Below are 115,343 nucleotides of genomic sequence, written 5' to 3'. Positions count from 1 at the left end.
CCTCGATGCGCTGCGGCCAGGTCTCGACATCCTCGATCGTGCGGCCGGTGGCGAGCGCGGCGCCCAGCCGGCGCGCCATCGCGGTCTGGCTGTCCTTGAGATAGATGACGTTCTTGCGCACGCGGTTCTTGGCGCGCTCCAGCTCGGCCTCGGTGATGCCGTCGCGCTGGAGCTTGGCCACCTCCTCGGCGATGCCCGCCTCGATCGCCTCAAGGTCGGCCTCGCCGCGCGGCGTGCCGTAGGTGACGAACTGGCCGTCGTCGAGCGCGGTGCCCGCATAATAGGCGCCGGTGGCCGCGGCGATGCCCTTGTCAACGACGAGCGCGCGGTAGAGCCGGCTCGTCGTGCCCGAGCCCAGGATGTCGGAGAGGATGTCGAGCGCCTCGGCCTCGCCGTCGCGCGCCGTCGTGTCGGAGGGCACGAGATAGAGCGTCTGCAGGCTCGGCTGGGTGACGCGCGGATCGGAGAGCTTCACGTCGCGCTCGGCCACGGGCTCGGGCTCGGCCGGGCGCTTGCGCGGCCCCGGCTCGGCGCGCCGCTCCAGCTTGCCGTAGGTCTCCTCGGCGAGCGTTCGAACGGTCGCCTCGTCGACATCGCCGGCCACGAGCAGGATCGCGTTGTTGGGCGTATAGTACTTGTCGTAGAAGGCGATGGCGTCGGCGCGCGACAGCGCCTCGATCTCCGGACGCCAGCCGATCACCGGCAGGCCGTAGGGGCTGTTCTGGAAGAGCGCGGACTGCACGGCCTCCGAGAGCTTGGAGCCGGGGTCGGAATCGACCCGCATGCGCCGCTCCTCCAGGATCACGTCGCGCTCGGGCAGGACGGCCTCGTCGGAGAGGACGAGATTGGCCATGCGGTCGGACTCGAACTCCATCACCATCTTCAGGGCGTCCGCCGGCACCTGCTGGTAGTAGCCGGTATAGTCGGACGTGGTGAAGGCGTTCTCCTGGCCGCCGATCTCGGCGACGCGGGCCGAGAACTCGCCGGCGGGATGGGTCTTCGTGCCCTTGAACATCAGGTGTTCGAGGAAATGCGCATTGCCGCTCTTGCCGGGCGTCTCGTCGGCCGAGCCGACCTTGTAATAGACCATCTGCGTGACGACCGGGGCGCGCCGGTCCGGCAGCACCACGACCTGCAGGCCGTTGCCGAGGGTGAAGGTGGTGACGGCGCCGATCTTCTGGGTGGCGCCGGGCGCGGGCTTGGGCGCATCGGGCAGCGTGCGGGCCTCGGCCGGCGGGGGCGCCGGCGGCTGCGTGGAGGCGTCTTGCGCGAGCGCCGGCCCGCAGAGGCACAGGGCGATGGCGGCGGCAGGTCCGGCGCGGCGTGGGCTCGGCATCGGGAAGGGCATCCTCAAGGTCTGTGGCATCGCCAAAGGGTCCGGGCGGGAGCGGCGACACGCTCTCCCCACGCTCTTCGCCATGCGGCGGCGGCTCGATGCGCCGATGCGCCCCCGCTCTCGGGCGAACCGAGGCCGGAAGCGCGACTGGAACGCGGATGATGACGCAGCGCCCGCCCGCGGGCCACTTACGGTTTCGTCATTTCAGCGATACGACGCTTTCGACCCTGCGCCGAAAATTCGCTCAGGCGGCGCGCAGGAAGCGCAGGACCGTCGTCTCGCCGAGCGCCCGCTCCTCCTCCAGCACCAGATCGGCCGGGCATTCGAAGGGCGCGCCGCGCGCCTCCTCGAGCACGAGAAGCGCGCCGGGCGCCATCCATCCGCCGGCGGCGGCGGCGGCGAGCGCCGCCGTGCCGAGGCTGCGGCCATAGGGCGGGTCGGCGAGGATGAGCCCGAAGGGCTCCATCGTGCCGACCTCGCCGAGCCGCGTCGCGTCGCGCCGGAAGATCTTGGTGCGGCCCTGCAGCCCGAACGTCTCGACATTGCGCCGGATGAGGCCGCGCCCCTCGACGCCCTCCTCGATGAAGACGCAGAACTTCGCGCCGCGCGACAGTGCCTCCAGCCCGAGCGCTCCCGTGCCGGCGAAGAGATCGAGCACGCGAACGCCCGGAAGGCGGAAGCCCTCGCGGTGGCTCAGCATGTTGAACAGCGTCTCGCGATTGCGGTCCGAGGTCGGGCGGATCGCATCGCCGCCGGGCGTGGCGAGCGCCCGGCCGCGGAACTCGCCGCCGACGATGCGCATGCCGCTCAACCCCGGCCGCGCGGCGGGCGCTTGGGACCGCCCGGCGAGACCGGCCGCTTCGGACCCTGGAACCCGGGCTTGGCGCCGCCCTCGGAGCGGGGCTTGAAGCCGCCCTCGCCTCTCGGCCGGCCGCCCTCGGCCTCGCCTTCGTCGGCCTTGCGCGGGCGGGCGCCCGGCGCCATCCAGACATTGGCGGAGCGGCGCGGCGCGGCGGGGGCGCGTGGCGGGCCGCCGGCCTTGTCGTCGCGCCCGCCGAAGGGCTTGCGCTCGCCGAACGGTTTCTTGTCGCCGAAGGGCTTGCGCTCGCCGAAGCTCTTCTTTGGCCCGTCGAAGCCGCCCTCGCGCTCAGGGCGCGCGCCGAAGGAGCGGCCCTCGCCGCCGGAGCGGCCGGGCCGCGTGTCGAGCCGGCCGAGCGCGTCGTCGCGCTTGTCCTCGCGGGCGCGCTTGCGGTTGGGCGCGGTGTCGCTGGCGCTGATCCAGTCGCCGCGCTTCTGCGGCTTGGGGGCGAGCGCCGGCGTCGGCTCGGCCTTGACCGGCTTGTTGGAGAAGGCGTTGACGACCGGTGCGTCGAAATCGGCGCCCGATTCCTCGATCAGCCGCTCGCCGAGCTGGTCGCGCAGCGTGCGGCCCTTGATCTCGCGCACGGCCCCCTCCTCCAGATCGGCCAGCTGGAACGGGCCGAAGGAGAGGCGGATGAGGCGGTTGACCTCGAGGCCGAGATGGCCGAGGACGCGCTTGACCTCGCGGTTCTTGCCCTCGCGCAGGCCGATGGAAAGCCAGACATTCGCCCCTTGCGTGCGGTCGAGCGTCGCCTCGATGGCGCCGTAGAAGACGCCGTCCACCGCGATGCCCTGGCGCAGCTCGTCGAGCCGGGCCTGGTCGATCTCGCCATGGGCGCGCACGCGGTAGCGCCGCAGCCAGCCGGTGGCCGGCAGTTCCAGCATGCGCGCGAGCCCGCCGTCATTGGTCAGGAGCAGCAGGCCTTCGGTGTTGATGTCGAGCCGGCCGACCGAAAGGACGCGCGGCATGTCCTCGGGCAGGCGGTCGAAGACGGTCGGGCGGCCTTCGGGATCGTGGTTCGTCGTCACCGTGCCGGCCGGCTTGTGGAAGAGCCAGAGGCGGGTGCGCTCGATGGCCGGGATCGGCTGGCCGTCGATCTCGATGCGGTCCTTGGCCGTCACGTCGAGGGCCGGGCTTTCCAGCACCTTGCCGTTCACCGCGATGCGCCCGTCGGCGATCATGCCCTCGGCCTCGCGGCGCGAGGCGATGCCGGCCCGCGCCAGACGCTTGGCGATGCGCATGGTCTCGACGCCGCGCGCGCTCTCCTCGCCGGCGTCAGGCTCGCGCATCTCGCGGCGCGGCGGGCGGGGGCGGTCGGGCTTCTGCGTGACGACGCCGTCGGGCTCGCGGCGGCCGGTGCTGCGCCGCGGGGCCTCGCCCTCGCCGTCGCGCGCGCCGCCATGGCTCAGCATGCCCCGGCTCTTCGGCCGGAACTCGCGCTTCTGCGCGGGCGTCTCGCCGTCGTCGGCGCGCGCGGGCCGGGGAGCGCGGGCCGGCCGCTCGGGGCGCTCGCTCGCCGGCTGCGGCGCCCAGGCGGCCCGCTCGACCTTCGGCTCGGGCGCAGTCTCCGGCGCGGCCGAAACCTCAGCCTTGCGGGGCACCTCTCCATCCCGCGCCGGCGCGACATCGCGCGGCGCCTCGGGGCGGCCGCGGCCGCGCGGGCGCTCGCCGTCGGGCGTTCGTTCATGGGCGCGGTTCGGGCGCTCCGACCGTTCGGGCCGGGGCGCACGCTCGGCGCGGGCCTCGCGCGGGGCGGCCTCCTGCGATGCCTCGTCGCGGCCGCGCGGCGCGCGAAAGGCCCGGCGCTCGCGGGTCTCTAGGCCGGCCTCGCCGCGCTCGGGGCGCGGGCCGTCGCGATAGGGGCGCTCGGCGCGCGGTGCCTCGCCGGCCGGGCGGTCGGACCGGGCCCGGTCGAATTTCGGGCGCTCGCCGGTCGGGCGCTCGCCGCGCGGTCGATCGGTGCGGGGACGTTCGCCGCCCGGGCGCTCGCCGCGCGGCTTGTCGAAGCGCGGCTTGTCGCCGGCAAAGCCGCCGGGCTTGCCGAAGCGCGGCTTCTCGCCCGCCGGTCCATCGGACCGGCCGCCCTCGGCGCGCGCGCCGTCCGGGCGCTTGCCGAAGCGCGGCTTGCCGGCGGAGGGATGGGCCTGGCCTGCGCGCTCGGCGCGGCCGGGACGGCTGGGGGCCTTGCCGGCGGATTCGCCACGCCCGGCGAAAGGCGGCTTGCCGCCCGGCCGGCCCTGCCCGCCGGGACCGCCGCGCGAGCCGCCGCCGGGGCCGCGGCCCTTGCCAAAGCCCTGCCCGCCGCGGCCTTTTCCGCCGCCGCCTTTCGTCGTATCGCTCATCTCGAAAAACCTTTCGCTGCGGCGGCGCGGCGGATCGACACGGATCCTCGACGCGCCCCGCCCGCGTGACGTGACAATTCAATGGCCCCGGACGGACGACAGCGCGGCGCGTGCCCGGCAAAGGCGGGACCCCGCGCGAAAGCGGCCGTGCTTGGGGACGGAACGGTTCCTGTAACAGGTCGCCGGCTGGGAGATAAGATGCGCCTGCCCGGAAATTTCATGGACGCCGCCCTGCGGGAGGCCGAGGCCGCCGCCGCGCGCGGCGAGACGCCGGTCGGCGCGGTCGTCGTCCGGGACGGGGCGATCGTCGCCGCGGCGGGCAACGAGACGCGGGCGCTGTTCGACCCGACGGCCCATGCCGAGGTGCTGGCGATCCGGCGGGCGGGCACGGCGCTCGCCTCGGAGCGGCTCGTCGGCTGCGACCTCTACGTGACGCTGGAGCCCTGCGCCATGTGCGCCGGGGCCATCTCCTTCGCGCGCATCCGCCGGCTCTATTACGGCGCCCAGGATCCCAAGGGCGGGGCGGTGGAGAGCGGCGGTCGCTTCTTCGCCCAGCCCACCTGCCACCATGCGCCGGAGGTCTATTCGGGCATCGCCGAGACGCCGGCCGCGCGCATCCTGCGCGAATTCTTCCGAGACCGGCGCGAGGCCTGATCGCGCGCCCGCCTCAGAACGGCAGGAGGTTGCGCAGCTTGGTGCCGAGCCCTTCTTCCGTGTCGTTGCGGATGCGGCGCTCCTTCACGCTCTCGTCCTCGCCCTGCACGCCGACGGGGGCGCTGGCGGCGGGCTGGCGATAGGCCAGCGGCGGCTCGGAGAGATAGGCGCGCTGCTGCGGGCTGCCCTGCTTGGAGGCCTGCAGGCGCTGGGCGTAGAGGTCCTTGCGCGAGCGCAGCTCGCTCGGCGAGAGCGGGTCGCTGTCGCGCGCGGTGGTGAAGGCGTTGGAGCCCAGGCGATTCAGGTCCGTGCCGTTGCGGGCGCCTTCCTTGCGCTTGGTGGCGAATTCGGACGAGACGAGCTCGCCGTCCTCGGCCTGATAGGCGGAGGCGCGGATGCGGGCCGAGCGCTGCTCGGGCGATTCCGGCCAGTTGCCCTCGGCGCCGGCGACGCGCGTCTGCGGCGGCGGCAGGACGGAGGTGTTCTCGGGCTTCACCAGACCGGGGCGCGGCTTGTAGTCGATCGCCTGCGCGCGCGATCCGCCGAGCGAGACGAGCCCGTCGATATCGTCAAAAAGGGTCTCGCCCTGCGACTTGCCGGTGCCGTAGGTCGGCCCGAGGCAGCCGGACAGGACCAGCGGCGCCGCCAGAAGCGTCGCGCCCACGAGGAGGCGGGCGAAGTTCGAACTCATCTCTGCGGCCCCCTGACCGTTCCATGGCAGCATGCCGGCGCAAGCGCCGGCCCGGACCCGCCTGACAGGCAATTCCGGCGAAATTGCAAGGCCCGCAGTCTTAAGGCGGGCGGGGCCCGCCCGCAAGCAAGGCCCGCGGCAGGCGGCGGCGCCAGGGCGCCGCCGCCCTCGCCTCACGCGGCCGGCAGGCGCCCGGCCGCGGCCAGTTCGCGCAGCGCCTGCGCGTCGCGCGGCGTCACATGCGGATAGTCGGGATCGGAGCCGACATCGGCGCCGATCTTCCAGGAGCGCGCGCATTTGCGCCCCTGTGCCTTCGCGAAGACGACCGCGACGCCCGAAACGTCCGGCAGGCGGAAGGCGCCGTCGGGCGCCGGCCCGCCGGCGATCGTCGCCGCGGAGGTGATGGCGATCTCGGCGAAATCCACCGACGCGGCGAGCGCGCGCAGCGCCTCGTCCTCGATATGGACGGTGGGCGCCGCCTCCAGCGAGGAGCCGATCGTCTTGTCGCGCCGCTTCTCCTCCAGCGCGCCCATGACGACGCGCCGCACGCGCCGCAGCGCCTGCCAGCGCTGGCCGAGCGCCTCGTCGCGCCAGCCGGGCTCGGCCGGGCGGAACTGTTCGAGATGCACCGAGACGGACTGCGGATGGCGCTCCAGCCAGGCCTCTTCCATCGTGAAGGGCAGCATCGGCGCCATCCACGTCACCAGCCGGTCGAAGAGGATCGCCACCGTCTGCAGCGCGGCCCTGCGGCGCGTGGAGGAGATCGGGTCGCAGTAGAGCGCGTCCTTGCGGATGTCGAAATAGAAGGCGGAGAGCTCCACCACCACGAAATCGAGCAGCGCGCGGGCGATGCGCTTGAAGTCGAACGCGTCGTAGCCGCGCTGGACGATCTCCTCCAGTTCGGACAGCCGGTGCAGCATCAGCCGCTCCAGCTCGGGCATCTCGGCCACGTCCATGCGCTCGCCCGTGTCGTGGGCGAGCGTGCCGAGCATCCAGCGCAGCGTGTTGCGCAGCTTGCGGTAGCTGTCGACATTGGTCTGCAGGATCGTCTTGCCGAGGCGCAGGTCCTCCGAATAGTCCGACGAGACCACCCAGAGCCGCAGGATGTCGGCGCCCGACTGCTTGATGACTTCCTGCGGGGTGACGACGTTGCCGAGCGACTTCGACATCTTGCGCCCCTCCTCGTCCATGACGAAGCCGTGCGTCAGCACCGCGTCGTAGGGCGCGCGCCCGCGCGTGCCGCAGGATTCCAGCAGCGAGGAGTGGAACCAGCCGCGATGCTGGTCGGAGCCCTCGAGATAGAGGTCGGCGGGCCATTTGAGGTCCGGCCGCTTCTCCAGGCAGAAGGCGTGGGTGCTCCCCGAATCGAACCAGACGTCGAGAATGTCGCGCACCATGGTCCAGCGCGCGGCGTCGTGCGCGTTGCCGAGGAAGCGCTCCTTGGCGCCTTCCGCGAACCAGGCGTCGGCGCCCTCCTTGGCGAAGGCCTCGAGAATGCGCGCGTTCACCGCCTCGTCCTTCAGGACCTCTCCGTCCGCGTCCACGAAGACGCAGATCGGCACGCCCCAGGCGCGCTGGCGCGAGAGCACCCAGTCCGGCCGGTCGGCGATCATGCCGCGCAGGCGGTTCTGCCCGCTGGCGGGCACGAAGCGCGTCTCCTCGATGGCGCGCAGCGCGCGGGCGCGCAGCGTGTCCGCCCCCTCGCTCAGGGCCTGCTCGCGCAGGCCGGAACCGTCGAGCTCCTTGTCCATGTGGACGAACCATTGCGGCGTGTTGCGGAAGATGACCGGCTTCTTGGAGCGCCAGGAATGGGGATAGGAATGTTTCAGCCGGCCGCGCGCCAGGAGATTGCCGCGCGCGATCAGCGCCTCGATGACGCGCTTGTTGGCGTCGCCCTTCTTGCCCTTGTCGTCGATGACGCGCGCCGGCCCGCCCTCGGCATCCGGCCCGAAGCCCGGCGCGTCCTTGGTGTAGAAGCCGTCGTCGTCGACGGTGAAGGGGATGGCGGTGTCGATGCCGCGCTCGCGCAGCGCGCGCGTCGTGGCGGTCCAGACGTCGAAGTCCTCGCGGCCGTGGGACGGCGCGGTGTGCACGAAGCCGGTGCCGGCATCGTCCGTGACGTGCTCGCCTTCGAGGAGCGGGACTGTGAACTCGTAACCGCCGGCGAGGCCTTTCAGGGGATGGTCGCACTGCATCCCGGCGAGGATCGAGGGCGGAACGTCGCGCAGTCGTTCCCATGCACCGTCCGGAACGCGCGCCTTGGCGAAGACGTCGGCGGCGAGCTTGTCGGCGAGGATCAGCTTCTCGCCCTGTCGTGCCCAGCGCGGATTCTCGGTATCGTCCGCGGCCGTGACGCGATAAAGGCCGTAGGCGACACGATCGGAATAGGCGATGGCCCGGTTGCCGGGCATGGTCCAGGGCGTCGTCGTCCAGATGACGATGGAGGCGCTCAAGAGGTCGTCAGCGAGGCCGGCAAAGACAACATCGTGGTTCGAGGCGGCGACGTCGATCTGGTCGTTCGTAACTGCCGACGTGTGACCCTTGACCGGAAACTTCACCCAGACCGTGTCGCTCTCGTAGTCGTCATATTCGACCTCGGCCTCGGCGAGCGCGGTCTTCTCGACCACCGACCACATGACCGGCTTCGACCCGCGATAGAGCTGGCCGGACATCGCGAATTTCAGGAGTTCGCCCGCGATGACGCTCTCGGCCCCGTAGGCCATGGTCAGATACGGGTCCTTGAAGTCGCCCTCGACGCCGAGGCGCCGGAACTCGGCCGACTGCACGCCCACCCAGTGCGTGGCATAGGCCCGGCATTCCTGGCGGAAGGCGATCATGGCGGCGGAATCGAGGAGATCGGGCTTGGGCTTGCCCTTGGAGCGGTAGTTCTCCTCCTCGATCTTCCACTCGATCGGCAGGCCGTGGCAGTCCCAGCCCGGCACGTAATTGGCGTCGCGCCCGCGCATCTGGAAGGAGCGGGTGATGACGTCCTTCAGGATCTTGTTGAGCGCGTGGCCGATATGCAGGTTGCCGTTGGCATAGGGCGGCCCGTCATGGAGGACGTATTTCGGCCGACCGGCGGCATCGGCGCGCAGCTTGCCGTAGAGGTCCATCGCCTCCCAGCGCTGAAGCCATTCCGGCTCCTTCTGCGGCAGGCCCGCGCGCATGGGAAACTCGGTCTGGGGCAGGAAGAGGGTCGCGGAATAGTCCGGGACCGTTGCTTGCGTCGTCTCGGCGGTGTCGCTCATGAAGGCTGGCCAGTTCGTCGGGCCGGCGCCTCGAAGGCGCCCGGCCGAAAGGTCGGATGGGGCGGCGGTTTCGCATGGCGTCCCGGACCCTCGCAGGCCGTCGGGCCGTTCAGAGGGCCGGGCTTGGAATTCGCGATCGACGTCGAGCGATGGAAACCGGCATGGCCCGGGCTTTAGCAAGTCGGGCGCGACAGGGGAAGACGGACGTCGGCCGGCGTCGCGCCACCTTGCCGCCGGCGGGAGACCTGCCCGGCGGGGCGATGAGGGGGGCTTGCCGAAGCCGCCAACTCTCAGAATGTCAGCCGCGCGTCCAGGGGCGACAGCGGCGTCAGACCGGAGAGGCAGGCGCGCGCTTGCGCCGCGTCGATATCCATGCGCGCGACGAGCGCCTCCACGGTCTCGAAGCGCTCCTCGCCGCGCAGGCGCGCCACGAGGGAGATCGCGATCTCCTCGCCATAGAGATCGCCCGAGAAGTCGAAGAGGAAGGTCTCGAAGAGCGCGGCGCCGTTGTCGAAGGTCGGACGCCGGCCGTAGCTCGCCACGCCGTCGAAGAGGCTGCCGTCGGCCCGTCGCACGCGGACGGCGTAGATGCCGTGGGCGAGGAGGTCGTCGGGCGACAAGACGAGATTGGCGGTGGGATAGCCGAGCGTGCGGCCGAGCTTGGCGCCGTGCACGACGGGGCCGGAAAAGCACCAGCGGTAGCCCAGGAGCGCGGCCGCGCCCGGCGCGTCGCCGGCACGCAGGAGCGCGCGGATGCGGCTCGAGGAGATGCTGACATCGCCCTCGTCGCGATAAGCCTCGACGATGGTGACGGCGAAGCCGTGCCGCGCGCCCGCCTCCGCGAGCGTCGCCGGCGTGCCGGTGCGCCGGGCGCCGTAGTGGAAGTCGAAGCCGGCCACGACATGCGAGACGGCGAGGCTCTCGATCAGCGCGGTCTCGACGAAGGCCTCCGGCGCCTGGCTGGCGAAGGCGCGGTCGAAGGGCTGCTCGACCACGGCGTCGAAGCCGAGGGCCGCCAGGATGCGCGCCTTCATCGGCGCCGGGGTCAGGCGCGCCACCGGGTGGTCGGGCCGGAAGACCGAGCGCGGATGCGGCTCGAAGGTGAGGCAGACGAGCGGCCGGCCGCTCGCCTCGGCGGCGGCGCGCGCCACGTCCAGCACCGCCTGGTGGCCGCGATGCACCCCGTCGAAATTGCCGACGGCCACGACCGCGCCGCGATCCTCGCCGGGCACGGCGCGAACGCCCGCGATCCGCCGCAGGGGCGCGTGGCTCATCGAAGCGCCGCCATGCAGAAGCGGGCGGAAAGGCGGCGCTCGGACAGGACGCGCGCGACTGCCTCGGGCGAGGCCTCGGGGCCGCCGAACTCGTCGCCGTGGATGCCCGCGACGATGAGGAGCGCGTCGGCGCCGTAGGCGTTGGCGCCGGCAATGTCGGTCAGGAGCCCGTCGCCGATGGCGAGCAGCCTCTCGCCCGCGGCGAGCCCGATGCGCCGGGCGGCATGCTCGTAGATCGGCAGATGCGGCTTGCCGGCAAGGCGCACCGGGCCGCCGATGGTCTCGTAGTCGCGGGCGAGCGCGCCGGCGCAGAAGATCAGCCGGTCGCCGCGATGGACGACGATGTCGGGATTGGCGCAGATCAGCGGCAGGCCGCGTTCGGCAAGGCGCGCCAGGAGCTGCGCATAGTCGGCCGGCGTCTCGCGCTCGTCGTCGAAGAGGCCCGTCGCCACCACGACCTCGGCCTGCGCCTCCGCCACGCGCTCGACGGGAAGGCCGGCGAAGATGTCGACGTCGCGCGCCGGGCCGATATGGAAGACGCGGCCGGGCGCCTCCTCGATGAGCGCGCGGGTCACGTCGCCGGAAGTGACGATCTCGTCATAGGCCTCGTCGGTGAAACCGAGGGCGTCGAGCTGGGCGCGCACGCCCGCGCCCGGGCGGGGCGAGTTGGTGAGGAGGACGACGCGCGAACCGGCGCGGCGCGCCGCCGCGAGCGCGGCATGGGCGGCCGGATGCATCTCGACGCCGTTGTGGACGACGCCCCAGACGTCGCAGAAGACGACCGGATACTCTCCCGCGACGTCGGAGAGGGACGCGATCTTCGAGACCGGTCTGTCGTCGGCATGGGTCATCGAAGGTCCGCCATCGCTATGAAAAGCCACGGGGGTGGCGATAGAGGCGGGTCCGCGACGGGTCAAGGCGGGCGTGCTGCCACGCCGGCGCGACGGGCGGCCGGCGGGCGGGCTGCGCCGGTCCTTCGTCTCCCCCCGGGGCCCGGGACGATGGCGGAATTCTCGCGCCGCGCCCCTCGCAGGCTTGCGCCGACCTTGACAAGACGCCGCAGCATGGCCTATCTGCCCGGCTGTTAGCACTCTCCATCGGGGAGTGCCAAGCCTCATCCCGGATGGGTGCCGCTCGAGGGCCCGTCCTCTTCATCGACCAGATTTAAAGGGTTCGACGACCATGGCAGCTGTGAACTTCCGTCCCCTGCACGACCGCGTCGTGGTGCGCCGGGTGGAGTCCGAGGCCAAGACCGCCGGCGGCATCATCATCCCGGACACGGCCAAGGAGAAGCCCCAGGAAGGCGAGATCGTCGCCGTCGGCGCGGGCGCCCGCGACGAGACCGGCAAGATCAACCCGCTGGAAGTCAAGGCCGGCGACCGCGTCCTGTTCGGCAAGTGGTCCGGCACCGAGGTCAAGCTCGGCGGCGAGGACCTCATCATCATGAAGGAGTCGGACATCATGGGCATCGTCGGCTGACCGGCCGCATCCCCTCGATTTCCAGACCCTTTCCCCCTTTCACCAGTGGCGCGGCCGCCTTCGGCGCGCACAGGAGATAAAGACCATGGCAGCCAAGGAAGTAAAGTTCGGCCGTGACGCCCGCGAGCGCATGCTGCGCGGCGTCGACATCCTCGCGGACGCCGTCAAGGTGACGCTCGGCCCCAAGGGCCGCAACGTCGTCATCGACAAGTCGTTCGGCGCGCCCCGCATCACCAAGGACGGCGTCTCCGTCGCCAAGGAGATCGAGCTCGAGGACAAGTTCGAGAACATGGGCGCCCAGATGGTGCGCGAAGTGGCCTCGAAGACCAACGACAAGGCCGGTGACGGCACCACCACCGCGACCGTTCTCGCCCAGGCGATCGTCCGCGAGGGCGGCAAGGCGGTTGCCGCCGGCATGAACCCGATGGACGTCAAGCGCGGCATCGACATGGCCGTCGCCAAGGTCGTCGAGAGCCTCCTCTCCTCCGCCCGCAAGATCGAGACCTCGGACGAAGTCGCCCAGGTCGGCACGATCTCGGCGAACGGCGAGAAGGAAATCGGCCAGATGATCGCCTCGGCGATGCAGAAGGTCGGCAACGAGGGCGTCATCACCGTCGAGGAAGCCAAGACCGCCGAGACCGAACTCGAGGTCGTCGAGGGCATGCAGTTCGACCGCGGCTACCTCTCGCCCTACTTCGTGACCAACGCCGAGAAGATGGTCGCCGAGCTCGAGGACGCCTACATCCTCCTGCACGAGAAGAAGCTCTCGAACCTCCAGGCCATGCTGCCGGTGCTCGAGGCCGTCGTGCAGTCCTCGCGTCCCCTCGTCATCATCGCCGAGGACGTCGAGGGCGAGGCTCTCGCCACGCTCGTCGTCAACAAGCTGCGTGGCGGCCTGAAGATCGCCGCCGTCAAGGCGCCCGGCTTCGGCGATCGCCGCAAGGCCATGCTCGAGGACATCGCCACGCTCACGGGCGGCCAGGTGATCTCCGAGGATCTCGGCATCAAGCTCGAGAACGTCACGCTCGACATGCTCGGCCGCGCCAAGAAGGTCTCCATCACCAAGGAGAACACCACGATCGTGGACGGTGCCGGCGAGTCCGCGCAGATCCAGGCCCGCGTCGGCCAGATCAAGGGCCAGATCGAGGAGACCACCTCGGACTACGACCGTGAGAAGCTCCAGGAGCGCCTGGCCAAGCTCGCCGGCGGCGTCGCGGTCATCCGCGTCGGCGGCGCGACCGAGGTCGAGGTCAAGGAGAAGAAGGACCGCGTCGACGACGCCCTCAACGCGACCCGTGCGGCCGTCGAAGAAGGCATCGTTCCCGGCGGCGGCGTCGCTCTCCTGCGCGCCTCCAACGCCCTGACGATCAAGGGCGAGAATCAGGACCAGGAAGCCGGCGTCACCATCGTCCGCCGTGCGCTCCAGGCCCCGCTTCGCCAGATCGTGACGAATGCCGGCGCCGAAGGCTCCATCATCGTCGGCAAGATCCTCGAGAACGCCTCGGTCACCTTCGGCTACAACGCCCAGACCGGTGAGTACGGCGACATGATCCAGATGGGCATCGTCGATCCGGTCAAGGTCGTGCGCTCGGCCCTGCAGGACGCGGCCTCCGTCGCCGGCCTGCTCGTGACCACCGAGGCCATGATCTCGGAAGCCCCGAAGAAGGACGGCGGCGCGCCCTCCATGCCCGGCGGCGGCATGGGCGGCATGGGCGGCATGGACTTCTAAGACCCGCCAAGGGTCCGGGAAGGCCGAAGGCCCCCACCGCCATCGATCGGAAGCGAGGCCCGGCGGAGACATCCGCCGGGCCTCCTGCGTTCCGGGGCCGGGTCGTCCAAGGGCCCGCGCCGCCGCCATGGCGCCTCGAGTCTCCCCGCGGGAACAAGCGCGGCGTCCGGGCATTCTCGAGGCCGAAGGGACGCTTCGTCCCGCAGAACCGATGGAGGCCAGCATGGTTGACAAGCACGAAGTGACGGGCGGCGCCAAGGAACTCGGCGGCAAGCTCAAGGAAGCGGCGGGCAAGCTCGTCGGCAACGATCGCCTCGCCGCCGAAGGGCGCGCCGATCAGGTCGAGGGCAAGATCGAGAAGAACGCCGGCAAGATGAAGGACGCGGTCCGCGACACGCTGAACTGATCGCGGTACCCCGCAATCGCCAGGACGGCCGCTCCGAACTCCGGGGCGGCCGTTTTCATGACGGGGACGCTCCGCCCGCGGGTGCGGCGCTTCGACCCGAACCGGGCCCGCGGCGCGCCCGCACGGGCTCTTTCGTCAGGCGGACGGACAATAGCGGTTGCCCTTTGCGCCCGCGGGTCTACCTTGGAACCAATCCAGTCTCGCGTGCCGCGCCGTGCCAGGGCTTGCCCGTGCCGTGGGGACGCGACCTTCTGCGAAGGAGACGTTCCTTGGTCCGCTACATTCTCAACGGCGTCGAAAAGACCTTCGACGGCGATCCCGACACGCCGCTTCTCTGGGTGATCCGCGAAAGCGAAGGCCTGACGGGCACGAAATACGGCTGCGGCATCGCCCAGTGCGGCGCCTGCACGGTGCATCTCGACGGCACGACGCGCCGCTCCTGCGTCACCCCCATCTCCTCGATCGAAGGCTCCGAGGTCGTCACGATCGAGGGGCTCGACGGTCCCGAGGCCAAGGCCGTCCAGGCGGCCTGGACGGCGATCGACGTGCCGCAATGCGGCTACTGCCAGTCCGGCCAGGTCATGTCGGCGGTCTCGCTCCTGCAGACGATCCCCGCCCCGTCGGACGGCGACATCGACGGCGCCATGGCCGGCAACATCTGCCGCTGCGCCACCTATCAACGCATCCGGCAGGCGATCCACGACGCCGCCAAGACGCTGGAGGGCTGACCGATGGGCATCCACGACATCCGGTCCACGCGCCGTGCCTTCTTGGGCGGCGCCGGTCTCGTCATCGGCGTGGCGCTCAGCCCCCGCGCCTTCGCCGCAGCCATTTCCAAGGGCACGCAGGCCGGCGGGCCGCCCGAGGCCCGCGCGCTGAACGCCTTCGTTCACGTGGCGCCCGACGACACGGTGACCATCCTCTCCAAGCATATCGAGTTCGGCCAGGGCCCGTTCACGGGCCTTGCCACGCTCGTCGCCGAGGAGATGGACGCCGACTGGAGCCAGATGCGCGCCGCGCACGCGCCCGCCGACGACGCCGTCTACAAGAATCTCGCCTTCGGACTGCAGGGCACGGGCGGCTCGACGGCCATCGCCAATTCCTACGAGCAGATGCGCAAGGCGGGCGCGACGGCGCGCGCCATGCTGGTCGCCGCGGCCGCGGCCGAATGGGGCGTCCCGGCCGGAGAGATCGCCGTGGCGAAGGGGCGCATCGCCCATGCCGCCTCCTCGCGCGAAAGCGGCTTCGGCGCCTTCGCCGAGAAGGCCGCCGCGATGCCGGCGCCCGAGAACCCGCCGCTGAAGGACCCGAAGGATTTCGTCCTCATCGGCACCGACCGGCCCAAGCTCGACACGCCGGCCAAGACGAACGGCACGGCCGTCTTCACCATCGACGTCACCGCGCCGAACATGCTGGTGGCCATGGTCGCCCATCCCGCCCATTTCGGCGCGCGGGTGGCGAGCTTCGACGACAGCGCCGCGCGTCAGGTGCCGGGCGTCGTCGACGTGAAGCAGGTGCCGCAGGGCGTGGCGGTCTACGCCGAGACCACCTTCGCGGCGCTCAAGGGCCGCGCGGCTCTCGTCATCGACTGGAATCTCGACGCGGCCGAGAAGCGCTCGAGCGACCAGATCTACCAGGACTACCGCGCCCTCTTCGACCGCAACGGGATCGAGGCGGCCAATCGCGGCGACGTGGACGGGGCCTTCTCGGCCGAGGGCATCACGCGCCTCGAATCGGAGATGGTCTTCCCCTTCCTCGCCCACGCGCCGATGGAGCCGCTCGACGCGGTGCTCGTGCGCGCCGAGGACGGCTCGATCGACTGCTACAACGGCTCGCAGTTCCCCGGCCAGGACAAGGCGGCCATCGCCGAGGTCTGCGGCGTCGATCCCGCGAAGGTGCGCGTCTCCACGCAGCTCGCCGGCGGCTCCTTCGGGCGCCGCGCGCAGTTCGGCTCGCCCTACATGCGCGAGGCCGCCGAGGTGTTCAAAGCCTCGGGCATGACGCGGCCCGTCAAGCACCTGTGGACGCGCGAGGACGACGTGCGTGGCGGCTACTACCGGCCGATCTACGTGCATTCGATCAAGGGCGCGCTCGGGGCCGACGGCCAGATCGCGGCCTGGGACCACCGGATCGCCGGTCAGTCGATTATGGGCAAGGAGGAGCTCGACGACACCGTGGTCGAGGGCGTCTCGGACCTGCCCTACGCGCTGCCGAACCTGCGCGTCCAGGCGCACCAGACCAAGCTTCCGGTGCCGATCCTGTGGTGGCGCTCGGTCGGCCACACGCACACGGCCTTCGCGGTGGAGACCTTCCTCGACGAACTCCTGGAGAAGGCCGGCAAGGATCCGGTCGAGGGGCGCCTCGCGCTCCTCCAGGAGAGCCCGCGCCATGTCGGCGTCCTGAAGGCGGTGGCCGAGCTTGCCAAATGGGGCGAGCCTCTGCCCGAAGGCCGCCAGCGCGGCGTCGCCGTGCACAAGAGCTTCGGCACCTATGTCGCCGAGATCGCCGAGGTCTCGATCAACGAGGCGGGCGCCCCGCGCGTCCACAAGGTCTGGTGCGCGGTGGACTGCGGCGTCGCGGTGAACCCGAACGTCATCCGGGCGCAGATGGAGGGCGGCATCGGCTACGGGCTCGGCGCCGTGCTCTTCGACGCGATCGATCTCGGCGAGGGCGGCAAGGTCGTGCAGTCGAACTTCCACGACTACCGCTCGCTGCGCATCAACGAGATGCCGCAGGTGGAGGTGGCGATCGTCAAGTCCACGGAAGCGCCGACCGGCGTCGGCGAGCCGGGCGTTCCGCCCGTCGGCCCGGCGGTCGCCAATGCCTGGCGCCGGCTCTCCGGAGCACCGGTGCGACGCCTGCCGATCGTCGGCGCCCTGACGGCCTGAAACGGGACAGACCAGTGACTTCGAGAACCCTCCCCACGCGGCACCGCCCCGCCCGCGCGGCGCTCGCCGCCGCGCTCGCCCTCCTGTTCCTCGGCGCACCCGCGACCGCCCAGGACAAGGCGCCCGAGGCCCCCGCGCCCTCGACCCCCGTGGCGCAGCCCGCCGCGCCCGCGCCGGCCCAGCTCCAGCCCGTCTCCGCCTTCGACGGCATCGCCGACGAGAAGGCGCGTTCCATCGCGATCTTCGAGGAGACCGGCAAGGTGCTCCTGCATCCGCGCTGCGTGAACTGCCATCCGGCCGGCAACGCGCCGCTGCAGAACATGGACATGAAGCCGCATCAGCCGCCCGTGGTGCGGGGCGAGGCCAATTTCGGCGCGCCGGGCATGCAGTGCAACACCTGCCACGGCCCGGCCAATGTCGAGGTCGTGGCGCAGGCGGAGGGGCTGCAGTCCGTCCCCGGCAATCCGAACTGGCATCTCGCGCCCATCGAGATGGCCTGGGAAGGCAAGACGCTCGCCGAGATCTGCGTGCAGATCAAGGACGTGAACCGCAACGGCGGGAAGGACCTCGCCGCGCTCGTGGAGCACATGGCCGCCGACGACCTCGTGGGCTGGGGCTGGACTCCCGGCAAGGGCCGCGAGCCGGCACCGGGCACGCAGGCCGAGTTCGGCGAGCTCTACAAGGCCTGGGCCGCCACCGGCGCCCATTGCCCCGGCGAGTGAGGCCGGCCCGCCCATGAACTGACCCTTCGGGGTCATTCCATGCGGTGCTGGAAGACGCCCGATCTCCGCGCGGGCCGCCGCCGCGCGGAAACGGCCAAGCGGGGCCATTTCAAACGCGCCGCGGTATTGGACCCTCCCCTGCCGATGACCGCCCTTCGAACGGGGCGGGCCGCTCTGCCGGCCCGCCCCGTTCGCCTTCCGGCGGGAGGGCGCCGTCTCGCCGGATGAGCGCGGGGGGCCTGACGCAGGGGGCTCAGCGATGCTATCAGCCGTGCCCGGACGGGCGCCCGCGCGGGCCCCCGCTTGGGAGGCAGGACCTTGGACGTCTTCGAGAGCATCGCGGAACTGCGGGCGGCGCTGTCGCCGGAGCGGCGCGCGGGGCGCAGCATCGGCCTCGTGCCGACGATGGGATATCTGCATGCCGGCCACATGGCGCTCGTCGACCGCGCGCGCGCGGCTTGCGACCGCGTGGTCGTCTCGATCTTCGTGAACCCCACGCAGTTCGGACCGAACGAGGATCTGGCGACCTATCCCCGCGACCTGCCCGCCGATCTCGACCTCTGCCGCGCCCACGGCGTCGACGCGGTCTTCGCGCCGGACGTGTCGGCCATGTATCAGACCCCGATCGAGACCCATGTCGAGGTCGCCTCCTTGTCGGACATCCTCATCGGCCGCCACCGGCCGGGGCATTTCCGGGGTGTGGCGACCGTCGTCGCCAAGCTCCTCAACATCGTCCAGCCGGACCGCGCCTTCTTCGGCGAGAAGGATTTCCAGCAGCTTGCCATCGTCCGGCGCATGGTCGCCGACCTCTCCTTCGACGTGGAGATCGTCAGCGTTCCGACGGTGCGCGAGGCCGACGGGCTGGCCGCCTCCTCGCGCAACGCGAAGCTGACGCCGCAGGACCGGGCCGCGGCGGTCGCGATCCCGCAGGCGCTGGCGCTCGCGCAGGCGCGCGTCGCCGCCGGCGAGCGCGACGCCGGGCGGCTGGTGCAGGCGATGAAGGCCCATCTCGCCCGCGAGCCGCGCTGCCGTCTGCAGTCCCTCGACATCTGCGACGCGGCGAGCCTTGCACCCGTCGAGACGCTCGGCAAGCGGCCGGCCGTGATCCTGGTGACGGCCCATTTCGGCGCCGTCCTCCTCATCGACCAGCGCGAGATCGCCGCGCCCGTGGAGAGCCCGGCATGAGCGCCGAAATCTGCCTGAAGCGCCGCACGGCGCCGGAGATCGCCGCCGCCAAGGGCGGCGCGCCGCTCGTCGCGCTCACCGCCTACAGCGCCCTCACCGCCCGGCTCGTCGATCCCCATGCCGACATCATCCTCGTCGGCGACAGCGTGGCGATGGTCGAGCACGGGCTGGAGACGACGCTCGGCGCGACGCTGGAGATGATGATCCTGCACGGGGCGAGCGCGGTGCGCGGCTCGAGCCGCGCGCTGGTGACGGTGGACCTGCCCTTCGGCTCCTACGAGGCCTCGCCGCAGACCGCCTTCGCCAGCGCCGCGCGGGTGATGGCCGAGACGGGCTGCTCGGCCGTGAAGCTCGAGGGCGGGCGCAGGATGGCGCCGACGATCGCCTTCCTCGCCGCGCGCGGCATTCCGGTGATGGCCCATGTCGGCCTGACGCCGCAGGCGGTGATGGCGCTCGGCGGCTTCCGCAGCCAGGGCCACGACGAGGCGGCATTCTCGTCCATCGCGGCGGACGCGGCGGCGGTGGAGGAGGCGGGAGCCTTCGCGGTGGTGCTCGAAGGCGTCGTCGAGCCGCTGGCGGTCGCCATCACCGCGCGGTGCAAGGTGCCGACGATCGGCATCGGCGCCTCCAGCGCCTGCGACGGCCAGATCCTCGTCCTGGAGGACATGCTCGGCTTCAACGAACGCGTCCCGCGCTTCGTGCGGAAGTTCGGCGCTCTCGGCGAGGCCGCGGATCGGGCGGTCGCCGACTATGCCGGCGCGGTGCGCTCGCGCGCGTTTCCCGGCCCCGAGCACGTCTACCGCCGCAAGCCCTGAGCGCCCGGCCGGCTTCAACCGATTTTAGCCCCACGCCGCCCCTTCCGGTCCGGCGCCCGCGCGCTTAAGGGTGCGGCGAGGCCAGACGCCTGGCGAAGACGAAGGGGCACGCGAAAGATGAGCACACGGCGCGAGACCGACACGTTCGGCCCGATCGAGGTGGAATCCGACAGGTACTGGGGCGCCCAGGCGCAGCGCTCGCTCGGCAACTTCAAGATCGGCTGGGAGAAGCAGCCCCTGCCCATCGTGCGCGCGCTCGGCATCGTAAAGCGCGCCGCCGCCGAGACCAACCGCTCGCTCGACCGGCTGGACGCCAAGCTCGCCGAGGCGATCGTCTCGGCCGCGCAGGAGGTGATCGACGGCAAGCTGAACGAGCACTTCCCGCTCGTCGTCTGGCAGACGGGCTCGGGCACGCAGTCCAACATGAACGCCAACGAGGTGATCTCGAACCGGGCGATCGAGATGATGGGCGGCGAGATGGGCTCCAAGACGCCCGTCCACCCGAACGACCACGTCAACATGAGCCAGTCGTCGAACGACACCTATCCGACGGCCATGCACATCGCCTGCGCCGAGGAGCTGGTGCACCGGCTCGTGCCGGCGCTCAAGCACCTGCATGCCGCGCTGGACGAGAAGGCGAAAGCCTTCGAGCCGATCATCAAGATCGGCCGCACGCACACGCAGGACGCCACGCCCCTCACCCTCGGCCAGGAATTCTCCGGCTATGCCAAGCAGGTCGAGAACGGCATCGCCCGCATCGAGATGACCCTGCCGGCGCTGATGCAGCTCGCGCAGGGCGGCACGGCGGTCGGCACCGGCCTGAACGCGCCCATCGGCTTCGCCGAAGGCGTGGCGAGCCGCATCGCCGAGATCACCGGCCTGCCCTTCACCTCCGCCCCCAACAAGTTCGAGGCGCTGGCCGCCCACGACGCGATGGTGTTCAGCCACGGCGCCATCAACACCGTCGCCGCCTCGCTGTTCAAGATCGCCAACGACATCCGCTTCCTCGGCTCGGGCCCGCGCTCGGGCCTCGGAGAGCTGCAGCTGCCGGAGAACGAGCCGGGCTCCTCGATCATGCCGGGCAAGGTGAACCCGACGCAGTGCGAGGCGCTGACGCAGGTCTGCGTGCAGGTCTTCGGCAACCACGCCGCGCTCACCTTCGCCGGCAGCCAGGGCCATTTCGAGCTGAACGTCTTCAACCCGGTGATGGCCTACAACTTCCTGCAGTCGGTGCGCCTCCTCGCCGACGCTTCCGTCTCCTTCACCGACAATTGCGTGACCGGCATCGAGGCCCGCGAGGACAATATCAAGGCCGCGCTGAACCGCTCGCTGATGCTCGTCACCGCGCTCGCGCCGACGATCGGCTACGACAATGCCGCCAAGATCGCCAAGACCGCGCACAAGAACGGCACCACACTGAAGGAAGAGGCGCTCGCCACGGGCCTCGTCAGCGAGGCGGATTACGACCGTATCGTGGATCCCGCCGCGATGACGCGTCCGGGCTGATCCCCGGACTGCCGCACCGACGCTCGCGCACGCCCCTGATTGGAAAGAGAAATCCGACCAATCGGGGGATTGGGCGCGAGAAAGTGAACATAGAGTTGCGGCCGAGGCGGCTGGTCGCCCGGCCCGCGCTGGGGTTCAAGAGCGTCAGGACCGCAAGGGGCCAGACCGGCCCCGCCCTCCTCCTCGATCCCCGGAGCCTTGCCGTGAACTCGACCGTCCTCCTCGTCGGCCGCATCCTTCTCTCCATCATCTTCCTCGTCGGCGGCTTCGGAAAGCTCACCGGCGCGGAGGGCTTCGCCGGCTATCTCGGCGTGCTGGGCTTCCCCGCCCCGCTCGCCATGGCCTATCTCGTCGGCCTGTTCGAGCTCGCCGGCGGCCTTGCCGTCCTCGTCGGCTTCAAGACGACGATCGCCGGCTACGCGCTCGCCGCCTTCTGCATCGCGACCGGCGTCATCGCGCATATGGCGCCCGACCAGATGACCACGCTTCTGAAGAATGTCGGCCTTGCCGGCGGCTATCTCGTGCTCGCCGCGGCCGGCCCCGGCGCCTATTCGGTGGACGCGCGCTCCTCCGGCGCCCGGAGCAGCTCGCGCCTCTGACGGAGGGGCGCCGCACCGTCCGGGTGCGGGCGCAAAAGCCAGACCCTGCAACGCCGTCGCCGCAAGGCGGCGGCGTTTCGCGTTCGGGCGTCTCGCGCCGCTCCGCCGCCGTTCAGGCCGGCAATCTCGCGAAACGCGCCATGACCGCCTCGGCGACGGCATCGCCGCGCCGCGCGGAGGCGAGCGAGCGGACGAGGCAGGCCTCGCTCGACAGGATCAGCCCGTCGTCGAGGACGCGCAGGCGGTTGGCCGTCAGCGTCGAGCCGGTGGAGGTGATGTCGACGATGAGGTCGGCCGAGCCCGCCGCCGGCGCGCCCTCCGTGGCGCCGAGGCTTTCCACGATGCGGTAGGAGTGGATGCCGTGGAGCCGGGTGAAGTGGTTCTGCGTCAGCCGCCAGTATTTGGTGGCGATGCGCAGGCGGCGCCCGTGGCGGGCGCGGAAGCCGGCGGCGACGTCGGCGAGATCCTCCATCGTCGTCACGTCCACCCAGGCCTCGGGCACGGCGACGATGACGTCGGCATGGCCGAAGCCGAGCCGGGCGACGATCTCGACCTTCTCCTCCATCACCGGGCAGGATTCGCGCAGGAGATCCTCGCCGGTCACGCCGAAGTCGATGGCCCCGTCGCGCAGTTCGCGCGCGATCTCGGAGGCCGAGAGGAGAAGCACTTCCAGCCCTTCAGCGCCTTCCACGCGCGTGCGGTAGGAGCGCGCGTCGGCATCGGGATGCACGGTGATGCCGGCGCCCGCGAGCGCGGCGATCGACTGTTCCTTGAGCCGCCCCTTGGAGGGCAGGGCCAGCGTCGCGCCCATCAGGCCGCTCCCTTCGCAAGCGCCGCGCGGTCCATCCAGACCGAGAAGCCGACGGCCGGGATCGGCTCGCGCGCGCCCAGATAGGAGACGAGCCGGTCGTAGCGCCCGCCGGCGGCGAGCGGCTCGCCGCCCCCTTGCGCGATCTCGAAGACGAGGCCGGTATAGTAGTCGATCGGGCGGCCGAAGGCGGCGCGGTAGCGCAGCCCGGCCAGATCGAGCCCGGCGCGCTCCAGCGCCGCGTTGCGCGCCTCGAAGAAGGCGAGCGCCGTGCCGAGCCCCGCGCCGGCGCCGCTCGCCGAGGCCTTCAGCGCGGCCACGGCCTGCGAGAGCGGGCAGTCGATCGACAGGAAGGCGCGCAGCTGGGCGAGCGCGCCCGCGTCGAGCCGCGTGTCGGCGTCGGCGACCTTCTCGGCGAGGCGCGCGGCGATCTCGGCGCCGGTGCGCCGGCGGTGCGGGGGCAGGCCCGCCGCCTCCATGCGCGCGTCGAGATCGTCGGCGATCTCCTCCAGCCGGCCCTGCCGGGCAAGGTCGGCGATGTGCGGATCGATGCCGGCGAGCCCCGCGTCGCCGCCGCGCGACAGGTCGCCCAGCGCCCGCTCGAGCAGCCCGTCATGGCCGAAGGTGCGCACGAGACGCCGCTGCCAGCCGGCGGGCAGGCCGAGGCCCTTCAGGAAGGCCTCGAACAGCGCCTGATCGCCGAGGACGAGCGTCAGGCCCGCCCCGTCGAGGCCGAGCAGCGCCATGGCCTCCAGGGCGGCGGCGAGCGCGCGCGCGTCGGCCCCGGCGCGGTCGGCATCGCCCAGATCCTCGATGCCGGCCTGCCGGAACTCGGAGGCGCCGTCGCCGCGCTGGCGGAAGATCGTGCCGTCATAGGCGTAGCGGCGCGGCAGGCCGGCGCCGGCCGCGATATGGGCGATGCAGACGGGAATGGTGAAGTCGGGCCGCAGGCACAGCGCCTCGCCGCCCTCGCCGCGCGTGAGGAAGATGCGGCGCCGGAAGGCCTCGCCCGCCGTGTCGAGATAGGGGTCGGCCGGCTGGAGGATGGGCGTCTCCACGCGCACCGCGCCGCGCGCGTCGAAGAAGGCGCCGAGCGGGTCGGCGCCGGTCGATCCGTCGGGACGCAAGGCGGGGCGGGCGGCCATGCTCACGTGTGTCCGGCCGTGCGCGACAGGATCGCCTCGACGGCGGACACAAGATCGGCCTCGTCCACGAGCTCCTGGCCGGCGCGCATCTCGCGCCATTCGGCATTGTCCTCGACGCCGGCGGAGAGTTCCTTGCCGAGCGCCAGATCCTTCACCTGCACCTTGCCCGCCGCCTTCTCGTCGCCGCCCTGGATGACGACGACGGGCGCGCCGCGCCGGTCGGCATATTGGAGCTGCTTGCCGAATTGCTTCGGGTTGCCCTGGAAGACCTCGACGGGGACGACGGGCTGGCCGGGCTTGTTGAGAGCCGTCCGCAGCTTGGTCGCCATGGCCTGATAGTCGGCCATGCGGTCGCGATCCATGACGGTGACGACGACGGGGCCGGACGGCGCCTCGTCCTCCAGCCGGCCGAGATTCTTCAGGGCCGTCATCAGGCGGGAGACGCCGATGGAAAAGCCCGTCGCGGGCACGGGCTGGCTCATGAAGCGCGAGACGAGCCCATCATAGCGCCCGCCGCCGCCGACCGAGCCGAACTGCACCTTCTGGCCCTTCTCGTTGGGCACGTCGAAAAGGAGTTCGGCCTCGAAGACGGGGCCGGTATAGTATTCGAGGCCGCGGACGACGGAGGGGTCGATGCGGATGCGACCATTGTATCCCGCAACGGATATCATCTCGCCTATCGAAGCCAACTCCTCGACCCCTTGCTGCCCTCCTGTGGATCCTTCGACGGAGTGGCGAAGCGCTGCAACAAGTGTCGGTAGGTTCTGATCTTGTGCGAAATCGGCTTTGCGCAGGTCAGGATCGGTGAAAACACTGCGCGATGGATCGACTGAAAGCAGCTTTCCGACCGCTAAATAGGACAGGATTCGCTGAATGCCGGGCTCGTCGAGCCGCGCACCCGGCGTGAAATCCCCGCTCTCGTCCCGCCGACCCTCGCCCAGCAGCAGCCGCACACCCTCGACGCCGAACTTGTCCAGCTTGTCGATCGCCCGCAGCACGCTCAGCCGCCGCCCGGCATTCTCCTCGCCGCCGAGGCCGATCGCCTCCATCATGCCGTCGAGCACCTTGCGGTTGTTCACGCGGATCACGTACTCGCCGCGCTTTATGCCCAGCGCTTCCATCGTGTCGGCCATCATCATGGCCATCTCGGCATCGGCCGAGACGTTCGGCGCGCCGACGATATCGGCGTCGAACTGCATGAACTGGCGGAAGCGCCCCGGGCCCGGCTTCTCGTTGCGGAAGACATAGCCGGCGCGATAGCTGCGATAGGGCTTGGGCAGGTCCTCGAAATTCTCCGCGACATAGCGGGCGAGCGGCGCGGTGAGGTCGTAGCGCAGGCTCATCCACGCCTCGTCCTCGTCCTGCAGCGAGAAGACGCCCTCGTTGGGCCGGTCACTGTCGGGCAGGAACTTGCCGAGCGCGTCGGTATATTCGAAGACCGGCGTCTCCACCGGCTCGAACCCGTAGGTCTCGTAGACGCGGCGGATGACGTCCATCATCTTCCCTTGCGCGCGCAGGTCCTGCGCGTCGCGGTCGACGAAGCCGCGCGGCTTGCGCGCCTTGACGCGGGAGGGCTTCTTCGGGGCCATGGATCGCTCGTCTGTGCGGGGATGTCGGTCTTGTCTGGTCCGCGTCGTAACGGATCGACCGGCAAAATCAACGCCGGTGCCATCGGCCTCGCCGGGCGGAAGCGGCGCGAGCGCGGCGATGGGAAGGGTTTTCCGGCGGCGGATCGGGTCGGCTTCGGCGCCCCCGGCGCGCGTCACCCGACGCTCGGACGGTTCGGCGGCGCTCGCGCTTTTAGCGCGGCCGCACGAAGCGCGCCCGGGCCGCCTCGCACGGGCCCCGCGCGCAGCAGCCCTCGATATGGTCGTTCACGAAGCCCATCGACTGCAGGAACGCGTAGACCGTCGTGGGTCCGACGAAGCTGAAGCCCCGCCCCTTCAGCGCCTTCGACAGGCGCGCGGACGCGGGCGTCACCGGGTTGGCGCGCATCCAGGCACCGGTGACGGTGGCGGGACGCTCGGCCGCCGGCGGCTCGTGCGCCCAGAGAAAGGCGGCGAAGGAAGCACCCGTCTCCTGCCGCAGCGCCTCGACGCGGCGGGCGTTGTTCAGCGCCGAGACGATCTTGGCGCGGTGGCGCACGATGCGCGCATCCGCGACGATGCGCTCGACATCCGCCTCGTCCATGGCGGCGACGCGGCTCACCGCGAAACCGTGGAAGCGTTCGCGGAAGGCCTCGCGCTTGCGCAGGATCGTGATCCAGGAGAGGCCCGCCTGAAACCCTTCGAGGCACAGTTTCTCGAAGAGCCGGTCGTCGTCACCGCTCGGCCGGCCCCATTCCGCGTCGTGATAGGCGCGGTACAGTTCGCTCCCCTCGCCCCAGGCGCAGCGATGACGGCCGTCGGGCGAAAGGGCGAGGCCCGGCGCGGCAGCGGGATCGGGAAGGGCTGGGTCGTCGCTCATGGCGTGTCGATGGCAGAGCCCCGGGCGGGAGGCAAGCGCCGCCGCAAGCCGGCCCCAGGGAAGGCCCCGAACGATGACGCGCCTCCTTCTCCCGTCCCGGGAGAAGGAGGCAGCCGAGCTGCGGTGGCGCCGACGACAAGAGCGGGGCGTCAAGCGCCGACGCCGCCTCTCTTCCCACCCCGGGCGAAGGCGATCGCGGGCGCATGCCCGCCTCGGTCAGGCGTCGTCGAGCGGGCGGCCGTCGCAGCGCCATTTCTTCAGGTGCCATTTCGGCTTGGCGGTCAGCCATTGCGCGGCCGCCGCCTGGCCGAACATGGCGCATTGCAGCACGGATCCCTCGAAGGCCACCTTTTCCGGGCGGCAGTCGCCGGGCGTGGCGTTGAGGCAGACGATCAGCGTGAGGGCGATCATGGAAAGGGTCTCGCTCGGGGGCCGCTCCTGGCGGCTCGGTTATGGGCGCTCGCGTGCCGCCCGCCTCCCGGCGGCCCGCCGTGACATGCCCTCTCCTGCGTTTTCGCCCCGTCTCGCGGATCGTCTCGCCCGCCCTCGTCCGGCTCCTGCGTCCGGTGAAGGCAGCCTACATTTCGTGCGTCCGCCCGCAATGCCTATTTCTTATACTTTCCGAACTGTTGCAGACTTTCCTCAGGGTCACCTTCCGCTGTATCCGCCGAAGCGAGGTCGGACGCGACCGGCACAACCTTGCGGTGAAACGCATCGTTTACCTTAAGAATAGTTCTTCCGGCGGCTTGCCTGAGAAGGACGCCCGATTCACCATTCCGTCGGGCTTTGGCCGCAGTCTCGACACCCTGCGACCCGCTCCCGGAGCCGGGTCTTTTCCATTCGGGGAACTGTCATGCGCTTCACGAAGACGGCCGGCCTCGCCATCGCCGCGCTCCTCGCCTCCCTCGGCGGAACGACGAGCGGAACCCTGGCGCAGGCGCGCTACGGCACGCTGCCGCCGGTGGAGGTCTCGCCGGGCCTCCAGGCGGAATGGACGCTGCAGCTCTCGCCGGGCTCCGGCGCTGCGCGCGCCGATGCCCGGCCGCAGCGCGTCGCCGGCCAGGTCATCGCCCAGCCCATGATGCGGGTCGACCGGCGCTCGGGCGGCGGCCGGCCGAGCTACGTGCCGCTCATGGGCCAGGGCACCGTGGTGCAGCAGCCGCAGCGCCTGCAGCAGCAGCAGCGCATCGTGCCGGGCATGAGCGCGGGCTACGTCGTCGGCGGTCCCCGGCAGGCCGTGCGCGCGCCCCGCGCCGTCAGCCCGCAGCGCGAGATCGACCCCGTCTTCCTGCCGCAGGACGTGCCCTACGACGGCAAGCCCGGCACGATCGTCATCGATACGCGGGCGAAGTTCCTCTACCATGTCGGCAAGAACGGCATGGCGCGGCGCTACGGGGTCGGCGTCGGCAAGCCGGGCTTCGCCTGGAAGGGCTCGCACGCCATCACCCGCAAGGCCGAGTGGCCCTCCTGGACGCCGCCCGCGCAGATGCGGGCGCGCGAACGCGCCAAGGGCCGCATCCTGCCGGTGCGCATGGACGGCGGCGAGGCGAACCCGCTCGGCGCCCGCGCGCTCTATCTCGGCTCCACGCTCTACCGCATCCACGGCACCAACCAGCCCTGGACGATCGGCTCGGCCGTCTCCTCCGGCTGCATCCGCATGCGCAACGAGGACGTGACCGACCTCTACGAGCGGGTGAAGGTCGGCACCCGCGTCACCGTGCGCTGAGCACGACGCCGAAGACTCGCGCCGGGGCGGCGCGGGCCCACGAACGGAACGGGGACCGGCCTTCTGGCCGGGAGGTCTGGCGCCAGGGCGCGGCCTTGCGAGGGAGAGGGACGACATGACGATGAGGACCATTCTGGCCGCGGCGATCCTGGGGCTCGGCCTCTGCGGCGGCGCGCAGGCCCAGGAGACGCGCGGCTTCGGCTATCAGGCCGCTGTCACCGGCATGACGCCGGCCGAGCGCCAGCTGATGAAGCGCAAGCCCGCGCCCGAATTCATGCGCCGGCAGGTGAAGCTGCGGACCGCCGAGGCGCCGGGCACGATCATCGTCGATTCGCGGCGCAAGTATCTCTACTTCGTCGAGCCGGGCGGCACGGCGACGCGCTACGGCGTGGGCGTCGGCAAGGAGGGCTTCGGCTGGTCGGGCCGCATGAGCGTCGGGCGCAAGGCCGAATGGCCGGGCTGGACGCCGCCGGCCGCCATGGTGGTGCGCGAGCGCGCCAAGGGCCGCATCCTGCCGGCCTACATGGCGGGCGGCCCCGGCAATCCGCTCGGCGCGCGCGCCATGTATCTCTATCGCGGCGGGCGCGATTCCATGTTCCGCATCCACGGCACCAACCAGCCCTGGACGATCGGCCACGAAATGTCCTCGGGCTGCATCCGCATGATGAACGAGGACGTGGAGCACCTCTATGGCCGCGTGCCCTCCGGCACCAAGGTCATCGTCGTCGGCCCGCGCGAGACGGCGAGCGGCCTCTATGCCGATCTCGGCCCCGTGCGTCGCGGCCTCCTGGAGACGATCTTCGGCAACTGACGGCGAAAGAGGCGGGGCGCCCGGCCGGCGCTCCGCACCCGGAACCACTACTCCGCCGCGACGAGCGCCGGGGACCCTTCGGGCTCGATGCCGGACAGGCGTGCCGGCTTCTCGCCGCCGAAGGCCCAGTCCAGAAGCTCCACCGTGTGGAGGACGGGAATGGCGGTGCCGCCGCCGATCTGCGTCATGCAGCCGATATTGCCGGTGGCGATCACCTGCGGCGTCACGCTCTCGATATTGCGCACCTTGCGGTCGCGCAGCTGGCCGGCGATCTCGGGCTGGAGGATGTTGTAGGTGCCGGCCGAGCCGCAGCACAGATGCCCCTCCGGCACGTCCCGCACGGTGAAGCCGGCCTCCGCCAGAAGCACTTTCGGCGCCTTCACGATCTTCTGCCCGTGCTGCATCGAGCAGGCGGAATGATAGGCGACGCGAAGATCGGTCGGGTTCGCGGGCACCGGCAGGTCGAGCGCGGCGAGATATTCGGTCACGTCCTTGGCGAGCGCCGAGACGCGGGCGGCCTTCTGCGCATAGGCGGGGTCGAGCCGCAGCATGAAGCCGTAGTCCTTGATCGTGGTGCCGCAGCCGGAGGCGGTGATGACGATGGCGTCGAGCCCACCCTCGTCGGCCGCCTTCGCCCAGACGTCGACATTGCGCCGGGCGAAATCGAGCGCGTCGTCCTCGCGGCCCATATGGTGGACGAGCGCGCCGCAGCAGCCCTCCCCCTTCGGCACCACCACCTCGACGCCGAGCCGCGTGAGGAGGCGCACAGTCGCCTCGTTGATCTTCGGGTCGAGCACCGACTGCGCACAGCCGCGCAAGAGCGCCACGCGCCCGCGCCTCTGTCCCTGCGGCCGGTGCGAGGCCGGCCGGTCGACCGGCGAGGCCGCCGGCACGGCGCGCGGGGCGAGCCGCAGCATGGCGGCGAGCGGGCGCAGCGGCTTCACCGCGTCGAAGGCGCCGGCGAGCGGACGGGCGAGGCGCGCCAGCGTCAGGCTTGCCCGGAAGCGGCCGGGATAGGGCAGAACCATCGCCAGGACCTGCCGGATCAGCCGGTCGAGGAGCGGGCGCCTGTAAGTCTTCTCGATATGCACGCGCGCGTGGTCGACGAGATGCATGTAGTTCACGCCGGACGGGCAGGTCGTCATGCAGGCGAGGCAGGAGAGGCAGCGGTCGATATGGGTGACGACCTTCTCGTCGGCCGGGCGGTCGTTCTCCAGCATCTCCTTGATGAGGTAGATGCGGCCGCGCGGACTGTCGAGCTCGTTGCCGAGCGTGACATAGGTCGGGCAGGTCGCGGTGCAGAAGCCGCAATGCACGCATTTGCGGATGATCTGCTCGGAATCGGCGAGATCGGGCTTGGCGAGCTGGGCGGGCGTGAAGGAGGTCTGCATCGGCGCTATTCCTCAACCTCGAACGCGAACCGTAAGGCGTAGCGCACCAGGGTCACGTTCGGAAGCATGCGTGCTGCGGATCGCGTCCGCTTGTCGAAGGCATGAGCCACGAGGAGGCCCCGGATGTCGTTGGAGTTCTCTTCCCGGCCGAGGTCGCCCATGTAGCCGAGGATCTGCCCGATCGCCCGGTTGTCGGCCGTCCCGGCCTTGAGTTCGACGACCACGAGCCTGTCGTCGCGGTCCCGACAGGTGATGTCGATGAAGCCGGTCTCCACCGATCGTTCGGCGCCGTCGTCGACGACGCGCAGTCCTTCCTCGAGGAAACCGACATGGCGTCGCAGCGAGGCCTGCATGTCGCGTTCCAGGGAGAATTTCTGCAGCAACGGGTCGTCGGCCGGCACAGGCCGGATCGCCGGCATCGGCGACGGTTCGAGAATGACGGACGCTTCCCGCGTCTGCGTCAGGAACGTCCGATACCGCACGACCGCGCTCTTGTAGGATTGCAGGCCGTTCCGGATGTTTCCCTCGATGCGGATGCGCGAGGGATTGGGCTTGCCCGATCGCTCGTCGGCGAGGCTGTAGGTCAGCTCGCCGATCAGCACGTCGTAGCCCTGGTCGATCTGCCGTTGGGCCAGATCGCCATAGGCGTCTTCCACCTTCCGGATGCGCTGGATCTGAGCTTGACAGGTGTTGTCGGCATAGGCCTGGGCCTGGAGCCAGGCCGGGTAATCCTCACGCACTTGCAAGCGCCTTCCCGTCCGAAGAAACTTTCATGGCGCCGATGATCTCGCGCTTGGCGAGCATCAGCGCCTCTTCCACCTGCCAGGGCTGAACGGTTGGGAAGCACTCGAAGAAGTCGCCGAGAGACATTCCGTCTGCGAGATTGTCGAACAGCGCGTCCACCGATACGCGCGTCCCCCTGAAGACCACGGCCCCGGAAACCACGCCAGGATCGCAACTCATCACATCCTTCGGCTCGATCGCCATCGCCTCGTCCCTCATCCCATCCGGCCCGGATTGAGCACGCCCGCGGGGTCGAACTGCTCCTTCAGCCGCCGGGACAGCGCGGCGAGCGGGGCGGGCTGGGGGTGGAAGACGTCGGCCGCCGCGCGAAGGCCGTCCGCCGCGCGCACCAGCATCGCGTGGCCGCCGCCGTGGCGGCGCACGGCCTCGCGCACGGCCGCCGCTTCCGGATCGCCGTCGAGGCGCAGCCAGACGAGGCCGCCCTGCCAGTCGTAGAAGGCTTCCGCCGCCGCCGCCATGCGCAGCGCCATGACGATCTCATGGCCGCGCGTCGGCGTGCAGGAGATGCGCCAGACCGGGCGCTGCGTGCCGTCGGCGAAGGGGCGCACGTCGCGGATGTCGCGCCAGAGCGCCTGCGAGGCCTCGCCTTCCAGGCGCTCCAGCGGCGCCACCTTGCCGAGCGCCTTGCCCAGATGCTCGGCGCGCGCGGCGACCGAGGGGCCGAACCCTTCGAGCCGGATGGCCGTGGCGGATTCGCGGCCGAGCGCGCCGGACGCGACCCGGGCGGCGACATGGGCCGGCAGATGCGCGGCGCCCGAGACCTCGGCCGGCGAGCCCATGGCCGCGGCCATCGCGCCGGCCGCCTCCTCCTCGGACAGCCCGCGCAGGACGAGCGTCGTCTCCGTCTGCGCCTTCGGCAGGACCTTGATCGTGATGTCGGTGAGGACGGCGAGCGTGCCGAAGGAGCCCGTCAGCCCCTTCGAGAGATCGTAGCCGGTGACGTTCTTCACCACGCGCCCGCCGGCCTTGAAGATCTCCGCGCGCCCGGACACGGCGGTGAGGCCGAGCACGTGGTCGCGCGCCGCGCCCTGCTTCAGGCGGCGCGGGCCCGACAGGTTGCAGGAGACCACGCCGCCGAGCGTGCCCTCGCCTTGCGGCCGGCCGAACAGCGGCCCGAGATCCATCGGCTCGAATTCGAGCCGCTGGCGGTTCGCGTCCACCAGCGCCTCGATCTCGGCGATCGGCGTGCCGGCCCTGGCCGAGAGAACCAGTTCCTCCGGCTCGTAGAGCGTGACGCCGCTCATCGCCGACAGGGACAGCGTGCGCGCCGCCTGGACCGGCCGGCCGAGGCCGCGCTTGGAACCCGTGCCCTCGACGCTGAGCGGCTCGCCGGCCGAGACGGAGGCGGCGACGATGTCGCGCACCTCTTCGACGCCGCGCGGGCGATAGACCGTTTCCAGCGGAGACGAATTCGCAAGGCTCATGGCGCGGCGTTGCCCCGACCTGTGTCGACGCAGCGACGGTTGCAGAAGGACGATCCGAGGCGACCCATCTCCCGCCCCTAGAAGCGCGGCAGGTCGGGAAAGGCGACCTCGCCCTTGTGGACATGCATGCGGCCGAGTTCGGCGCAGCGGTGGAGGACGGGGAAGACCTTGCCGGGATTGAGGAGATGCTTGGCGTCGAAGGCGCATTTGACGCGCTGCTGATGCTTCAGGTCGTCCTCGGAGAACATCTCGGGCATGAGGTCGCGCTTCTCCACGCCCACCCCGTGCTCGCCGGTCAGCACGCCGCCCACCTCCACGCAGAGGCGCAGGATGTCGTTGCCGAAGGATTCGGCCCGGTTCAGCTCGCCCTTCTTGTTGGCGTCGTAGAGGATGAGCGGATGCAGGTTGCCGTCGCCGGCATGGAAGACGTTGGCGACGCCCAGACCGTATTTCTCCGACAGGGCCTTCATGCCGGCCAGCACCTTCGGCAGTTCCTTGCGCGGGATCGTGCCGTCCATGCAGTAATAGTCGGGGGAGATGCGCCCGACGGCGGGGAAGGCCGCCTTGCGCCCGGCCCAGAAGGCGGCGCGCTCCTCGTCGGAATGGGAGATGCGGGCGGTCGTCGCGCCGTTGGCGGTGGCGATCGTCTCGACGGCGGCGATGAGATGGTCGACCTCGGCCTTCGGCCCGTCGAGCTCGACGATCAGGAGCGCCTCGACGTCGAGCGGATAGCCGGCATTGACGAAGGCCTCCGCCGCGTGGATCGCCGGCCGGTCCATCATCTCCATGCCGCCGGGGATGATGCCCTCGGCGATGATCCGGGCGACGCAGGCCCCGGCCTGTTCGGAGGTGGGGAAGCCGATGAGGAGCGCGCGCGCGGTCTCGGGCGCCTGCAGGATGCGCACGGTGACCTCCGTGACGACGCCGAGCAGCCCTTCCGAGCCCGTCATCAGGCCGAGGAGATCATAGCCTTCCGAATCGAGATGCTTGCCGCCGAGGCGCATCACCTCGCCCTCGATCGTGACGAACTCGACGCCGATGACGTTGTTGGAGGTGAGCCCGTATTTCAGGCAGTGCACGCCGCCCGAATTCTCCGCGACGTTGCCCCCGATCGAGCAGGCGATCTGCGAGGAGGGATCGGGCGCGTAGTAGAAGCCGCGATGCTCCACCGCCCTGGTGATGCCGAGATTGGTGACGCCCGGCTGCACCACGGCGCAGCGGTTGTCGAAGTCGATCTCTAGCACCTTGTTGAACCTGGAGAGGACGAGCAGCACCCCGTCCTGCAGCGGCAGCGCGCCGCCCGAGAGCGAGGTGCCCGAGCCGCGCGGCACGACGGGGATCTCGTTGGCGTGGCAATATTTCAGGATGGCGGCGACCTCGGCCACCGTCTTCGGCAGAACGACGACGAGCGGCAGCTGGCGATAGGCGGTGAGCCCGTCGCTCTCGAAGACGGCCATCTCGTTCGAGGCGTCGACGACGCCCTCGCCCGGCACGATCGCCTTGAGCGCCGCCACGATCTCGGCCCGGCGCGACAGCACGGCCTGCGAGGGCTTGGGCATGGCGATCGTCATGGCGATTCTCCCTGTATCGCCCGAAGGTAAGCCCCCGGCCGGGGCCCGTAAAGGACGGGCCCCCTAGACCTTCGCCTCAGTGGCCGTCGCCGGCGCGGCGCATGTGGTGGTGGCGGATGCGATGGACGACGAACCAGACGCCGAGCAGCGCCACCGGCACGAAGCCGGCGATGAGGACCGGCGAGGAGATGGGAAAGCCCTCGTGTTCGGCGGCCTTGGCCAGATAGCCGAAGAGCCCGACGACGTAATAGGCGATGGCCGCGACCGACAGGCCCTCCACCGTCTGCTGCAGCCGCAGCTGCAGGCGGGCGCGCCGGTCCATGGAGGCCAGGAGATCGCGATTCTGGTGCTCCAGCTCCACGTCGATGCGCGTGCGCAGGAGGTTGGCCGCCCGGCCGAGCTTGGCCGAGACCGCCTCCTGCCGGTCCTCCAGCGCCTGGCAGGTGCGCATGGCCGGCGCCATGCGCCGCTTGAGGAAGGCGCTCCAGCTCTCCTTGCCGAGGATCGGCTGCTCGCCCACGGCCACGAGGCGCTCGCGCACGATGTCGTCATAGGCGCGGCTCGCGCCGAAGCGGTAGAGGACGGAGGCCGCGGAGGCCTCCGCCTCGGCCGCGGCGCGGGTGATCTCCTGCAGGAGTTCGCGGCTGTCCTCGGCCCCGTCCATCATCTCCTGCGCGATGGTCATGAGGCGCGATTCCAGCGCGCCCACGGCCGGCGCGATGGACTGGGCGAGCGGCAGGCCGAGCAGCGCCAGCGTGCGGTAGAGCTCGATCTCCACGAGGCGCATGGCGAGCGCGCCGGCGCGCTGGGGCGACAGGCCGCGGTCGAGGACGAGAATGCGCGTCAGCCCGTCCGCGTCCTGGCGGAAGTCCGTCGCCGCCTCGGCCAGCCCGCCGTCCATCATCGAATGGCACAGGCTCGTCTTGTCGAAGATCTCGAGCCCCGCCTCGCCCTCCGGGTCGCTCGCGCGCAGTTCCAGATGCACGCCCGCGATCATCGGCCCGGGCGCGGCGAACTCGGCGCCGAACGGATGCCCCTCCACGGCCGCGCCGAAGCGCTCGGGCGGGGGGCCTTCCCACGAATAGGTGGAGAATTCCGAGTGGCGCTCCCAGCGCAGCTTGCCCTTGCCGAAGGCGAAGGAATGCGTGCGGGCCTCGGGCACCGGCGGCGGCACGCCGCGCTGCACGCTCATCTTGGAGAGGAGCGCGATGTCGCCCTCGCCCTGGTCCTGCGTCATGAAGGCGAGGACCACCACGGCCCGCGGCAGCTTGAGCAGCGGGAACGGGCGCGCGTGCAGCTCCCCCAGCACGGCGGCCCTGCGCGGATCGGTCGCGAATCGCTCCAGCGAGCCCGGCCCGAGCGTCATGCGGTTCATGTGTCGTCTCCCGTGCCGCCCTCCCGGCGACGGGCCTTGCTACCCCATCGCGCAGGCGAGCGAAATTGCTTTTCGCGCCCGCGCCATGGTTCGCGCCGCGCGCGCGCGTAGGCGCCGCCGCAATCTGCGGCTTGGAAGCGACAGCCTCTCGGGCCATGCTCCGCTTCCAGGCATGGCAGGGCGATGCAACGACGCGGGGAGGCGGTGTTGAGACGAGTGCTGGAGCACGGCACGGTGCTGGAAGTGGTGGTCGGCGACATCACGCGTCTGCGGCTCGACGCGATCGTCAACGCGGCGAACGGCTCGCTTCTGGGCGGGGGCGGCGTCGACGGGGCGATCCACCGGGCGGCCGGTCCCCGCCTCTACGAGGAATGCCTGACGCTCGGCGGGTGCCGGACGGGCGAGGCGAAGATCACCCACGGCTACGAGCTGCGGGCCCGCCACGTGATCCACGCCGTCGGTCCGGTCTGGGAAGGCGGCGGGCGCAACGAGGATCGCGACCTCGCCTCGGCCTATCGCAGCGCCTTCGCGCGCGCCGCCGAGAAGGGCCTGACATCCATCGCCTTTCCCGCCATCTCCACGGGCGTCTACGGCTTCCCGAAGGCTCGCGCCGCCGAAATCGCCACGCGCGAGGCGCTGGCCGCGCGGGGGTTCGAGCGCATCGTCCTGTGCTGCTTCACCGACGAGGACGCCGTGATCTACGCCCGCGCGCTGGAGGCCGCGCTCGCCTGATCCGCGGCGCCGGGAACGGGCGGCACGCCGGCGTCGTTGCCCTCCCGAACCCGAGGAGGCGCCAACGATGACCGACCACCCCCCGAAGCCCGGCCCCGTCCCCGACGGCCCCCGCCTGCCCGGCCGCCCCGAACGGGCGGCGGAGGAAGGGGTGGAGCAGGCCGAGGGCACGGACACCACGATGGAGAACGTGGCGGGCGTCGACGAGACCAGCGAGGAGCCGCTCGCCGACGCCGACCCGACGGTGCCGCTCCTGCCCGAAGAGCGCTGACGGGGCGACGATGCGGCGCCGCTCCGCGCCGCATCGTCCGGGCGCCTCTCCTCAGCTCTGGACCGACAGGACCGAGCCCCCGTCGACGCGAAGATTCGTGCCGTTGATGAAGGAGGCGCGCTCCGAGCACAGGAGCGCGATGGCCGCGGCCACCTCCTCCGCCCGGCCCCGCCGCTTCAGCGAGATGCCCGGACGCTCCTCCTCCAGGAAGCTCTCGATCGCCTCCTCGAAGGACGTGCCGCGCTCCCTGGCGCGCTCGCGCATCATCCCGTCGGTCATGCCGGTGGCGATGAAGGCGGGCGCCACGGTGTTGACGAGGATGCCGTCCTCGGCCGAGCGGTAGGAGAGGCCCTTCATGAAGGCGGCAAGCGCGGCCTTGGCCGTGTTGTAGGTCGCCTCCTCCCAATAGGGCTGGACGGCGTTCTCGGACGTGACGCAGACGAAGCGGCCCCAGCCGCCCTTCCTCATCTGCGGCAGCGCCGCGCGGGCCATGCGCACGGCCGAGAGGAAGTCGGTCTCGTAGGCCTCCCGATAGTCGTCGTCGCTCATGGCGATCGGGTCGCCCTTGGCGCCGGTGATCCCGCATGTGTGGACGACGATGTCGAGCTTGCCGAAGCGCGAGACGGCCTCCTCCACCACCCGGTCGACCTGTGCCTGATGCAGCATGTCGGCGGCGACGACATGGGTCTCGGCGGGAAGTTCGCGCGCGTCCGCCGTCAGCTGGTCCACCGTCCGGTCGGTCAGGACGAGCCTTGCGCCCTCCTCGGCGAGAAGCCGCGCGGTGGCGAAGCCCATGCCGCCGGTGGCGCCCGTGACGATCGCGACGCGGTCGCGGATGAGGAGATCCATGGGGTCCGTCCTTGCCCTTGCTGTTTCGCCGTGACAACGGAAGGCGCGACGCGAAGGTTTCGCACGGGGCGCGCCGCGGGAGGGTTCGAAACGATGGCTACCCACGATTTTTCCGCCACCCGCCTCTTCCTCGACGCCGCGCTCGCCGAAGGCCTGCCCGTGGCCGCGACGCCGGTGCAGGCGAACTATCTCCTCAACGTGCTGCGCCTGTCGCAGGACGACCGCGTTCTGGTCTTCAACGGCCGCGACGGCGAATGGAGCGCGAGGCTCGACAAGCCGGCCAAGAAGAAGCTCGACCTCGTGCCCGAGCGGCGCACGCGCGCGCAGAGCGCTTCGGCCGATCTCCATTACCTCTTCGCGCCGCTCAAGCACGCGCGGCTCGACTACATGGTGCAGAAGGCGGTGGAGATGGGCGCCGGCACGCTGCAGCCGGTGATGACGCAGCACGTGCAGGCCTCGCGCCTCAACACGGACCGCATGCGCGCCAACGCGATCGAGGCCGCCGAGCAGTGCGGCATCCTGACCCTGCCGGACTGCCGCGAGCCGGTGCGGCTGGAGGCGCTGCTGTCGGGCTGGGACGCGGACCGCCGCCTGTTCTTCTGCGACGAGCGCGAGGACGCGCAGAGCCCGGTCGAGACGCTGCGCGCGACGGCGCCGGGGCCGCTCGCCCTTCTCGTCGGCCCCGAGGGCGGCTTCTCGGCGTCCGAGCGCGCGATGCTGAAGGCGCGACCCTTCGTCACCGTCCTGTCGCTCGGCCCCCGCATCCTGCGCGCCGACACGGCGGCGGTCGCCGCGCTCGCGCTCGTGCAGGCCACGCTCGGGGATTGGACGGCGCCGCGTTGACGGCCCGTTTCGGGGCGCGAGACCTCGCCGCGCCTCGGGCATCTTGCGGGACGGGAGAAAACCGGGCACCTCGCGCCGGGAGACGACCCGCATCCGCCCTTCGCCAGATGCGCCCGCGTTAGGATTTGGAATGGCACGCGACACGACGGACCTGACGCCGATCTCCTCGATCGAGGACCTCACCGCCCATATCCGGGCCGGCGAGAAGCCCGCCTCGCAGTTCAGGATCGGCACGGAGCACGAGAAGTTCCCCTTCTACCGGGAGGACCTGTCGCCGGTGCCCTACGAGGGCGAGCGCGGGATCGAGAAGCTCCTGACGGGGATGCAGGCGATCACCGGCTGGGAGCCGATCGTGGACGCGGACCGCATCATCGGGCTCGCCGGGCCCGACGGCCAGGGCGCGATCTCGCTGGAGCCGGGGGGCCAGTTCGAACTCTCGGGCGCCCCGCTCGCCACCCTGCACGAGACCTGCGTCGAATCGAACCGGCATCTGGCCGACGTGCGGGCGGTGGCCAAGGATCTGGGCATCGGCTTCCTCGGCCTCGGCGCCTCGCCCTCCTGGACGCTCGCCGAGACGCCGCGCATGCCCAAGTCGCGCTACGCCATCATGGAACGCTACATGCCGCAGGTCGGCACGCGCGGGCTCGACATGATGTTCCGCACCACGACGATCCAGGTCAATCTCGACTTCTCCAGCGAGGCCGACATGGCCCGCAAGATGCGCGTCGGCATGCGCCTGCAGCCGATCGCGACCGCCCTCTTCGCCAATTCCCCCTTCACCGAGGGGCGGCCGAACGGGCTCGTCTCCTGGCGCTCGGAGGTCTGGAAGGACGTCGACAACCAGCGCTCGGGCCTCCTGCCCTTCGCCTTCGAGGCGGGTTTCGGCTATCGCGACTATGTCGACTGGGCGCTCGACGTGCCGATGTATTTCGTCACGCGCGGCGGGCGCTACAACCAGGCGACGGACGTCACCTTCCGCCAGTTCATGGACGGGGCGCTGACGGGGCGGATCGAGGATCCCGAGCCGACGCTCGGCGACTGGACGAACCATCTCTCCACCCTCTTCCCCGACGTGCGGCTGAAGCGCTTCCTGGAGATGCGCGGCGCCGACGGCGGCCCGTGGCGGCGCATCTGCGCCCTGCCGGCCTTCTGGGTGGGCCTTCTCTACGACGAGGCGACCCTCGCGGCGGCCGAGGCGATGACGGCCGACTGGAGCTTCGAGGAGGTGCAGGCCTTGCGCGACGGCGTGCCGGAGAAGGGCTTCGCCACGCCCTTCCGCGACGGGCGCGTGCTGGATCTCGCCCGCGAGGCGGTGGCGCTCTCGCGCAAGGGGCTCGCCGCCCGCGCGCTCCTCAACGAGGACGGCGACGACGAGAGCCATTTCCTCGCCCCGCTCGAGGAGGCGCTGGCGCGCGGCACGACCTCGGCCGAGGAACTGGTGCGCCTCTACGAGACGCAGTGGGAGCGCTCGATGGCCCGCGTCTTCGATCACCTGGCCTTCTGAAGGCCGCGCGGGCGGCTTTTCGCGGCGGCGAAAGCCGCCCGATCCCCCAAAATCGCCTGCGACGGTTGCCGAATCGCCGGACGATCGCATGTCAGAGGCTTGGCAGACCGGCCGCCCCGGTCCATTCTCACCGGGCGGGCCGGCTGCGACGGGGCGGCCTCCGGGCGGATGCGATGACCGATTTCTTCGACTGGCTGACGGCGACCGATTCCGGACTTGCGGCCGACCGGCTGGCGAGCTTCTACCGGCTGAGTCACGAGGAGATGCGCCGCACGACGGAGGCGCTGGCGCCGGCCTACAGTATCGCCCTGCAGAAGGCGATGAACGATCCCTTCGCCTGGTCCGAGCTCTGGCGCCGCTTCGTGCCGCTGATGAACGACAGCCGCGTCGATGTCGGCTCGGGCCTTTCCGAGACCCTGTTCGGCTCGCAGGGCCTCTCCTCGGCCGTCGCGCGCCAGGCCTCGGTCGCCTGCGGCATCGCGCCGGACGTCGTCGAGAAGCTGATGCAGAACCTGTCGCTGATGACCGTGCAGGCCATGCTCGGCATGATGATGGCGAACATGGCGCGCAACCAGCCCGCCGGCCTCCTGGAGGGCGACTATCCCGGCGCCATCGCCGAGATGATGCGGCGCGGGGCGAACGCGGTGGAGGCGATGGGCCGCCCCTCCGACCAGCGGCGGCCGCAGCCGGGCGGGCTCTTCGCCTCCGACACGCTCGAGAAGATCTTCGCCGGCACGCTGAAGGGCGGCCTGCCCTGGCTGCCGCCCACCGCCGGCGCCCGCCCCCCCGCGCCGGCGCCCCGGCGCGAGACGACGATCGCGCCCTCGCTGGAGAGCTTCGACCCCTTCCTGCCGCTGACCGCCATGCTCGACGGCTTCTCGCGCGGCCTCTCCACGGAAGAGTCCGCCGGGCCGAAGGCCGCCGCGCCCGCCGAGGCGAGAAAGACGCCGGACCCCGCCCCGGCAGCAAAGCCGGCCGAGGACGAGACCGGCGAGGGCGCGCCGCCGATCCTGGAGGCGATGGCCCGCGACGGGCGTCGCATGCAGGAAGACTATGCCCGCGAGATGATGGCGCTGTTCAAGCGCTACCAGGACGGCTTCGCCGGCAAGGCCTCTTGAAGACCCGACGATCCCCCTCGCTCTCGCCGCCTGCGCGCGCCCCCTTCCGCGGCGGCGTGCCGGCGGAACCGGACCGCCACCGGAAAAGCCGGCGCGCGCCCGTCGCCCGGCGCATCGCCGCCGGCTGCGCCTTCTCCACGGGCCTTGCCCTGCGACGGGTCGAGACCACCTCACCGCAGGCGGCCCATCTGCCCCCGGAGCCCGGCCCCGCCGGCTCCGGCCCGACGCCGGTCGAGCGCCTCCAGGCGCCGACCGACGCCCTCGTGTCCCGATCGGTATCCCAGTGCTTCTGACAAACGTCGCCATCGTCCTCTTCCTCATCCTCCTCAACGGCTTCTTCGCCATGAGCGAGCTGGCGCTCGTCTCGGCCCGGCGCTCTCGGCTGGAGCAGATGCGCAAGGACGGAAGCCGCGGCGCCGGCCGCGCGCTGAAGCTGATGGAGGACCCGACCGAGTTCCTCTCCACCGTGCAGGTCGGCATCACGCTGGTCGGCATCTTCGCCGGCGCCTATGGCGGCTCGGTCTTCGCCGCGCCGCTCGGCGCGGCCATGGCCGACTGGCCCGTCGTCGGCCCCTATGCCGAGACGGTCGCCTTCGTGATCGTCGTCGTCATCATCACCTATCTCTCGCTCATCCTGGGCGAACTCGTCCCCAAGCGCTTCGCCCTCAACCGGGCCGAGGCGATCGCCGCCAAGGTCGCGCCGATCATGACGGTGATCGCCAAGATCGGCGCGCCGATCGTCTGGCTGCTGCGCATCTCGACGGACGGCGTCGCCGCGCTCCTGGGCGGCGGGGGCGAGCGCGACGACGGCGTGACGGAGGAGGACGTCAAGGCGATGATCGCCGAGGGCACGCAGACCGGCGTCTTCAAGCCAAAGGAACGCGAGATGCTGGAAGGGGTGATCCGCATCGCCGACCGCACCGTGCGCTCCATCATGGTGCCGCGCCCCGACACGATCTGGCTCGACATGAAGGACGACGCCTCGACGCTCCTCGACGAGATCCAGGCGACGGCCCATTCGCGCTACCCCGTCATCGACACAGAGACCGACGAGGTCGTCGGCATCGTGCAGACCAAGGACCTTCTCGAGCAGCAGCGCCACACCGGCACGATCGATCTCAAGGGCGCCATGCGCGAGCCGCTCTACGTGCACGAGACGATGCCGATCCTGAAGCTCCTGGAGCGCTTCCGCACCGGCTCGATCCACATGGCGATCGTTCTCGACGAGTACGGTTCCTTCGAGGGCGTCGCCACGCCGACCGACATCCTCATCGCCATCGCCGGCTCCCTCCCCGAGGGCAACGAGGACGATCTCACCGCGATCCAGCGCAACGACGGCTCCTGGCTCGTCGACGCCGCCATGCCGATCGACCAGCTGGAGGAGAAGGTTCCCGGCGTCTCCTTCCCGCGCAAGCGCGACTACGAAACGGTGGCGGGCTTCGTGCTCGACCGGATGGGCCACATTCCCGAGGCGGGCGAATCGGTCGCCTGGAGCGGCTGGACGATCGAGGTCATCGACCTCGACGGGCACCGGATCGACAAGATCCTGATGACCAACGAACTCCTCGGCCATACCGAGGGCGGCGACGCCTCGGCCGGCTGACCTCCAAGCGAAGACGCCCGGCGCGTGGGGCGCCGGGCGTCTTCGGGATCGGGTCCGGGGCCGTGTCGGCCGGGCGTCACGGCTCCATGCGGTGGCGCGCGCGGGCGGCGGCGATCGCCAGGCGGAAGGTCGGATCGTCGCGCCAGTCGGCATGCAGGGCGTCGTGGATGTCGTCGCGCCGCAGGCCGATATCCTTCAGCATGCGGTCCGGCATCTCCGACACGCGCATGGCGGCGCGGCGATTGATCAGGGCTTTCACGATCGCGCGCAGGGCGGCGATGGCCGGGCGCAGGGTGAGAGGCAGGAACCGGGTGGTTCTGGTGGGTCTCGCAACGATCGTCATGGCCTAGTTTCCTTTCAAACAGCCACTTCTGGTCCTCGGGAAAAAGGGGAGCCCGTTCCCGCCCGCATGCTGTGCGGGCGGGGCTGGTGGGCTCCCGAGGTCTTCCTGACAGGGAGGAAGGTAGGCCGGCGCGATTGATGACGCCAACGAATGTTGGTAATCTCACCCATCAGCGTTCGTGATGAGAAAACCGCATGGCCTCTCCGCTCGATCTCGACCAGCTCCGCACCTTCGTCGCCATCGTCGACAGCGGCAGCTTCACCCGCGCCGCCGAGGACGTCTTCAAGACGCAGTCGGCCGTCTCCATGCAGATGCGCCGGCTTGAGGAGCGGCTCGGCCTCTCCCTGTTCGAGCGCAACGGCCGCGCCGTGCGGCTGACGGAGGGGGGCGCGCGGCTCCTCACCTATGCGCGGCGCCTCCTGACGCTCAGCCACGAGGCGCTGCTCGCCTTCGACGACGAGGCCGTCCAGGGCCATGTGCGCATCGGCCTGCCGGACGACTATGCCGAGCGCTTCCTGCCGGAGATCCTGGCGCGCTTCTCCCGCTCCAACCCTCTGGTCGAGCTGCAGATCGCCTGCGAGCCGACGAGCCATCTCGTGGAGCATGTCGAGAAGGGCCGGCTCGACGTCGCGCTCGTCACCGACTGCCACCGCAACTTCAACGGCGTGGAGATCGTGCGGCGCGAGCCTCTGCATTTCGTCACCTCCGCTTCGCACGACGTGCACCGCGCCGAGATCCTGCCGCTGGCGGTGGGGCGCCTCGACTGCGCGTGGCGCGTGGAGGGCTGTCAGGCGCTCGACGCGATCGGGCGGCGCTACAAGGTGCTCTTCACCTCCTGGTCGGCGCAGATCATCACCTCGGCGGTCCTGTCGGGCCTGGCCGTCAGCGTGCTCGCCGAATGCGCGCTGCGGCCGGGCATGCGCATCCTCGGCGAACACGAGGGCTTCCCGACCCTCAAGGAGACCGAGATCGGCGTGATGCGGGCGCGCACCGCCGATGCGCCCGCGGTCGACGCCCTCGTCGAGCATATCCGCGCGAGCCTCGCCAATCTCGCCCCGGTGGAGACGCAGGCCAAGCCCAGCCAGGTGCCGGAGACGCGCATCATCCGCTCGCAGCGCCATCGCCCGGGCATGGTGGCCGCCGGATGGTGAGCGCGAGGGGGGGACGCACGCCGCTCTCGGCCCGCACCGCCGCCGCCGTCCCGCAGGGCGGCGTGCCCAATGTCCTGGAACTGTCGGTCTCCGACCTCTCCAACAAGCTCAAGCGCACGATCGAGGACCAGTTCGGCCATGTGCGCGTGCGGGGCGAGGTCTCGGGCTATCGCGGGCCGCATTCCTCCGGCCACGCCTATTTCTGCCTGAAGGACGACAAGGCGCGCATCGACGCCGTCGTCTGGCGCACCGCCTTCGCCGCCCTGCCCTTCCGCCCCGAGGAGGGGCTGGAGGTGATCGCGACGGGCAAGCTCACGACCTATCCCGGCTCGTCGAAATACCAGATCGTCATCGAGACGCTGGAGCCGGCGGGCGCCGGCGCGCTGATGGCGCTCCTCAACGAGCGCAAGGCGAGACTCGAGGCCGAAGGCCTCTTCGCCGCCGCGCGCAAGCGCCCGCTGCCCTACCTGCCGAACGTGGTCGGCGTCGTCACCTCGCCGACCGGCGCCGTGATCCGCGACATCCTGCACCGCGTCGCCGACCGTTTCCCGCTGCATGTCCTCGTCTGGCCCGTGCGCGTGCAGGGCGAGACGAGCGCGGCGGAGGTGACGGCGGCGATCGAGGGCTTCAACGCCATCGAACCCGGCGGCCCGGTGCCGCGGCCGGACGTCCTCATCGTGGCGCGCGGCGGCGGGAGCCTGGAGGATCTCTGGGGCTTCAACGACGAGACGCTGGTGCGCGCGGCCGCCGCCTCGGCGATCCCGCTCGTCTCGGCCGTCGGCCACGAGACGGACTGGACGCTTCTCGACCATGCCGCCGACCGGCGCGCGCCGACGCCGACGGGCGCCGCCGAGATCGTGGTGCCGGTGCGGGCCGAACTGAAGGCCGTGCTTGCCGGCCTCGAGGCCCGGCTCGGCGGGGCCGTCACGCGCCGGCTCGATCGCGAGGCGCGCGCGCTCGCCGCGACCGCGCGCGCCCTGCCGGCGCCCGACATGCTGCTCGCCCTGCCGCGCCGACGCCTCGACGAGGCCGAGAGCGGGCTGACGCGCGGCCTGTCGCTGGCGCTGTCCGACCGGCGCCGGCATCTGGCGGAAAGCGCCGGCCGCCTGTCGCCGGGCATTCTCGACGGGGCGCTGCGCGAGCGCCGCGCGCGTCTGCGCCAGCAGGAGAGCGATGCCGCCCGCGGCATCGGCAGCATCCTGCATCGCCTGCGCCGGGGCTACGACGAGGCGGCGAGCGGCCTGCAGCCCCACATCATCCGCGCCCGCAGCGAGGCCGCGCGCCTGCGCCTCGACGCGCTCGGCGCGGGCCTCCAGACGCTGGAGCGGCGCGCCGCCGAGCGCCGGCGCGAGACGCTCGGCGGTCTCTGGCGCATCGCCGGCACGCTCGATCCGCGCAAGGTGCTCGAACGCGGCTATGCCATCGTCTATGCCGAGGACGGCCGCACGCCGATCACCCGCGCCGACGCGCTCGGCCCCGGCACGCGATTCCAGGTGGAGTTCGCCAATCCCGACTGGCGCCCGGACGACGACCCCGCCACGCGCACGCAGCGCCGCGAGGCGGTGGCGACCGACGGCGACGCCCCGCTCGGCAGCGTGCCCGGCGACCGGACCCTGCCCGCCGCCCCCATCCGCCGCCGCGCCGCCCGCGCCAAGGCCATCGCGCCCGGCCAGGGCTCGCTGTTCTAGACGCAGCGGGCGGGGTCGTCCGATCGCATGGAAGAGGGGTCGAGAGGGAGAGGATCGGGCAGGCGACCCATGGTCGCGACGGGGCCGGAGGATCGGCCGTCCCTGTCCGCCTCCGCCGGGTGGCTCGGCCGATCCGCAGGACGGCGAAACGAAGGACGAGACCGGAAAAGGCTTGCCGAGCCGACGCCTTCATTCAGCGCCGCCCTCGTCCAGAAATGCCGGTCCGGCGGACCTCACCTCGCGCCAGCCTACGAGACGACCGCGTCCAGGCGGCCTGCCACTCCCGAGGGGCCATCATCCGGGGTCGGACGGGACGGCGCGCGGCGTCGGGTTCGAGCCCGTGGGCGCGGATAAGCCTTGCTCTTTGCAGCGGCGGCTTGTCTCAAGAAAGGGAAAAGCAAGGTGGTACGGTTGGGCGGGTTCGAACCGCCGACCTTCGGAGCCACAATCCGACGCTCTAACCAGCTGAGCTACAACCGCATGCAGGGGCTGGCGAGCCCCGACTTGCCCCCTGCCCATAAAATCTTTCGCGGGCGCTGGCAAGTGATTTGCGCCGGTCCGTTCGTCACGGAGCGGCGATGGTCTCCCCGCGACGGCGCGCGAGGGAGCGGCCGGGCCGCGTTCGGCCCGGCTTGTCGAAAAACCCGGAAGCGCCTTAGCGCTTCATCGAGTCCGCCGCCTTCTGGAAGGCTTCCTTGCCCGGGCGCATCATGTCCTGCGCGACGGACTGGGTGATGGCCTGCATCTCCTTCACCTGATCGGTGGCGAGCTCGACCTGCTTGCGCACGTAGGCCGTCTGCTTCTCGATCACTTCGGCGAAGGACTTCGAGGCCATGAGGTTCTCGAGATGCGAAAAGCCCGCCTCGGCATTGGCGCGCATGGCGTCGATGGCCTTCTTGGAGAGCTGGAGCGACCCCTGATGGGCGTTCTCCATGGTCGATTCGAGCGAACGCGTCGCCTCGTCGGCGGCAGCCTTCATCCGGCCGTAGGCCTCCTTGGACTGCTCCATCGACTTCTGCGTCATGGCGCGGAACGTCTCGTTGAGCTGCGAGGGATCCATGCCCATCATCGGCGACTGGCCACCGAAACCGAACGGATCGTTTCCTGTATTCGACATCTTTGCCTCCTCTTGCGTGATCTTGCCTGCAGACTTGCAGCAGCACCCGGCTTTGCAAAGATCACAGACACCGACCACCTAGCAATTTTCATTGTGCAATGCAACATAATTGGGCAGGCACCGTTCGCGCCCGCGAGATCCCGGCGCCGCCGCCGCCATTAACCGTGGCAGGAGACGGCGGTGGTCTCGCAGGCCGCCGTTCTGGATTCGTGCGCCTGTCGCGAGTATGAATCATTCGTAAAGACGGGCCTGTTGCCGGAGGTCCGGCGTCCTGCCTCAAGACCTGTCGCCCCGACGAACTGGATGCATCGCATGGCGCCGACTTCCCTGCCGAACGCGCTCGAGATCCTGTCGCTGGCCGACGTCGCCGACCGCGACGGGCCCGGCGCGTTTCTCGCCGTGTTCAGCGCCGATCTGGCGCGGCCGATCTTCGCCAATCCCCTCGCCGCGGCGCTTCTCGGGCTCGGCGGGCCCGGGCTGCAGGACGGGGCCGTCGCGCGCCCCAGCGCCGCGCTGCGCCAGCTGAGCGCGGCCTCCCGCGCCTTCTCGCGCAGCGGTTCGGCAAGCGCCCTCCTGCCGGGGGCCGGCCGCTCCATCGGCCAGGCCGCGACGATCGCGCTTTCCACGATCGAGATCGACGGCGCGCCCTTCGCCCTCGCCTTCGCCTCCGACCTGCGGGCCGCTTCGCAGGATCCCGTCGCCGGGCGCGCGCGCCTTGCCGCGGAGCTGAAGGACGCTTCCGTGGCGCTGCTCTCGCCCGAAGAGACGCTGGGAGAGGCCCTGCTCGACGAGGCGCTCGAGGGCTTCCGCGCCGGCGCGGACCGCCGCGCCGCGCGCGTGCTGGCCGACGGGCGCGCCGCGCGCTTCTGGCGCCTTGCCGGCGATCATGTCGCCGCCGCCATCGAGGCCGCGCCCGAGGCGCAGGCGCCGAGCCCGGCCGCCCTTGCGGAGGCGGCGGCGGACAGTCTCGGCGGGTCCGAGGACGGGGCGGACGCACCGCGCCGCAGCGCCATCGGCGCACTTCTGGAACGCTGGCACTCGCGGCTCGAAAGCGCCGTCGGCCTGCGCGCGCCGGCGGAGGACGCCGCGGCGACGGAGGCGGCGCCTTCGGGCGAGCCCGGGACAGGCGACGCGGCCGGGCAGGCGTCGCACGCCCCGGCGGTCGCGCGGACCGGCGAAGCGCCGGGAACGCACGCGTCCTCCGACGAACGCGCGCCGCAGGACATGGCGCCGGATGCCGCCTCCACGCAGAGCGCGCCGGAGGCGCCCGTGCCGGCCGCCTTGCCGGCCGCATCCCTCGTTTCCGCCGCCCCGCGGCCGGCCCTGTGCTCGGTCTGGGGCGCGCCGGTCGTGGCCGAGCCGCATGCGGACGGGACCGAGACGCCCGCCGACGCGCCTGCCGCCGTCGCAGCGCCGGTCGATCCCGCCCTCGAGGCCGAGCAGGCCTTCCCCGAACCGCCGGCCGGCACCGAAGAGGCGGCCGCCCTCGATGCCGGGACGCCGGATGAGGCGCCTTTCCTGCGCGGCGACGCGCAACGTGACGTGGAGCCGAACCGCGACGCCATGGCGCCGGCGCCCGCCCCGATCGCACCGGACGACAGTGCTCCGCGCGCCGACGAGGACAGGCGCGCGGCGCCCGCCCCCGAGGCCCCTGCCCTTGAGACCGACGACACGCCGGGCTCCGTTGCGGCCGAGGCGGGCGCGGCACCCGAGCTTCCCTTCCGCCCGCGCTTCGACGGCGCGCCGGTGCGCTTCGTCTGGCGCATCGACGAGCAGGGCCGCTTCCGCTCGCTCTCGCCCGAATTTGCCGCCGCCGTCGGGCCGCGCTCGGCCGACGTCCTCGATCTCGGTTTCCGCGAAGTCGCCTCGGCCTACGGGCTCGATCCGGACGGCGAGGTGCAGCAGCTTCTGGAGCGCCGCGACACCTGGTCCGGGCGCACCGTCTACTGGCCGGTGGAGAATTCCGCCCGCAAGGCGCCCATCGATCTGGCGGCGCTGCCCGTCTATGCACGCGACCGCAGCTTCGACGGATTCCGCGGTTTCGGCATCGTGCGCCTCGCCGAGACGATCGAGGACCCGGACGGTCTCGGCCTCGATCTCGCCCGTGCCGATTTCGCGCTCGAGGATGTCGGGCCCATGCCGGGCGAGAGCGACGCGGACGCGGACGCGGACGGCGATCCGCTGACGCGCGTCAATGCCGCGCCCGTGTCCTTCGGCCGGCGCGAGACGCCGCCCGAAAGCGAGGACGCGCCGCAGAAGGTGATCCGCCTGGAAGAGCGTCGCCGGGGTCGCGAGCCCTCGCTTTCCTCCACGGAAGAGGCCGCCTTCCGGGCGATCGGGGCCACGCTCGGCGAGAAGAACCCGGACAAGGGACTGAAGGAGGCGATCCGCGCCGCCGCCGCCCGCGTGAGGGCGATGGACGAGGCCGAGGCCCAGGCGACGGGCGACGCCGCCGCAGCCGAGGCCGGCGAGGCCGAGGAGAGCGTGGAGGAAGCCGGCGCGCCGGCCGATCTCGTCGCCGAACTCGACACGCTCTACGGCACGATGCCGCTGGCCGTCCTGGTCCAGGTGCGCGAGGCGCTGGTCTATGCCAATGCGCGCTTCCGCGCCCTCACCGGCCACGAGGCGCAGGCGCTCGGCGCCACCGGCGGGCTCGCCCGCCTCTTCGCCACCAGCGACCTGCCGGGGACCGAAGGCATCGTGCATATCCGCCGCGCCGACGACGAGACCCTTCCCGTGCGCGCCCATCTCCAGCGCCTGACGCTCGCCGGGCGCTCCTGCCTCGTCATGTCCTTCGTGGAGGCGGGCGATGCCGAGGCGGCGAAGGCGCAGGACGAGCGGCCGGAGCCCTCGAACGACGGCGACGGCGAGCTGGCGCGGCTTCGGCGCGAGAATGCCGAGCTGCGCGTCGTCCTCGACACGGCGACGGACGGCGTGGTGCTGCTCGACGCGGCCGGGCGCATCCGCGCCATGAACGGCTCGGCCCTCTCCCTCTTCGGCATCGAGCCGGACGACGCGGCCGGGCGGCCCTTCGTCACGCTCTTCGCCCACGAGAGCCAGCGTTCCACGCTCGACTATCTGGAGACGCTGAAGCGGGACGGGGTGGCCGGTCTCATCGGCGAGGGCCGCGAGGTCATCGGCCGCGTGGCGCAGGGCGGCTTCATCCCGCTGTCCCTCACCCTCGGCCGCCTGCCGGATGCCGGCGCCATCTGCGCCGTGATCCGCGACATCGCGCACTGGAAGACGATCGAGCAGGATCTCGTCTCCGCCCGACGCGAGGCCGAGGAGGCGAGCCAGCAGAAGACGCGCTTCCTCGCCAATATCAGCCATGAGCTGCGCACGCCGCTCAACGCCATCATCGGCTTCGCCGACGTCATGGCGAGCGAGAGCCACGGCCCGCTCGGCTCGGAGCGCTACCTGGAATACCTCGACGACATCAAGCGCTCGGGCCACCACCTCCTCGATCTCGTCAACGACCTTCTCGACCTGTCCAAGATCGAGGCGGGCAAGGTGGATCTCACCTTCGAATCCGTGCTCCTGAACGACGTGATCGCCGAAGCCGTCTCGCTGCTGCAGCCCCAGGCCATGCGCGAGCGCGTCATCGTGCGCTCCAACCTGCCCTCCTCGGTGCCCCCCGTCGTCGCCGACCGCCGGTCGATCCGGCAGATCGCGCTGAACCTCGTCTCCAACGCCATCCGCTTCACCTCCAGCGGCGGTCAGATCATCGTCTCGACGAGCTATGCGAACGACGGCGCGGTGGTCATGCGGGTGCGCGACAGCGGCATCGGCATGACCGAGAGCGAGATCGAGATCGCGCTGACGCCCTTCCGCCAGGTGCGGCCAGGCGAGCGCGGGCGCGGCGAAGGCACCGGGCTCGGCCTGCCGCTGACCAAGGCGCTGACGGAGGCCAACCGTGCCGCCTTCGCCATCTCCTCCTCGCCCGGAGAGGGCACCCTGGTGGAAATTTCCTTTCCCGCCCAACGTGTTCTCGCCGACTGAGGCCGGCGGGATTTCGGAGGGGACGGCTCCAGTTTAGAACGGTTCAAAATTGGAACAGTTCTAACCATATGATTTGACTGTTCTTTTGTCGTTTTCGGCTTGCCAGGAGGCTGCGCCCCCGGCATTCAGGGCCCGTTCCCGGCACCTGTCGCGGAGCCGGCGCGACAACGGCCGGCCCCGCGGCCGCGTGCCACCCGTTCCAAGGGTTCGCCCGCAGCTTCGAGGTCTCGACGATGTCCCCGCTTCTCGCCCGCTCCCTGCGCTCGCTGGTGATCGGCGCCCTTGCCGGCACCGCCCTCACGGGCGCGGCGTCCGCCGCCGACGTCAACATCTATTCCTCGCGCCAGCCCGCCCTCATCCAGCCGCTGCTGGACGCCTTCACCAAGAAGACGGGCCTCACCACCGCGACGATCTTCATCGAGAAGGGCCTCGAGGAGCGCGTGGCCGCCGAAGGCGCCAACTCGCCCGCGGACGTCGTCCTCACCGTCGATGTCGGCCGTCTGGACGCGGCCAAGCAGGCCGGCATCCTCCAGCCGCTGACCGACGAGATCATCGAGCGCGACATTCCCCTGGCCTTCCGCGACGGCGACAAGATGTGGGCCGGCGTCACCGCCCGCGGCCGCGTGGTCTACGCCTCCAGGGAGCGCGTCGGCGACGAGCCGATCACCTACGAGAGCCTCGCCGATCCCAAGTGGAAGGGCAAGATCTGCATCCGCTCGGGGCAGCACCAGTACAATGTCGCGCTCGTCGCGGCCTATCTCGCCCATCACGGCGAGGAGGAGACGCGCGCCTGGCTGACCGGCCTTCGCGACAATCTCGCCACGCCCCCGCAGGGCGGCGACCGCGACCAGGCCCGCAACATCGCCTCCGGCCAGTGCGACATCGCCATCGGCAACACCTATTATGTCGGCCTGATGCAGAACAACGAGAAGGAGCCGGAGCAGAAGGACTGGGCGGCGGCCATCAAGGTCGTGATGCCGACCTTCGAGAACGGCGGCACGCATGTCAACATTTCCGGCATGGGCCTCGCCAAGAACGCGCCGAACCGCGCGAACGCGGTGAAGTTCATGGAATTCCTCACCGAGGACGAGGCGCAGCAGATCTACGCGCAGATCAACTACGAATATCCGCTGAAGGCGGGCGTCGCCGTCTCCGACACGGTCAAGGCCTTCGGCGAGATGAAGCCGGACACGCTCTCGCTTTCGGAAATCGCCGCCCAGCGCGCCAAGGCCTCGCAGCTGATCGACGAGGTGGACTTCGACAACGGCCCCAAGGCCTGAGCCGAACCGACGAGACCGATGGCGGCGTCCGGGGCATTCCCCCGGGCGCCGCCTCGCCGTTTCCGGCACGATCCGAAGAGGCCCCATGAGTTCCAGCCAGACGCTCGCCCGGCGAGACGACCGCCTTCGCCACCGCCGTCCGGCGGGCGAACGGACCGTGCTCCTCGTGGCGGGCCTCTTGGCCCTGCTCGTCGCCCTGCCGATCGTGGCGCTCTTCGTCATCGCGTTCGGCGGCGTCTCGCAGAACTGGAGCCATCTTCTCTCCACCGTCCTGCCCTCCTCCGCCCTCGTCACGGCCGAGCTGATGGCGGGCGTCGCGCTCGTGACGGCGGTCTTCGGCACGGTGCCGGCCTGGCTGGTCACGAGCTTCCGCTTTCCCGGACGCCGCGTCCTCGCCGTCGCCCTCGTCGTGCCGCTGGCGGTGCCGACCTATATCGCCGCCTACTGCTTCAACGAGTATCTGCACTATGTCGGGCCGGTGCAGAGCGCGATCCGCTCGCTCTTCGGCTTCACCTCGCGGCGCGACTACTGGTTTCCCGAGATCCGCTCGCTCTGGGGCGCCGTCCTCATCCTCTCCTCGGTGCTCTACCCTTACGTGTTCCTGACCGTGCGGGTGATGTTCGCCATGCAGGGCCGGCGCGTCGCAGACGTCGCGCGCACGCTCGGCGCCGGTCCCTTGCGCGTCTTCCTCACCGTGCTCCTGCCGATGGCGCGCCCGGCCATCGCCGTCGGCGTCGCGCTGGCGCTGATGGAATCGGTCAACGACATCGGCGCGGTGGAATTTCTCGGCGTGCAGACGCTCACCTTCACCGTCTACGCCACATGGCTGAACCGGGGCGACCTCGTCGGCGCCACGCAGATCGCGCTCGCCATGCTCGCGGTCATCGTCGGCCTCGTGCTCCTGGAGCGGCATGCGCGCCGGCGCCAGCGCTTCACGGTGGCGCGCGGCGACGGGGCGAAGGCCGGCCTCGAACCGCTGACGGGCTGGCGCGCGGGCCTTGCGATCCTCGCCTGCGCCACGCCGATCCTGCTCGGCTTCGGCATTCCCGCCTATGTCCTGGCCGACTACGCCTCGCGCCGGCTCGCCGACCTCTCCGACCCCGCGCTCTGGCGCGCGGCCTGGCACAGTCTGGCGATCGCCGGCACCGCGGCGGTGCTCACCGTCGCCATTGCCTTCGCCATGGCCTACGGCGCGCGCCTGACCAAGAGCCGCCGGCTGGAGGCCCTGTCGCGCATCGGCTCGGCCGGCTACGCCATTCCCGGCACGGTGCTCGCCATGGGCATCCTCGTGCCCTTCGCCGCCTTCGACAACCAGCTGGACGCGCTGATGCGCTCGGCCTTCGGCGTCTCGACCGGGCTTCTCCTGTCGGGCTCCGGCGCGGCCATCGTCTTCGCCTGCATCGTGCGCTTCATGGCGATGGGACACGGCTCGGTGGAGAGCGGCTTCGCCAAGGTCTCGCCGCATCTCGACATGGCCTCGCGCACGCTCGGCCGCGGCCCGGCCGCCACCTTGCGCGAGGTGCTGCTGCCGCTGATGCGCCCCGCCCTCCTGACCTCGCTCCTCCTCGTCTTCGTCGACTGCGTGAAGGAACTCTCCGCCACCGTGCTCCTGCGCCCCTTCGACTTCGACACGCTCGCCACCCACGTCTACGCCCAGGCCTCGCGCGCCGCCTTCCAGGACGGCGCCGTCGCCGCCCTCCTCATCGTGGCCATCGGCATGGCCCCGGTGCTGGTGCTCACGCGCTCGATCGCGGGCGAGACGGAGCGGGGCTGAGGGAAGCGTCAGACGATTCGATCGACATGCACCTTGAGGTCGCGCTTCACGCCGTGTCCCATGTGGTCGAGATAGACCCGCATGCCTTCGCGCCGCGCGAACTTGAAGGCCGGAACCATGTCGCTGTCGCCCGTCACCACGACGATGGCGCTCACGAGGCGACGGAGCGAGAGCCGCGCGATGTCCAGACCGATCCGCAGATCGACGCCCTTCTGTTCGATCTTCGGGACGAAATCCGTGGCGGCCGGCATCCGCGGTCCGTTCTTGTCGATGTCCTTCAAGGCGGCATTGCCGAGCGCCCATCCGCTGACCGACGTCTCGCCCTGGCGCAGGGCGACGTCGGGCATCATCTCCACCCCCTGATGCAGACCGACATTGTCCTTGAAATGAGGGTGGTTCGAGAGGTCGTAGATCGAGCCGTCGATCGGATTGCGCAGGCGGCCGGTCGCGGGAGGCGCGTCGTAGAAACAGACCCTGAGGCGATTCAGCCCGGCGACACAGTCATGCGCCTTGATCTAGGAAATCTCGTTGTCGACGTCCTGAACGGTCGGAAAGCGCTTCTGCCGCGCCTTCAACTTGGCTTTCAGAAAGCCCGCATCGATCAGACTTGCATAGTCCTGCATGGAGATCGTGCGACTCCGCCCACTCGTAGCGCCGGAGCGCTTTAAATCAGGGACGAGTGAGCGGTGCCGAGTTGCACGATCCGCAACTTAGGCTGCCGGCGCGATGGCGTCAAACATCCCCCAACCGGCCTGCACGATATCACGGACGGTTCCTGCAATCCAAAGCTGCGCCCTCAGCTCGCCAGTTCCTCGCGATCGGCGAACTGGTCCAGCGCCTCGGGATTGGCGAGCGCTTCCTTGTTCTTCACCGGTCGGCCCTCCACGACCTCGCGCACGGCAAGTTCCACGATCTTGCCGGATTTGGTGCGGGGAATGTCGGTGACGGCGAGGACCTTGGCGGGCACGTGGCGCGGCGAGGCGCCGGTGCGGATGGCGGCGCGGATGCGGGAGACGAGGGCGTCGTCGAGCGCGTGGCCCTCGGCGAGGCGCACGAAGAGGACGACGCGCACGTCGCCGTCGTGCGGCTGGCCGATGCAGATGGATTCGGCGACCTCCTCCATCTTCTCCACGATATTGTAGATCTCCGCCGTGCCGATGCGCACGCCTTGCGGGTTCAGCGTCGCGTCCGAGCGGCCGTGGATGACGATGCCGTCGTGGCTCGTCCATTCGGCGAAGTCGCCATGGCACCACAGGCCCGGAAACTGCGCGAAATAGGCCGCCTCGTAGCGCTCGCCCGTCGGATCGTTCCAGAAGCCGACGGGCATGGCCGGGAAGGCCTTCGTGCAGACGAGGTCGCCCTTCTCCCCGCGCACCGGGCGGCCCTTCTCGTCGTAGACGTCGACCGCCATGGCAAGGCCCGGCCCCTGGATCTCGCCCTCGTAGACGGGTCGCCAGGGAATGCCGAGGACGAAGCAGGAGACGATGTCGGTGCCGCCGGAGATGGAGGCCAGATGCACGTCCGGCTTCACCGCCGCGTAGACGTAGTCGAAGCCTTCCGGCGAGAGCGGCGAGCCGGTGGAGGCGATCATGGCGAGCGCGGAGAGATCGTGCGTCTCGCGGGGCGCCAGGCCGAGCTTGCGGCAGGCATCGATATATTTGGCGCTGGTGCCGAAGAAGGTCGCCCGCTCGTCCCGCGCGTAGTCGAAGAGGACGGTCGGCGCGGGGTGGAAGGGCGAGCCGTCGTAGAGGAGGAGCGTCGCGCCGACGCCGAGCGCCGAGACGAGCCAGTTCCACATCATCCAGCCGCAGGTCGTGAAGTAGAAGACGCGCGAGCCCTGCCCCGAGCCGCAATGGAGGCGATGCTCCTTCAGGTGCTGGAGCAGCGTGCCGCCGGCCGAGTGGACGATGCATTTGGGCACGCCCGTCGTGCCCGACGAGAAGAGGATGTAGAGCGGATGGGCGAAGGGCAGCCGCTCGAAGGCGAGGGGCGCCGGCTCGAAGGGTGCGACGAAGGCGGCGAGATCGACCGCCGGGGCGCCGAGCCGTGCGGCGAGCGCACCGGCCTCGCCGAGATAGTCGACGACGATCGTGCGCTGCGCCCGCAGCGCCGCCGCGATCGGCACGAGCTTGTCGCCGATATCGATCTCCTTGCCGGCATAGTGGTAGCCGTCGCAGGCGAAGAACAGCTTCGGCTCGATCTGCCCGAAGCGGTCGAGGACGCCGCGCTCGCCGAAATCGGGCGAGCAGGAGGACCAGACGGCGCCGATGGAGGTCGCCGCGAGCATGATCGCCACGGTCTCCGGCACGTTCGCCATCATGCCGCAGACGCGGTCGCCGGCGACGACGCCTTCGGCGCGCATGGCCTGGGCGAGGCGCGAGACGAGGGCGCGCAGCGCGCCCCAGGACAGGCGCCGCTCGACGCGGCCCTCGCCGCGGAAGACGATCGCGTCCTCGCCGTCCGCCCCGGCCTTGGCGAGGAGGTTCTCGGCGAAGTTGAGCCGCGCCTGCGGGAAGAAGCGGTCGGCCCGCATCGAGCCCCCCTCTTCCAGCGCCAGGCCGCCCTTCTCGCCGACGACGCCGCATTCGTCCCAGACGAGGTCCCAGAAGGCGCCGCGATTCTCCACCGACCAAGCGTGGAACGGGCCGTAATCGGTGCCGCCCGGCGCATCGCAACGCGCCTGCGCGGCCCGTGCGAAGCCGGTCATCGGCTGTGCCTCGATGCGCTCCGCCGAGGGCGTCCAAAGCAACCTGTGAGCCATGTCGATCTCCGTCAGCCTTCGCCTCGCTCGTGACACAAGGCCTCGCCATTGGCAATCGAGGCGCATGAGGCGTCAAATTGCTTTGCGGCCGCCCCGGCAGTAGGACGGGTTTTCCGCACCCGAAAGGACTCTCCTTGACGCCGCCGACCGCCTCGACCAGTCCCGGGACAAGCGATCGCGCGCGCGCCCGGCGGAGGTGGGGAACGGGGATCGCGGTCGGCCTCGCCGGCCTTCTCGTCCTGGCGGCGACGCTGCTCGTGGCGACCCGCGTGACGCTGAGCGGCGAGAGCGCCCGCCGCGCGCTCGTCGAGCAGCTGCAGACGGTCTCCGGCGGTCCGGTGACGATCGACGGCGACACGAGCTTCACGCTCCTGCCGCGCGCCGGCCTCTCCGTCGAGCGCGTGACGCTCGTCTCGGGCGAGGCGCGTTTCTCCATCGACAGGATCGAGGCCGATCTCGATCCCTGGCGCGCCCTGCGCGGCGAGGCGGTGCTCTCGCGCCTCGTCTTCATCCGCCCCGAATTGCGGCGCGACCCGGCCGGTCCGCAGGGTCTGCCGAGCCTTGCCGAGACGGCGCCGGATGCCGATGGGCCCTCGCGGCGCGAGGCGCTGGCGGGTTCGCTGACGAGCCTCTCGCGCCTCGTGCTCGACCGGTTCGGCGACCTGCGCCGCCTGGAGCTGCGCGACGGCGTGTTCCGGCCCGAGGCCGGCAGCGCCCGGCTCGGCATCAGCAACGCCAATCTCGTCTTCGACCGCGATTCCGGCGACGGGGCCGCCAGCGCCTCGGGCAGTTTCGTGTGGAACGGCCAGCCGGCCGAGATCGACCTCTCGCTCTCCGACCCCGCCGCCTTCCTGCGCGGGGAGACCTCGCGTCTCGACGCCGCGCTCCGGTCGCCGCCGCTCGACGCCGAGTTCAGGGGCGATGCGCGCCAGGCCGGCGCGCTCTCTCTCGACGGGCGCCTGCGCCTCTCCACGCCCTCGCTCAGCCGCAGCCTCGACTGGCTGGAGGACCCGGCCTTCACCCTTCCCGATTTCGGCGCCCTCTCGCTCTCCGGGCAGCTCGCGCTGGTCGGCGGGGAGGCCGATCTCCTGGATGCCGCCGTCACGGTCGCGGGCAGCAGCGGGCGCGGGGCGCTGGAGATGAGCCTTGGCGGCCAGGGACCGAGCCTCGGCGGCACGCTCGACTTCGCGAGCTTCGACCTCACGCCGCTCGCCCAGGCCGTCGCCCCGCTGCCGACCAACGCGCTCGGGCTGGAGCGGCCGATCGACCTCGCCTTTCTGACGGGCTTCGGTCTCGACCTGCGCCTTTCGGCGACCGAGGCGCGGCTCGGCAAGGTGCCGTTCACGGACGTCGCGGCCACGATGAAGGTGAAGGACGGCACCGCGCAGTTCGACATCGGCGATGCCGGCCTCTTCGGCGGGCGCGGGGTCGGCCGGCTGGAGCTTGCCGTCGCCGGGACGCAGCAGACCATGACGGGCTCGCTGGCCCTCTCGGATGTCGACGCGGCGCAGGCTTTCGCCTCGCTCGGCGTCTCGAGCTTCTCCATGGCGGGCCGCAGCTCCCTGACCGCCACCTTCGCCGCCCCCGCCGCCAACTGGGCGAGCATCGCGCGCTACGGCACGGCCACGGCCCGCCTCGGCGCCCGCGAGGGCGTCCTGCACGATCTCGACCTCGCCGCCCTCTCGCGGCCCGGAAGCCGCCCGCTCGCCGAGGCGCTGGAGGGCTCGGCCGCCACCCTGCCCTTCTCGCGGCTGGAGGCGACCCTCTCCGCGCGCGGGCCCGACATCGCGCTGGAGACGATGGAGCTGCAGTCCGAGGCCGGCCTCCTGCGGGCGGCGGGCGAGATCTCGGCCGCCACGCATGCCGTCTCGCTCGCCGGCCGGTTCGAACGGGTGCTGACCACATCCGACAGCGCCGGCGAACCGTTCACCGGCTCGAAACCCGTCCGGGTCATCATGCAGGGTCGATGGCCGAATCCGACCGTGACGACCGAGCCCGACGACGGGCCGCGATGAGCGGTTCGCCCGATCGCGGCTCGCCGCGCGGCCAGCCGGACCGCCAGCAGGAGATGCCCGAGACCATGCCGCTTTCCAGAGACGCGCCTTCGCCCCTGCCGGTCCGTCGCCGCGCCGCGCTCCTCGCGCTGGCCGGGCTGCTTCTCTGCAGCGCCCCGGCCGTCGCGGTGGAGACGGGCGCCGTGCCGGAAGCGGCACCTTCGGCGGCCGACTGCCCCGCACGCTACCAGCCGAAGCTGCAGGCGATCGCCGAGGGCCCTTATGCCGCGCTGAAGGCGGCCAAGCCCGCCCTTGCCGGCGCCTCGGACGGGCGGCTCGGCGCCTTCATCTTCCCGCCGCAATCGACCCGGCGCACCACGCAGGAGGTGAACGCCCTTCGCGCCGCCGGCACGCTGGTGCGCATGCAGGGCGGCGGCAACTGGATGGCCAATCCCGAGAGCCGGTGGATCGTGGAGCAGATCCGGACCGATCTCGGCGAATATCTTTCGCAGCCCGCCTCGCCCTATCTGTGCGGGGGCGTCGCCGGCTATGTCGACCAGCTGCGCACCTATCGCGACCGCGTCGCCGTCTCGCCGCGCCGCTTCGCGGCACTCGCGGGCGTCCAGGAAGCGGCCGCGCGGCGCTCCCTGACCGCCGCGCTCGACGCCGTTTCGCTCTTCCGCGACGGGCCGGCCGCCGGCCTGCGGACGGGCGATGCCGCCGCGCCTGCCGCCCCCGCCGGTGCCGCCGCGCCCGGTCCGACCGCCGCGATCGCGCCGGCCTCGCTTCTCGACGAGGAGGCGCGGCTGGTCGCGCTCGACACGCTGGTGCGGGCCGCCGCCGGGGCCGGTCTCCTGCCGGGCGATCTCGCCGGCCCCTCGACGTCCGGCGCCGTGCCGCCGGCCGGCGCGACGCCCGTCGCCGGCGTGCCGCGCCCCGTGCTCGGGCGCCTCGCCGGCCTGCGCCAGCCCATCCTGACGGGCCTGAAGAGCCCGCAGACGCAAGGCGCGCGCCGCGCGCTGATGATCGCCTTCTCCGATGTCGAGATGCTCGATCACCTCGCCCAGCGCGAGGACGGCGCGCCGGACCCGGTTCTTGCGGCGATCGACGAGACGCTGGACGCGATCCTGCGCGCCCATGACGAGGCCTGCGCCTGCACGACCGAGACGGCCGCGGCCGGCGTGGCGGACCCGAAGCCCGCCCTGCGCTGAGCGTTCCGATCCCGCGCCGGGCTACCGGCCCTCGGCCAGCCGCTCGTCGCGCGCGGCGGCGACGAGCTGGCGCTTGTTGACGAGAGCGGCGATCAGGACGCCGAGCGAGACGATCGCGATGAGGATCGTGCACAGGGCGTTGATCTTCGGCGTCACACCGAGCCTCACCTGGCTGTAGATCTTCATCGGCAGCGTCGTCGCGCCCGGACCGGAGGTGAAGCTGGCGATGACGAGGTCGTCGAGCGAGAGGGTGAAGGCGAGCATCCAGCCGGCGGCGACCGCCGGCCAGATCACCGGCAGGGTGACGAGGAAGAAGGCCTTCCACGGCGGACAGCCGAGATCCTGCGCCGCCTCCTCCAGCCGCCGGTCGAAGGAGACGAGGCGCGACTGCACGACCACCGTGACGAAGCACATGGTGAAGGTGATGTGGGCGAGCGTCACGGTGAAGAAGCCGCGGTCGAGGTCCATCGTCACGAAGAGGAGCAGCAGCGACAGGCCGGTGATGACCTCGGGCATGACGAGCGGCGCGTAGATCATGCCGGTGAAGAGCAGCCGGCCGCGGAACTTCACGAAGCGCACGAGCACGAGGGCGGCGAGCGTGCCGAGGATGGTGGCGACGCTCGCCGAGACGATGCCGACGCGCAGGGTGACGAGCGCGGCGTCGAGGATCGACTGGTCGCGCCAGAGCTCGCCGTACCAGACCGGCGAGAAGCCGCCCCAGACGGTGACGAGCCGCGAGGCGTTGAAGGAATAGACGATCAGGACGACGATCGGCAGGTACAGGAAGGCAAATCCCAGCACCACCGAGACGATGTTGAGCGGGCTCCAGCGCTTCTCCATCTAGGCGTTCCCCGCCGCGCGCGCCTGCGCCCTCTGGAAGAGCGCGATGGGCGCGACGAGGAGGAGCAGGAGAAGGATCGCCACCGCCGAGGAGACCGGCCAGTCGCGGTTGGAGAAGAACTCGCTCCACAAGGTCTTGCCGATCATCAGCGTGCCCGATCCGCCGAGGAGGTCGGGAATGACGAACTCGCCGACGGCGGGAATGAAGACCAGGAGCACGCCCGCCAGCACGCCCGGCATGGCGAGCGGCACGGTGATCGACCAGAAGGCCTTGAAGGGCGGGCAGCCGAGATCGCCCGCCGCCTCCAGGAGGCGTTCGTCCATGCGCTCCAGCGAGGCGTAGATGGGCAGGACCATGAAGGGCAGGTAGCAGTAGACGATGCCGACATGGACCGAGAACTCGGTGTTGAGAAGCTGAAGCGGCGCGTCGATCAGGCCGAGGCCGAGCAGCAGCTGGTTCACCAGCCCGTCGCCCTTCAGGATGCCGATCCAGGCGTAGACGCGGATGAGGAAGCTCGTCCAGAACGGCAGGATCGTCAGCATCAGGAGGAGGCCGCGCCATTTCGTGGGCGCGCGCGAGAGGCCGTAGGCGAAGGGAAAGCCGATGAGGAGCGCGATGGCGGTCGAGACCGCCGCGATCCACAGGCTCGAGAGATAGGCGTCGAGATAGAGCGGGTCGCCGGCGAGCCAGGCATAGTTCTCCAAGGAGAGCTGGCGCACGGCGTCGAGGAGTTCGGCGGGCCGGCTCCAGTCGAAGACCGGCGCGTAGGGCGGCTGGGCGATGGCCACTTCCGACAGCGAGATGCGCAGGACGATGGCGAAGGGAACGAGGAAGAACAGCGCCAGCCAGAGATAGGGCACGGCGATGACGAGCCAGCGGAAGCGGCCCTCGCCGGGCACGCGGTGGGTTCGGTCGGTCGCGTCCGCCATCGCCTCAGCTCGCCAGGAGGACGCCGGCGTCCGGCGCGAAGGTGAGCCAGACCGTCTCGTCGTAGCCGAGCGGCTCGGCGGAGGCGCGCGCGGCGTTGATCGTGGCGGTGCGCACGACGTCGCCGTTCGCGAGCTGGATGTTGAAGAGCGTCATGTCGCCGAGATAGCCGATGTCCCAGACGATGCCGCTCAGCGCGTTGACGGACGGGTCGGCCGGCGGCGTGCGCGACAGGCGCAGCTTTTCCGGGCGGATGGCGAAGGCGACGCCGGTGCCGGGCGTGAGATCGAGCGGGCTCTCCACCTGCAGCGTCTGGCCGCCGCTGGCGGCGATGCGCAGGGCCCCGCCCCGCCGCTCCTCCACCGTTCCGTCGATCAGGTTGACGCTGCCCACGAAGCCCGCGACGTAGCGGCTGGCGGGCGCCTCGTAGATCGTCTCGGGCACCGCGACCTGCTCGATGCGGCCCTCGCGCATCACGGAGATGCGGTCGGCCATTGTCATGGCCTCCTCCTGGTCGTGGGTCACGACGACGAAGGTCATGGAGAGCTGCTGCTGCAGGTCCATCAGCTCGAACTGCGTCTCCTCGCGCAGCTTCTTGTCGAGCGCGCCGAGCGGCTCGTCGAGGAGGAGCACCTTCGGCCGCTTGGCGAGCGAGCGGGCGAGCGCGACGCGCTGCTGCTGGCCGCCGGAAAGCTGCTGCGGGCGGCGCTTGGCGAAGCTCTCGAGCTTCACGAGCTTCAGCATCTCGGCCACGCGATCCTCGCGCTCGGACCTGGCCATGCCGTCCTGCTTCAGGCCGAAGGCGATGTTCTGCGAGACGTCGAGATGGGGGAAGAGCGCGTAGCTCTGGAACATCATGTTCACCGGCCGCTTGTGCGGCGGGATGCCGACGAGGCTCTCGCCCTCCAGCCGCACGTCGCCCGAGGTCGGCTGCTCGAAGCCGGCCAGCATGCGCAGGAGCGTCGACTTCCCGCAGCCGGACGGCCCGAGCAGCGCGTGGAACTCGCGCCGGTAGATCGGCAGCGACAGGTCGTCGACGGCCTTGAAGTTGCCGAAGCGCTTGGTGACGCGGTCGAACTCGATCAGCGGCTTCTGGGAGCCGTCCTCCCAGGGCGCGAAGGAGCGGCGGATGTTGCCGAGGGATCTCGGCGCGCTCGCAGAAAGGGCCGTCACGGGCGGCTCACCGCCCCGGTGGTCGCGGGGCCGGCCATCACCGCCCCGTCTTCACGGTGGTGAAGGCGCGGCTGACGAGGCGCTGCGTGCGCGCGTCGTAGGCCTTCTTGGTGAAGAGCTTGGCGAGCGTCGCCTCGTCCGGATAGATCGCCGGGTCCTGCAGGATCTCGGGCTCGATCAGCTTCTGGCTGGCGAGGTTTCCGTTGGCGTAGACGACGTAGTTCGTCGCCTTGGCGATCACGTCCGGGCGCATCATGTAGTCGATGAAGGCGTGGGCATTGTCGACATTCGGCGCGTCGGCGGGAATCGCCATCTGGTCGAACCACATGCGGGCGCCTTCCTTGGGGATGTGATAGGCGATCTCGACGCCGCGCCCGGCCTCCTCGGCGCGGTCGCGCGCCTGGAAGACGTCGCCCGAATAGCCGACCGCCACGCAGGCGTCGCCATTGGCCAGCGCCTCGATATATTCGGACGAGTGGAACTTGCGCACGAAGGGCTGGACCTTGGTCAGGAGTTCCTGCGCCTTCGTGATGTCCTCGGCCGAGGTCGAGTTCGGGTCGAGGCCGAGATAGGCCATGGCCGCCGGTATCATCTCCACCGCCTCGTCCAGCATGTAGATGCCGCAGGAGGCGAGCTTCTGGGCATATTGCGGATCGAAGACGAGCGACCACGAATCGACCGGCGCGTCGGGCAGCGCCTCCTCGACCATCTTGGCGTTCACGCCGATGCCCGTCGTGCCCCACATATAGTTCACCGAATAGTCGTTCGCCTTGTCGTAGGCGGCGACGCGGTCGGTGACGACGGGCCACAGATTGCCGAGATTCTTCAGCTTGGCCTTGTCGAGCGGCTGCAGCGCGCCGGCCTCGATCTCGCGCACCAGGAATTCCGAGGAAGGCACGACCACGTCGTAGCCCGAGCCGCCCGCGAGCAGCTTGGCCTCGAGGATCTCGTTGGAATCGTAGACGTCGTAGACGACCTTGATCCCGGTCTCCTTGGTGAAGTCCTCCAGGATCGAGGCGTCGATATAGTCGGACCAGTTGTAGACGTTGACGACCTTCTCCTGCGCCGCGGCAGGCCCCTGGCCGAGGCCGAACGAGAGGGCGCAGGTCGCGCCGAGGGTTGCGAGGAAACGCTTCATGGGCGGCTCGTCTCCGGTCTTGCGGCGGCCGGCCCTTAGGGGCGCGGCAGGCCTTTTCCGGGAGACTATGGGACACACGCCCCCTCTGCCTACCCCTTTCGAGGGATCGTGCGCAGGAAAGCGCCGCTGCCTAAACTTTCGCCTTGCGCAGCATGAAGATGGCGCCCTCGCCATAGGGCGCGAGCTTGTCGCCGAGCCGCGCCGGATCGACCGGCGCGAAGCCGAATCGCTGCCAGAAGGCCGGCGTGCCGTTGACCGAGACCAGCATGGCCGGCCGGCGGTCGCGGTCGGCGAGCGCGAGCAGCGCGTGGACGCCGCCCTCCACGAGGCCCAGGCCGCGCAGCTCCGGCGCGAGCGCCACGTCGTGGACGTAGAGCGCGTCCGCCCCCTCGGTCAGGCGCCCGAGCACCGTGTCGAGCGGCGGCGGAGCGAAGAGGCGGGCGGGGTGGCCGACGGCATAGCCGCCGATCCCCCCTTCGGAATCGAGCACGAGCGACCCTTGCGGGTAGAGCGCCAGCCTGTCGGCATAGACGTCCCGCCGCTCGAAGAACTGCGGATAGACGCGAAGGCTGAGGCGATGGACGCCGTCGAGATCGCCCGCCGTCATCGCGCGCCAGGAAGGCCCGCTCACCGGTGCCGGCGCCCTTCGCCGTAGAAGAGCTTCTCCCAGGCCTTGTGCGCCTTGTAGCCCTCGCGGATGAAGGGCGTGAACATGGCGAGGTTGAGCACGGCCTTGTTGGCGAGGCTGGCGGGGAAGCGGGTCGGCTTCTCGAAATCGACGAAGAGCACCACGCGCACCGCGTCGGAGTGGTTCCAGGCCTCGTGCTCGTAGGCGTCGTCGAAGATCAGCGCCTCGCCCTCGCGCCAGTGGCGCGTCTCCCGGTCGATGCGGATGCCGATCTTCTCCGGCTCGTCGGGCACGATCAGGCCGAGATGGAAGCGCAGGACGCCGTTATAGGGCCCGCGATGGGGCGGCAGGTGCTTGCCGGGCTCGAAGATCGAGAACATCGCGGATTTGAGCCCCGGCACCTTCTGCAGGATGCGCCAGGTCTGCGGGCATTGCGCGATGGCGGCCTCGGACTTGATGCCGTAGCCGCAGAGGAAGAAGGTCTTCCAGTTCTGGTCCGAGGAGATGGAGCGCACTTCCGAGGAGATTTCGTGGAAGGCGGGCAATTCGCCCTTGCGCACGAGGATCTGGTCGAGCTCGGCGCGGATGAGATGCCATTCGGCTTCCACCTCGCGCGCCCAGGGAAAGTCGTCGGTGGGAAAGACCGGCGGGTTGCCGACGGCGGAGTATTTCAGGTTGAGCTTCTCGGCGCCGTCGACGAGCGTCTGCACGGCGCGCGCCACCGCGCCGCCGCGCGTCATCGTGTCTTCCAGGCCCGCCGTCTTGGCCTTCTGCTGGTTGGTCGTCTGGTCCATCGGTCTCTTTCCCGGGGCGCTGCGGGGCGGGATGACGTCCGGCCTGCCGCACGGGCTCCGCGCCGGACCGTCGTGACGGTTCGACGACGCCGGGCCCCGCCGTCGCGCCGGCATTTGGCGCGCCCCTCACTGAAAATCAAATGCGCCGAGCCCGGTCACCATCTCGTCGAGGCCGAGGGGGCGCGTCAGCGGCGGTTCGGCGCGGGCGAGGCAGGCCTGGCGCTCGCAGAGGCGGCAGACCGGGCCGATCTTCACCGCCCCGCCCTTTTCGGCGAGCGCGCGGCCGTAGACCGTCTCGTCCTTGAAGCCGATGTCGCAGCCGATCAGGAGCGCGGTGCGGCGCGGGCGTTCCTCGAAGCCGGCGTCGAGCCCCTCCAGCGTGCGGGCGACGAGCAGGAACTCCGCCCCGTCCGGCATCTCCGCGGTCTCGACGAGGATGCGGCCGGGCTGGGCGAAGGCGGCGTGGATGGGCAGCTTGGGGCAGCCGCCGCCGAAACGCTGCAGCGGAAAGCCGCGCGCGCCGGCCCGCCGGAAGCGGTTGCCGGCATTGTCCACCTCCAGCATGAAGAAGGGCACGCCCGGCGCGCCCTGGCGCTGAAGCATGGTCAGGCGGTTGGCCGCCTGCTCGAAGGAGACCTGGAAGCGGCCCTTCAGGATGTCGACGTCGTAGCCGGTGCGCTCGGCGGCGGCCTGGAAGACGGCATAGGGCATCATCAGCGCGTGGGCGGCATAGCGCAGCAGCTCGAAACGCGCGAGCCGGCGCGCCTCGTCGGTGGAGAAGCCGAAGGTCTCGGCCTCGGCCGCCACCACCTCGCCGAACTTCAGGAGCGCGGCCTCTACCGCCACCTCGCGCAGCCGGTCCGGCGCCGAGAGGCGCTCGGAGAGGAAGAGGCGGCGCGAATGGCGGTCGAAGCGCCGGCGCCAGAGCGGCATGGTCTGCACGGGCAGGACGCGCACCGAGACCTCGTGCTCGCGCCGCATCCAGGCGCGCAGGGCCGCCATCAGGTCGTCGCCCGGCGCCAGTTCCTGGTGGAAGCGCTCGGCCGCCGTCTCGATCGCGGCGAAATGGTTCGGCCGGTTCTCGAAGACCTCGTGCACCTCGTCGATCGGCAGGCGCGCGGCCGAGACGCGGGTCGTGCGCCCCTCGCGCGCCAGGAGATCGGAGAGATCGCTGAGCCGCCCCTGGCTCTCGCGATAGGCGCGGTAGAGCTTGGCAATGCCGGCCGCCGCGTTGGGCGCGGCCTCCGCGATCTCGACAAGCTCCTGCTCGCCCGGCAGTTCGCCGGCCAGAAGCGGGTCGGAGAAGATCGCCTTCAGCTCGGCCAGCGAGCCCTTCGCCTCGCCCGAGCGCAGGTCGGACAGATCGACCTCGTAGCGCTCCGACAGTTTCAGGATGAGCTGGACCGTCAGCGGGCGCTGGTTGCGCTCGATGAGGTTGAGATAGGAGGGCGAGATGCCCAGCGCCTCGGCCATGGCGGTCTGGGTCAGCGACAGGCCGTTGCGGATGCGCCGGATGCGGGCACCGGCGAAAATCTTGTTCTCGGCCATCATGCGCCCCGTTTTACACGCCGTTACAAACTTCGGCCCCGGCGGCGGCCTTTACAATTGTGACAGTTTTACAAGCGCGGCCCGTCAAAGACAAGACAAGTCGACCCGATATCGAGCCTTTCAGAACAGGCGATCCCTTCCGCCCCGCCGCCCCGGATGTCACATCGGTCATAGGGAAGCGACGAGACCGAGGGATCGGCACCAGCGCTTCCGACGACGAACGCCAGGGAAGGCTGCCACGCTCATGACCGATTTTTACAATCTCGTCCCGTCCGCTCCGGAAGGCCGCTTCGACAATGTCTCGCGCGACTACACGGTCGAGGACGTGAAGCGCCTGCGCGGTTCGGTCCAGATCCGCTACACGCTGGCCGAGAACGGCGCGAACCGGCTCTGGCAGCTCATCCACTCGGAGGATTTCGTCAACTCGCTCGGCGCCATGACGGGCAACCAGGCGATGCAGCAGGTCCGCGCCGGCCTGAAGGCGATCTATCTCTCCGGCTGGCAGGTCGCGGCCGATTCCAACACCGCCTCCTCCATGTATCCCGACCAGTCGCTCTATCCCGCGAACGCGGCGCCCGAGCTCTGCCGGCGCATCAACCGCACGCTCCAGCGCGCCGACCAGATCGAGCATGCCGAAGGCAAGAAGAGCGTCGACACCTGGTTCGCGCCCATCGTCGCCGATGCCGAGGCCGGCTTCGGCGGGCCGCTCAACGCCTTCGAGATCATGAAGGCCTTCATCGAGGCGGGCGCGGCCGGCGTCCACTACGAGGACCAGCTGGCCTCGGAGAAGAAATGCGGCCATCTCGGCGGCAAGGTCCTGATCCCCACCCAGGCCCATATCCGCAACCTCACCGCCGCGCGCCTCGCCGCCGACGTGATGGGCGTGCCCTCGCTCGTCATCGCCCGCACCGACGCCGAGGCCGCCAAGCTCCTGACCTCGGACATCGACGAGCGCGACCGGCCCTTCGTGGACTACGAGGCCGGCCGCACGGCGGAAGGCTTCTACCGCGTGAAGAACGGGCTCGAGCCCTGCATCTCGCGCGCCATCTCCTACGCGCCCTATGCCGATCTCATCTGGTGCGAGACGTCCAAGCCCGACCTCGACCAGGCGCGGCGCTTCGCGGAGGCCGTCAAGAAGGAGCATCCGAACCAGATGCTCGCCTATAACTGCTCGCCCTCGTTCAACTGGAAGAAGAACCTCGACGACGCCACGATCGCCAAGTTCCAGCGCGAGCTCGGCGCCATGGGCTACAAGTTCCAGTTCATCACACTGGCCGGCTTCCATCAGCTGAACTTCGGCATGTTCGAGCTGGCCCGCGGCTACAAGGACCGCCAGATGGCGGCCTATTCGGAGCTTCAGGAGGCCGAGTTCGCCGCCGAAGTGAACGGTTACACGGCCACCAAGCATCAGCGCGAGGTCGGCACCGGCTATTTCGACGCCGTGTCCATGGCGATCACCGGCGGCAACTCCTCCACGACCGCGATGGGCGAATCGACCGAGCACGACCAGTTCAAGCCGGGCACGCCGCTCTCCGTCGCGGCCGAGTGACCGAATGAACCGGCCGGAGCCCCGCGCTCCGGCCCCCTTCCGAAACCGCCGAACGAACCAAGAGACAAGCGCCGCCGCCGGCGGCCGACCGATCACAAGGGGAAGTCCGATGAGTGCCATCCAGACCGAGACCGAGCGCCCCCGCACCCGCGTCCGCGAGCGCGCCGAGGAACAGTCCTCCGCCATGGACGACGCGCAGCAGAGCGCCATCCGCATGCTGGCGAACGACCTGCACCGCCTCAACCAGTCCGTCATGAAGGCGGTGGAGGCCGGCGTCTCCGTCGAGCTCGTCCGCTCCGCCCGCCACCATTCCGGCAACGGCAACTGGGGCGATCTGCTGATCCCGGTGATCGTCAAGACGCAAGGGTAGGCGCGCCGCAGGGCCGAAGACAGAAAGGGGCGCGCCCGAACGGGTGGCGCCCCTTCCAGCGCTCAGGGCCGCGCTGGCGCGGCGGCGGCCGCGTCGGTTGGCACCGGCAGCGGATGGGCGATGCGCTCCAGGAGGCCGCCGGCGAACTCGCGCTCGGCATCCTCGGGAAAATAGGCCGCGCCCACGATGCGCACCCGCACCGGCCCGGCCTGCGCGCCGCCCTCGCCTGCCGCCGCCTCTGCCGTTTCGGCCGGCCGCAGCGTCGGGATCGGCACGGGCCCGCGGAACCCGAGGCGTTCGGCCTCCCGGCGCGCGAGTTCGGCACTCTTCTGCGCCTCGACCTCGACGATGCGGCGATAGTAGCGCGAGGTGTCGCAGCGCCCCGCCGCACTGGCGCCGGCCGAGCGGCGCAGTCCGGCAAGCGCGCCATAGCGCGAGCCGTCGCGCAGCGAGACCATCTCCTCGCTCGCGCGCTCCTCGCCCACCACCTCGTAGACGGCCATGTCCGGCGTGTCGCAGATGAGGCGGCACTGCGCGAGGATCTTCGGCTCGTCGGCGGCGGCGTTGTAGCCGGAATTGGGCGAAGGAAAGAAATGCCCGTCCGACAGGCGCACGCACATGGTGGCGACCGGCGTGCGGGAGGAGGCGTGCTCGCCCGGCGCCTCCTGCCGCGCCTTCTCCGGCGCGCGGGGCTTGGCCTCCTGCGGGCGGCGCAGGCGGCGCGGCTCCCGGGCGGGCGTGCAGCCGGAGGGCGCGAGCGAGGCCAGCCGGCTCTCCAGCGCGGCGACGCGGCCATCCAGATCGCGGCAGCCGTTGAAGAAGCCGCCGAGCGCACTGGAGGAGGCGCAGCCCTGCGCCCTGCGCACGGCCCGCAGCGCCTGCAACTGCCGCTGCAGCGCCCCGGCGTCCGGCCCGCCCGAGCGCGCGGAGACCGTGCAGACCGCGTCCCGCCCGGCAGCCCCGGCGTCCGGAACGCCGGCGAGCGTACAGACCGCGAGGAGAACGACGGCGCGAAGGCGCGACGGTTCAGGGGTCTTCGTCATCGCAAGCCGTCCTTACGTTCCTCGAACCCGTTGGCTAGCAGCGACCGGGCGCGTCTTCGAGAGGCGATCCGACATTGTCTCTGTTCCGACGGGGTCTCGCCCGGCACGGCCGGACGAGATCGTTGATTTTGCTGCCCCGAAGAAAGACCCGGGCGGCGAAGATAAACTGTGGATGATTCGGCTGGATGTCCCGCCCCTCGCAGGAAGAGATCACTATCCGATTCGATCTGCGACGCATCCGTATCAGCTCATCTGATTTCGATAGACGAACATCGCAACTTTCCCGTCCCTGTAGCCTTGATCACCCCGCTCAACCACATCCGCTTCAAATAGTACCGAAGTTGTTCGGTTCCGCTTTAGTGCGCTCGCAAAGGAAATATTCCTTTCCTGCCTCATGCCGGACATGCTTGCTCCCGAAGCGTCACGAGCGGCGGACGCGGTTTCGATCAGCGGCATCAGGGACGGGCTTACGATGAACGGCGCGACGCAGAAGGCGGACAGTCTCATGGGCGGAAACTTCGACGACACGATCAACGGCCTCGCGGGCAACGACACCATCGGGGGCGCGGGCGGCGGGGACAGGCTCAAGGGCTGTTCCGGTGACGACGTTCTGGACGGGGGCGCCGGCCGCGACACGCTGAACGGCGGTGCGGGCGACGACGTTCTGACCGGCGGCGGCGGCGAGGACCGCCTCATGGGCGGCCTCGGCGACGACCGGCTCTTCGGCGGATCCGAGGACGACATGCTGTCCGGCGGCGAGGGCGACGACGTGCTCGACGGCGGCGCGGGCAACGATCGTCTGATCGACGAGGCGGGCTCCGACAGGCTGAAGGGCGGGGCTGGCGCGGACGCCTATATCGTCGACTGCGCCAAGCTCGGCGACGGCGATGCCAATGTCTTCGAGGGCTTCAACTTCGCGGAAGGGGACACGGTCTGGCTGCGCAGCCTCCCGGGCGCGAGCGAGCAGGTCAAGCTGACCTCGGCGGCCGACCTCGCCGCCTTCGCCGCGGCCCATCCCGGCATGGTGTCGCTCGATCTCGACGCCGCCGGCGACCCGCGCGCCTTCCACCTCACGATCGACGGCGCGAAGGCCTCCTTCTCCCTGAAACCCGAGACCGTCTCGCTCTACATCCTCGCCGGCCAGTCCAACGCCGAACGCGAGGAGGTGCGCTACGCCATGGCCTCGGCGCTTCTGGAGAAGGGCGAGGACTTCGTCGTCGTCACGGAAGCCTTCGGCGGCAAGGCCCTCTTCGAGAAGCCGTTCATGCTCGACTGGAACCCGAACTCCAAGGGCGAATATTTCGATACGCTGACGGCCAGCATCGACGAGGCCATCGCGGCGATCGAGGCGCAGGGCAAGGTCGCCGACATCAAGGGCATGCTCTGGGTGCAGGGCGAGGCGGACGCCGTCCAGGCCGGCTGGGCGAGCGCCTACGAGACGAACCTGCAGTCGCTCGTCGACGCGGTGCGCGACGATTACGGCGCGGGCTTTCCGATCGTCGTCTCGGAACTGACGAGCACCGAGAAGAGCATGCCCTATGCCGAGACCGTGCGCGCCGCCCAGCAGGCGGTCGCCGACGCCAATGAGGGCGTGCTCCTTCTCGAGACGGACGGGCTGACCTTCCTGCCGGACGCCATCCACTACGACACGCCGAGCCGCGTGGCGCTCGCCGAGGCCTTCGTCGATCTCGTGGGTCCGGCAACGGGTGACCTTCCCGTCGACGAGGACGGGACGGTTGCCGGCGGCATGGCCGGGGACATTCTGGCCGGGGGAAGCGGCAACGACGTCCTGACGGGCTTCCAGGGCAACGACGTGCTCCTCGGGGGCGCCGGCGACGACATCCTCCATGGCGGCGACAATATCGACATCGTCTTCGGCGGCAGCGGCGACGACCTCCTCTACGGCGGCAAGAACGCCGATTCGCTCATCGGCGGTGCGGGCAACGACACGATCCATGCCGGGGGCGGCATCAACGAGATGACCGGCGGCACGGGCGCGGACCGTTTCGTGATCGAGGCGTTCGACATCAACGCCCGCGACACGATCTTCGACTTCGAGATCGGCGTGGACCGGCTGGTCTTCTCCGGCGTGACGATGACGGGCAAAGCCGACACGGCCGGCGGCGCCCTCCTCTCCCTGTCGAACGGCGCGCAAGTGCTCCTCGCCCATGTCGCCGTCGCCGATCTCGTCTCCGACTTCTACGTCTGAGACGCCGCGCGTCGGTCGAACGAGGAGAGGGCGTGCCGCAAGGCGCGCCCTTTGCGCATCCGCCTCGCCTGCGGCGGCCGGGTTCGGCGTCCGGGACGCGCCGGGCGGACTTCCCGCCCCGCCGCGGCCCGGCTATGCTGGCCTTCCCCGCACACGGCCCTGAAGGACCGCATGTCCGATACCGACCAACGCCCCCGGCGCCCGCGTTCCAACATTCCCGCCAAGATCGAGAAGGCGACGGGCGGACGGGCGCCCGGCCTCGAAGCGAGCCAGGTGACGCAGACGGCGGCGACGCCGAAGCGCGACCTCTCGCATGTCAAGCTCGCGCCGGAAGAGAAGAGGGCCTATCTGGAATCGCCGCGCGGCGTGCGCTCCATGTCGGAGGCGGCCGAGTGGCTGAAGGTGCGCGGCATCGACGACGTCGAATGCATCACGCCCGATCTCGCGGGCGTGGCGCGCGGCAAGATGATGCCGGCCAAGAAGTTCACCGGCAACACCTCGCTCGCCCTGCCCTCGGCGCTCTTCATGCACACGATCTCCGGCGAATATCCGGAAGAGACCGGCGACTTCCGCTACTCGCCGAACGACGGCGACCTGAAGCTCGTGCCCGACCTCTCGACCCTGGCGCTGGTGCCCTGGGAGAGCGACCCGACGGCCCAGGTCATCTGCGACCTCGTCGACCAGTCCGGCGCGGCCGTCGGCTACACGCCGCGCAACGTCCTGAAGCGCGTGCTCGCGCTCTACCAGAATCGCGGCTGGCAGCCGGTCGTGGCGCCCGAGATCGAGTTCTACCTCGTCTCCAAGAACGTCGATCCCGACTACCCGCTCGTGCCCCCGATCGGCCGGTCCGGCCGGCAGATCCAGAGCGGCCAGTCCTATTCGATCGGCGGCGTCAACGAGTTCGACGAGCTCATCGACGACATCTATCACTTCTCCGAGGCGCAGGGGCTGGAGATCGACACGCTGATCCACGAGGACGGCGCCGCCCAGCTCGAGATCAACCTGCGCCACGGCGACCCGATGGAGCTCGCCGACCAGGTCTTCATGTTCAAGCGCACGATCCGCGAGGCCGCGATGGGCCACGGCATCTACGCGACCTTCATGGCCAAGCCCATCCAGAACCAGCCGGGCTCGGCCATGCACATCCACCAGTCGGTGATCGACATGGCGAGCGGGCAGAACGTCTTCTCCAAGGAGGACGGCCAGCCTTCGGAGCTCTTCTACCACTTCATCGGCGGCATGCAGCGCTACGTGCCGGCGGCCCTCATCATGATGGCGCCCTATGTCAACTCCTACCGCCGCCTGACCTACGGGATGAGCGCACCCACCAACAACGCCTGGGGCTTCGACAACCGCACCACCGCCTTCCGCGTGCCGACCTCGGACGCGGCGGGCCGGCGCGTGGAGAACCGACTGCCCTCCTCCGACACCAATCCCTATCTCTCGCTCGCGGCCTCGCTCGCCTGCGGCTATCTGGGCATGGCGAACGGCATCCAGCCCGGCCCGCCCACCGACCTCACCGCCAACGAGGACGGCGAGATCTCGCTGCCGCGCGGGCTTCTGGAGGCGGTCGCCACGTTCGAGGCGGAGACGGCCTTCCACGAGGTGTTCAGCCCCGAATTCGTCGCGACCTATGCCGGCATCAAGCGCGGCGAGTTCGAGACCTTCATGCAGGTGATCAGCCCCTGGGAGCGCGAGTTCCTGCTCCTGCAGGTCTGAGCCCTTGGCCGAGCCCGCCTACCAGTCCCCCGTCTCGGTCGGCCGGTCCTTCTACGAGGACACGGTCGAGCGCCCCGCCTATCCCGCGCTCGACGGCTCGGTGGAGGCCGACATCCTCGTCGTCGGCGGCGGCTTCACCGGCCTGTCGGCGGCGCTGCATCTGGCGGCGTCGGGCGTGCGCGTGGTCCTTCTGGAGGCCCACCGCTTCGGGGACGGCGCCTCGGGCCGCAACGGCGGGCAGCTCGGCACGGGCCAGCGCCGCTCCCCTGAGGAGCTGGAGGCGCAATACGGATACGAGGCCTCGCGCCGCCTGTTCGACCTCGCCGAGGAGGCCAAGGCCCATCTCCACGAGACGATGGCGACGCACGGGATCGAGGCGGACTACGCGCCCGGCCAGCTCTCCGTCGTCCACCGCCGGCGCCATCTCGACGACTACCGCGCCCATGCCGACCTCATGGCCGAGCGCTACGCCTACCCGCATCTGACCTTCATGGACGGCGACGAGACCGCGCGGCGCCTCGGCTCGGCCCGCTATTTCGGCGGCCTGCGCGATACGGGCACCGGCCATCTCAACCCGATGAAGCTCCTCGTCGGCACGGCGGCCGCGGCCGCGCGGGCCGGCGCGCGGCTCTTCGAGGGCACGGCGGTGAGCGGACTGGCGCGGGAGGGCGGGCGCGTCGTGGCGCGGGCGGCGCGCGGGCGCGTCACGGCCGAGCGCGCGCTGATCGCCGTCAACGCCTACGGCACGGGTCTCAACGAGCGCGTCGACGCCCATGTCATGCCGATCGGCTCCTTCATCGGGGCGACCGAGCCGCTGGCCGAGCCGGAGCGCGTCCTGCCCGGCGGCGAGGCGGTGGACGATTCGCGCTTCGTCGTGCGCTACTTCCGCAAGAGCGCGGACGGGCGCCTCCTCTTCGGCGGGCGCGAGGCCTACACGTCGGCCGCCGGCGATATCGGCCGGCACCTGCGACGGCAGATCGCGGAGGTCTATCCGCATTTGCGCGACGTGGCGCTGACCCATGCCTGGGGCGGCTCCGTCGGCATCACCATGGAGCGCATGCCCTATGTGCGCGAGCTGGAACCGGGCATCACGACGATCGGCGGCTTTTCCGGCCATGGCGTGATGCTGTCGAACTTCACCGGCCGCCTCTATGCCGAGCGCGTGGCCGGCAACCGGGACCGGCTCGCCGCCTTCGAGGCCCTGCGCATTCCCGCCTTTCCCGGCGGCCGGCGCCTGCGCAGCCCGCTCCTCTTCCTCGCCATGACCTGGTACTCGCTGCGCGACCGCTTCTGAGGAGACGCGGCGCCGTTGTTTGGCAGCCTATCGAAATCGCCGGGGCCCGTCCTGGGCGATTTTAATAAACCCCCAGAATTGCTGGACTAATGATCCGCCGGCTTTCGACGCACCGCCCGACGCCCCGTCATAAATTGCGGCGCGTTGCCTCCGCCTGCCTCGAAGCGGTTGAATTCGTGTCACATATGACGGAAGACCAAGGTGGAAACGACCGTTTTGCGACGGGCGGGACCGATCGAAGCCGCGTTTTCCGCAAGCCGGACCCGCGTCGTCGGACAGGTGGCAGACACGAGACCGACGCTCGACGAGCCGACGAGGAGACCGGAGACGATGGGGACAGACGCCGCGATGGCCGATGCCCATGGCAGCCGCGCCGCGGACCGCCCCGCGCGCGAGGCGCCGCTGCGCCAGCTTCTGCGCGCCGGCACGCGCGCGCCGCACGAGGCGCTCGACGCGCGCCTCGCGGGTCTCGCCGCTGCCCCGACGCCCCATCTCTACCTGCGCTTCCTGGCGATGAACCATGCGGCCCATGCCGGGATGGAGCCGATCCTTCGCGCAAGCGCTCTCGGCGATCTCTCCGGCACGCTGACGCCGCTCCTGGCGGAAGACCTCTCCGCGATGGGACAGGGCGAACTGCCGGTCCCGCCCTTCAAGCTCGGCGAGCCCGACGCGGCCGAGGCCGCCGGCCTCCTCTACGTCCTGGAAGGCTCGCGCCTCGGAGCCCGCTACATCCTCCTGGAGCTGCGCCGCTCCGGCGCGGCCGCGCGCTGGCCGAGCCTTTCCACCTCCTATCTCGAGGCCGCCGCCGCGCGCGGGCCCGAGACGGTCGCCGAGCGCATCGAGCGCGCGGCACAGAGCGAGCCCGAGCGCCGGCGCGCGCTCGACGCGGCCGTCCTCGCCTTCGCCCATTTCTCGGCCCTCCTCGATCGGGCCGAAACAGAGGTCCGTCCGTGAATCTCGCCACCGATCCCAAGGACCTGCCGGTCGACCTCTCCAACTGCGACCGCGAGCCGATCCATCTCCTCGGCCGCATCCAGAATGTCGGGTTCCTGATCGCCGTCTCCATGGACTGGATGGTGCAGCACGTCTCGGCCAATGCCGGGGAGCGCTTCGGGCGCCCCTCCTCGGACCTGCCGGGCGAGCCGCTGACGAGCCTCCTGTCCGAACGCGCCATCCACGCGATCCGCGGACGCCTGCAGGTTCTCTCGAACCTCGAAGGCTCCGAGCGCATCTTCGACTTCGACCTCTTCGACACGGGCGAGCGGTTCGACATCGCGGTGCATGTCTCGGGCGACACGGTGGTGATCGAGGCCGAGCCCGCGCCGAGCGTCCCGGCCACCAATCCGGCCGCGCTCGTCAAGAGCGTGATGATGCGCGTCCAGAAGACCGAGACGCTCGCCAAGCTCTATCGCGAATGCGTGCGCCAGCTGCGCGCCATCACCGGCTTCGACCGGGTGATGCTCTACCGCTTCGCCGAGGACGGCTCGGGCAATGTCATCGCCGAGTCCGTGCGCTCGGGGATCGACAGCTTCCACGGGCTGAACTACCCCGCCACCGACATTCCCGCGCAGGCGCGCGCCCTCTACGTGCGCAACCAGATCCGCTCGATCGCCGACGTCGAGATGCCGAGCATCCCGATCGAGCCGCAATACGACGCGCACGGGCGCCCGCTCGACCTCTCCATGTCGGTGCTGCGCTCGGTCTCGCCGATCCATGTCGAATACTTGCGCAACATGGGCGTGCGCGCCTCGCTGTCGATCTCCATCGTGATCGACGGCAAGCTCTGGGGGCTCTTCGCCCTGCATCACTACGCCCCGCGCCATCTGCCGATGGAGCTGCGCAGCGCGGCCGAGCTCTTCGCGCAGATGATCTCGCTCGTCATCGAGGGACGCCTCTTCAAGGAGCGCCGCCAGTCGGAGGCCGAGACGCGGGTGAAGCACGACCGCTTCATCGCCAAGATCGTCTCCTCGACCGGCTCGATCGAGTCGATCGTCGACTTCGCCGAGGACCTGCGCGATCTCGTGGCCTGCGACGGGCTCGCCATCTACACCCGCGGCCGGGCGCGCACCTTCGGGCGCTGCCCGACGGCCGACGAGCTGCCGGGCCTGGCACGCTTCCTCAACCGGGCCGCCTCCTCGAAGGTCTTCTCCACCTGCGAGCTCGGGGCCGTCCATCCGCCGGCGCAGGACTATCGCGACCGGGCGGCCGGGCTCCTCGCCATCCCCATCTCGCGCTCGCCGCGCGACTACATCCTGTTCTTCCGCCGCGAGATCGCCAGGACCGTGACCTGGGCGGGCAACCCGTCCGAGGCCAAGGAACTGGTGCCCGGGCCCAACGGCCTGCGCCTCACCCCGCGCCGCAGCTTCGAGGCCTGGAAGGAGACCGTCTACGGCCAGGCCGAGGCCTGGACCGAATCCGACCTGCGGGCCGCCGAGGCGCTGCGCATCTCGATCCTGGAAGTGCTCCTGCGCTTCAACGAGGAGAGCGAGCGCCAGCAGACGCTGGCCGCGCAGCGCCAGGAACTGCTCATCGCCGAGCTGAACCACCGCGTGCGCAACATCCTCAGCCTCATCCGCGCGCTGGTGACCCAGAGCCGCGCCGGCGCGCGCTCCATCGACGACTTCTCCGACATCATCGCCGGGCGCATCCAGGCGCTGGCGCGCGCGCACGACCAGATCACCAACGAGAACTTCTCCTCCCAGCCGCTCGACGCCATCATCCAGACCGAGGTTCAGGCCTATCTCGGCCAGAAGGCCGACCGCGTCCTGCTCGACGGGCCGGACGTCTTCGTCGAGGCCGCCGCCTTCTCGACGCTCGCCCTCGTCTTCCACGAGATGGTGACGAACTCGGCCAAGTACGGCGGCCTGTCGGACACGCGCGGCTCCGTCCACGTCACCTGGAGAATCGACGAGGACGAATGCTGCGTCATCGACTGGCGCGAGGAAGGCGGTCCGCCCGTCGCCCCGCCCACGCGCCGCGGCTTCGGCTCGACGATCATCGAGCGCTCGATCCCCCACGACCTCGGCGGCGAGGCGCGGCTCGACTTCAAGCTCAGCGGACTCACCGCACGCTTCGTGCTGCCCCCGTCGAGCTTCACGCTGGTCGGGCAGGCGAGCCCGCGCGCGGGCGCTGCCGAGACCGACCCGGACGCGCCGGCGCCGGCGGCCGGCGAAACTCCGCTCGCGGGCCTGTCCGCCCTCCTCGTCGAGGACAACCTCATCATCTCGATCGATGCAGAGGAACTCCTGCGCGAGAAGGGCGTGGCCAAGGTCTTCGCCGCCACCAGCGTGTCGGACGCCAACGGCATCATCGGCCGCGAAAGCCTCGACGTCGCCATCCTCGACGTCAATCTCGGCGCGGAGACGAGCTTTCCCCTCACCGAGACGCTCAACGCGGCCGGCGTGCCCTTCGTCTTCGTCACCGGATATGGCGAGCGCATCGACTTCCCGCCCGAGGCGGGGGCGGCCGAGGCGGTCAAGAAGCCCTTCGCCACCGGCGAACTCATCGCCGCGCTGCAGCGCGCGCTGGCCCGGCGCGGCGGGGCCGGCGGAGCGGCCTGAGGGCCGGGCCGCCCGCCGCATCCGGGCGCCCCGGCGAGGCGCCCTTGCGCCGAACCCTCACCTGTGATGGAAGAGCCTTGCAGCGCCGGGTTTAAATCGATTAGATTTCGGCGGTCCATTTCCGGTTTCGCTAGGGTCCCGAATGTCGAGCCAGATCATTCCCGTCGAACCCTTCGACTATGTCGTCTTCGGCGGAAACGGCGACCTCGCCGAACGCAAGCTCCTGCCCGCCCTCTATCACCGCGACCTCGACGGACAGCTGCCTTCCGAGGCGCGCATCATCGGCGCCTCGCGCACCGACCTGTCGGACGACGACTTCCGCGCCTTCGCCCGCGCCGCCATCGAGCGTTTCGTGCGGGCGGCCGACCTGGAGACGCAGGCGCTGGAGCGCTTTCTCGCCCGCCTCCACTATCGCCGCGTCGACGCGCGCTCGGACGGCGGCTGGGCCGAGCTCGCCGCGCTTCTCGACGAGGCCGGGCGCACCCGCATCCGCGCCTTCTATCTCGCCGTCGGCCCGGCCCTCTTCGGCGACCTCGCCAGCCGCATCAGCACCTCGGGCATGGTGACCGAGCACACGCGCATCGTGGTCGAGAAGCCCGTCGGGCGCGATCTCGAATCGGCGCGCGCGCTCAACCGCACGATCGGCGAGCATTTCAGCGAAGAGCAGATCTTCCGCATCGACCACTATCTCGGCAAGGAGACGGTGCAGAACCTCATGGCGCTGCGCTTCGCCAACGCCCTCTACGAGCCGATCTGGAACTCCACCCATATCGACCACGTCCAGATCACCGTCGCCGAGAGCGTCGGGCTGGAGGGCCGGGCCGGCTACTACGACAAGGCCGGCGCGCTGCGCGACATGGTGCAGAACCACATCGTCCAGCTCATGTGCCTCGTCGCCCTGGAGCCGCCCTCGGCGATGAACGCCGACGCGCTGCGCGACGAGAAGCTGAAGGTGCTGCGGGCGCTGAAACCCATCGGCGCCGACCGCGTCGAGAGCCGCACCGTGCGCGGCCAGTACAGGGCGGGCGCCAGCGACGGCGCCGCGGTGAAGTCCTATCTCGACGATCTTGGCAGCGGCGAGAGCGACACGGAGACCTATGTCGCCATCAAGGCCGAGATCGGCAACTGGCGCTGGGCCGGCGTGCCCTTCTACCTGCGCACGGGCAAGCGCCTGTCGCAGCGCATGTCCGAGATCGTCGTGACCTTCAGGCCCATCCCGCACTCGATCTTCGAGAGCTCGGCCGGCAACGTGCAGCAGAACCAGCTCGTGCTTCGCCTCCAGCCCGACGAGGGCGTCAAGCAGTGGCTGATGATCAAGGATCCCGGCCCCGGCGGCATGCGCCTTCGTCACGTGCCGCTCGACATGAGCTTCGCCCAGTCCTTCCAGGTGCGCAATCCCGACGCCTACGAGCGCCTGCTGATGGACGTGATCCGCGGCAACCAGACCCTGTTCATGCGCCGCGACGAGGTGGAGGCGGCCTGGGAATGGGTCGATCCCATCCTGAAGGGCTGGGAGGAGAAGGGCGTGAAGCCGCAGGGCTACACGGCCGGCACCTGGGGCCCCTCGGCGGGCGTGGCGCTGATCGAGCGCGACGGACGCACCTGGCACGAGCCGGACTGAGGGCGGGCACCAGGGCCCGGCGGAGAGGGCAGGAGGACGCGATGAGGTCCACGACGATGCACGAATACGAGAGCCGCGCGGCGCTCGCCGAGGCGCTGGCGACGGGCGTCGCCGCCGTTCTGGCCGGCGGCATCGCCACGCGCGGCATGGCGAGCCTCGCCCTGTCCGGCGGCTCGACGCCCAAACTCTTTCTCGAGACCCTGTCGCGGATCGAGATCGACTGGGCGAGCGTCTCCGTCACCCTCGTCGACGAGCGCTGGGTGCCCGAAGAGAGCCCGCGCTCCAATGCCGGCTTCCTGCGCCGCCACTTCCTGAAAGGTCCCGCGGCGGCCGCCGCCTTCCAGCCGCTCCACGCGCCGGGGCCGATCGAGACCGCCGTGCCCGAGCTCGCCGAGCGCGTCCGGCTCCTGCCCCATCCGTTCGACGCGCTGATCCTGGGCATGGGCACGGACGGGCACACCGCCTCCTTCTTTCCCGGCGGCACGACGCTGGGCGCGCTCCTCGACCCCGCCGGCACGGCCCCGCTCGGCGCGATCGAGGCGCCCGGCGCCGGCGAGCCGCGCGTGACGCTGACCCTGCCCGCGATCGTGGACGCGCGCTTCCTCGCGCTCCATATCGAGGGCGAGGAGAAGCGCGCCGTCCTGAAGGCCGCGCTCGAGCCCGGCCCCATAGACGAGATGCCCGTGCGCGCCGTCCTGCGCGCCGCCCGCCCCGATCCCATCGCCGTCTTCTGGGCGCCCTGACCGTTCCGTTCGAAAGGCCCACCGCCATGACCGCCGACCGTCGAATCGAAGAGATCACGGACCGCCTGCGCGAGCGCTCGGCGCCGACGCGCGAGCCCTATCTGAAGCGCCTGCGCGAGCGCGGCGCCGAGGGGCCGAAGCGCGCGCGCCTCACCTGCGGCAATCTCGCCCACGGCTTCGCCGCCTGCGGCCCGACGGACAAGGCGCGCCTTGCGGGCGACGCGACGCCCAATCTGGGCATCATCACCGCCTATAACGACATGCTCTCGGCCCACCAGCCCTTCGAGACCTATCCCGAGATGATCCGCCAGGCGGCGCGCGAGATGGGCGCGACGGCGCAGGTCGCCGGCGGCGTGCCGGCCATGTGCGACGGCGTCACGCAGGGGCAGATCGGCATGGAGATGAGCCTCTTCTCGCGCGACGTCATCGCCATGTCCGCGGCCGTCGGCCTCTCCCACGACATGTTCGACGCCGCCGTCTATCTCGGCGTCTGCGACAAGATCGTGCCCGGCCTCGTCATCGCCGCCCTCACCTTCGGCCATCTGCCGGCGATCTTCGTGCCCGCCGGGCCGATGACGACCGGGCTGCCCAACGACGAGAAGAGCCGCATCCGCCAGCTCTACGCCGAGGGCAAGGTCGGCCGCGACAAGCTGCTGGAGGCGGAATCGGCCTCCTATCACGGCCCGGGCACCTGCACCTTCTACGGCACGGCCAATTCCAACCAGATGCTGATGGAGATCATGGGCCTGCACACGCCGGGATCCTCCTTCATCAATCCCGGCACGCCGCTGCGCGACGCACTGACCAAGGAGGCGGCGCGGCGCGCCCTCTCCATCACCGCCTTCGGCAACGAGTACACGCCCGCCGGCCTCGTGGTGGACGAGCGCGCCGTGGTCAACGGCGTCGTCGGCCTGCATGCCACGGGCGGCTCGACCAACCACACGCTGCATCTCGTCGCCATGGCGGCGGCGGCCGGCATCCAGCTGACCTGGCAGGACATTTCCGATCTCTCGGACGTCACGCCGCTCCTGGCCCGCGTCTACCCGAACGGGCTCGCCGACGTGAACCACTTCCACGCCGCCGGCGGCATGGGCTTCCTCATCCGCGAACTCCTCGACCGCGGCCTCCTGCACGAGGACGTGCGCACCGCCTGGGGCACGGGCCTGCGCGGCTACGCCATCGAGGCCAAGCTCGCCGCCGACGGCCAGACCGTGAAGCGCGAGGCCGCGCCGCGCGAGAGCGGCGACCCGAAGGTGCTGACGACGGCCGACAAGCCCTTCTCGGAGAATGGCGGCCTCCGCATGCTCACCGGCAACATGGGCCATGCCGTCATCAAGGTCTCCGCGGTCAAGCCCGAGCGGCGGATCGTGGAGGCGCCGGCGGTCATCTTCAACGACCAGAACGAGGTGAAGGCCGCCTTCGATTCGGGCGCGCTCGACCGCGACTTCGTCGCCGTCGTGCGCTTCCAGGGCCCGCAGTCGAACGGCATGCCCGAACTGCACAAGCTCACCCCCCTCCTCGGCGTGCTGCAGGACCGAGGCCACAAGGTCGCGCTCGTCACCGACGGGCGCATGTCGGGCGCCTCGGGCAAGGTGCCGGCGGCGATCCACGTGACGCCGGAGGCCAAGTCCGGCGGGGCCATCGCGCGGCTTCGCGACGGCGACATGATCCGCCTCGACGGCGAGGCCGGCACGCTGGAGATCCTCGTCGACGAGGCCGAGCTCAGCGCGCGCGAGACCGCGAGCCCCGACCTGTCGGGCAATTCCTTCGGGCTCGGGCGCGAGCTCTTCGAGGTGTTCCGCCGCGCGGTCGGCCCGGCCAACGAGGGGGCGAGCGTCTTCTGACGCGGGCCGGCCGGCCCGCGGCCATCCGGGTTCAGCCGGGCGCCCGATCGTGCTAGGGCTCGGCCGCGGGGCATGGTGGACGCGCCCCGTCTCCGGGAGACGAGTACCGCAATGACCTTGCGCCTGCCGCGCATCCTCGCCGCCGTCTCGCTGAGGCGGCTCGGCTCCTTCCACGACGTCGTCGTCGCCTTCCTGTCGATCAGCGCCTCCATGGCGCTGGCCTGGGGATGGACGAACTTCATCGGGGTCTGGCAGATCTGGGCGCTGGTGGGCGCCTACACGCTTCTCTCCGCCCTCCTCTTCCCGCTCTTCTCGCTGAACAGCGGCGCCTGGCGCTATGCCTCGCTTCTGGACGTCGTCTCCATCGTCAAGGCGGTGACCGCGATCACCGTCGCCTTCGCGCTCGGCAACTTCCTTCTCTTCCGCGGCGAGTACCTGCCGCGCACCGCCGTCGTCATGTCCTTCTTCGTCATGATCGTGGCGCTCGGCGGCCCGCGCCTCTTCTACCGCCTCCTGAAGGAGCGCAAGCTCGAAGCCTCCGAGCGGCAGACGCGCCTGCCCCTGCAGCGCAACACGCTCCTCTACGGTTTCGGCGACAATGCCGACCTCTTCATCCGCAACGCGCGGCGCGTGGGCATGGGCGGCCAGATCATCGGCATCGTCGACGACAGGCCGAAGAACCGGCGCCGGCAGATGCATGGCGTGCGGGTCCTGGGAAACCTCTCGCAGCTCGACGCCGTCGTGCGCTCCAGCGAGCTGCGCGGCACGCCCGCGACCGAGCTGATCGTCACCGACACGCGGCTGTCGCCGCGCCAGCTCGCCGAGGTCGTCAGCGCCGCCGCGCCCTTCCAGCTCACCGTCAAGCGCCTGCCCGACATCGCCAATGCCGGCGCCGTGGACGAGAACGCCCCCATCGAGGCGAGGCCCGTCTCGATCGAGGACCTTCTCGGACGCAAGGAGGTCGATCTCGACACCAGCGAGGTCGCCCGCCTCATCGCCGGCCGGCGTGTCCTCGTCACCGGCGCGGGCGGCTCCATCGGCTCGGAGCTGACGCGCCAGATCGCGCGTTTCAACCCCGCGCGCCTCGTCCTCGTCGACAGCAGCGAGTTCAACCTGTGGTCCGTCGGCCGCCAGGTCGCCGACGAGCATCCGCAGGTGGAGTTCGTCGAGCGCATCATGGACGTGCGCCGGCGCGCGCGCATCTTCTGGCTCTTCGAACGGGAGGCCCCCGACGTCATCTTCCACGCCGCCGCGCTGAAACACGTGCCGATCGTGGAGGAGAACCCGGTCGAAGGCATCGAGACCAATCTCATCGGCACGCGCAACGTCGCCGACGCCGCCCTCGCCTGCCGGGCGACGGCCTTCGTCATGGTCTCCACCGACAAGGCGGTGAACCCGACCAACGTGATGGGCGCGACCAAGCGCGCGGCCGAGGCCTATTGTCAGGCGCTGGATCTCGGCTCGGAGGCGACGCGCTTCATGACCGTGCGCTTCGGCAACGTGCTCGGATCGACCGGCTCGGTCATTCCGCTGTTCCGCGCGCAGCTGGCGCGCGGCGGGCCGCTGACGGTGACGCACCGCTCCATCACCCGCTTCTTCATGACCATTCCCGAGGCCTCGCGCCTCATCCTGCACGCGGCCGGCCACGGGCTCGGCGACGGGCGGGCGCGCGGGCAGATCCACGTGCTCGACATGGGCGAGCCGATCCTCATCGCCGACCTCGCCCGCCGTCTCATCGAGCTCGCGGGCCTGAGGCCCGAGATCGACATCGAGATCCGCTACACGGGCCTGCGCAAAGGCGAGAAGCTCTACGAGGAACTCTTCTCGACCGAGGAGAGCATGGAGCCGACGGGACGCGCGGGCTTCATGACGGCCCGCTCGCGCGTCAGCGACGTGTCCTTCCTGTCGCGCAGCTTCGACACGATCGAGGCCGCGCTCGCGCAGGGCGACGGGCCCCGCGCCATCGAGATGCTCCGCCGCATCGTGCCCGAATACAGGCCGGAAGCGGCGGGCGAGCCGGACCTGCGCCTCGTGCCGACGCCCCGCTCCCCGACCGCCTGACCGGGACGGCGCCCGCCTCGTCCGCCGGCGCGGCGTCGGGCCGGCGCGGCCCTCAGACGCCCTGGCGCTGCCGGCGGATCTGGGCGATCTCGGCCTTCACCGCCTCGATGTCGCGCTGCAGGCGCGCCGCTTCCTCGTCGTCCTCGTAGGGGGCGACGCGGCCGCCGCCCGGTGCGCTCGCCAGCATGCGCACGCTCTCGCGCAGCCGGGCGCGCTCGGTGGGCGTCTCGACGGGTTCGGGCAGCGGCTCGGGCAGGACCGCCGCATCCATGCGCGGCGCGGCGAGCGGGGTCTCCTCGGCGGTCTCGTCGATGGGCGCGACGGGAGCGGCGCGCGAGGCGGCGCCGGTCGCAAGCTGCGCCCAGCGCGGCGCCGACGCGCCGAAACTGGCGACGTTCGCAGCCGGGGAAGCGGCGGCCGGGGCCGGAACCGGCGCCGCGGCCGGACGGCGCGCCTCGGCATTAGGCTCGGCGGCGCGCGGCGTGCCGGCGACGAGGCGCATCACGGCGACGAGGACCGCCAGAATCGTGCCGAGCGCGAGGCCTCCCGCGAAGCCCAGCGACACGACGATCTTGCGCGAGAGGCTGACCGGCTCGATCGGCGGCAGCGCGGCGGAGATGATGCGCACGTTCGCCGTGTTGATGCTCTCCTGCTCGCCCGTCTCGCGGGCCCGCAGCAGGAAGGCCTCGTAGACGGCGCGGGAGGCCTCCACTTCGCGCTCCAGTTCGCGCAGGCGCACGAAGGCGCCGCTCGTGGAGATCTGCTTGGCCTTCAGCGCCTCGATCTGCTGGCCGAGCTCGGCATTGGTCTCCTCGGCGCGGGCGAGATCGGTCTGGGCGGCGGCGACGATGCGCGTCAGCTCGGCGCGGATGGCGGTGCGCGCGGCGTTCAGCGACTCCTGGTTGGCGAGCCGGTCGGGATGGCGGGCGCCGAGCTTGCGGGCGAGAACCGCAGCCTGCTGCTGCAGGTCCGAATAGGACGTGCGCAGGCGCGTCAGCGCCTCGGAGGTCAGCTCCTCGGGGAAGGTGCCCTTCACGACGTCGTCGACGCTCGCGCCGCGCATCTGGTCGGCGCGCACGCGCAGCGCCGTGATGTCGCCGCGCGCCTTGGCGAGCTGGTCGTTGATGCGCAGGATGTAGTCGTCGTCGACGAGGCGGCCGCCGACGCCGACCAGCGCGTTTTCCGCCTTGTAGGCCTCGACCGCCCGCTCGGCCTCCACGACCGAGCGGCGCAGCTCGGCGAGACGCGAGGTCAGGGAGAGGCTGGCGCGGCGCGCGGTGTCGGACTGGGCCTTGGCCAGTTCGTCGATGAAGATGTCGGCGGTGAGCCGCGACAGCATGGCGGCTTTCTGCGCATCGCGCGACTTGAAGGAGAGGTTCACCACGAAGCTCTTGGCGTCGCGCGCCACCTCCATCGCGCGGCGCACGCGCTGCATGGTCAGCTGGCGCTCGGTGGCCGCATCCTGCGCCTCGTCGCCGCTGCCCGAAAGGCCCGCCGCCTTCAGGATCGTGTCGAGGGCGGAGGGCAGGCCGCCGTTGAACTCGGGGTCCCGCTCGAGACCGGCCTCGTCGATGACGCGGCCGATGACGCCGTTGGAATAGACGACGGCGATCTGGCTCTGGATGAGCGCGATCGTCGCCTCGTCGGACAGGCCGCTCGGCGTGATCTCGTTCTGCACGATCTTGATGTCGCGCGGATCGATGAAGATCTGCGTCGAGGCCTCGTAGACCTTCGGCGTCACCATGGCGATCGCGGCCGCCAGGGCGGCGCCGAGAATGCCCATGACGAGGATGGCGAAGCGGGCCTTCCAGACGAAACGGGCGATGAAGAGCGGGTCGAGCAGAGAGCCGCCGCGCGGCTCGTCGACGGGCGCCCGCCGGTCGACGCGGCCCTCGGCACCGACGCTTCTCTCGTCCGTCGAAAACATCAGGCCGCGCTCCGTTCGCCCGGGCCGCCTCGCGCCGCCCCGGCACGAGGTTTCCGCCACTATGGTAAAGGAAGCCTTAAGCATGCCTTGCGACAGGCGCGCCCCGGCACTTCCCCGCGCCTCCGGCAACGCCTGCGCAAGCTTCGAGCCACGTCGGGCACGCGCGCCCGGCCGACCCCGCCGGACGGTCCGGACACCCCGTCAGGCCGTGGCGAGGCGCCGGCGCAGGGTCTCGTACCAGGGCTTGGGCCGGTAGTCCCGGTCGAGCGGCAGCGGGCGCTCGGGCTTGCCGTCCTCGCGCGGCATGACATCGGAGATCCAGCTGTAGCGGTCGGTGATGCCCCAGGCGACCACGGCGGCCGGGCGGCCGGCGTCGAGCAGCCCGTCGAGAAAGGCCGAGACCGAACGCTCGGCCGCCGCGTCCTGCTCGGCCGGCCCGCCCTCGATCTGCCAGTCGATGAGATCGAGCTCGGTGACGACGAGGCCGACGCCGAGCGCCTTCAGCTCCGCCCCGAACCGCGCGAGCCCTTCCACGTCGATCTCCTTCTCCAGGTAGAGATGGGCCTGCAGGCCGACGCGGTGGACGGGGACGTTGCGGTCCTGCATCTGCCGCACGATCGAGAGCATGGTCGCGCGCCGCAGGTCGTATCGGGACCCGCGGAACTCGAGGTCGTAGTCGTTGAGGGTGAGGGTCGCGGACGGGTCGGCCCGCGCGGCGAGCGCGAAGGCGTCGGGAATGTGCCGGGGCCCGAGGCGGCGCAGCCAGAACGTGTCGCGCAAGGGGCCTTCCGAGGCGGGATCGTGGGCGATGACCTCGTTGCACACGTCCCAGTCCGTGACGCGGCCGCGATAGCGGTCCGACACGCGCTCCACGTGCTCGCCGAGCGCGGCGGCGATCTCGCGCTCGCTCTCCAGCCGGGTGATCCAGTCCGGCGTCGCCCCGTACCAGACATGGGTCGTGCCCCGGCACAGGCGCCCGTTGGCGATGGCGAAGTCCACCAGCCGGTCGGCGGGCTCGAAGTTCCAGCTCTCGCGGTTCGGCCGCAGAAGCGAGAATTTCAGCTCGTTCATCGGCATGACGAGGTCGCAATGGTCGAGAAAGGCTTGCCTGTAGGACGGATCGCTGTCGAAATGCTCCGCCTGCACGGCGCCGCCGAAGGGGATGCCGGCATGCGTGCGGGCGGTTCCGCGCCCCGGCAGGGCAAGGCCCGCCGCAAGCGCCGCCGCGCCGGCCAGCGCTGAACGGCGCGTTAAGGTTCGCGCGATACCTGTTGACCCGGAGGCGGCGGGCCCGGCCGCCGCTCGCCGAGCGGGATCGCCGACGGCGATGGGGGTCGAGGGATTCGGCGCCATGGTCTTCGGCCAAGCCTTTTGGGGTGGAACGGATGCTCTCGCGGCGAGTGTGGACGCAGAGATTTAAGGGCAACCTAAGTCCGATCGTCGACTACGCCTGGCTGATGAGCGGTTCGGCGGGGCGCCTCGTCCTGTCGCTGGCGTATTTCGTCTGCGTCGCCAACGGCCTGTCGGTCGGCGACTTCGGCCTCTTCGCCACCGCCTCGGCCACGGGCATCGTCCTCTCGCGCCTCGCCGGCTTCGGCTTCGTCTCCCCGCTCTACCGCGTGGCGACCCAGCGCCGGCGTCTGATCGGCACCTACACGGCGGGGCTCCTGGCGGCCGTCGCCCTGTCGCTGCCCTTCGTCGCGCTCGCCGCGCTCGGCTTCTATCTCGCGATCTTCGAGGGCGAGATGGCGCCGGCCGCCTTCGTCCTCATCGTCCTTTCCGAGGTCCTGTTCTGGCGGATGACCGAGGTCGTCATCATCGTCAACAACGGGATGGGACGCTTCGGACGCGGCGCGCTCCTCGTCATCGCGGGCTCGGGGCTGAAGGCGCTGGCCGCGCTCGCCTTCGTCGGGTTCGGCGACCGTTCGCTCGTCTCCTGGGCCGTCGCCTATCTCGTCTCCAACGCGATCTGCCTCGTCCTGGCGGTGGTCACCTCCTATCCGCGCCAGCGCCTGCGCTGGCGGCCGGACCTCTACCGCGCGCGCTGGCGCGACAGCATCTCGGTGGCGGGCGCGGAGATCGTCTTCTACCTCCAGTCCGAGATGGACAAGCTCCTCGTCCTCTCGCTCGGCGGCCCGCAGACGGCCGGCATCTACGCCATCCTCATGCGCCTCGTGGACCTGACGGCCCTGCCGGTGCGCTCCTTCAACACGATGATCGTGCAGAAGATCATGCGCAGCCCGCAATGGCTGGCCGCCTGGCGCATCCGCTGGAGCATGGAGGCGGGCATCGCGGCGGTCTCGACGCTCGGCATCCTCGTCCTCGGCACGATCCTGCACGTCTTCCCGACGGCGCTCGGCCGCAACGTGGCGGACGCGGCCCCGCTCGTCCTCTCCGCCCTCCTCGTGCCGGCCTTCCGCAACCTCGTGGAATATGAGAGCGAACTCCTCTATGCGCGCGGCCGCACGACGGTGCGCGTTCTGATCCTGTCCATGGTCGGCGTCATCAAGGGCGGGCTCCTCGTCCTCCTCCTGCGCGTCATGCCGAGCGAGGCGGACTGGATCGTCGGGCTGAACGGCCTCTTCCTGACGCTGTGGATCGTCTCGGCGGCCTCGACCTACGCGGCCTTCGACTGGACGCGCGGCCGGCGCCGGCCGAGCCTCAGCCCAGCCCCGCAGCCCGGCGAATGAGCCGCGGGTCGGTGCCGGTGAAGGACTGGATACCGGCGGCGACCTCGTGCGGGGCGAGCGCCTCGGCGAAGGCCCGCAGGTCGCCCTCCTTCAGCGCCGCGCCCACCCAGTGCATGCGGCAGAAATTGACCGGGCTCGGCTCGTAGAGATCCGGCCGGCCCTCCACCTCGTCGACATAGCGGCCGTAGAGCGTGCATTCGGAGAGGCTGCGCGTGGCGCCGAGGCGCCGCAGCCAGCTTCGGCCCGAGACCGCCTCGATGCGCTTCAGGAGACCGCGCACCGCGTCCGTGCGCCAGGCGATGAGCGTGCCGACATAGCCCTCGTCGGTGACATCGGGCGCGGCGATCCCCAGGAGCTCGCCGGCCTTGCGCGACCAGGCGCGATGTTCCGACCGCGAGGCCTCCTCGTGGGCGGCGAGCGCGTTCGGCACCTTGTGGAAGAGAAGCCGGCCCTGCCGCTGGAAGGCACCGACGTCGAAGGGCTTGAGGAAGACGACGTCCGAATCGAGCGAGACCATCACCTCCTCCGCCATCGCCCCGCCCATGGCGATGCGGCGCAGCTGCTGCACGTGCCAGCCGCGCAAGGGCGGGCCGAAGGGCGTCGGCCAGACGCGGCGCCGGCCGAAAGTCGTCGGGTCGGGAAAGGAGCGCAGCCAGGCCGGGAAGAGCTCGGCCTCGCCGACGATCTCGCGGCGGGGACCGGCGAGGCTGCGGAACAGCGGCACGTCGATGCGGTCGACGAGGATGAGATGGCGCGTGTGACCGGTGACGCGCGCGTCGATCGAGTCGCACAGGAGCCTGCAGCGCTCGAAGTCGCCGCGATAGCTGGCCGTCACGATGGCGGTGCGCATGGCGTCGTCTCCGAAATCAGGCCCGCCCGCGCCACAGGGCGCGCCGCTCGCGCAGGACCGCGAGAAGGAAGGCGGGATTGCCGAGGACGTAGCGGCGGAACAGGCGGCCGGGCTCCATCGACAGGCGGAAGGCCCATTCGAGCCGCAGGCGCCGCACCAGGGCGGGCGCGCGCGGCACCTCGCCGGCGAGGAAGTCGAACAGCGCGCCGACGCCGATGAAGAGCCGCCCGTGCCGCTCGTCGAGCCAGGTGTCGATGAAGGTCTCCTGCCCCGGCACGCCGAGCGCGACGAGGACGATGTCGGCCCTGAAGGCGGCAAGGCGCGCAAGCAGCGCCCCGCGCGCCTCGGCATCGAAATAGCCGTCCGACACCGCCTCGATCGTGTGGCCCGGGCAAAGCCGGCGCAGCGCCAGGCCCGCGCGTTCCGCGACGCCGGGGCGCCCGCCGACGAGCGCCACGCGCCGGCCGGGCGCGATCTCGGCCAGGAGGCGGGGCACGAAGTCGGTCCCGTTCAGGTTCTCGGTATAGGGCGCACCGTGCAGGATTAGCGCGCCGAGATCGACGCCGATCCCGTCCGGCAGGACGAGAAAGCGCGTCAGCACGCGCCGATAGGCGTCGTCGCGGCGCGCGACGTTGACGCAATGGGCGTTGAGGAAGGCGAGCCGCTGGACCGCTCCGGCCTCCAGCATGGCTTCGAGATGGGCCACGACGTCGGCGGCGCGCGCGTCGGCGATGGGCACGCCGGCGATGGCGCGGAAGGCGCCGTCGAGGACGGGCAGCGGCCGGAACGGCGCCAGGCGGGGCTCGGCCTTCATCGCAGGCTCGCGCGGGCGGCGAGCGGGGGCGATTCCGCGCATGCGCGGGCCGGGACGGCGGCCCGCCGCGAACGCCCGGCCCCGCCGAAGCTCTCGAGGCCCGCCGCCAGGGCGCGGTCGAGCGCCTGCCCTTGCGCCCGCGCGAAGGCGCCGCCCTCCCCGCGGATCGTCTCGCCGCGCCGCTCGGCCTCGACGAGCGCGACGAGGGCGGCGGCGAAGTCGGCCGGCGCCTCGGCGACGCGCACGTTGGACGGCAGGGCGTCCACCCCGCGCAGCGCCTGGGGCGTGGCGACGGCGGGCATGCCCTCCTCGAAGGTCTCGATCGTCTTCAGCTGGATGCCGGTGCCCCCGCGCGTCGCCAGAGCGATGACGCGCGAGCGGCGCACGAAGTCCTGCGCGTCCTCCACCCGGCCGACGAAGCGCACATTGGCGGGGGCGGCCGGCGGCGGGCCGTCGAAGCGGCCGGCGATGGAGACGGTCATGTCCGCCGGCAGGCGCGGCGCGACATGGGCCACGAACCAGTCGAGCCCGTGCCGGTTCGGCGCCCAGCTCCAGGTGCCGATGAGGCCGATGTCGCGCTCGCGCACCCCGTCGTCGGGGCGCTGCGGGCGCCCGATCGTCAGGGCGAGCGGCAGGCAGTGGGGCGCGGCCCCCAGACCGAGGCCGGCCTTGTCCTCGCGGCTCAGCGTATGGACCACCCGCGCGGCGGCGCACAGGCGCGCCTCCACGGCTTCGAGGAGCCTCGCCTCGCGGGCGTAGAGGACGCGGGTCACACGGCCGGTCGCCGCCGCCGCGTTCTCGCGCGCCGAGCGGTGCTCGACATTGTGCGCGACGAAGATCGAGGGTTTCCAGGTCGCGAGGAAGGGATAGGCCGCGGGCATCTGCACGGCGTTGAGGACGAGACCGTCGAGCGGGCCGGCGCTTTCGAGCCGGGCGACGAGATCGGCGCGTCCCAGCCCCGTGAGCTTGGCGGCCGAGACGGGCAGGCCGGAGGCCAGCGCCTTGGCCACCCAGAGCGCCTTGCGCGCCTTGGAGACGCGGGCATTCTCGATGTCGAGGCTTCCGAGGTCGATCTCCCCCTCGCGCGCCGGCGGCGCGCCCGGCCGGCGGAAGCCCGCCGGCGTCACCGCCACGCCGAGCCGCCGGTAGGCGGCGACGATCGCCGCGTTGGCGATCTCGAAGCCGCTTGCAGGGTTGTCCTGCGGCAGCAGCGAGGAAAGGAAGAGGAGATGCATCGCGCGCGCCGCCGGAAAGTGCCTCATGCGCCTTCGACCATGGCAGGGTGCGATTGCGAATTGGTTCACCGGGCCGCGACAAACGACGCGGTCCGAGCCGCGCCGCGACCGGCCGTCTTGGCGCTTTCTTCATCCTCCCTGCGCTAGCGTCGCCCGACGTCGAGACCGCCGCCGCCCTTCGGCGCGGCCGAGGACGGGAGGAACGGTTGGCCGACAGGATCACCATCGAAGCGCGTTCGCCCGGCCTTTCGGCCGCGGGCGTGACCTGCGTCGTGACCCTGCCGACGTTCCGCCGGCCGGACCATCTGCGCCTCACCCTCGCCTCGCTCGCCGCCCAGGCCACCGACCGCCGCTTCGCCGTGATCGTGATGGAGAACGACGACGAGCGCCTGGAGGGCCTCGCCGTGGCGCGCGCCGTTTTGGCCGAGGGGCGCATGCGGGGCCTCTCGCTCGTCGCGCACGAGCGCGGCAACTGCTCGGCCTACAATGCCGGCTGGTCGACGGCCCTCGCCGAATTTCCCGACATGACCCATCTCCTCGTCATCGACGACGACGAGATCGCCGAGCCGGACTGGCTGGAAACGCTCGTCTCCACCGCCGAGCGCCTGCCGGCGGACATCGTCGGCGGCCCGCAGGTGGCCGTGTTCGACGGCGTGGCGCAGACGCATCTGTCGCGCCACCCGGTCTTCCAGGCCCATTACGAGGCGACCGGGCCGGTGCCGATCCTCTTCTCCTCCGGCAACGTCGTCATCGCCCGCGCCGTGCTCGAGAGGATGGGCGCGCCCTTCCTCGACACCGCCTTCAACTTCATCGGCGGCGGCGACAGCGACTTCTACTCGCGCTGCGCGCGGGCCGGCTTCTCCTTCGGCTGGTGCCGCGAGGCGCGCGTCCTGGAGACGACGCCGCGCCGGCGCCTGGAATTCTCCTGGCTGAACGCGCGGGCGCTGCGCAACGGCGCGCTCTCCTCGATCATCGAGCGCCGGCGCGGCGCGGGGGCGGCCCCGGCCACGCTGCAGCGGCTCGCCAAGAGCGGCGCGCTCCTCGCCGCCTCCCCCTTGCGGGCGGCGCTCCTGGCCCTGAAGAGCGGTTCGCCGGTCATCGGCCTCTATCCGATGCAGGTCGCCGTCGGGCGCCTGATGGCGGAGTTCGGCATCGTCAATGAGCAATATCGCCGTCCCGAACAGAACTGAGGCGTTTCCCGCGCCCGGCGCCACGGCGCGGCTCGACCTTGCGCGCCTGACGCTCGGCTGCATCGCGCTGTGCGCGCTGATGGTGACGCTGACGCCCTTCACCATCTCCTTCGAGGGCAACAAGGACGCGGGCGACCTCGTCAACCAGCTCGGCTATTCGACGCTCGCGGCGCTCGCGCTGGCCGGCCACATGCTCTTCACCGACCGCGCCGTCGCGCTCTCGCTCCTGCGCCCGACCTGGCTCGTCATGGGCGGCTGGATCGTCCTCACCGCCGCCTTGGCCGGCCATCCCGAGAACGCGCTGCGCACGGCGACCTTCGTGATCCTGGCGATGGTCGCGGCGACGGGCGCGCTCTGCCTGCCGCGCACGGCGCGCGACTTCCGCCTCGCGCTCGCCGTGATGCTGACGGTCGTCCTCGTCCTGTCCTATGGCGGGCTCGCGCTCCTGCCGGACCTTGCCAAGCACACGGCGGGCGAGGCCGATCCCGAGCAGGCCGGCCTCTGGCGCGGGCTCTACAGCCACAAGAACGTCGCCGGCGCCATGATGGGCGCCTTCTTCTTCTACGGCCTGTATCTCTACCGCACGGGCTGGCGCGCCTTCGGTCTCTTGGTGGCGCTCGCCTGCGCCCTCTTCGTCCTGAAGACCGGCTCGAAGACCTCGATGGCGCTGCTGCCGGCCGTCGCCTTCATCGTCCTTCCCCTGCGCACGCTGGGCGGGCGCCTCCTGCCGGCCGCCGTCATCCTGTGCGCCGTCGTGGCGATGGGCCTCCTGACGCTCGGCACGGTGCTCTCGCCCGTCCTCGATTCCATCCTGCAGGCGATCCTGCCGGGCACGACCTTCACCGGCCGCACGGACCTCTGGCGCTACGCGCTGGAACTCTCGCGCGAGCACCAATGGCTGGGCTTCGGCCTCAACTCGTTCTGGCAGACCGACACGGTCTACCAGGCCGAGCGCGACTTCGAACTGGCCTGGGACACGCGCAACAGCCCGAACGGCCACAACGGCTATCTCGACATCGCCATCGTGCTCGGCTGGCCGGGCCTCGCGCTCACCGCCCTGATGCTCGTGCTCCTGCCGCTCAAGGACTTCCTCGCCATCCCCGCCGAGCCCGAGCGCGAGCGGCTGGCCGATATGTTCCTGATGAGCCTGACCTACCTCCTCCTCAACTCCTTCCTGGAAAGCTTCCTCTTCGAGCGCGCCAACCCGATCTGGATGGCGACGTGGATCTCGGTCGTCGGATTGCGGCTTCTCGCCCGGCACGGGGTCGCGCGCGGCGCGTGAGGCGGGGCGCGGGCACAGGGATCGCCGGCGGGGACGTCGGGCGGATGGTCCGACCGTCCGGTTCCAGGAGCGGCCGTCACGAGCCCGCGCCGGTCGGTCGCCTTCTCGACACGATCGGTTCCGCGACGCCGGACCCCGTTATTCAGTCTTCAATCAGCCTCGTTTAACATGGCGCCACAGTCAGGGAGATCGAAATGCCGGGGTCATCGACCTACGAGATACCGCGCATCGCGCCGCTGCGCTGGATTTCGACCATCGATCCCGCACTGCCACCGGAGGTGCGCAAGCGGCTGGGGGCGATGTTCTTCAGCGACCCCAAGCCCTTCGTGCTCGGCGCGCTGAACTCCATCGCGGTCATCCTGGTCGCCTTCCACCGCATCGGCGATCCGATCTTCCTCGTTCTCGCAGCGGCGGAAGTGCTGATCCTGGCCGCCCGGCTCGTCACCCTGCGGAACAAGGGCATGCGGACAGATGCCTTCTTCGCGGTCGGTCTCGCCTGGGCCTTGAACCAGGCCGCGACGATCACGACCGTGGTCCTGTTCCACGACATTCCGACGACGATCATCGTGCTGGCATCGAGCCTTGCGGCGATCGGAAGCATCATCGGGCGCAATTTCGCCGCTCCACGCTATGCGATGGCGCAGGTTCTGATGATCGACCTCAGCTTCAAGGCCAGCTTCGGCTTCCTCTATCCGGAATTCATCCCCCTCATCGCCATCCAAGGCATCATGTTCGTCCTGATGAACATGACCATGATCGAGCAGCAGCGTCGCCTCACCGTTCGCGCCATCACCGCCGAGATCGAAAGCCGGACACAGTCCTTCCGAGACCCGCTGACCGGTCTCCTCAACCGCCGGGGGCTGGAAAACGCCTTCGAGCGTCTGCGGACGAAGGGTGTGCAGCCGGCGCTCCTGTATCTCGACCTCGACGGCTTCAAGCAGGTGAACGATTCGCTCGGACATCGCGCCGGCGACATCCTTCTTCAGCAGGTCAGCCACCGCTTGACGGCGACGGTCGGACCGGACGCCGTCGCCTGCCGGCTGGGCGGGGACGAGTTTCTCGTTCTCTTCCAGGAGAACGGCGCCGAAGCCGTTCGCCATCTCGGCGCCCGGCTCATCGTCGCGATCGGAACGCCCTACGAGATAGAGCCCGGCGCCCTGGCGCGCGTCGGCGTGAGCATCGGCGCCACGCTCGGCGGCTCGAATGCCGACCTGACATCGATGATGGTCCTGGCCGACAAGGAACTGTATGCGGCGAAGGCGGCGGGCAAGGGCCTCTGCCTCCTGAACGAGGCGGGGCTTGCGGGGACCGGCCTCCCGACCGACCGTCCTCTTCGCGCTTGACGTCTCCGGGCGCCGCGCGGCGGCGCATGGGGTGCCGAGCGTCCCCGCGGGACCGAGGGAGGCGATGCGCTGCGGTGAAGACGAACTGCCGCCCCGCCGCGTCCGCCTTCGGGACCGCGCCTTCGATCCCGCCGGCGCATCACCGCCCGTCCCCGCCCCGCCCGCCATTGCGCCGGGCGGGCGGCGCCTTATCTCTGGCCCACCCTGATCGTTCGAGGAACAGCCGACATGCCGACGGATCACCTACGTCTTCTCGCCGTCGACGAGGACGATCTCGCGATCCTGTCGGCCCATTGCCAGGACGCGGTGGTCAAGCCCGCGCAATGCCGCTTCGACGCGCGGCGGGGGCAGTTCGTGCTGGAGATGAACCGCTTCGTCTGGGAGACGGCGGCCGGCGTCTCCAAGTTCCGCCTGTTCAGCAAGGCGCAGTACGAGCGGCGGCTGGCGGCGCTGCATTTCGACCGGGTGACGGGCGTCAAGCGCATCGGCGTCTCCGGAGCGCCCGACGAGGTGCTCGTCCTGCTCGCGATCCGCTTCACGGCCGGCGAGGCGCCGTCGGGCGCGATCGAGCTTGTCTTCGCGGGCGGTGCCGCGATAAGGCTCGACGTCGAAGTCATCGAGGCCCAGCTGTCGGATCTCGGCGGCGCCTGGAGCACCACGGCCCGGCCCGACCACGAGCGGGCCGACCTGGCGTCCTGAGGCGCCCGCCCGAGCGCGGCGCGGACCATTCTCGCAAGGAGCAGTTCCCACCCGTGCCGGTCAGGCTGAACAGCGGCGATGCCGATTTCGAAACGCGCTTCCGGGCGCTCCTCGGGGCCAAGCGCGAGGTCTCGGCCGATGTCGAGGCCGTGGTGCGCCGCATCGTCGCCGACGTGCGCGAGCGTGGCGACGCGGCGCTGATCGAGCTGACCGCCCGCTTCGACGCGCTGGACCTGACGCCGCAGACACTGGCGATCGGGCAGGACGAGATCGACGCCGCCCATGCGGCGACCGCCCCGCGGACGCTGGAGGCGCTGGAACTCGCCCACGAGCGCATCACCCGCCACCACGAACGCCAGCGCCCGAAGGACGAGCGCTACGAGGACGCGATCGGCGTCGAGCTCGGCAGCCGCTGGACGGCGGTGGAATCGGTCGGGCTCTACGTTCCGGGCGGGCAGGCGAGCTATCCATCCTCGGTCCTGATGAATGCGATTCCCGCCAGAGTCGCGGGCGTCTCGCGCATCGCCATGACGGTGCCGGCCATGCGCGGCGCGCTGAACCCGCTGGTGCTCGCCGCCGCCAAGGTCTGCGGCATCACCGAGATCTACCGCGTCGGCGGCGCGCAGGCGATCGCCGCCTTCGCCTACGGCACGGCCGGCATCGCGCCGGTCGCCAAGATCGTCGGGCCCGGCAACGCCTATGTGGCGGCCGCCAAGCGCCAGGTCTTCGGCACGGTGGGAATCGACATGGTGGCCGGCCCCTCCGAGGTCCTGGTGATCGCCGACGGAGCGAACGACCCCGACTGGCTCGCGGCCGACCTCCTGGCGCAGGCCGAGCACGACGCGGCGGCGCAGTCGATCCTGATGACCGACGACGCGGGGCTCGCGGACGCGGTGGAAGCGGCGGTCGAGCGCCAGCTCGCCACGCTCTCGCGCGGCGACACGGCCCGCACCTCCTGGCGCGACCACGGCGCGATCGTCCTCCTCGCTTCGCTTAACGAGGCGCCGGCGCTCTGCGACCGCATCGCGCCCGAGCATCTGGAACTGGCCGTCGAGGATCCCGAGCCGCTCTTCGCGCGGATCCGCAACGCGGGCGCCGTCTTCCTCGGCCGGCACACGCCCGAAGTCGTCGGCGACTATGTCGGCGGCTCGAACCACGTCCTGCCGACGGCGCGCTCGGCGCGCTTCTCCTCCGGCCTCTCGGTGCTCGACTTCGTCAAGCGCACGTCGATCCTCAAGCTCGGGCCCGAGCAGCTGCGCGCCCTCGGGCCGGCGGCCATCGAACTGGCCCGCGTCGAGGGCCTCGACGGGCATGCGCGCTCCGTCGCCATCCGCCTGAACCTCTGAGGCGACATGCAAGATACGCCCCGCCCCCACGGCAAGCTGATCGAGGTCGAGCTCGACGAGACGATCGGCCGGGCCACGCCCGATATCGAGCACGAGCGGGCCGTCGCCATCTTCGACCTCATCGAGGAGAACCGCTTCGATCCGGCCGGCGCGCCGGAAGGGGCCGAGTTCAAGCTGCGCCTGTCGCTCGCCGACAAGCGCCTCGTCTTCGACATCCGAGATGCGGCCGGTGCGCCCGTCGTCACCCATATCCTGTCGCTGACGCCCTTCCGGCGCGTCATCAAGGACTATTTCCTCATCTGCGACAGCTATTACGAGGCGATCCGCTCGGCGACGCCGAGCCAGATCGAGGCGATCGACATGGGGCGGCGCGGCATCCACAATGACGGGTCGCAGACGCTGATGGACCGCCTGAAGGGCAAGATCGGAGTGGATCTCGACACGGCCCGCCGCCTGTTCACGCTGATCTGCGTGCTGCACTGGCGCAGTTGAGAGGCACGGCCTTGGTCCCGCCCTCCCCCTTCGTCGTGAAGACCGGGCGAGCGCCGCGGGCGCCGGGGAGCGCCGCGCGATGAGCGGGGCGGACGACGGCCCGGCGCCGCCGCGCGTCTCCTCCGTGCTCTTCGTCTGCGGGATGAACGCCATCCGCTCGCCGATGGCCGAGGTGATCGCCCGTTCGCTCCTGCCGCCATCCGTCTACGTCGCCTCGGCGGGCGTGAAGAAGGGCGAGCGCGACCCGTTCGTGGACGCGGTCCTCGCCGAGAAGGGGCTCGACCTCGGACAGCGCCGCCCGCAGCGCTTCGAGGATCTCGAGGACAGCTATTTCGACCTCATCGTGACCATGGCGCCGGAGGCCCATCACGTGGCGCTGGACGCGACGGGCGCGCAGTCCGTCGCCGTCGAGTTCTGGCCGATGCCCGACCCGTCCGTCGCCACCGGCAGCCGCGACCAGATCCTCGAAGCCTATCGCGACCTGCGCGGCCGCATCGAGACGCAGATCCGCGCCAAGCTCCTGCCGCAAGGCAAGGGCTGAGGGTCGTCAGTCGCGCCGCTCGGCGAAGAACAGGATCTCCGAGCGCAGGTCGTCGAGCCCGACACCCTCCTCCGACGAGGTGGCGACGAGGCGCGGGAAGGCGGCCGGGCGCCGGGCGATCGCCTTCTGCGTCGCTTCGAGGAGCTTGGGCACGGCCTGCGCCTTGATCTTGTCGGTCTTCGTCAGGACGATCTGGTAGGAGACGGCGGCCCGATCGAGCAGCGTCAGCACGTCCTCGTCGTTCTTCTTGATGCCGTGGCGCGAATCGATGAGCACGAAGACGCGCTTCAGGCTCGCCCGGCCGCGCAGGTAGGAGAAGACGAGCTTCGTCCAGTCGTCCACCTGCTCCTTGGGCGCCTTGGCATAGCCGTAGCCGGGCATGTCGACGATGGCGATGGGCGGCAGGTCCGCCGCGTCACCGGCGAAGCCGTCCGGCACGAAGAAGTTGAGCTCCTGCGTGCGCCCCGGCGTGTTGGAGGTGCGCGCCAGGCCCTTCTGGCCGAGAAGCGCGTTGATGAGCGAGGACTTGCCGACATTGGAGCGCCCGGCGAAGGCGATTTCCGGCGGCCCCTCGGGCGGCAGGAACTTCATGGCGGGCACGCCGCGGATGAAGACCCAGGGCTTGGCGAAGAAGCGCCGGTCGCGCTCCACGGCCTCGGGATCGGCGGGCGCGGCATCGGCCGCGGTCTTGGTGGCGTCGGTCTCGCTCATCGCGCGGCCTCCAGAAGGGTCAGGTCGGACGACCGGATGGCGCCGAGATTGCGGGTGATCGTCTCGCGCGGCCAGTTCCACCAGGCGACGGCGAGAAGCCGGGCGACCGTCGCCTCGTCGAAGCGCCGGCGCACCACGCGCGCGGGATTGCCGGCGACGATCGCGTAGGGCGGCACGTCGCGCGAGACCACGGCGCGCGCGGCGACGATGGCCCCGTCGCCGATCGTCACGCCCGGCAGCACCAGCGCGTCCTCGCCGATCCACACGTCGTTGCCGACGCGCGTATCGCCCTTCAGCCCGGCCGTGATCGTGGCGAAGTCGAACCCCTCCTCCCAGCCCTGCCCGAAGATGTTGAACGGGTAGGTGGAGAAGCCCGTCATGGCGTGGTTGGCCCCGTTCATGACGAAGCGCACGCCGCGGGCGAGCGCGCAGAAACGGCCGATGACGAGACGGTCGCCGATGAAGTCGTAGTGATGGGTGACGTTTCGCGTCGCGAACGCCGCCGCGCCGTCGGGATCGTCGTAATAGGTGTAGTCGCCGATCTCGATGAGGGGATGGCAGACGAAGGCCTTCAGGAAGGCGACGCGCTCGTGGCCCGGCACCGGATGGGGATCGTTGGGATCGGGACCGGTCGCCATCTCGCGATCCTCCTTCGAAACAGGAAGGCGCCCGCGACAGGTCGCGGGCGCCGGACGGTCGGGTCTGCGGGGGCGGATGCGCCCCGTCAGGTCTGCGGCGATTTCTTGCGCCGGAAGCTGTCGAACAGTTCGATCTTCGCCCCGTGCCGCTTCATGATCACCGACTGCTGGATGATCGAGAGGAAGTTGTTCCACGTCCAGTAGATGACGAGGCCGGCGGGGAAGGAGGCCAGCATGAAGGTGAAGATCACGGGCATCCAGTTGAAGATCATCTGCTGCGCCGGGTCCGGCGGCGTCGGGTTGAGGCGCATCTGCACGAACATCGTGATGCCCATCAGGATCGGCCAGGCGCCGACCATGAGAAGATGCGGCAGGGTGACGGGGACGAGCCCGAAGAGGTTGAAGACGCTCGTCGGATCGGGCGCCGCCAGATCCTGGATCCAGCCGAAGAAGGGCGCGTGCCGCATCTCGATGGTGATGTAGAGCACCTTGTAGAGCGCGAAGAAGACGGGAATCTGCAGGAGGATCGGCCAGCAGCCGGCGGCCGGGTTGATCTTCTCCTCCTTGTAGATCCGCATCATCTCCTGCTGCTGCTTCGTGCGGTCGTCCTTGTAGCGCTCGCGCAGCTCCATCACCTTGGGCTGGATCGTCTTCATCCGCGCCATGGACTTGTAGGAGAGATTGGCGAGCGGGAAGAAGAACAGCTTCAGGACGACGGTGACGATGAGGATGGCCACGCCGAAATTGCCGACGACGCGATAGAGGAAGTCGAGCGCGTGGAACATCGGGCGGGTGATGAGGTAGAACCAGCCCCAGTCGATCAGCTGCCCGAACTGCTGGATGCCGAGGCTCTCCTCGTAGTCGTCGATCGTGTCGACGACCTTGGCGCCGGCGAAGGTGCGCGCGCTCGTCGTCACGCTGGCGCCGGGCTCGATCGTCACCGGATCGGAGAGATAGTCCGTTTGGTAATAGGAGCGGCCGGTCGCGGCGTAGGAGAAGGTGGACTGGAAGGGCCGGGCCGTCTCGGGGACGAGCGCGGTCGCCCAGTACTTGTCGGTGATGCCGAGCCAGCCCGAAGAGACCTTCGGCTGCACGACGCGGCCGTCATCCTCGATCGTGGCATATTTGACCTCGGACAGGCCTTCCTCGCCGAAGACGCCGAGAAGACCCTCGAAGAGAACGTAGGTCGAGGCGATCTGCGGCTTGGAGAAGCGCACGACGCGGCCATAGGGCGAGAGCGTGACGGGCGTGGCGCCGGCATTGGCGACCGTGTCCTCGACCGTGAACATGAAGCGGTCGTCGACGGAGATCCTGCGGGTGAAGGTCACGCCCGCGCCGTTCGTCGTCGTCAGCGTCACGGGCGTCGCGGGCGTCAGCGTCGCCGCGCCGCCTTCGACCTGCCACTGCGTCTGCGGGCCGGGCAGCGTGCCGGCGTTCTGGCCGGCATAGCCGAACTCGGCGAAATAGCCGTCCTGCATGGACTGCGGCGACAGAAGGACGATGGTCGGCGAACTGTCGTCGACGGTCTCGTGGTAGCCCTTGAGGCGCAGATCGTCGAGGCGCGCGCCCACGAGGTTGATCGAGCCCGACAAGGCGGGCGTGTCGATGGCGACGCGCGGGCTCGTGGAGAGCGCCGCCTCGCGGTTCGCCGGCGCGGCGGGGCTCGCCGCCCCTTCCGAGGGGACGACGCTCTCGCGGCCGGCGGGCGCGGCGATCGTCTCCTGCGCGGTGCCGGCGGGGGTCTGCGGCGTCTGCAGCGAACCGGGCGTCGCCGTGGCCGCCGCATTCTCGGACGCGATGCGCTGGGCCTCCATGCGCGGACCGACGACGAGGAACTGCCATCCGACCAGCACGGCGATGGAAAGCGCCATGGCGATCAGGAAATTGCGGTTCTTTTCCATGCCTAGACCTCGATGGGCGTCAGGACCGACGCCGCTTGTCCTGGTGCGGACCGCCCTCGCCCACGCTCCTGGCCCGGTCGTCGGGGCGGGCGCTGCGGGCGGAAGGGGCATCCTTGCCCGTGCGGGCGAAGCGTCGCGACAGCTCGTCCTTCAGGGCCTCGAAAGGAAGGCCGAGAAGCTCGCGCCGGGCCACGACCACATAGTCGAAGCCGGGCGCCATGTCAGCCTGCGCGCCGAGGCGGATCGCCTCGCGCAGCCGGCGCCGGATGCGGTTGCGCTCCACGGCGCCGCCGACCTTCTTGGTGATCGTCAGGCCGATCCGGGGCGCGGCGCCGTCGCCGCGCTCGAGGGCCTCGACAAAGAAAAACGGGCCGTTCAGACGACGGCCCTTGCGCGCGGCGAGGAACTCGGCGCGCTTGCGCAGCTTGTCCGGCGCCATCGGATCGACGGGCCGGGCCGCCGGGCTCAGGCCGAAAGGCGCTTGCGGCCCTTGGCGCGGCGCGAGGCGATGACGGCGCGGCCGCCGACGGTCGCCATGCGGGCGCGGAAGCCGTGACGGCGTTTGCGGACGAGCTTGGAGGGCTGGTAGGTGCGCTTCATCGTTTCTTCCCGCGCTTGCCCCGCGGGCCTTCCATCAATACCGAGACCGGGTGTCTGCCGGCAGGCCCGAAGCCACGCGCCGTCTGTCGTCGCGCGAGGGGGCTGCCGCCGTCGTGGGGGCTTATAGGAAAATGCCGCGGCGAAAGTCAATGCGCACACGCTCTGGACGCGACCGAGGCCCGCCGTGGGGATCGACAGGTCCGAGCGACACCGGAACGCCCGATGCCGGGCGGAAACCACGCGGACAATGCGTCCCCGCCCCTTCGCGCCCCTCCTCTCGCCGGGCTCAGTCCTCCCGCCGCCATCAAGACGGCGTGAGAAGGACGGTGCGTCCGCCCGGCCCCCTTCCGTTCGGCGCGGGCCGCGCGAGTTTGACAGGATGCCGCCGATCCGGTCGAACCGGGACGGCTTCCCGGTCCGGCGATGCCGTCCCGCCCGCCAGAGGAGGTCCGACCCATCGCGGCCCTGCCCCCGCCTTTCCAGAACCGCCCTGCGCCGGCCGCGCGGCGGACGCGCTTCCTGCCCATCGCCGCGATCCTGGGCCTTCTCGCCCTCGCCTATGCGCTCGGCCTGTTCGGCCACCTGTCGCCGCAGCAGTTCGTGGAGAGCAGGGAGAGGCTCGCCGCCCTCGTGGAGGAGAGCCCCGTCCTGTCGGCGCTCGTCTTCCTCCTCGTCTATGCCGCCCTCGTGGCGCTCGCCTTTCCCGCCGCCTCGCTCTGCACGATCGTCGGCGGCTTCCTGTTCGGCTGGCTCTTCGGCGGGCTCCTGACCGTTCTGGCCGCGACGGCGGGCGCCGCCCTTCTCTTCCTCGCCGCCCGGCACGCCTTCGGCGATCTCCTGCGCCATCGCGCCGGCCCGGCCGTCGAGCGTTTCGCAGACGGGTTCCGGCGCGACGCCTTCTCCTATCTCCTGGTCCTGCGCCTCACCCCCGTCCTGCCCTTCGTCGCGCTCAACATCGCGCCGGCCTTCTTCGACATCCGCCTCTCCACCTTCGTGGCGGCGACGGGCCTCGGCATCGTTCCCGGCTCCTTCGCCTACGCCTATCTCGGCAGCGGCCTCGATGCCGCGCTCGAGACCGCCGGCGAGGGCCCGTTCCACCTGTCCGATCTCGCCACGCCCGAACTGACGCTCGCCCTCGGCGGCCTCGCGGCGCTGGCGGTGCTCGGTCTCGTCCTGAAACGCACGGCGCTGAAGCGCACGCCGCCCGGCGGAAGGGGACCAAGGTGAGCGACATCCTGACGCCCGATCTCTGCGTCGTCGGCGCGGGCGCGGCCGGCCTCTCGACGGCGGCGGGCGCCGCCGCCTTCGGCGTTTCCACCGTCCTCGTGGAGCGCGGCGCGATGGGCGGGGAATGCCTCAACACCGGCTGCGTGCCGTCCAAGGCGCTGCTCGCCTCGGCCCACCGCGCGCAGGCGGTGCGCGAGGCCGGCGCCTACGGCATCGAGGCCGCCCCGCCGGAAGTGGACTTTCCGGCGGTGAAGGCGCGCTGGCGCGCCGTGATCGCCGCGATCGCCCCCAACGATTCGCGCGAGCGCTTCGAGGGGCTCGGCGTCACGGTGATCGAAGGGTCGGCCCGCTTCGTCGATCCGCGCACGCTGAGCGTCGACGGCCGCCTCGTGCGGGCGCGCCGCTTCGTCCTCGCCACGGGCTCGGCGCCCGCCGTGCCCGCCATTCCCGGCCTTGCCGCCCTGCCCTTCCTCACCAACGAGACACTGTTCGATCTCGACCTCCTGCCCGAGCACCTCCTCGTCCTCGGCGGCGGCCCGGTGGGCGTGGAAATGGCCCAGGGCTTCCGCCGCCTCGGCGCGGCGGTGACGCTCGTCCAGCGCGGCCCCCTCCTGCCGCGCGCCGATCCGGACCTCGTCGCCGTTCTGCGCCGGCGCCTCCTCGCCGAAGGCGTGCGGCTCATCGAGGGAGCCGAGGTGATCGGGGCGGGGGGCACGCCGGAAGCGCCCGTCCTCGAACTGCGCGGAGCGGACGGAGCGGCCCATCGCGTCGGCGGCAGCCATCTCCTCGTGGCGGCGGGGCGGCGGGCCAGCGTCGCGGGTCTCGGGCTGGAAGCGGCCGGCATCGCGCACGGGGAAAAGGGCATCACGGTCGGGCGCGACCTTCGCACGACGAACCCCCGGGTGCTGGCCATCGGCGACGCGACGGGCCGGGCCGCCTACACCCATGCGGCCGGCCATCAGGCGGGGCTTGCCGTGCGCGCCCTTCTCTTCCGCCTGCCCGTGCGCCTGCCGGCAGCGCCCTACCCGTCCGTGACCTTCTGCGACCCCGAACTCGGACAGGCCGGGCTGACGCAGGCGGAAGCCGAGGCCGCGGGCCACCGCGTCACGGTCCTTGCCAGCGCCTTTGCCGAGAACGACCGCGCGCAGACGGAGGGCGAGACGCAGGGGCTCGTCAAGCTCGTCGTCGGGCGCCGCGGGCGGCTTCTGGGCGCGGGCGTCGTCGGGGCCGGCGCCGGCGAGCTCACGGCGCTCTTCTGCCTTGCCCTCGCCAAGCGCGCGAACGTCGGCGACCTCGCCGGTTTCGTGCCCGCCTATCCGAGCCTTGCCGACGCTGGAAAGCGTGCGGCCACCGCCTATTTCGCTCCCTATGCGAAGGCCCGGCCGACGCGCGCCCTCGTCAGGCTTCTGGCCCGCCTGGGCTAAAGGGGGTCCTCCGGCGGCGACGCCCGGCGACCGGCAGGATGGACGGTTGAAGTTGCAAGAGAGGTCATCGCCCGACGACGCGCACCGGCAGGCGCCCGCGCCGGTGCGCCTGCGCCGCCCCATCTCCACGCGCCTCGTGCTCCTCACCGTCTTCGCCGTCATGCTGGCCGAAGTGCTCATCTTCGTGCCCTCGATCGCCAATTTCCGCCACGAATGGCTGGCCCGCCGGGTGGAGAGCGCGGCCGTGGCGGGCCTTGCCACGCTCGGCGCCGCGCAAGGGGCGGACGCCCTGCTCGAGCCGGCCAAGGAAGCCGCGATCCTCTCGACGCTGCAGGCCGATCTCGTGGCCGTGGTGACGGGCGACGCCTCCCATCTCATCGCGCGCGGCGAGACGGTGGGCCAGCCGGACCTCGAAATCTCGCTCGACGACGAGAACGCCCTTACCAAGGTCTCCAGCGCCTTCGATTCGCTCGTCACGGGCGGCGGGCGCGTCATGCGCGTGAAGGGTACGGTCGGCGACGGCAGGGTGAAGGCGGAGGTCGTGATGGGCGAGGCGCCGCTGCGCCGGGCCATGCTCATCTATGCGCGCAACATCCTCCTCCTGTCGCTCGCCATCGCCTCCTTCGCCGCCCTCCTCGTCTTCGCCGCCATCCGCCGCTTCCTCATCCGGCCGATCGAGGCGATGACGCGCAACATGGTGGCCTTCGCGGAGAACCCCGCCGATCCCGCCCGGATCATCCGGCCGCGGGCGCGCGGCGACGAGATCGGCGTGGCCGAGCAGGAACTGGCCGCGATGCAGAACCGCCTCGCCGCCACGCTGCGCGAGCAGCGCCATCTGGCCGATCTCGGCCTCGCCGTCTCCAAGATCAACCACGACCTGCGCAACATCCTGGCCTCGGCGCAGATGATCTCCGACCGGCTGACCGACCTCAGCGACCCGCGCATCCAGCGCTTCGCCCCCGTCCTCATCCGCAGCCTCGATCGCGCCCTCTCCTACACGCAAGCCGTGCTGGCCTACGGGCGCGCCGTCGAAAGCGTGCCCGAGCACCGCCGCGTGCGCCTGCGCCATCTCGTCGAGGACGTGCGCTCGATGACCGGGACGCAAGCGGACGACGACGCGCAGGGCGCCGTCCCCCGCTCGGCTGGCGGGCGCGATTCCCTCGATCGGACCCGCCCGACCGCGCCGGCCGCGCCCGGCGACACCGCAGGCACGGTGACGGGTCGCGAGGCGCCCGCCGGATCCGCGTCCGGCCTTTCCGCCATCGAGTTCGTCAACGCCGTCCCGGCCGATTTCGAGATCGAGGTCGATCCCGGACAGTTCCACCGGGTGCTTCTGAACCTGTGCCGCAACGCCGTGCAGGCGCTCGAATCGCTCGAGGATGCCGACCCCGCGCTGGTGCGCCGCGTCGTCGTCTCGGCCGAGCGCGAAAGCGCGGACGCGGTGCTCGTCACCGTCGAGGACACGGGACCGGGCCTGCCCGAGCGCGCGCGCGAGAATCTCTTCCGCGCCTTCCGCGGCTCGGCCCGCACCGGCGGCACCGGCCTCGGCCTCGCCATTGCCGCCGAGATCGTCGAGGGGCACAGCGGCACGATCATCCTCGCCGAAGGCGGCCCCGGCGCGCGATTCGAGATCCGCCTGCCGACCAAGGCCCAGCCGGCCCCTTCCCCCGCGCCTTGAGGCCGAAGCCGACGGCGGCGGCGACGCTTTCCCCGGCGCGCGCGGCCGACCATCGGCCCTGGCGGTCGCGCACCCTGCCGGGCGCATCGACGGCCGATTTCCCGGCCTTTCGACGCAGAACCGGCGCCAGATTCCGCGCCTTCCCCCCGCCCCGCGCGCGCTTCCGCCGCCGCCCGGCCTGACGCCCCGGACAGAAAGCGCCAGAATCTCCCGCCAGGCGCTTGCATTCTGAAAACCCAGCGGCTACCTAGCCGCCACGGGTCGCGGCGGACATCGCTTCCGACCAGACCCGTCAGGCGCCCGTAGCTCAGCTGGATAGAGCACCAGACTACGAATCTGGGGGTCAGAGGTTCGAATCCTTTCGGGCGCGCCACTTCCGTACAGAACTGCGAACACCGTCCGTCCCGCCTGCGCTGCCTTTGCAGGCGATGACCTGCTCGAGGGTCGCCTTGTCGCCGATGATGCGGATGGCGTCGTCGTCCACCTCGACGCGATCGATGACCGAGCGCAGGTAAGCCTTCCGGAACGGGATCTCCCCGGTCGCGATGTTCTCACGCATGGCCCGGCCGAACCGCTCGACGATTTCCAGCGGGATCTCCGTCGCGGGCATAGCCTTTATCCTGACACGGTCGAGCGCAGCCTGAGCTCGCTCCCGGTCGAGGCGTAGGGCTGCGATTCGCTCGCGCAGGAGATCATCCATCTCCGCAACGCCGTCCTCGATCATCCGGTAGAGCCGCTTCAGTTTGTCTTCGGCATCGGTCACTTCGCGCTGAAGCGCAATGATGCGTCCGTCAACCTCGTTCGCCCTCTCGGCACGCCCGGCAGAGATCGAGGCAAGTATCTCGGTGAGGCGCTCGGTGGTGAACAGGCGTTCGCTGAGGTGCTCCACGACGAGGTCATCGAGTGTATCCATGCGGATCGACCGGCCCTTGCACGCGGCCTTGCCCGATCGGGCGCAGGCCGAGCAGGTGTAGTAGCGGTGCACGACACCATTTCGGGAGGTGCCGGTCCTGAGCGTCATGCCACCGGCGCAACTGGCACAGGTGGCAAGGCCGGTGAGCAGGATGGGACCAGTGACGACGCGGGGCGACTCGACGCGCGGGCTGCGGGCTTTCAGCTTGGCTTGTACGGCGTCGAAGGTTACCCGCCTGATGATCGGCGGTACTGCTACGGTGATATGCTCGGAGGATGGCTTCTGCCGCAGCGTCTTCGACTCGCGTCGGTTGAACACCCATTCGCCGGCATAGATTCTGTTGGTCAGGATGCCGTGCAGCGTACCCACACCGAAGCGGGCGTTGCGCTTGGTACGGTAGCCGGCAGCATTTAGGCGTTTGACGATCTCCTTGATACCGAGCGGCCCCGACTGGCTGTCGCCCTGTTCGTAAAGGCGGAAGATAAGCTTGACGATCTCGGCCTCGACCGGATCGATAACGAGCTGCTTCTTGACCTTCGTGCCGCGCTTCTCCGCTTCTTCGGCGCGGTAGCCGAGAGGAACCGGGCTGCCATTGTAAAAGCCCTGCCGCGCATTCTCCTTCATCGCGCGCAGCACGTGCTTGGCGTTCTCTCTCGACTGGTACTCGTCAAACAGCGCGATTACCTGTCGCATCATCACCTGCGCCGGGTCATCGCCAAGCTCCTGGGTGATCGACACGAGACGCACGCCGACCTTCGCCAGGCGCCGGATGTACATTTCCAGGCTGAAACTGTCGCGGAAGAAGCGGCTGTAGGAGTGCACGACGATGACGTCGAAGGGACGATCGCCATCGGTCGCTCGCTCGATCATGCGCTGGAACTCGGCTCTAGTATCGTCCGTAGCCGAGGCACCCGGTTCGACATATTCGGCAACGAGTGGCCAGCCCTTCGCCGCGCAGAAGGCTGCCACCTGCCGGCGCTGATCCGGAATGGAGAGATCGCTCTCTGCCTGTCGCCCCGTCGACACGCGAAGATAGGCGCAGGCGCGGGCGGGCTCGACAGCGGTCGCCTCGGCTTTCCCATTATCGGTTCGAAACGGCGCGTTCATCAGCGGACCTTCTCGTTCTGTTCTCGGCTCACCGTAGCATCCGCTGCGGATGGTGCGACCTCCTTTTCGTCTCGGCCTCAACGTCATGCACTCCTAGTAAACAGTTCATCGAGCAGAGGGCCGAGGTAGGTCTCGACGACGTTTAGCTCGGCAGCCGTGACCGGGACTCGTGAGGGCCAGTTGTCGGACACGGTCCATCGCTCGCCGGCAGGGTTGGATCGCGCAGCATTACCGTTGCCGATTTTGCTCCGGCTGCTGTTCCCGCTCCCAGGCGTGTCGCGATCGGCGCGGCTACTCAAGGGAGATCCCACGCGAGCGACGTCGTCCTGGCTTCGGCAAGGGCTCATCGGCTAGGTCCAGCTTCGAGCGCTCTATGGCTGAGAGCGCTGCAGCCGGCATCAGGTAATCGAGAGTCGAGCTCTTGGCTCCGGACCGGCTGAGAGCGGCGGCCAGCAACGCCAGACGCTCGGACGGGTCGACCACCCGGTCACGATCACCGAGAAGGCGCTCCGCCTTTGCCCGCGTATCCAACGCCTTGCCGTCAACGAAGAGATGCGTTCCCGACCGGCCGCGGCTGGTCGCAACATGGATGTCGTGGCGGTCCATCGCTGGATCTGCGAGGACGAAGGCGTGGTCGGTCGTAAGACCTTGCGCGCCATAGCAGGTGGTCGCATAGGCGTGCGCCAACTGCGCGCGCCCAGCCTCGTCGGCGAGTTCCGACGGGGTGAACGACACGCTCCTGCTGCCGATCCGTGTCTGGAGCCAGACGGCTCCGTCGGAGGCGAGATCCACCCGCTCAATGCAGCCATGCGTACCGTTAATGATACCGAGTTCGTCATTGCGGCAAAGGAAGCGGATGCGATCACCTTCGGCGAGATCGACGATGTGCGACTGACCGGATGGCGTGACTGCCTCGATCGACGCCGCGTTGTCTGCCGCGATCTCGCCCGACGTCCGCAGCCGCTGCCGCGCCTCCTTGTTGAGCGCCAGCACCTGCGCGTTGGTCTTAGCGATCAGCAAGCTTAGTCGGCCGCGATCATCCCGGCGCCACTCATCCCAAGCGTCGACGAGCCCGTTGATCGTGGCGCTCGGTCCCTCGCAGATGCGGACACAACCATGCGCTTTAAGACTTCCGAGCGCCACCGCAGCCTCTCCGCGGCCAAAGTCTGTCACGACATCGCGCGCCCAGGGCTCGTGCTGACGCACGATGACGTCGACGCGCTGGGTGCCGATCGCCTCGGCGACAATGCGAAGCCCTGGCCCACCAATCGGCTGCAGCTGCCGCCGGTCGCCGACCATGCGCACGGCGACCTCAAAGCCAGCGCTGTGGGCTCGTTCGACCTCGCTGAGGATGCGGTCCATTTGCCGACTGGTCAGAAGGCCCGCCTCGTCGATCACCAGCAGCGTCTTATCGGTAAGGAACGGCTTGCCGTGCTCGACAGCCGCCAGCCAGGAGTCGACTGCGCGCGCCTCGATTTGCAGCTCGTCACGAAGTTGATGGGCGATCTTCCACGCGGTGGAGGCACCGATCACCCGCCAGCCTGCATCGCCCCAGGCTCGCGCGACAGGGGCGAGCAGTGTCGTCTTGCCGACGCCAGGGGCACCTTCGACGATGACGATGCCGGTTGACGTGCAGGCCAGCCGTGCCGCCTGCTCCTGCTCGTGGTTCAGCCGGGCGTTCTGGAGGAGCGCCTCGACCGAAGACGAGCTAGGAGCCGCAACCTGCAAAGACGCCAGCTGCCTTGCACGGGCAAAGAGACCCTGCTCGAGCGCGATGATCTCCGGCGTCGAGTAGATCGCGTGGCGCCACCGGTCTGACCCGAGCGCCACCATCGCACCCTTGGTGCGAAAACGTTCAAGCTCTTCCTCCACCGAGGTGCCGCGGTCCGCTCCTACCTTCGCGGACGCGACCGCAGCCACCAGCTGACGGTACTCGAAGACGCTTGCGCGTTCGGTGAGGTCCTGCAGGACTTGGTAGAGGGTGCGAACCGTCGGCGGCTCTGTATGAGCCACCAGGGCACGCTCGCGTCCGGCAGCGAGCGCCTGTTCAACGACGTGCTCGGCCTCGAACCCAAGACCCGCCGCCCGCTCCCGCCACAGCTGGTGGCGATCGTCGCCGGACGGTCCGTCGGACGACTTGCCCCGCCGCGTCGCGCGTGCCTTGGCGGCAGCGAGCGCCGGTGCGCCACTTGTCTCAAGACCAATGGCGGCGAGTTCGCTAGCGATCTCGTCACGGCGGGCCGAGAAGTACTTACACAAGTCGCGATCGACGCCAACAATCTCGAAGATCCCGTTGTTGCCGGTGATCTCGACGCTAAAGCCCATCTGGCGAAGGCCGCGTGAGAGTGCCTCATGGTAAAGAGCACCCGCTGCCATCTTCATGTTGTAAAACAGCCGGCCGTCGAGGCGGCCGAAGCTGCCATCCGCCCGCTCCGCCACATTTAGAACGACAACATGCGTGTGAAGCGCAGGGTCTGCAAAGACGGCGCCGTCCGCATGCGGTGCCGGACGGGCTTCGCCATGCTGGAAAGCCGCTGCCGTCAGCGAGACCTTTTCCAGAATGAGGCCGTTGCGCCCGCGCCGGCAGAAGGCGGCCTCGCGATCGAGGAAGTCGACGGCTTCTTGAACGGCCGCGAGCTGGACAGCCTCAAGCCCAGTGCTGATCGGTGCGGCGCCCAGTCCCCACAAAACCTGCAACGACTTGGGCGGCGAGAAGCACACGTCATAACCGCCGACCTGATCGAGGTGCTTGCCGGTGTTGCTGATGAGCGGGCGACCGTCTTCATCCCGAGCGGCATGCAACCGCTCGAACGCGCCGCCGTCGACGATGTTGGACGGAAAGGACCCGAGCCCTGGGCTGGTTTTAATCCAGCGACCGTCGGGCTCCTTACCTCCAAGATAATACTCGACCTGGGCGAGATAGTACTGTGCCGATGTACCTGCTGCGACTGTTGCGACCACGAAAGCCTCCTTGAAGAGGCTTCCCATTCATCACATTTTCAGCGTCGATCGACTGCGGTCAAATCAGCGGGGAAGATGTTTCTACGTCGCGCACCGCGACTGGCACGGATCACTGCTACAACGAAGATCGGCGCACCGTCCGTCCGGTGCGCCGATCAATGTTCTAGAGCGTTTTCCGGTCGGCTAGAGTCATTGGCCGATCCGTGATTCCCTTCACCTTTTGGAAGACAGGCGGGGGATGGCACGAGCGTTGTCGATCGATCTTAGGCATCGGGTTTTGCGGGCGATGCGCGAGGGTGCCTGGCCCCATACGGCGGCTGAGCGGTTCGGGATTGCGATTGCCACGGCGGTGCGCTGGCGCTCTCAGGATCGGGCGAGCCGGAGCGATCCCCTGCCGATGGGTGGGGACCGCCGCTCGGGTCGCATCGAGGCGCAGGCCGCGTTCCTGCAAAGCCTGATCGACGGCAAGGACAACATCACGCTGCACGAGATGCAGCGCCGCTTGGCCGACGAGCGCGGGCTGAAGGTCGGGATCGGCACACTTTGGCGCTTCTTCAACCGCCACGGGACGACGTTGTTGATTTCCACTGAGAGCTGACCCAGGCAGCTTCGGTTTTTCCATCGAGAATTGACCCATGTTTGAACTCGTCTCCACGCCATCGGTGCGGGGACATCGGAGTGNGCGAGGAGCTTCTTCCAGTCGCCGAAGGCCATCTCGTTGTTGATTTCCACTGAGAGCTGACCCAGGCAGCTTCGGTTTTTCCATCGAGAATTGACCCATGTTTGAACTCGTCTCCACGCCATCGGTGCGGGGACATCGGAGTGATCGACATGGAGTTATTGAGTGTCATTCGACGCTGGCGTCACCGAGACGACCTCTCGATCCGGGAGATCTCCCGGCGGAGCGGTCTTTCCAGGAACACGGTTCGTAAGTACCTGCGCGCCGATCGTTTGGAGCCGCAGTTCTTGGTTCCGGATCGTCCGAGCAAGCTTGATCCCTACGCCGATAAACTCTCGGCGATGCTGCGCGTCGAGACGGGCAAATCGCGCAAGCAGAAGCACACGATCAAGCAGTTGCATGCCGATCTGATGCGCCTTGGGTATGAGGGCTCCTACAATCGGGTCGCGGCCTTCGCTCGCGACTGGAAGGCAGCTCGTCACCGCGAGCAACAGACCACGGGCCGAGGCACTTTCGTGCCATTGGCGTTCGTGGCGGGCGAGGCGTTCCAGTTCGATTGGTCCGAAGACTGGGCGATCATCGCCGGCGAGCGGACCAAATTGCAGGTGGCCCACGTCAAGCTGTCCTACAGCCGCGCCTTCACCGTGCGGGCCTACCCGCTCCAGACCCACGAGATGCTGTTCGACGCCCATAACCACGCTTTCCGCGTTCTGGGCGGCGTTCCGCGGCGGGGCATCTACGACAATATGAGGACTGCCGTCGACAAGGTCGGGCGCGGCAAGCAGCGCCAGGTCAACATGCGCTTCTCGGCGATGGTCAGCCACTTCCTGTTCGAGGCCGAGTTCTGCAATCCAGCGTCCGGTTGGGAGAAAGGGCAGATCGAGAAGAACGTTCAAGATGCCCGTCACCGGCTCTGGCAGCCTATGCCTAACGTGTCGTCGCTGGACGCGCTGAACGATTGGCTGGAAAGGCGATGCCAGGATCTGTGGGCGCTGGCACCCCACCCGACCCAACCCGGCACGATTGCCGAAGCCTGGGCCGAGGAAGTCGGTCAACTGATGCCAACGCCTCGTCCGTTCGACGGGTTCGTCGAACATACCAAGCGCGTTTCTCCGACCTGCCTCGTTCATCTCGAACGCAATCGCTACAGCGTGCCGGCGTCCTTCGCCAATCGCCCGGTCAGCCTGCGCGTTTATCCCGACCGCATCGTCATCGTCGGCGAGGGGCAGGCCATCTGCGAACATCGCCGGATCTTTGCCCGATCGCATGATCGTCAGGGCCAGACGATCTATGACTGGCGACATTATCTGGCGGTCGTTCAGCGCAAACCCGGCGCCTTGCGCAATGGTGCGCCCTTCGCAGAACTGCCGGCAGCCTTCAAAACCTTGCAGCAGCACCTTCTCAAGGTACCCGGCGGGGATCGTGAGATGGTCGAGATCCTGGCCCTGGTCCTCCAGCACGACGAAGAGGTCGTGCTGTGTGCGGTCGACATGGCTCTCGAGGCTGGTGTTCCAACCAAGACCCACATCCTCAATCTTCTGCATCGCCTAATCGACGGAAAGCCGATCGCCCCACCGACTGTGCAGGCTCCCCGGGCGCTCGCGCTGACCACCGAGCCCCGTGCCAATGTCGAACGCTATGACGCCCTGCGCCGGACTGCGGAGGTGCGCCATGCGTCATAACCCGGCCAGCGGCGCTATTGTGATCATGCTGCGCAGCTTGAAGATGCACGGCATGGCACAAGCCGTCAGCGAACTGACCGAACAGGGTGCGCCGGCCTTCGAGGCGGTCATCCCGATCCTGTCACAGCTCTTGAAGGCCGAGACAGCCGAGCGGGAGGTCAGATCGACGGCCTACCAATTGAAGACGGCCCGCTTCCCGGCCTACCGCGATCTCAGCGGCTTCGACTTCGCCAGCAGCGAGGTCAATGAAGCCCTCGTCCGCCAACTTCATCGTTGCGAGTTCCTGGAGGACGCGCACAACGTCGTGCTGGTGGGAGGACCTGGAACAGGCAAGACCCACATCGCCACGGCTCTGGGCATCCAGGCCATCGAACACCATCACAAACGCGTTCGCTTCTTCTCCACCGTCGAGCTCGTCAATCTCCTCGAACAGGAAAAGGTCCAAGGGAAGAGCGGTCAGATCGCCGGGCGGCTCGTCCATTCCGATCTCGTCATCCTGGACGAGCTGGGCTACCTGCCGTTCAGCGCTTCGGGCGGTGCCTTGCTGTTCCACCTTCTCAGCAAGCTTTACGAACGCACCAGCGTCGTCATCACCACGAACCTCAGCTTCAGCGAATGGGCCACGGTCTTCGGGGACCCGAAGATGACAACCGCCTTGCTCGATCGCCTAACCCATCACTGCCACATCCTGGAGACCGGAAACGACAGCTTCCGCTTCAAGAACAGCTCAGCCAAAATCGAACGACCAACCCGGGAGAAAACTCGGAACTTGACCAAGGCCTGACCAGCCCAACATCGTCAAAGCCGGGTCAGTTCTTGATGGAAATCCTGGGTCAGCTCTCAGTGGAAATCAACA

At 70.3% G+C, this 115,343-nt stretch carries 93 protein-coding genes, 2 tRNA genes and 1 pseudogene (1 of these 96 running past the window's edge); 52 read left to right on the top strand and 44 right to left on the bottom strand.

All coding sequences use genetic code 11. The features are described 5' to 3' along the window. From ASG48_RS00475 to ASG48_RS18630, 3 genes are all read right to left on the bottom strand, one after another. Positions 1-1,336: the 5' portion of a pitrilysin family protein gene (locus ASG48_RS00475; protein WP_055845262.1), read on the bottom strand. It extends 152 nt beyond the left edge of the window; 1,336 of the gene's 1,488 nt are visible here — the first part of the coding sequence; the start codon lies at positions 1,334-1,336; its stop codon lies beyond the left edge, outside the window. Positions 1,337-1,580: 244 nt separating this feature from the next. After that, the gene (gene rsmD / locus ASG48_RS00470; RefSeq protein WP_055843787.1) at positions 1,581-2,138 is read right to left on the bottom strand and encodes a 16S rRNA (guanine(966)-N(2))-methyltransferase RsmD; all 558 of its coding nucleotides are present in this window, start codon (positions 2,136-2,138) and stop codon (positions 1,581-1,583) included. Positions 2,139-2,143: 5 nt separating this feature from the next. After that, positions 2,144-4,540: a pseudouridine synthase gene (locus ASG48_RS18630; RefSeq protein ID WP_244486657.1), complete on the bottom strand. Its 2,397-nt coding sequence runs from the start codon at positions 4,538-4,540 to the stop codon at positions 2,144-2,146. Positions 4,541-4,738: 198 nt separating this feature from the next. On the opposite strand from ASG48_RS18630, the gene ASG48_RS00460 reads away from it, so the two are divergent. After that, complete coding sequence (locus ASG48_RS00460) at positions 4,739-5,194, top strand: nucleoside deaminase (protein WP_082529144.1); 456 nt, start codon at positions 4,739-4,741, stop codon at positions 5,192-5,194. 13 nt (positions 5,195-5,207) lie between these two features. On the opposite strand, the gene ASG48_RS00455 is transcribed toward ASG48_RS00460, so the two are convergent. The 4 genes from ASG48_RS00455 to ASG48_RS00440 all read right to left on the bottom strand — a co-directional run bounded on the left by ASG48_RS00455 (position 5,208) and on the right by ASG48_RS00440 (position 11,258). Continuing rightward, positions 5,208-5,885, bottom strand: a complete 678-nt coding sequence (locus ASG48_RS00455) for a hypothetical protein (protein WP_055843786.1) — start codon at positions 5,883-5,885, stop codon at positions 5,208-5,210. Between the two features lie 173 nt (positions 5,886-6,058). Further along, the gene (gene ileS, locus ASG48_RS00450; protein ID WP_055843784.1) at positions 6,059-9,133 is read right to left on the bottom strand and encodes an isoleucine--tRNA ligase; all 3,075 of its coding nucleotides are present in this window, start codon (positions 9,131-9,133) and stop codon (positions 6,059-6,061) included. A gap of 290 nt (positions 9,134-9,423) precedes the next feature. Next, complete coding sequence (locus tag ASG48_RS00445; RefSeq protein ID WP_055843782.1) at positions 9,424-10,407, bottom strand: bifunctional riboflavin kinase/FAD synthetase; 984 nt, start codon at positions 10,405-10,407, stop codon at positions 9,424-9,426. Next, positions 10,404-11,258: a TIGR01459 family HAD-type hydrolase gene (locus ASG48_RS00440; RefSeq protein ID WP_055843780.1), complete on the bottom strand. Its 855-nt coding sequence runs from the start codon at positions 11,256-11,258 to the stop codon at positions 10,404-10,406. The genes ASG48_RS00445 and ASG48_RS00440 overlap by 4 nt, the downstream gene beginning before the upstream one ends. Before the next feature lie 331 nt (positions 11,259-11,589). Between ASG48_RS00440 and groES the strand changes: the two genes are divergently transcribed. The 10 genes from groES (at position 11,590) to ASG48_RS00390 (ending at position 21,736) form a co-directional block, all read left to right on the top strand. Then, positions 11,590-11,886, top strand: coding sequence for a co-chaperone GroES (gene groES / locus ASG48_RS00435; protein WP_055843777.1), 297 nt, complete (start codon positions 11,590-11,592; stop codon positions 11,884-11,886). Between the two features lie 85 nt (positions 11,887-11,971). Then, positions 11,972-13,615 carry a chaperonin GroEL gene (gene groL, locus ASG48_RS00430; RefSeq protein WP_055843776.1) on the top strand — a complete coding sequence of 548 codons (1,644 nt, stop codon included), beginning with the start codon at positions 11,972-11,974 and terminating at the stop codon, positions 13,613-13,615. A gap of 223 nt (positions 13,616-13,838) precedes the next feature. Next, positions 13,839-14,021, top strand: a complete 183-nt coding sequence (locus tag ASG48_RS00425) for a CsbD family protein (protein ID WP_055845252.1) — start codon at positions 13,839-13,841, stop codon at positions 14,019-14,021. A 269-nt stretch (positions 14,022-14,290) separates the two neighbouring features. Further along, positions 14,291-14,749 (top strand): (2Fe-2S)-binding protein, encoded by a 459-nt coding sequence (locus tag ASG48_RS00420; protein ID WP_055843774.1) that lies wholly within the window; start codon positions 14,291-14,293, stop codon positions 14,747-14,749. 3 nt (positions 14,750-14,752) lie between these two features. Then, complete coding sequence (locus ASG48_RS00415) at positions 14,753-16,909, top strand: xanthine dehydrogenase family protein molybdopterin-binding subunit (protein ID WP_055843771.1); 2,157 nt, start codon at positions 14,753-14,755, stop codon at positions 16,907-16,909. Positions 16,910-17,058: 149 nt separating this feature from the next. After that, positions 17,059-17,631 (top strand): Isoquinoline 1-oxidoreductase subunit, encoded by a 573-nt coding sequence (locus tag ASG48_RS00410; protein WP_244486718.1) that lies wholly within the window; start codon positions 17,059-17,061, stop codon positions 17,629-17,631. 318 nt (positions 17,632-17,949) lie between these two features. Continuing rightward, the gene (panC, locus tag ASG48_RS00405; protein WP_055843770.1) at positions 17,950-18,816 is read left to right on the top strand and encodes a pantoate--beta-alanine ligase; all 867 of its coding nucleotides are present in this window, start codon (positions 17,950-17,952) and stop codon (positions 18,814-18,816) included. Next, entirely contained in the window at positions 18,813-19,631 is an 819-nt protein-coding gene (gene panB, locus ASG48_RS00400; RefSeq protein ID WP_055843767.1) for a 3-methyl-2-oxobutanoate hydroxymethyltransferase, read from the top strand. The genes panC and panB overlap by 4 nt, the downstream gene beginning before the upstream one ends. A 117-nt stretch (positions 19,632-19,748) precedes the next feature. Then, positions 19,749-21,137 (top strand): class II fumarate hydratase, encoded by a 1,389-nt coding sequence (fumC, locus tag ASG48_RS00395; protein WP_055843765.1) that lies wholly within the window; start codon positions 19,749-19,751, stop codon positions 21,135-21,137. 83 nt (positions 21,138-21,220) lie between these two features. Further along, positions 21,221-21,736, top strand: a complete 516-nt coding sequence (locus ASG48_RS00390; protein ID WP_348271107.1) for a DoxX family protein — start codon at positions 21,221-21,223, stop codon at positions 21,734-21,736. Positions 21,737-21,848: 112 nt separating this feature from the next. Here ASG48_RS00390 and hisG read toward each other — a convergent pair whose 3' ends face one another. From hisG to ASG48_RS00365, 5 genes are all read right to left on the bottom strand, one after another. Further along, positions 21,849-22,547: an ATP phosphoribosyltransferase gene (gene hisG / locus ASG48_RS00385; RefSeq protein WP_055843764.1), complete on the bottom strand. Its 699-nt coding sequence runs from the start codon at positions 22,545-22,547 to the stop codon at positions 21,849-21,851. Beyond that, positions 22,547-23,689: an ATP phosphoribosyltransferase regulatory subunit gene (locus ASG48_RS00380; RefSeq protein ID WP_082529142.1), complete on the bottom strand. Its 1,143-nt coding sequence runs from the start codon at positions 23,687-23,689 to the stop codon at positions 22,547-22,549. Before ASG48_RS00380 ends, hisG begins: the two co-directional genes overlap by 1 nt. 2 nt (positions 23,690-23,691) lie before the next feature. Then, complete coding sequence (hisS, locus tag ASG48_RS00375) at positions 23,692-25,278, bottom strand: histidine--tRNA ligase (protein ID WP_055843761.1); 1,587 nt, start codon at positions 25,276-25,278, stop codon at positions 23,692-23,694. A 211-nt stretch (positions 25,279-25,489) separates the two neighbouring features. Then, on the bottom strand, positions 25,490-26,155 hold the full coding sequence (locus ASG48_RS00370) for a DNA-3-methyladenine glycosylase I (RefSeq protein ID WP_055843760.1): 666 nt from the start codon (positions 26,153-26,155) through the stop codon (positions 25,490-25,492). A gap of 216 nt (positions 26,156-26,371) precedes the next feature. Continuing rightward, positions 26,372-26,566: a hypothetical protein gene (locus tag ASG48_RS00365; RefSeq protein ID WP_055843759.1), complete on the bottom strand. Its 195-nt coding sequence runs from the start codon at positions 26,564-26,566 to the stop codon at positions 26,372-26,374. A 442-nt stretch (positions 26,567-27,008) separates the two neighbouring features. Here ASG48_RS00365 and ASG48_RS00360 point away from each other — a divergent pair, with 442 nt between their 5' ends. Both ASG48_RS00360 and ASG48_RS00355 read left to right on the top strand, forming a co-directional pair. Beyond that, positions 27,009-27,881: a L,D-transpeptidase gene (locus ASG48_RS00360; protein ID WP_055843758.1), complete on the top strand. Its 873-nt coding sequence runs from the start codon at positions 27,009-27,011 to the stop codon at positions 27,879-27,881. A gap of 223 nt (positions 27,882-28,104) precedes the next feature. Further along, on the top strand, positions 28,105-28,692 hold the full coding sequence (locus ASG48_RS00355) for a L,D-transpeptidase (protein ID WP_244486716.1): 588 nt from the start codon (positions 28,105-28,107) through the stop codon (positions 28,690-28,692). Positions 28,693-28,739: 47 nt separating this feature from the next. On the opposite strand, the gene glcF is transcribed toward ASG48_RS00355, so the two are convergent. From glcF to ASG48_RS00325, 6 genes are all read right to left on the bottom strand, one after another. Beyond that, positions 28,740-30,083, bottom strand: coding sequence for a glycolate oxidase subunit GlcF (gene glcF / locus ASG48_RS00350; protein ID WP_055843755.1), 1,344 nt, complete (start codon positions 30,081-30,083; stop codon positions 28,740-28,742). Between the two features lie 5 nt (positions 30,084-30,088). After that, the gene (locus ASG48_RS00345) at positions 30,089-30,823 is read right to left on the bottom strand and encodes an endonuclease NucS domain-containing protein (protein ID WP_055843753.1); all 735 of its coding nucleotides are present in this window, start codon (positions 30,821-30,823) and stop codon (positions 30,089-30,091) included. Next, a complete protein-coding gene (locus tag ASG48_RS00340; RefSeq protein WP_055845241.1) occupies positions 30,816-31,070 on the bottom strand; it encodes a DUF433 domain-containing protein in 255 nt (84 codons plus the stop codon). The genes ASG48_RS00345 and ASG48_RS00340 overlap by 8 nt, the downstream gene beginning before the upstream one ends. An 11-nt stretch (positions 31,071-31,081) precedes the next feature. Further along, entirely contained in the window at positions 31,082-32,311 is a 1,230-nt protein-coding gene (gene glcE / locus ASG48_RS00335) for a glycolate oxidase subunit GlcE (RefSeq protein ID WP_055843751.1), read from the bottom strand. A 77-nt stretch (positions 32,312-32,388) separates the two neighbouring features. Then, on the bottom strand, positions 32,389-33,882 hold the full coding sequence (locus tag ASG48_RS00330) for an FAD-linked oxidase C-terminal domain-containing protein (protein WP_055843749.1): 1,494 nt from the start codon (positions 33,880-33,882) through the stop codon (positions 32,389-32,391). A 76-nt stretch (positions 33,883-33,958) separates the two neighbouring features. Beyond that, on the bottom strand, positions 33,959-35,257 hold the full coding sequence (locus tag ASG48_RS00325; protein ID WP_055843747.1) for a DUF3422 domain-containing protein: 1,299 nt from the start codon (positions 35,255-35,257) through the stop codon (positions 33,959-33,961). A gap of 183 nt (positions 35,258-35,440) precedes the next feature. Here ASG48_RS00325 and ASG48_RS00320 point away from each other — a divergent pair, with 183 nt between their 5' ends. After that, positions 35,441-35,989, top strand: coding sequence for an O-acetyl-ADP-ribose deacetylase (locus ASG48_RS00320; RefSeq protein ID WP_055843745.1), 549 nt, complete (start codon positions 35,441-35,443; stop codon positions 35,987-35,989). Between the two features lie 67 nt (positions 35,990-36,056). Next, a complete protein-coding gene (locus ASG48_RS00315) occupies positions 36,057-36,260 on the top strand; it encodes a hypothetical protein (RefSeq protein ID WP_055843743.1) in 204 nt (67 codons plus the stop codon). A gap of 51 nt (positions 36,261-36,311) precedes the next feature. On the opposite strand, the gene ASG48_RS00310 is transcribed toward ASG48_RS00315, so the two are convergent. Continuing rightward, on the bottom strand, positions 36,312-37,109 hold the full coding sequence (locus ASG48_RS00310; RefSeq protein ID WP_055843742.1) for an SDR family oxidoreductase: 798 nt from the start codon (positions 37,107-37,109) through the stop codon (positions 36,312-36,314). A gap of 93 nt (positions 37,110-37,202) precedes the next feature. Between ASG48_RS00310 and ASG48_RS00305 the strand changes: the two genes are divergently transcribed. From ASG48_RS00305 to ASG48_RS00290, 4 genes are all read left to right on the top strand, one after another. Continuing rightward, on the top strand, positions 37,203-37,952 hold the full coding sequence (locus ASG48_RS00305; RefSeq protein ID WP_055843740.1) for a 16S rRNA (uracil(1498)-N(3))-methyltransferase: 750 nt from the start codon (positions 37,203-37,205) through the stop codon (positions 37,950-37,952). 130 nt (positions 37,953-38,082) lie between these two features. Continuing rightward, on the top strand, positions 38,083-39,456 hold the full coding sequence (locus tag ASG48_RS00300; RefSeq protein WP_055843738.1) for a glutamate--cysteine ligase: 1,374 nt from the start codon (positions 38,083-38,085) through the stop codon (positions 39,454-39,456). Positions 39,457-39,629: 173 nt separating this feature from the next. After that, positions 39,630-40,574, top strand: coding sequence for a hypothetical protein (locus tag ASG48_RS00295; RefSeq protein ID WP_055843736.1), 945 nt, complete (start codon positions 39,630-39,632; stop codon positions 40,572-40,574). 283 nt (positions 40,575-40,857) lie between these two features. Next, complete coding sequence (locus ASG48_RS00290; RefSeq protein WP_082529140.1) at positions 40,858-42,177, top strand: hemolysin family protein; 1,320 nt, start codon at positions 40,858-40,860, stop codon at positions 42,175-42,177. Positions 42,178-42,253: 76 nt separating this feature from the next. On the opposite strand, the gene ASG48_RS00285 is transcribed toward ASG48_RS00290, so the two are convergent. Further along, positions 42,254-42,520 carry a DUF1127 domain-containing protein gene (locus ASG48_RS00285; protein WP_055843734.1) on the bottom strand — a complete coding sequence of 89 codons (267 nt, stop codon included), beginning with the start codon at positions 42,518-42,520 and terminating at the stop codon, positions 42,254-42,256. Positions 42,521-42,714: 194 nt separating this feature from the next. Here ASG48_RS00285 and ASG48_RS00280 point away from each other — a divergent pair, with 194 nt between their 5' ends. Beyond that, the gene (locus tag ASG48_RS00280; RefSeq protein WP_055843733.1) at positions 42,715-43,671 is read left to right on the top strand and encodes a LysR family transcriptional regulator; all 957 of its coding nucleotides are present in this window, start codon (positions 42,715-42,717) and stop codon (positions 43,669-43,671) included. After that, positions 43,665-45,359, top strand: coding sequence for an exodeoxyribonuclease VII large subunit (xseA, locus tag ASG48_RS00275; protein WP_082529139.1), 1,695 nt, complete (start codon positions 43,665-43,667; stop codon positions 45,357-45,359). Before ASG48_RS00280 ends, xseA begins: the two co-directional genes overlap by 7 nt. A gap of 403 nt (positions 45,360-45,762) precedes the next feature. On the opposite strand, the gene ASG48_RS00270 is transcribed toward xseA, so the two are convergent. Continuing rightward, a tRNA-His gene (locus tag ASG48_RS00270) sits at positions 45,763-45,839 on the bottom strand. Between the two features lie 175 nt (positions 45,840-46,014). Then, positions 46,015-46,476, bottom strand: coding sequence for a phasin (locus ASG48_RS00265; protein ID WP_055843731.1), 462 nt, complete (start codon positions 46,474-46,476; stop codon positions 46,015-46,017). Between the two features lie 312 nt (positions 46,477-46,788). On the opposite strand from ASG48_RS00265, the gene ASG48_RS00260 reads away from it, so the two are divergent. The 3 genes from ASG48_RS00260 (at position 46,789) to ASG48_RS00250 (ending at position 53,529) form a co-directional block, all read left to right on the top strand. Continuing rightward, on the top strand, positions 46,789-50,475 hold the full coding sequence (locus tag ASG48_RS00260; RefSeq protein ID WP_156381388.1) for a histidine kinase dimerization/phospho-acceptor domain-containing protein: 3,687 nt from the start codon (positions 46,789-46,791) through the stop codon (positions 50,473-50,475). Between the two features lie 233 nt (positions 50,476-50,708). Continuing rightward, on the top strand, positions 50,709-51,755 hold the full coding sequence (locus ASG48_RS00255; protein ID WP_055843726.1) for a Fe(3+) ABC transporter substrate-binding protein: 1,047 nt from the start codon (positions 50,709-50,711) through the stop codon (positions 51,753-51,755). 85 nt (positions 51,756-51,840) lie between these two features. After that, entirely contained in the window at positions 51,841-53,529 is a 1,689-nt protein-coding gene (locus ASG48_RS00250; protein ID WP_055843724.1) for an iron ABC transporter permease, read from the top strand. 8 nt (positions 53,530-53,537) lie between these two features. Here ASG48_RS00250 and ASG48_RS00245 read toward each other — a convergent pair whose 3' ends face one another. Together ASG48_RS00245 and ASG48_RS00240 are read right to left on the bottom strand one after the other, a co-directional pair. Beyond that, entirely contained in the window at positions 53,538-53,879 is a 342-nt protein-coding gene (locus ASG48_RS00245; protein ID WP_055843722.1) for an NYN domain-containing protein, read from the bottom strand. 446 nt (positions 53,880-54,325) lie between these two features. Next, the gene (locus tag ASG48_RS00240; RefSeq protein ID WP_055843721.1) at positions 54,326-56,290 is read right to left on the bottom strand and encodes an acetoacetate--CoA ligase; all 1,965 of its coding nucleotides are present in this window, start codon (positions 56,288-56,290) and stop codon (positions 54,326-54,328) included. A 134-nt stretch (positions 56,291-56,424) separates the two neighbouring features. Here ASG48_RS00240 and ASG48_RS00235 point away from each other — a divergent pair, with 134 nt between their 5' ends. Further along, positions 56,425-58,305, top strand: a complete 1,881-nt coding sequence (locus ASG48_RS00235; protein WP_055843719.1) for an AsmA-like C-terminal region-containing protein — start codon at positions 56,425-56,427, stop codon at positions 58,303-58,305. Then, positions 58,302-59,495: a hypothetical protein gene (locus tag ASG48_RS00230; RefSeq protein ID WP_055843716.1), complete on the top strand. Its 1,194-nt coding sequence runs from the start codon at positions 58,302-58,304 to the stop codon at positions 59,493-59,495. Before ASG48_RS00235 ends, ASG48_RS00230 begins: the two co-directional genes overlap by 4 nt. 21 nt (positions 59,496-59,516) lie before the next feature. Here the strand turns inward: ASG48_RS00230 and ASG48_RS00225 are convergent, their stop codons facing one another. The 7 genes and pseudogenes from ASG48_RS00225 to ASG48_RS00195 form a co-directional block, all read right to left on the bottom strand. Further along, entirely contained in the window at positions 59,517-60,335 is an 819-nt protein-coding gene (locus ASG48_RS00225; RefSeq protein ID WP_055843714.1) for an ABC transporter permease, read from the bottom strand. Beyond that, positions 60,336-61,265: an ABC transporter permease subunit gene (locus ASG48_RS00220; RefSeq protein ID WP_055843712.1), complete on the bottom strand. Its 930-nt coding sequence runs from the start codon at positions 61,263-61,265 to the stop codon at positions 60,336-60,338. It abuts the gene before it with no gap. 4 nt (positions 61,266-61,269) lie between these two features. After that, the gene (locus tag ASG48_RS00215) at positions 61,270-62,436 is read right to left on the bottom strand and encodes an ABC transporter ATP-binding protein (protein ID WP_055843711.1); all 1,167 of its coding nucleotides are present in this window, start codon (positions 62,434-62,436) and stop codon (positions 61,270-61,272) included. 37 nt (positions 62,437-62,473) lie between these two features. Then, positions 62,474-63,502: pseudogene (locus tag ASG48_RS00210) on the bottom strand (polyamine ABC transporter substrate-binding protein); the annotation flags it as partial. A 202-nt stretch (positions 63,503-63,704) separates the two neighbouring features. Then, a complete protein-coding gene (locus tag ASG48_RS00205; protein ID WP_055843707.1) occupies positions 63,705-64,205 on the bottom strand; it encodes a hypothetical protein in 501 nt (166 codons plus the stop codon). Further along, positions 64,202-64,996 carry an aspartyl/asparaginyl beta-hydroxylase domain-containing protein gene (locus ASG48_RS00200; RefSeq protein ID WP_055843705.1) on the bottom strand — a complete coding sequence of 265 codons (795 nt, stop codon included), beginning with the start codon at positions 64,994-64,996 and terminating at the stop codon, positions 64,202-64,204. Before ASG48_RS00200 ends, ASG48_RS00205 begins: the two co-directional genes overlap by 4 nt. A 126-nt stretch (positions 64,997-65,122) precedes the next feature. Continuing rightward, a complete protein-coding gene (locus ASG48_RS00195) occupies positions 65,123-66,544 on the bottom strand; it encodes a helix-turn-helix transcriptional regulator (protein WP_055845234.1) in 1,422 nt (473 codons plus the stop codon). A gap of 244 nt (positions 66,545-66,788) precedes the next feature. Between ASG48_RS00195 and aceA the strand changes: the two genes are divergently transcribed. Both aceA and ASG48_RS00185 read left to right on the top strand, forming a co-directional pair. Further along, the gene (aceA, locus tag ASG48_RS00190; RefSeq protein ID WP_055843703.1) at positions 66,789-68,093 is read left to right on the top strand and encodes an isocitrate lyase; all 1,305 of its coding nucleotides are present in this window, start codon (positions 66,789-66,791) and stop codon (positions 68,091-68,093) included. A 109-nt stretch (positions 68,094-68,202) separates the two neighbouring features. Further along, complete coding sequence (locus ASG48_RS00185) at positions 68,203-68,463, top strand: hypothetical protein (protein ID WP_055843700.1); 261 nt, start codon at positions 68,203-68,205, stop codon at positions 68,461-68,463. A 62-nt stretch (positions 68,464-68,525) separates the two neighbouring features. Here the strand turns inward: ASG48_RS00185 and ASG48_RS00180 are convergent, their stop codons facing one another. After that, a complete protein-coding gene (locus ASG48_RS00180; protein WP_055843698.1) occupies positions 68,526-69,506 on the bottom strand; it encodes a DUF2865 domain-containing protein in 981 nt (326 codons plus the stop codon). Positions 69,507-69,978: 472 nt separating this feature from the next. Here ASG48_RS00180 and ASG48_RS00175 point away from each other — a divergent pair, with 472 nt between their 5' ends. From ASG48_RS00175 to ASG48_RS00135, 9 genes are all read left to right on the top strand, one after another. Continuing rightward, entirely contained in the window at positions 69,979-71,715 is a 1,737-nt protein-coding gene (locus tag ASG48_RS00175; protein ID WP_055843695.1) for a sialate O-acetylesterase, read from the top strand. 171 nt (positions 71,716-71,886) lie between these two features. Further along, positions 71,887-73,434 carry a glutamine synthetase family protein gene (locus tag ASG48_RS00170; protein ID WP_082529138.1) on the top strand — a complete coding sequence of 516 codons (1,548 nt, stop codon included), beginning with the start codon at positions 71,887-71,889 and terminating at the stop codon, positions 73,432-73,434. 4 nt (positions 73,435-73,438) lie between these two features. After that, entirely contained in the window at positions 73,439-74,728 is a 1,290-nt protein-coding gene (locus ASG48_RS00165) for an FAD-binding oxidoreductase (protein WP_055843693.1), read from the top strand. A 330-nt stretch (positions 74,729-75,058) separates the two neighbouring features. Beyond that, positions 75,059-75,682: a biliverdin-producing heme oxygenase gene (locus ASG48_RS18625; RefSeq protein ID WP_156381386.1), complete on the top strand. Its 624-nt coding sequence runs from the start codon at positions 75,059-75,061 to the stop codon at positions 75,680-75,682. Then, positions 75,679-78,288 (top strand): HWE histidine kinase domain-containing protein, encoded by a 2,610-nt coding sequence (locus ASG48_RS00155; RefSeq protein ID WP_055843691.1) that lies wholly within the window; start codon positions 75,679-75,681, stop codon positions 78,286-78,288. Before ASG48_RS18625 ends, ASG48_RS00155 begins: the two co-directional genes overlap by 4 nt. 142 nt (positions 78,289-78,430) lie before the next feature. Then, the gene (gene zwf, locus ASG48_RS00150) at positions 78,431-79,909 is read left to right on the top strand and encodes a glucose-6-phosphate dehydrogenase (RefSeq protein ID WP_055843690.1); all 1,479 of its coding nucleotides are present in this window, start codon (positions 78,431-78,433) and stop codon (positions 79,907-79,909) included. A 41-nt stretch (positions 79,910-79,950) separates the two neighbouring features. After that, a complete protein-coding gene (gene pgl / locus ASG48_RS00145) occupies positions 79,951-80,652 on the top strand; it encodes a 6-phosphogluconolactonase (protein WP_082529137.1) in 702 nt (233 codons plus the stop codon). A 26-nt stretch (positions 80,653-80,678) separates the two neighbouring features. Beyond that, entirely contained in the window at positions 80,679-82,496 is a 1,818-nt protein-coding gene (gene edd, locus ASG48_RS00140) for a phosphogluconate dehydratase (RefSeq protein ID WP_055843687.1), read from the top strand. Between the two features lie 111 nt (positions 82,497-82,607). Then, positions 82,608-84,557 (top strand): nucleoside-diphosphate sugar epimerase/dehydratase, encoded by a 1,950-nt coding sequence (locus ASG48_RS00135; RefSeq protein ID WP_055843682.1) that lies wholly within the window; start codon positions 82,608-82,610, stop codon positions 84,555-84,557. A gap of 52 nt (positions 84,558-84,609) precedes the next feature. Here ASG48_RS00135 and ASG48_RS00130 read toward each other — a convergent pair whose 3' ends face one another. After that, positions 84,610-86,484: a GumC family protein gene (locus tag ASG48_RS00130; RefSeq protein WP_055843680.1), complete on the bottom strand. Its 1,875-nt coding sequence runs from the start codon at positions 86,482-86,484 to the stop codon at positions 84,610-84,612. 201 nt (positions 86,485-86,685) lie between these two features. Continuing rightward, positions 86,686-87,837: an endo-1,4-beta-xylanase gene (locus tag ASG48_RS00125; RefSeq protein ID WP_082529135.1), complete on the bottom strand. Its 1,152-nt coding sequence runs from the start codon at positions 87,835-87,837 to the stop codon at positions 86,686-86,688. Between the two features lie 32 nt (positions 87,838-87,869). On the opposite strand from ASG48_RS00125, the gene ASG48_RS00120 reads away from it, so the two are divergent. Continuing rightward, positions 87,870-89,174, top strand: a complete 1,305-nt coding sequence (locus tag ASG48_RS00120; protein ID WP_055843678.1) for a lipopolysaccharide biosynthesis protein — start codon at positions 87,870-87,872, stop codon at positions 89,172-89,174. On the opposite strand, the gene ASG48_RS00115 is transcribed toward ASG48_RS00120, so the two are convergent. The 3 genes from ASG48_RS00115 to ASG48_RS00105 are packed head-to-tail and all read right to left on the bottom strand — an operon-like array spanning position 89,146 to position 92,100. Continuing rightward, positions 89,146-90,024, bottom strand: coding sequence for a DUF6492 family protein (locus ASG48_RS00115; RefSeq protein WP_055843676.1), 879 nt, complete (start codon positions 90,022-90,024; stop codon positions 89,146-89,148). The genes ASG48_RS00120 and ASG48_RS00115 overlap by 29 nt on opposite strands. A 16-nt stretch (positions 90,025-90,040) precedes the next feature. Next, positions 90,041-90,838 carry a WecB/TagA/CpsF family glycosyltransferase gene (locus ASG48_RS00110; protein ID WP_055843674.1) on the bottom strand — a complete coding sequence of 266 codons (798 nt, stop codon included), beginning with the start codon at positions 90,836-90,838 and terminating at the stop codon, positions 90,041-90,043. Continuing rightward, positions 90,835-92,100, bottom strand: a complete 1,266-nt coding sequence (locus ASG48_RS00105; RefSeq protein ID WP_055843672.1) for a glycosyltransferase family 4 protein — start codon at positions 92,098-92,100, stop codon at positions 90,835-90,837. The genes ASG48_RS00110 and ASG48_RS00105 overlap by 4 nt, the downstream gene beginning before the upstream one ends. A gap of 179 nt (positions 92,101-92,279) precedes the next feature. Between ASG48_RS00105 and ASG48_RS00100 the strand changes: the two genes are divergently transcribed. The 7 genes from ASG48_RS00100 to ASG48_RS00070 all read left to right on the top strand — a co-directional run bounded on the left by ASG48_RS00100 (position 92,280) and on the right by ASG48_RS00070 (position 98,966). After that, positions 92,280-93,263, top strand: a complete 984-nt coding sequence (locus ASG48_RS00100) for a glycosyltransferase (RefSeq protein ID WP_055843670.1) — start codon at positions 92,280-92,282, stop codon at positions 93,261-93,263. Further along, positions 93,232-94,545: an O-antigen ligase gene (locus ASG48_RS00095; RefSeq protein ID WP_055843668.1), complete on the top strand. Its 1,314-nt coding sequence runs from the start codon at positions 93,232-93,234 to the stop codon at positions 94,543-94,545. The genes ASG48_RS00100 and ASG48_RS00095 overlap by 32 nt, the downstream gene beginning before the upstream one ends. Before the next feature lie 194 nt (positions 94,546-94,739). Continuing rightward, positions 94,740-95,888 (top strand): GGDEF domain-containing protein, encoded by a 1,149-nt coding sequence (locus ASG48_RS00090; protein ID WP_055843666.1) that lies wholly within the window; start codon positions 94,740-94,742, stop codon positions 95,886-95,888. Between the two features lie 228 nt (positions 95,889-96,116). Beyond that, positions 96,117-96,587, top strand: a complete 471-nt coding sequence (locus tag ASG48_RS00085) for a DUF2948 family protein (protein WP_055843664.1) — start codon at positions 96,117-96,119, stop codon at positions 96,585-96,587. A 53-nt stretch (positions 96,588-96,640) separates the two neighbouring features. Further along, positions 96,641-97,933: a histidinol dehydrogenase gene (hisD, locus tag ASG48_RS00080; protein ID WP_055843662.1), complete on the top strand. Its 1,293-nt coding sequence runs from the start codon at positions 96,641-96,643 to the stop codon at positions 97,931-97,933. A 6-nt stretch (positions 97,934-97,939) separates the two neighbouring features. Further along, positions 97,940-98,425 (top strand): UPF0262 family protein, encoded by a 486-nt coding sequence (locus ASG48_RS00075; RefSeq protein WP_055843660.1) that lies wholly within the window; start codon positions 97,940-97,942, stop codon positions 98,423-98,425. Between the two features lie 79 nt (positions 98,426-98,504). Beyond that, positions 98,505-98,966 (top strand): low molecular weight phosphatase family protein, encoded by a 462-nt coding sequence (locus tag ASG48_RS00070; protein WP_055843658.1) that lies wholly within the window; start codon positions 98,505-98,507, stop codon positions 98,964-98,966. 6 nt (positions 98,967-98,972) lie between these two features. Here ASG48_RS00070 and yihA read toward each other — a convergent pair whose 3' ends face one another. The 5 genes from yihA to rpmH all read right to left on the bottom strand — a co-directional run bounded on the left by yihA (position 98,973) and on the right by rpmH (position 102,816). Then, complete coding sequence (gene yihA, locus ASG48_RS00065) at positions 98,973-99,677, bottom strand: ribosome biogenesis GTP-binding protein YihA/YsxC (RefSeq protein WP_082529134.1); 705 nt, start codon at positions 99,675-99,677, stop codon at positions 98,973-98,975. Continuing rightward, positions 99,674-100,315, bottom strand: a complete 642-nt coding sequence (locus ASG48_RS00060; RefSeq protein ID WP_055843656.1) for a CatB-related O-acetyltransferase — start codon at positions 100,313-100,315, stop codon at positions 99,674-99,676. The genes yihA and ASG48_RS00060 overlap by 4 nt, the downstream gene beginning before the upstream one ends. An 86-nt stretch (positions 100,316-100,401) precedes the next feature. Next, positions 100,402-102,216 carry a membrane protein insertase YidC gene (gene yidC, locus ASG48_RS00055; protein WP_055843654.1) on the bottom strand — a complete coding sequence of 605 codons (1,815 nt, stop codon included), beginning with the start codon at positions 102,214-102,216 and terminating at the stop codon, positions 100,402-100,404. Between the two features lie 19 nt (positions 102,217-102,235). Further along, complete coding sequence (rnpA, locus tag ASG48_RS00050) at positions 102,236-102,655, bottom strand: ribonuclease P protein component (RefSeq protein WP_055843652.1); 420 nt, start codon at positions 102,653-102,655, stop codon at positions 102,236-102,238. A gap of 26 nt (positions 102,656-102,681) precedes the next feature. Then, complete coding sequence (gene rpmH, locus ASG48_RS00045) at positions 102,682-102,816, bottom strand: 50S ribosomal protein L34 (RefSeq protein ID WP_055843650.1); 135 nt, start codon at positions 102,814-102,816, stop codon at positions 102,682-102,684. A gap of 423 nt (positions 102,817-103,239) precedes the next feature. On the opposite strand from rpmH, the gene ASG48_RS00040 reads away from it, so the two are divergent. From ASG48_RS00040 to ASG48_RS00025, 4 genes are all read left to right on the top strand, one after another. After that, positions 103,240-104,043, top strand: a complete 804-nt coding sequence (locus ASG48_RS00040) for a VTT domain-containing protein (protein ID WP_082529133.1) — start codon at positions 103,240-103,242, stop codon at positions 104,041-104,043. Then, complete coding sequence (locus ASG48_RS00035) at positions 104,040-105,467, top strand: FAD-dependent oxidoreductase (RefSeq protein ID WP_055843648.1); 1,428 nt, start codon at positions 104,040-104,042, stop codon at positions 105,465-105,467. Before ASG48_RS00040 ends, ASG48_RS00035 begins: the two co-directional genes overlap by 4 nt. Positions 105,468-105,519: 52 nt before the next feature. Then, complete coding sequence (locus tag ASG48_RS18620) at positions 105,520-107,145, top strand: HAMP domain-containing sensor histidine kinase (protein WP_244486656.1); 1,626 nt, start codon at positions 105,520-105,522, stop codon at positions 107,143-107,145. Between the two features lie 296 nt (positions 107,146-107,441). Beyond that, a tRNA-Arg gene (locus tag ASG48_RS00025) sits at positions 107,442-107,518 on the top strand. Here the strand turns inward: ASG48_RS00025 and ASG48_RS17760 are convergent. Both ASG48_RS17760 and mobF read right to left on the bottom strand, forming a co-directional pair. Continuing rightward, entirely contained in the window at positions 107,489-109,165 is a 1,677-nt protein-coding gene (locus tag ASG48_RS17760; RefSeq protein ID WP_082529132.1) for a recombinase family protein, read from the bottom strand. The genes ASG48_RS00025 and ASG48_RS17760 overlap by 30 nt on opposite strands. 291 nt (positions 109,166-109,456) lie before the next feature. Continuing rightward, a complete protein-coding gene (gene mobF, locus ASG48_RS00020; RefSeq protein ID WP_244486655.1) occupies positions 109,457-112,126 on the bottom strand; it encodes a MobF family relaxase in 2,670 nt (889 codons plus the stop codon). A gap of 250 nt (positions 112,127-112,376) precedes the next feature. Here mobF and ASG48_RS00015 point away from each other — a divergent pair, with 250 nt between their 5' ends. The 3 genes from ASG48_RS00015 to istB all read left to right on the top strand — a co-directional run bounded on the left by ASG48_RS00015 (position 112,377) and on the right by istB (position 115,271). Beyond that, complete coding sequence (locus ASG48_RS00015) at positions 112,377-112,724, top strand: hypothetical protein (RefSeq protein WP_156381385.1); 348 nt, start codon at positions 112,377-112,379, stop codon at positions 112,722-112,724. Positions 112,725-112,957: 233 nt separating this feature from the next. Continuing rightward, entirely contained in the window at positions 112,958-114,487 is a 1,530-nt protein-coding gene (gene istA, locus ASG48_RS00010; protein ID WP_156381419.1) for an IS21 family transposase, read from the top strand. Next, positions 114,477-115,271, top strand: coding sequence for an IS21-like element helper ATPase IstB (gene istB, locus ASG48_RS00005; RefSeq protein WP_055845215.1), 795 nt, complete (start codon positions 114,477-114,479; stop codon positions 115,269-115,271). The genes istA and istB overlap by 11 nt, the downstream gene beginning before the upstream one ends. The last annotated feature ends 72 nt before the right edge of the window (positions 115,272-115,343 follow it).

Source organism: Aurantimonas sp. Leaf443, assembly GCF_001425575.1.
In the GTDB taxonomy this organism is placed as follows: Bacteria; Pseudomonadota; Alphaproteobacteria; order Rhizobiales; family Rhizobiaceae; genus Leaf443.
The sequence above is the reverse complement of the archived record's forward strand: the minus strand, read 5'-3'. Positions and strand labels throughout refer to the sequence as shown.

What these genes read in the sequence shown, in the direction of transcription:
- rsmD (WP_055843787.1), bottom strand. Translation starts at nt 2,138, where the DNA reads ATGCGCATCGTCGGCGGCGAGTTCCGCGGCCGGGCGCTCGCCACGCCC.
- ASG48_RS18630 (WP_244486657.1), bottom strand. Translation starts at nt 4,540, where the DNA reads ATGAGCGATACGACGAAAGGCGGCGGCGGAAAAGGCCGCGGCGGGCAG.
- ASG48_RS00460 (WP_082529144.1), top strand. Translation starts at nt 4,739, where the DNA reads ATGCGCCTGCCCGGAAATTTCATGGACGCCGCCCTGCGGGAGGCCGAG.
- ASG48_RS00455 (WP_055843786.1), bottom strand. Translation starts at nt 5,885, where the DNA reads ATGAGTTCGAACTTCGCCCGCCTCCTCGTGGGCGCGACGCTTCTGGCG.
- ileS (WP_055843784.1), bottom strand. Translation starts at nt 9,133, where the DNA reads ATGAGCGACACCGCCGAGACGACGCAAGCAACGGTCCCGGACTATTCC.
- ASG48_RS00445 (WP_055843782.1), bottom strand. Translation starts at nt 10,407, where the DNA reads ATGAGCCACGCGCCCCTGCGGCGGATCGCGGGCGTTCGCGCCGTGCCC.
- ASG48_RS00440 (WP_055843780.1), bottom strand. Translation starts at nt 11,258, where the DNA reads ATGACCCATGCCGACGACAGACCGGTCTCGAAGATCGCGTCCCTCTCC.
- groES (WP_055843777.1), top strand. Translation starts at nt 11,590, where the DNA reads ATGGCAGCTGTGAACTTCCGTCCCCTGCACGACCGCGTCGTGGTGCGC.
- groL (WP_055843776.1), top strand. Translation starts at nt 11,972, where the DNA reads ATGGCAGCCAAGGAAGTAAAGTTCGGCCGTGACGCCCGCGAGCGCATG.
- ASG48_RS00425 (WP_055845252.1), top strand. Translation starts at nt 13,839, where the DNA reads ATGGTTGACAAGCACGAAGTGACGGGCGGCGCCAAGGAACTCGGCGGC.
- ASG48_RS00415 (WP_055843771.1), top strand. Translation starts at nt 14,753, where the DNA reads ATGGGCATCCACGACATCCGGTCCACGCGCCGTGCCTTCTTGGGCGGC.
- panB (WP_055843767.1), top strand. Translation starts at nt 18,813, where the DNA reads ATGAGCGCCGAAATCTGCCTGAAGCGCCGCACGGCGCCGGAGATCGCC.
- fumC (WP_055843765.1), top strand. Translation starts at nt 19,749, where the DNA reads ATGAGCACACGGCGCGAGACCGACACGTTCGGCCCGATCGAGGTGGAA.
- hisG (WP_055843764.1), bottom strand. Translation starts at nt 22,547, where the DNA reads ATGGGCGCGACGCTGGCCCTGCCCTCCAAGGGGCGGCTCAAGGAACAG.
- ASG48_RS00380 (WP_082529142.1), bottom strand. Translation starts at nt 23,689, where the DNA reads ATGGCCGCCCGCCCCGCCTTGCGTCCCGACGGATCGACCGGCGCCGAC.
- hisS (WP_055843761.1), bottom strand. Translation starts at nt 25,278, where the DNA reads ATGGCCCCGAAGAAGCCCTCCCGCGTCAAGGCGCGCAAGCCGCGCGGC.
- ASG48_RS00370 (WP_055843760.1), bottom strand. Translation starts at nt 26,155, where the DNA reads ATGAGCGACGACCCAGCCCTTCCCGATCCCGCTGCCGCGCCGGGCCTC.
- ASG48_RS00365 (WP_055843759.1), bottom strand. Translation starts at nt 26,566, where the DNA reads ATGATCGCCCTCACGCTGATCGTCTGCCTCAACGCCACGCCCGGCGAC.
- ASG48_RS00360 (WP_055843758.1), top strand. Translation starts at nt 27,009, where the DNA reads ATGCGCTTCACGAAGACGGCCGGCCTCGCCATCGCCGCGCTCCTCGCC.
- ASG48_RS00355 (WP_244486716.1), top strand. Translation starts at nt 28,105, where the DNA reads ATGACGCCGGCCGAGCGCCAGCTGATGAAGCGCAAGCCCGCGCCCGAA.
- glcF (WP_055843755.1), bottom strand. Translation starts at nt 30,083, where the DNA reads ATGCAGACCTCCTTCACGCCCGCCCAGCTCGCCAAGCCCGATCTCGCC.
- ASG48_RS00340 (WP_055845241.1), bottom strand. Translation starts at nt 31,070, where the DNA reads ATGGCGATCGAGCCGAAGGATGTGATGAGTTGCGATCCTGGCGTGGTT.
- glcE (WP_055843751.1), bottom strand. Translation starts at nt 32,311, where the DNA reads ATGAGCCTTGCGAATTCGTCTCCGCTGGAAACGGTCTATCGCCCGCGC.
- ASG48_RS00330 (WP_055843749.1), bottom strand. Translation starts at nt 33,882, where the DNA reads ATGACGATCGCCATGCCCAAGCCCTCGCAGGCCGTGCTGTCGCGCCGG.
- ASG48_RS00325 (WP_055843747.1), bottom strand. Translation starts at nt 35,257, where the DNA reads ATGAACCGCATGACGCTCGGGCCGGGCTCGCTGGAGCGATTCGCGACC.
- ASG48_RS00320 (WP_055843745.1), top strand. Translation starts at nt 35,441, where the DNA reads ATGCAACGACGCGGGGAGGCGGTGTTGAGACGAGTGCTGGAGCACGGC.
- ASG48_RS00315 (WP_055843743.1), top strand. Translation starts at nt 36,057, where the DNA reads ATGACCGACCACCCCCCGAAGCCCGGCCCCGTCCCCGACGGCCCCCGC.
- ASG48_RS00310 (WP_055843742.1), bottom strand. Translation starts at nt 37,109, where the DNA reads ATGGATCTCCTCATCCGCGACCGCGTCGCGATCGTCACGGGCGCCACC.
- ASG48_RS00305 (WP_055843740.1), top strand. Translation starts at nt 37,203, where the DNA reads ATGGCTACCCACGATTTTTCCGCCACCCGCCTCTTCCTCGACGCCGCG.
- ASG48_RS00300 (WP_055843738.1), top strand. Translation starts at nt 38,083, where the DNA reads ATGGCACGCGACACGACGGACCTGACGCCGATCTCCTCGATCGAGGAC.
- ASG48_RS00295 (WP_055843736.1), top strand. Translation starts at nt 39,630, where the DNA reads ATGACCGATTTCTTCGACTGGCTGACGGCGACCGATTCCGGACTTGCG.
- ASG48_RS00285 (WP_055843734.1), bottom strand. Translation starts at nt 42,520, where the DNA reads ATGACGATCGTTGCGAGACCCACCAGAACCACCCGGTTCCTGCCTCTC.
- ASG48_RS00280 (WP_055843733.1), top strand. Translation starts at nt 42,715, where the DNA reads ATGGCCTCTCCGCTCGATCTCGACCAGCTCCGCACCTTCGTCGCCATC.
- xseA (WP_082529139.1), top strand. Translation starts at nt 43,665, where the DNA reads ATGGTGAGCGCGAGGGGGGGACGCACGCCGCTCTCGGCCCGCACCGCC.
- ASG48_RS00265 (WP_055843731.1), bottom strand. Translation starts at nt 46,476, where the DNA reads ATGTCGAATACAGGAAACGATCCGTTCGGTTTCGGTGGCCAGTCGCCG.
- ASG48_RS00260 (WP_156381388.1), top strand. Translation starts at nt 46,789, where the DNA reads ATGGCGCCGACTTCCCTGCCGAACGCGCTCGAGATCCTGTCGCTGGCC.
- ASG48_RS00255 (WP_055843726.1), top strand. Translation starts at nt 50,709, where the DNA reads ATGTCCCCGCTTCTCGCCCGCTCCCTGCGCTCGCTGGTGATCGGCGCC.
- ASG48_RS00250 (WP_055843724.1), top strand. Translation starts at nt 51,841, where the DNA reads ATGAGTTCCAGCCAGACGCTCGCCCGGCGAGACGACCGCCTTCGCCAC.
- ASG48_RS00245 (WP_055843722.1), bottom strand. Translation starts at nt 53,879, where the DNA reads ATGATGCCCGACGTCGCCCTGCGCCAGGGCGAGACGTCGGTCAGCGGA.
- ASG48_RS00240 (WP_055843721.1), bottom strand. Translation starts at nt 56,290, where the DNA reads ATGGCTCACAGGTTGCTTTGGACGCCCTCGGCGGAGCGCATCGAGGCA.
- ASG48_RS00230 (WP_055843716.1), top strand. Translation starts at nt 58,302, where the DNA reads ATGAGCGGTTCGCCCGATCGCGGCTCGCCGCGCGGCCAGCCGGACCGC.
- ASG48_RS00225 (WP_055843714.1), bottom strand. Translation starts at nt 60,335, where the DNA reads ATGGAGAAGCGCTGGAGCCCGCTCAACATCGTCTCGGTGGTGCTGGGA.
- ASG48_RS00220 (WP_055843712.1), bottom strand. Translation starts at nt 61,265, where the DNA reads ATGGCGGACGCGACCGACCGAACCCACCGCGTGCCCGGCGAGGGCCGC.
- ASG48_RS00200 (WP_055843705.1), bottom strand. Translation starts at nt 64,996, where the DNA reads ATGGACCAGACGACCAACCAGCAGAAGGCCAAGACGGCGGGCCTGGAA.
- ASG48_RS00195 (WP_055845234.1), bottom strand. Translation starts at nt 66,544, where the DNA reads ATGGCCGAGAACAAGATTTTCGCCGGTGCCCGCATCCGGCGCATCCGC.
- aceA (WP_055843703.1), top strand. Translation starts at nt 66,789, where the DNA reads ATGACCGATTTTTACAATCTCGTCCCGTCCGCTCCGGAAGGCCGCTTC.
- ASG48_RS00185 (WP_055843700.1), top strand. Translation starts at nt 68,203, where the DNA reads ATGAGTGCCATCCAGACCGAGACCGAGCGCCCCCGCACCCGCGTCCGC.
- ASG48_RS00180 (WP_055843698.1), bottom strand. Translation starts at nt 69,506, where the DNA reads ATGACGAAGACCCCTGAACCGTCGCGCCTTCGCGCCGTCGTTCTCCTC.
- ASG48_RS00175 (WP_055843695.1), top strand. Translation starts at nt 69,979, where the DNA reads ATGAACGGCGCGACGCAGAAGGCGGACAGTCTCATGGGCGGAAACTTC.
- ASG48_RS00170 (WP_082529138.1), top strand. Translation starts at nt 71,887, where the DNA reads ATGTCCGATACCGACCAACGCCCCCGGCGCCCGCGTTCCAACATTCCC.
- ASG48_RS18625 (WP_156381386.1), top strand. Translation starts at nt 75,059, where the DNA reads ATGGGGACAGACGCCGCGATGGCCGATGCCCATGGCAGCCGCGCCGCG.
- zwf (WP_055843690.1), top strand. Translation starts at nt 78,431, where the DNA reads ATGTCGAGCCAGATCATTCCCGTCGAACCCTTCGACTATGTCGTCTTC.
- pgl (WP_082529137.1), top strand. Translation starts at nt 79,951, where the DNA reads ATGAGGTCCACGACGATGCACGAATACGAGAGCCGCGCGGCGCTCGCC.
- edd (WP_055843687.1), top strand. Translation starts at nt 80,679, where the DNA reads ATGACCGCCGACCGTCGAATCGAAGAGATCACGGACCGCCTGCGCGAG.
- ASG48_RS00135 (WP_055843682.1), top strand. Translation starts at nt 82,608, where the DNA reads ATGACCTTGCGCCTGCCGCGCATCCTCGCCGCCGTCTCGCTGAGGCGG.
- ASG48_RS00130 (WP_055843680.1), bottom strand. Translation starts at nt 86,484, where the DNA reads ATGTTTTCGACGGACGAGAGAAGCGTCGGTGCCGAGGGCCGCGTCGAC.
- ASG48_RS00125 (WP_082529135.1), bottom strand. Translation starts at nt 87,837, where the DNA reads ATGGCGCCGAATCCCTCGACCCCCATCGCCGTCGGCGATCCCGCTCGG.
- ASG48_RS00120 (WP_055843678.1), top strand. Translation starts at nt 87,870, where the DNA reads ATGCTCTCGCGGCGAGTGTGGACGCAGAGATTTAAGGGCAACCTAAGT.
- ASG48_RS00115 (WP_055843676.1), bottom strand. Translation starts at nt 90,024, where the DNA reads ATGCGCACCGCCATCGTGACGGCCAGCTATCGCGGCGACTTCGAGCGC.
- ASG48_RS00110 (WP_055843674.1), bottom strand. Translation starts at nt 90,838, where the DNA reads ATGAAGGCCGAGCCCCGCCTGGCGCCGTTCCGGCCGCTGCCCGTCCTC.
- ASG48_RS00105 (WP_055843672.1), bottom strand. Translation starts at nt 92,100, where the DNA reads ATGAGGCACTTTCCGGCGGCGCGCGCGATGCATCTCCTCTTCCTTTCC.
- ASG48_RS00095 (WP_055843668.1), top strand. Translation starts at nt 93,232, where the DNA reads ATGAGCAATATCGCCGTCCCGAACAGAACTGAGGCGTTTCCCGCGCCC.
- ASG48_RS00090 (WP_055843666.1), top strand. Translation starts at nt 94,740, where the DNA reads ATGCCGGGGTCATCGACCTACGAGATACCGCGCATCGCGCCGCTGCGC.
- ASG48_RS00085 (WP_055843664.1), top strand. Translation starts at nt 96,117, where the DNA reads ATGCCGACGGATCACCTACGTCTTCTCGCCGTCGACGAGGACGATCTC.
- ASG48_RS00075 (WP_055843660.1), top strand. Translation starts at nt 97,940, where the DNA reads ATGCAAGATACGCCCCGCCCCCACGGCAAGCTGATCGAGGTCGAGCTC.
- ASG48_RS00070 (WP_055843658.1), top strand. Translation starts at nt 98,505, where the DNA reads ATGAGCGGGGCGGACGACGGCCCGGCGCCGCCGCGCGTCTCCTCCGTG.
- yihA (WP_082529134.1), bottom strand. Translation starts at nt 99,677, where the DNA reads ATGAGCGAGACCGACGCCACCAAGACCGCGGCCGATGCCGCGCCCGCC.
- ASG48_RS00060 (WP_055843656.1), bottom strand. Translation starts at nt 100,315, where the DNA reads ATGGCGACCGGTCCCGATCCCAACGATCCCCATCCGGTGCCGGGCCAC.
- yidC (WP_055843654.1), bottom strand. Translation starts at nt 102,216, where the DNA reads ATGGAAAAGAACCGCAATTTCCTGATCGCCATGGCGCTTTCCATCGCC.
- rnpA (WP_055843652.1), bottom strand. Translation starts at nt 102,655, where the DNA reads ATGGCGCCGGACAAGCTGCGCAAGCGCGCCGAGTTCCTCGCCGCGCGC.
- rpmH (WP_055843650.1), bottom strand. Translation starts at nt 102,816, where the DNA reads ATGAAGCGCACCTACCAGCCCTCCAAGCTCGTCCGCAAACGCCGTCAC.
- ASG48_RS00040 (WP_082529133.1), top strand. Translation starts at nt 103,240, where the DNA reads ATGCCGTCCCGCCCGCCAGAGGAGGTCCGACCCATCGCGGCCCTGCCC.
- ASG48_RS17760 (WP_082529132.1), bottom strand. Translation starts at nt 109,165, where the DNA reads ATGAACGCGCCGTTTCGAACCGATAATGGGAAAGCCGAGGCGACCGCT.
- istA (WP_156381419.1), top strand. Translation starts at nt 112,958, where the DNA reads ATGGAGTTATTGAGTGTCATTCGACGCTGGCGTCACCGAGACGACCTC.
- istB (WP_055845215.1), top strand. Translation starts at nt 114,477, where the DNA reads ATGCGTCATAACCCGGCCAGCGGCGCTATTGTGATCATGCTGCGCAGC.